At 71.1% G+C, this 112,707-nt stretch carries 108 protein-coding genes, 1 pseudogene and 1 riboswitch (2 of these 110 cut by a window edge); of the genes and pseudogenes, 33 read left to right on the plus strand and 76 right to left on the minus strand.

All coding sequences use genetic code 11. The features are described 5' to 3' along the window. The 8 genes from OHA25_RS49365 to OHA25_RS49400 all read right to left on the minus strand — a co-directional run. Positions 1–877, minus strand: the 5' portion of a protein-coding gene (locus OHA25_RS49365; RefSeq protein WP_327583773.1) for an ABC transporter permease. Its footprint begins 179 nt before the window's first position; only the first 877 of its 1,056 coding nucleotides appear in the window; its start codon is at positions 875–877; its stop codon lies beyond the left edge, outside the window. Positions 878–883: 6 nt separating this feature from the next. Beyond that, positions 884–1,843, minus strand: coding sequence for a substrate-binding domain-containing protein (locus OHA25_RS49370; protein WP_327591158.1), 960 nt, complete (start codon positions 1,841–1,843; stop codon positions 884–886). A 164-nt stretch (positions 1,844–2,007) separates the two neighbouring features. After that, the gene (gene iolD, locus OHA25_RS49375; protein WP_442941979.1) at positions 2,008–3,933 is read right to left on the minus strand and encodes a 3D-(3,5/4)-trihydroxycyclohexane-1,2-dione acylhydrolase (decyclizing); all 1,926 of its coding nucleotides are present in this window, start codon (positions 3,931–3,933) and stop codon (positions 2,008–2,010) included. Beyond that, positions 3,930–4,847, minus strand: coding sequence for a 5-deoxy-glucuronate isomerase (gene iolB / locus OHA25_RS49380; protein WP_327583774.1), 918 nt, complete (start codon positions 4,845–4,847; stop codon positions 3,930–3,932). The genes iolD and iolB overlap by 4 nt, the downstream gene beginning before the upstream one ends. Beyond that, the gene (locus tag OHA25_RS49385) at positions 4,844–5,746 is read right to left on the minus strand and encodes a class I fructose-bisphosphate aldolase (protein WP_305916076.1); all 903 of its coding nucleotides are present in this window, start codon (positions 5,744–5,746) and stop codon (positions 4,844–4,846) included. The genes iolB and OHA25_RS49385 overlap by 4 nt, the downstream gene beginning before the upstream one ends. Beyond that, a complete protein-coding gene (gene iolC, locus OHA25_RS49390; RefSeq protein ID WP_327583775.1) occupies positions 5,743–6,705 on the minus strand; it encodes a 5-dehydro-2-deoxygluconokinase in 963 nt (320 codons plus the stop codon). The genes OHA25_RS49385 and iolC overlap by 4 nt, the downstream gene beginning before the upstream one ends. Then, complete coding sequence (locus OHA25_RS49395) at positions 6,705–7,589, minus strand: TIM barrel protein (RefSeq protein ID WP_327583776.1); 885 nt, start codon at positions 7,587–7,589, stop codon at positions 6,705–6,707. Before OHA25_RS49395 ends, iolC begins: the two co-directional genes overlap by 1 nt. Continuing rightward, positions 7,586–8,614 carry a Gfo/Idh/MocA family protein gene (locus OHA25_RS49400; RefSeq protein WP_327583777.1) on the minus strand — a complete coding sequence of 343 codons (1,029 nt, stop codon included), beginning with the start codon at positions 8,612–8,614 and terminating at the stop codon, positions 7,586–7,588. The genes OHA25_RS49395 and OHA25_RS49400 overlap by 4 nt, the downstream gene beginning before the upstream one ends. 168 nt (positions 8,615–8,782) lie before the next feature. On the opposite strand from OHA25_RS49400, the gene OHA25_RS49405 reads away from it, so the two are divergent. Then, positions 8,783–9,520: a GntR family transcriptional regulator gene (locus tag OHA25_RS49405; protein ID WP_327583778.1), complete on the plus strand. Its 738-nt coding sequence runs from the start codon at positions 8,783–8,785 to the stop codon at positions 9,518–9,520. Between the two features lie 19 nt (positions 9,521–9,539). Here the strand turns inward: OHA25_RS49405 and OHA25_RS49410 are convergent, their stop codons facing one another. The 3 genes from OHA25_RS49410 to OHA25_RS49420 all read right to left on the minus strand — a co-directional run bounded on the left by OHA25_RS49410 (position 9,540) and on the right by OHA25_RS49420 (position 11,847). Then, positions 9,540–10,412 (minus strand): cytochrome c biogenesis CcdA family protein, encoded by an 873-nt coding sequence (locus OHA25_RS49410; protein WP_327583779.1) that lies wholly within the window; start codon positions 10,410–10,412, stop codon positions 9,540–9,542. A 30-nt stretch (positions 10,413–10,442) separates the two neighbouring features. Next, a complete protein-coding gene (locus tag OHA25_RS49415; RefSeq protein WP_327583780.1) occupies positions 10,443–11,027 on the minus strand; it encodes a redoxin domain-containing protein in 585 nt (194 codons plus the stop codon). 151 nt (positions 11,028–11,178) lie between these two features. Further along, complete coding sequence (locus OHA25_RS49420; RefSeq protein ID WP_327583781.1) at positions 11,179–11,847, minus strand: CHAP domain-containing protein; 669 nt, start codon at positions 11,845–11,847, stop codon at positions 11,179–11,181. 13 nt (positions 11,848–11,860) lie between these two features. Further along, positions 11,861–12,005: riboswitch (cyclic di-AMP (ydaO/yuaA leader) on the minus strand. Between the two features lie 419 nt (positions 12,006–12,424). Between OHA25_RS49420 and OHA25_RS49425 the strand changes: the two are divergent. The 3 genes and pseudogenes from OHA25_RS49425 to OHA25_RS49435 form a co-directional block, all read left to right on the plus strand. Further along, positions 12,425–12,469, plus strand: a pseudogene (locus tag OHA25_RS49425) (hypothetical protein); the annotation flags it as partial. Positions 12,470–12,476: 7 nt separating this feature from the next. Beyond that, complete coding sequence (locus OHA25_RS49430; RefSeq protein WP_327583782.1) at positions 12,477–12,836, plus strand: sensor histidine kinase; 360 nt, start codon at positions 12,477–12,479, stop codon at positions 12,834–12,836. Then, positions 12,833–13,369 carry a response regulator transcription factor gene (locus tag OHA25_RS49435; protein ID WP_327583783.1) on the plus strand — a complete coding sequence of 179 codons (537 nt, stop codon included), beginning with the start codon at positions 12,833–12,835 and terminating at the stop codon, positions 13,367–13,369. Before OHA25_RS49430 ends, OHA25_RS49435 begins: the two co-directional genes overlap by 4 nt. Positions 13,370–13,439: 70 nt before the next feature. On the opposite strand, the gene OHA25_RS49440 is transcribed toward OHA25_RS49435, so the two are convergent. Beyond that, a complete protein-coding gene (locus tag OHA25_RS49440) occupies positions 13,440–13,847 on the minus strand; it encodes a hypothetical protein (RefSeq protein ID WP_327583784.1) in 408 nt (135 codons plus the stop codon). An 18-nt stretch (positions 13,848–13,865) separates the two neighbouring features. Further along, complete coding sequence (locus OHA25_RS49445) at positions 13,866–14,480, minus strand: hypothetical protein (RefSeq protein ID WP_327583785.1); 615 nt, start codon at positions 14,478–14,480, stop codon at positions 13,866–13,868. A gap of 394 nt (positions 14,481–14,874) precedes the next feature. Here OHA25_RS49445 and OHA25_RS49450 point away from each other — a divergent pair, with 394 nt between their 5' ends. After that, a complete protein-coding gene (locus OHA25_RS49450; RefSeq protein WP_327583786.1) occupies positions 14,875–15,282 on the plus strand; it encodes a hypothetical protein in 408 nt (135 codons plus the stop codon). A 193-nt stretch (positions 15,283–15,475) separates the two neighbouring features. Beyond that, complete coding sequence (locus OHA25_RS49455; RefSeq protein ID WP_327583787.1) at positions 15,476–17,173, plus strand: glycosyl hydrolase family 28-related protein; 1,698 nt, start codon at positions 15,476–15,478, stop codon at positions 17,171–17,173. Positions 17,174–17,194: 21 nt separating this feature from the next. On the opposite strand, the gene OHA25_RS49460 is transcribed toward OHA25_RS49455, so the two are convergent. Beyond that, a complete protein-coding gene (locus OHA25_RS49460) occupies positions 17,195–19,006 on the minus strand; it encodes a pectinesterase family protein (protein ID WP_327583788.1) in 1,812 nt (603 codons plus the stop codon). A 294-nt stretch (positions 19,007–19,300) separates the two neighbouring features. Between OHA25_RS49460 and OHA25_RS49465 the strand changes: the two genes are divergently transcribed. After that, positions 19,301–20,713, plus strand: coding sequence for a pectinesterase family protein (locus OHA25_RS49465; RefSeq protein ID WP_327583789.1), 1,413 nt, complete (start codon positions 19,301–19,303; stop codon positions 20,711–20,713). Positions 20,714–20,731: 18 nt separating this feature from the next. Beyond that, positions 20,732–22,168, plus strand: coding sequence for an RICIN domain-containing protein (locus OHA25_RS49470; protein WP_327583790.1), 1,437 nt, complete (start codon positions 20,732–20,734; stop codon positions 22,166–22,168). A gap of 3 nt (positions 22,169–22,171) precedes the next feature. Here the strand turns inward: OHA25_RS49470 and OHA25_RS49475 are convergent, their stop codons facing one another. From OHA25_RS49475 to OHA25_RS49515, 9 genes are all read right to left on the minus strand, one after another. Continuing rightward, positions 22,172–23,356, minus strand: coding sequence for an MFS transporter (locus OHA25_RS49475; protein WP_327583791.1), 1,185 nt, complete (start codon positions 23,354–23,356; stop codon positions 22,172–22,174). Between the two features lie 104 nt (positions 23,357–23,460). Then, complete coding sequence (locus OHA25_RS49480) at positions 23,461–23,838, minus strand: hypothetical protein (protein ID WP_327583792.1); 378 nt, start codon at positions 23,836–23,838, stop codon at positions 23,461–23,463. Between the two features lies 1 nt (position 23,839). Then, positions 23,840–25,417 carry an AMP-binding protein gene (locus OHA25_RS49485; RefSeq protein ID WP_327583793.1) on the minus strand — a complete coding sequence of 526 codons (1,578 nt, stop codon included), beginning with the start codon at positions 25,415–25,417 and terminating at the stop codon, positions 23,840–23,842. A 10-nt stretch (positions 25,418–25,427) separates the two neighbouring features. Further along, on the minus strand, positions 25,428–26,252 hold the full coding sequence (locus OHA25_RS49490) for an SDR family NAD(P)-dependent oxidoreductase (RefSeq protein WP_327583794.1): 825 nt from the start codon (positions 26,250–26,252) through the stop codon (positions 25,428–25,430). Further along, positions 26,249–27,082 (minus strand): alpha/beta fold hydrolase, encoded by an 834-nt coding sequence (locus OHA25_RS49495; protein ID WP_327583795.1) that lies wholly within the window; start codon positions 27,080–27,082, stop codon positions 26,249–26,251. Before OHA25_RS49495 ends, OHA25_RS49490 begins: the two co-directional genes overlap by 4 nt. A gap of 11 nt (positions 27,083–27,093) precedes the next feature. Then, on the minus strand, positions 27,094–27,657 hold the full coding sequence (locus tag OHA25_RS49500; RefSeq protein WP_327583796.1) for a 3-phenylpropionate/cinnamic acid dioxygenase subunit beta: 564 nt from the start codon (positions 27,655–27,657) through the stop codon (positions 27,094–27,096). Positions 27,658–27,717: 60 nt separating this feature from the next. Beyond that, a complete protein-coding gene (locus tag OHA25_RS49505) occupies positions 27,718–28,983 on the minus strand; it encodes an NAD(P)/FAD-dependent oxidoreductase (RefSeq protein WP_327583797.1) in 1,266 nt (421 codons plus the stop codon). Beyond that, positions 28,980–29,315, minus strand: coding sequence for a non-heme iron oxygenase ferredoxin subunit (locus OHA25_RS49510; protein WP_327583798.1), 336 nt, complete (start codon positions 29,313–29,315; stop codon positions 28,980–28,982). Before OHA25_RS49510 ends, OHA25_RS49505 begins: the two co-directional genes overlap by 4 nt. Next, entirely contained in the window at positions 29,312–30,634 is a 1,323-nt protein-coding gene (locus OHA25_RS49515) for an aromatic ring-hydroxylating dioxygenase subunit alpha (protein ID WP_327583799.1), read from the minus strand. Before OHA25_RS49515 ends, OHA25_RS49510 begins: the two co-directional genes overlap by 4 nt. Before the next feature lie 101 nt (positions 30,635–30,735). On the opposite strand from OHA25_RS49515, the gene OHA25_RS49520 reads away from it, so the two are divergent. From OHA25_RS49520 to OHA25_RS49545, 6 genes are all read left to right on the plus strand, one after another. After that, positions 30,736–31,713, plus strand: coding sequence for a zinc-binding dehydrogenase (locus OHA25_RS49520; RefSeq protein WP_327583800.1), 978 nt, complete (start codon positions 30,736–30,738; stop codon positions 31,711–31,713). Further along, a complete protein-coding gene (locus OHA25_RS49525) occupies positions 31,710–32,651 on the plus strand; it encodes a 3-carboxyethylcatechol 2,3-dioxygenase (RefSeq protein ID WP_327583801.1) in 942 nt (313 codons plus the stop codon). The genes OHA25_RS49520 and OHA25_RS49525 overlap by 4 nt, the downstream gene beginning before the upstream one ends. Beyond that, entirely contained in the window at positions 32,648–33,409 is a 762-nt protein-coding gene (locus OHA25_RS49530) for a 2-keto-4-pentenoate hydratase (protein ID WP_327583802.1), read from the plus strand. Before OHA25_RS49525 ends, OHA25_RS49530 begins: the two co-directional genes overlap by 4 nt. Continuing rightward, positions 33,406–34,326: an acetaldehyde dehydrogenase (acetylating) gene (locus OHA25_RS49535; protein WP_327583803.1), complete on the plus strand. Its 921-nt coding sequence runs from the start codon at positions 33,406–33,408 to the stop codon at positions 34,324–34,326. Before OHA25_RS49530 ends, OHA25_RS49535 begins: the two co-directional genes overlap by 4 nt. Beyond that, the gene (gene dmpG, locus OHA25_RS49540) at positions 34,323–35,324 is read left to right on the plus strand and encodes a 4-hydroxy-2-oxovalerate aldolase (RefSeq protein WP_327583804.1); all 1,002 of its coding nucleotides are present in this window, start codon (positions 34,323–34,325) and stop codon (positions 35,322–35,324) included. Before OHA25_RS49535 ends, dmpG begins: the two co-directional genes overlap by 4 nt. An 82-nt stretch (positions 35,325–35,406) precedes the next feature. Continuing rightward, a complete protein-coding gene (locus OHA25_RS49545; RefSeq protein ID WP_327583805.1) occupies positions 35,407–35,808 on the plus strand; it encodes a hypothetical protein in 402 nt (133 codons plus the stop codon). Here the strand turns inward: OHA25_RS49545 and OHA25_RS49550 are convergent. Next, complete coding sequence (locus tag OHA25_RS49550) at positions 35,789–36,493, minus strand: DUF4386 domain-containing protein (RefSeq protein WP_327583806.1); 705 nt, start codon at positions 36,491–36,493, stop codon at positions 35,789–35,791. The two genes, OHA25_RS49545 and OHA25_RS49550, sit on opposite strands and share 20 nt — an antisense overlap. Positions 36,494–36,771: 278 nt before the next feature. Here OHA25_RS49550 and OHA25_RS49555 point away from each other — a divergent pair, with 278 nt between their 5' ends. Continuing rightward, the gene (locus OHA25_RS49555) at positions 36,772–37,311 is read left to right on the plus strand and encodes a hypothetical protein (protein WP_327583807.1); all 540 of its coding nucleotides are present in this window, start codon (positions 36,772–36,774) and stop codon (positions 37,309–37,311) included. Between the two features lie 189 nt (positions 37,312–37,500). Then, complete coding sequence (locus OHA25_RS49560) at positions 37,501–40,281, plus strand: AfsR/SARP family transcriptional regulator (protein WP_327583808.1); 2,781 nt, start codon at positions 37,501–37,503, stop codon at positions 40,279–40,281. On the opposite strand, the gene OHA25_RS49565 is transcribed toward OHA25_RS49560, so the two are convergent. The 17 genes from OHA25_RS49565 to OHA25_RS49645 form a co-directional block, all read right to left on the minus strand. After that, positions 40,259–40,579, minus strand: coding sequence for a winged helix-turn-helix domain-containing protein (locus OHA25_RS49565; protein ID WP_327583809.1), 321 nt, complete (start codon positions 40,577–40,579; stop codon positions 40,259–40,261). The genes OHA25_RS49560 and OHA25_RS49565 overlap by 23 nt on opposite strands. Then, a complete protein-coding gene (locus tag OHA25_RS49570; protein WP_327583810.1) occupies positions 40,576–41,001 on the minus strand; it encodes a hypothetical protein in 426 nt (141 codons plus the stop codon). The genes OHA25_RS49565 and OHA25_RS49570 overlap by 4 nt, the downstream gene beginning before the upstream one ends. Before the next feature lie 6 nt (positions 41,002–41,007). After that, on the minus strand, positions 41,008–41,763 hold the full coding sequence (locus OHA25_RS49575; protein ID WP_327583811.1) for an ABC transporter permease: 756 nt from the start codon (positions 41,761–41,763) through the stop codon (positions 41,008–41,010). Between the two features lie 4 nt (positions 41,764–41,767). Then, positions 41,768–42,706 (minus strand): ABC transporter ATP-binding protein, encoded by a 939-nt coding sequence (locus OHA25_RS49580; protein ID WP_327583812.1) that lies wholly within the window; start codon positions 42,704–42,706, stop codon positions 41,768–41,770. Between the two features lie 80 nt (positions 42,707–42,786). After that, positions 42,787–43,641, minus strand: coding sequence for a lantibiotic dehydratase C-terminal domain-containing protein (locus tag OHA25_RS49585; RefSeq protein WP_327583813.1), 855 nt, complete (start codon positions 43,639–43,641; stop codon positions 42,787–42,789). Between the two features lie 5 nt (positions 43,642–43,646). Further along, on the minus strand, positions 43,647–46,091 hold the full coding sequence (locus OHA25_RS49590; RefSeq protein ID WP_327583814.1) for a hypothetical protein: 2,445 nt from the start codon (positions 46,089–46,091) through the stop codon (positions 43,647–43,649). Further along, on the minus strand, positions 46,088–47,170 hold the full coding sequence (locus tag OHA25_RS49595; protein ID WP_327583815.1) for a hypothetical protein: 1,083 nt from the start codon (positions 47,168–47,170) through the stop codon (positions 46,088–46,090). The genes OHA25_RS49590 and OHA25_RS49595 overlap by 4 nt, the downstream gene beginning before the upstream one ends. Positions 47,171–47,247: 77 nt before the next feature. Continuing rightward, positions 47,248–47,427, minus strand: a complete 180-nt coding sequence (locus OHA25_RS49600; RefSeq protein ID WP_327583816.1) for a thiocillin family RiPP — start codon at positions 47,425–47,427, stop codon at positions 47,248–47,250. Between the two features lie 13 nt (positions 47,428–47,440). Then, positions 47,441–47,611 (minus strand): thiocillin family RiPP, encoded by a 171-nt coding sequence (locus OHA25_RS49605; RefSeq protein WP_305916031.1) that lies wholly within the window; start codon positions 47,609–47,611, stop codon positions 47,441–47,443. Between the two features lie 14 nt (positions 47,612–47,625). Further along, the gene (locus OHA25_RS49610; protein ID WP_305916030.1) at positions 47,626–47,793 is read right to left on the minus strand and encodes a thiocillin family RiPP; all 168 of its coding nucleotides are present in this window, start codon (positions 47,791–47,793) and stop codon (positions 47,626–47,628) included. Between the two features lie 23 nt (positions 47,794–47,816). Next, positions 47,817–47,999, minus strand: coding sequence for a thiocillin family RiPP (locus OHA25_RS49615; protein WP_327583817.1), 183 nt, complete (start codon positions 47,997–47,999; stop codon positions 47,817–47,819). A 6-nt stretch (positions 48,000–48,005) separates the two neighbouring features. Continuing rightward, positions 48,006–48,704, minus strand: a complete 699-nt coding sequence (locus OHA25_RS49620) for a nitroreductase family protein (protein ID WP_327583818.1) — start codon at positions 48,702–48,704, stop codon at positions 48,006–48,008. Further along, the gene (locus OHA25_RS49625; RefSeq protein ID WP_327583819.1) at positions 48,701–50,353 is read right to left on the minus strand and encodes a SagB family peptide dehydrogenase; all 1,653 of its coding nucleotides are present in this window, start codon (positions 50,351–50,353) and stop codon (positions 48,701–48,703) included. The genes OHA25_RS49620 and OHA25_RS49625 overlap by 4 nt, the downstream gene beginning before the upstream one ends. Continuing rightward, complete coding sequence (locus OHA25_RS49630; protein ID WP_327583820.1) at positions 50,350–50,958, minus strand: TOMM precursor leader peptide-binding protein; 609 nt, start codon at positions 50,956–50,958, stop codon at positions 50,350–50,352. The genes OHA25_RS49625 and OHA25_RS49630 overlap by 4 nt, the downstream gene beginning before the upstream one ends. Before the next feature lie 7 nt (positions 50,959–50,965). Further along, positions 50,966–52,297: a YcaO-like family protein gene (locus tag OHA25_RS49635; protein ID WP_327583821.1), complete on the minus strand. Its 1,332-nt coding sequence runs from the start codon at positions 52,295–52,297 to the stop codon at positions 50,966–50,968. A gap of 172 nt (positions 52,298–52,469) precedes the next feature. Next, positions 52,470–53,231: a hypothetical protein gene (locus OHA25_RS49640; RefSeq protein WP_327583822.1), complete on the minus strand. Its 762-nt coding sequence runs from the start codon at positions 53,229–53,231 to the stop codon at positions 52,470–52,472. A gap of 3 nt (positions 53,232–53,234) precedes the next feature. Continuing rightward, positions 53,235–54,443, minus strand: a complete 1,209-nt coding sequence (locus OHA25_RS49645) for an ABC transporter ATP-binding protein (RefSeq protein WP_327583823.1) — start codon at positions 54,441–54,443, stop codon at positions 53,235–53,237. 284 nt (positions 54,444–54,727) lie between these two features. Here OHA25_RS49645 and OHA25_RS49650 point away from each other — a divergent pair, with 284 nt between their 5' ends. Genes OHA25_RS49650 through OHA25_RS49680 form a run of 7 tightly spaced genes read left to right on the plus strand, consistent with a single transcriptional unit; the run spans position 54,728 to position 61,279 of the window. Next, the gene (locus OHA25_RS49650) at positions 54,728–56,107 is read left to right on the plus strand and encodes a MinD/ParA family ATP-binding protein (RefSeq protein WP_327583824.1); all 1,380 of its coding nucleotides are present in this window, start codon (positions 54,728–54,730) and stop codon (positions 56,105–56,107) included. Then, positions 56,104–57,012: an ABC transporter ATP-binding protein gene (locus OHA25_RS49655; RefSeq protein WP_327583825.1), complete on the plus strand. Its 909-nt coding sequence runs from the start codon at positions 56,104–56,106 to the stop codon at positions 57,010–57,012. The genes OHA25_RS49650 and OHA25_RS49655 overlap by 4 nt, the downstream gene beginning before the upstream one ends. Continuing rightward, a complete protein-coding gene (locus tag OHA25_RS49660) occupies positions 57,009–57,797 on the plus strand; it encodes an ABC transporter permease (protein WP_327583826.1) in 789 nt (262 codons plus the stop codon). Before OHA25_RS49655 ends, OHA25_RS49660 begins: the two co-directional genes overlap by 4 nt. Before the next feature lie 20 nt (positions 57,798–57,817). Continuing rightward, entirely contained in the window at positions 57,818–58,342 is a 525-nt protein-coding gene (locus OHA25_RS49665) for a hypothetical protein (RefSeq protein WP_305916019.1), read from the plus strand. Next, positions 58,303–59,433 (plus strand): efflux RND transporter periplasmic adaptor subunit, encoded by a 1,131-nt coding sequence (locus OHA25_RS49670; protein WP_327583827.1) that lies wholly within the window; start codon positions 58,303–58,305, stop codon positions 59,431–59,433. The genes OHA25_RS49665 and OHA25_RS49670 overlap by 40 nt, the downstream gene beginning before the upstream one ends. Next, complete coding sequence (locus OHA25_RS49675; protein ID WP_305916017.1) at positions 59,430–60,089, plus strand: ABC transporter ATP-binding protein; 660 nt, start codon at positions 59,430–59,432, stop codon at positions 60,087–60,089. Before OHA25_RS49670 ends, OHA25_RS49675 begins: the two co-directional genes overlap by 4 nt. Further along, positions 60,086–61,279 carry an ABC transporter permease gene (locus OHA25_RS49680; RefSeq protein ID WP_327583828.1) on the plus strand — a complete coding sequence of 398 codons (1,194 nt, stop codon included), beginning with the start codon at positions 60,086–60,088 and terminating at the stop codon, positions 61,277–61,279. Before OHA25_RS49675 ends, OHA25_RS49680 begins: the two co-directional genes overlap by 4 nt. A 1-nt stretch (position 61,280) precedes the next feature. Here OHA25_RS49680 and OHA25_RS49685 read toward each other — a convergent pair whose 3' ends face one another. The 3 genes from OHA25_RS49685 to OHA25_RS49695 form a co-directional block, all read right to left on the minus strand. Next, entirely contained in the window at positions 61,281–62,243 is a 963-nt protein-coding gene (locus OHA25_RS49685; RefSeq protein ID WP_327583829.1) for a DivIVA domain-containing protein, read from the minus strand. Between the two features lie 3 nt (positions 62,244–62,246). Continuing rightward, entirely contained in the window at positions 62,247–63,374 is a 1,128-nt protein-coding gene (locus OHA25_RS49690) for a globin domain-containing protein (protein WP_327583830.1), read from the minus strand. 157 nt (positions 63,375–63,531) lie between these two features. Further along, entirely contained in the window at positions 63,532–64,932 is a 1,401-nt protein-coding gene (locus tag OHA25_RS49695; protein ID WP_327583831.1) for a PhoX family protein, read from the minus strand. A 168-nt stretch (positions 64,933–65,100) separates the two neighbouring features. Between OHA25_RS49695 and OHA25_RS49700 the strand changes: the two genes are divergently transcribed. After that, a complete protein-coding gene (locus OHA25_RS49700) occupies positions 65,101–65,730 on the plus strand; it encodes a class I SAM-dependent methyltransferase (RefSeq protein WP_327583832.1) in 630 nt (209 codons plus the stop codon). Between the two features lie 6 nt (positions 65,731–65,736). Here OHA25_RS49700 and OHA25_RS49705 read toward each other — a convergent pair whose 3' ends face one another. Genes OHA25_RS49705 through OHA25_RS49715 form a run of 3 tightly spaced genes read right to left on the minus strand, consistent with a single transcriptional unit; the run spans position 65,737 to position 68,258 of the window. Then, on the minus strand, positions 65,737–66,372 hold the full coding sequence (locus OHA25_RS49705) for a LysE family translocator (protein ID WP_327583833.1): 636 nt from the start codon (positions 66,370–66,372) through the stop codon (positions 65,737–65,739). A 45-nt stretch (positions 66,373–66,417) separates the two neighbouring features. Then, on the minus strand, positions 66,418–67,668 hold the full coding sequence (locus OHA25_RS49710) for a ferritin-like domain-containing protein (RefSeq protein WP_327583834.1): 1,251 nt from the start codon (positions 67,666–67,668) through the stop codon (positions 66,418–66,420). Positions 67,669–67,706: 38 nt separating this feature from the next. Then, the gene (locus tag OHA25_RS49715) at positions 67,707–68,258 is read right to left on the minus strand and encodes an AraC family transcriptional regulator (RefSeq protein ID WP_327583835.1); all 552 of its coding nucleotides are present in this window, start codon (positions 68,256–68,258) and stop codon (positions 67,707–67,709) included. A 1-nt stretch (position 68,259) separates the two neighbouring features. Here OHA25_RS49715 and OHA25_RS49720 point away from each other — a divergent pair, with 1 nt between their 5' ends. Beyond that, the gene (locus OHA25_RS49720) at positions 68,260–68,916 is read left to right on the plus strand and encodes an NAD(P)H-binding protein (protein ID WP_327583836.1); all 657 of its coding nucleotides are present in this window, start codon (positions 68,260–68,262) and stop codon (positions 68,914–68,916) included. Here the strand turns inward: OHA25_RS49720 and kduD are convergent. Genes kduD through OHA25_RS49760 form a run of 8 tightly spaced genes read right to left on the minus strand, consistent with a single transcriptional unit; the run spans position 68,865 to position 77,898 of the window. Beyond that, positions 68,865–69,620, minus strand: coding sequence for a 2-dehydro-3-deoxy-D-gluconate 5-dehydrogenase KduD (gene kduD / locus OHA25_RS49725; protein ID WP_327583837.1), 756 nt, complete (start codon positions 69,618–69,620; stop codon positions 68,865–68,867). The genes OHA25_RS49720 and kduD overlap by 52 nt on opposite strands. Beyond that, a complete protein-coding gene (gene kduI, locus OHA25_RS49730) occupies positions 69,617–70,447 on the minus strand; it encodes a 5-dehydro-4-deoxy-D-glucuronate isomerase (RefSeq protein ID WP_327583838.1) in 831 nt (276 codons plus the stop codon). Before kduI ends, kduD begins: the two co-directional genes overlap by 4 nt. After that, positions 70,444–71,505 (minus strand): glycoside hydrolase family 88 protein, encoded by a 1,062-nt coding sequence (locus tag OHA25_RS49735; protein WP_327583839.1) that lies wholly within the window; start codon positions 71,503–71,505, stop codon positions 70,444–70,446. The genes kduI and OHA25_RS49735 overlap by 4 nt, the downstream gene beginning before the upstream one ends. Beyond that, positions 71,502–74,078, minus strand: coding sequence for a hypothetical protein (locus OHA25_RS49740; protein ID WP_327583840.1), 2,577 nt, complete (start codon positions 74,076–74,078; stop codon positions 71,502–71,504). The genes OHA25_RS49735 and OHA25_RS49740 overlap by 4 nt, the downstream gene beginning before the upstream one ends. An 8-nt stretch (positions 74,079–74,086) precedes the next feature. Continuing rightward, the gene (locus tag OHA25_RS49745; RefSeq protein WP_305916003.1) at positions 74,087–74,941 is read right to left on the minus strand and encodes a carbohydrate ABC transporter permease; all 855 of its coding nucleotides are present in this window, start codon (positions 74,939–74,941) and stop codon (positions 74,087–74,089) included. Then, the gene (locus OHA25_RS49750) at positions 74,938–75,834 is read right to left on the minus strand and encodes a carbohydrate ABC transporter permease (protein WP_305916002.1); all 897 of its coding nucleotides are present in this window, start codon (positions 75,832–75,834) and stop codon (positions 74,938–74,940) included. Before OHA25_RS49750 ends, OHA25_RS49745 begins: the two co-directional genes overlap by 4 nt. Further along, positions 75,831–77,099, minus strand: a complete 1,269-nt coding sequence (locus OHA25_RS49755) for an ABC transporter substrate-binding protein (protein WP_327583841.1) — start codon at positions 77,097–77,099, stop codon at positions 75,831–75,833. The genes OHA25_RS49750 and OHA25_RS49755 overlap by 4 nt, the downstream gene beginning before the upstream one ends. Before the next feature lie 7 nt (positions 77,100–77,106). Further along, a complete protein-coding gene (locus OHA25_RS49760; RefSeq protein ID WP_327583842.1) occupies positions 77,107–77,898 on the minus strand; it encodes an IclR family transcriptional regulator in 792 nt (263 codons plus the stop codon). A gap of 199 nt (positions 77,899–78,097) precedes the next feature. Between OHA25_RS49760 and OHA25_RS49765 the strand changes: the two genes are divergently transcribed. Further along, positions 78,098–79,939: a glycoside hydrolase family 15 protein gene (locus OHA25_RS49765; protein WP_327583843.1), complete on the plus strand. Its 1,842-nt coding sequence runs from the start codon at positions 78,098–78,100 to the stop codon at positions 79,937–79,939. Between the two features lie 132 nt (positions 79,940–80,071). Here OHA25_RS49765 and infA read toward each other — a convergent pair whose 3' ends face one another. The 3 genes from infA to OHA25_RS49780 form a co-directional block, all read right to left on the minus strand. Then, on the minus strand, positions 80,072–80,296 hold the full coding sequence (infA, locus tag OHA25_RS49770) for a translation initiation factor IF-1 (RefSeq protein WP_305915996.1): 225 nt from the start codon (positions 80,294–80,296) through the stop codon (positions 80,072–80,074). Positions 80,297–80,357: 61 nt separating this feature from the next. Next, on the minus strand, positions 80,358–81,110 hold the full coding sequence (locus OHA25_RS49775) for a GNAT family N-acetyltransferase (RefSeq protein WP_327583844.1): 753 nt from the start codon (positions 81,108–81,110) through the stop codon (positions 80,358–80,360). 217 nt (positions 81,111–81,327) lie between these two features. After that, positions 81,328–82,695, minus strand: coding sequence for a hypothetical protein (locus OHA25_RS49780; RefSeq protein ID WP_327583845.1), 1,368 nt, complete (start codon positions 82,693–82,695; stop codon positions 81,328–81,330). Between the two features lie 292 nt (positions 82,696–82,987). On the opposite strand from OHA25_RS49780, the gene OHA25_RS49785 reads away from it, so the two are divergent. Further along, positions 82,988–84,739 carry an ABC transporter ATP-binding protein gene (locus OHA25_RS49785; protein ID WP_327583846.1) on the plus strand — a complete coding sequence of 584 codons (1,752 nt, stop codon included), beginning with the start codon at positions 82,988–82,990 and terminating at the stop codon, positions 84,737–84,739. Further along, positions 84,736–86,493: an ABC transporter ATP-binding protein gene (locus OHA25_RS49790; protein ID WP_327583847.1), complete on the plus strand. Its 1,758-nt coding sequence runs from the start codon at positions 84,736–84,738 to the stop codon at positions 86,491–86,493. Before OHA25_RS49785 ends, OHA25_RS49790 begins: the two co-directional genes overlap by 4 nt. A gap of 19 nt (positions 86,494–86,512) precedes the next feature. Here OHA25_RS49790 and OHA25_RS49795 read toward each other — a convergent pair whose 3' ends face one another. The 8 genes from OHA25_RS49795 to glnT all read right to left on the minus strand — a co-directional run bounded on the left by OHA25_RS49795 (position 86,513) and on the right by glnT (position 95,311). Then, on the minus strand, positions 86,513–87,850 hold the full coding sequence (locus OHA25_RS49795) for a lanthionine synthetase LanC family protein (RefSeq protein WP_327583848.1): 1,338 nt from the start codon (positions 87,848–87,850) through the stop codon (positions 86,513–86,515). A 72-nt stretch (positions 87,851–87,922) separates the two neighbouring features. After that, positions 87,923–88,567: a helix-turn-helix domain-containing protein gene (locus OHA25_RS49800; RefSeq protein WP_305915990.1), complete on the minus strand. Its 645-nt coding sequence runs from the start codon at positions 88,565–88,567 to the stop codon at positions 87,923–87,925. A gap of 35 nt (positions 88,568–88,602) precedes the next feature. Then, on the minus strand, positions 88,603–89,913 hold the full coding sequence (locus tag OHA25_RS49805) for an ammonium transporter (RefSeq protein ID WP_327583849.1): 1,311 nt from the start codon (positions 89,911–89,913) through the stop codon (positions 88,603–88,605). Positions 89,914–90,001: 88 nt separating this feature from the next. After that, entirely contained in the window at positions 90,002–91,105 is a 1,104-nt protein-coding gene (locus OHA25_RS49810) for an FAD-dependent oxidoreductase (protein WP_327583850.1), read from the minus strand. Next, positions 91,102–92,412, minus strand: coding sequence for an FMN-binding glutamate synthase family protein (locus tag OHA25_RS49815; protein WP_327583851.1), 1,311 nt, complete (start codon positions 92,410–92,412; stop codon positions 91,102–91,104). Before OHA25_RS49815 ends, OHA25_RS49810 begins: the two co-directional genes overlap by 4 nt. Positions 92,413–92,422: 10 nt before the next feature. Further along, a complete protein-coding gene (locus OHA25_RS49820) occupies positions 92,423–93,097 on the minus strand; it encodes a hypothetical protein (protein WP_327583852.1) in 675 nt (224 codons plus the stop codon). After that, positions 93,085–93,960, minus strand: coding sequence for a hypothetical protein (locus OHA25_RS49825; RefSeq protein ID WP_327583853.1), 876 nt, complete (start codon positions 93,958–93,960; stop codon positions 93,085–93,087). The genes OHA25_RS49820 and OHA25_RS49825 overlap by 13 nt, the downstream gene beginning before the upstream one ends. Positions 93,961–93,973: 13 nt before the next feature. Further along, complete coding sequence (glnT, locus tag OHA25_RS49830; RefSeq protein WP_327583854.1) at positions 93,974–95,311, minus strand: type III glutamate--ammonia ligase; 1,338 nt, start codon at positions 95,309–95,311, stop codon at positions 93,974–93,976. A gap of 404 nt (positions 95,312–95,715) precedes the next feature. Here glnT and OHA25_RS49835 point away from each other — a divergent pair, with 404 nt between their 5' ends. Beyond that, entirely contained in the window at positions 95,716–96,621 is a 906-nt protein-coding gene (locus tag OHA25_RS49835; protein WP_327583855.1) for an alpha/beta fold hydrolase, read from the plus strand. A 2-nt stretch (positions 96,622–96,623) separates the two neighbouring features. Here the strand turns inward: OHA25_RS49835 and OHA25_RS49840 are convergent, their stop codons facing one another. From OHA25_RS49840 to OHA25_RS49885, 10 genes are all read right to left on the minus strand, one after another. Further along, a complete protein-coding gene (locus OHA25_RS49840; RefSeq protein WP_327583856.1) occupies positions 96,624–97,244 on the minus strand; it encodes a GntR family transcriptional regulator in 621 nt (206 codons plus the stop codon). A gap of 74 nt (positions 97,245–97,318) precedes the next feature. Beyond that, positions 97,319–98,041 carry an ABC transporter ATP-binding protein gene (locus OHA25_RS49845; RefSeq protein ID WP_327583857.1) on the minus strand — a complete coding sequence of 241 codons (723 nt, stop codon included), beginning with the start codon at positions 98,039–98,041 and terminating at the stop codon, positions 97,319–97,321. Continuing rightward, positions 98,034–98,780 (minus strand): ABC transporter ATP-binding protein, encoded by a 747-nt coding sequence (locus OHA25_RS49850; RefSeq protein ID WP_327583858.1) that lies wholly within the window; start codon positions 98,778–98,780, stop codon positions 98,034–98,036. Before OHA25_RS49850 ends, OHA25_RS49845 begins: the two co-directional genes overlap by 8 nt. Beyond that, positions 98,777–99,754, minus strand: coding sequence for a branched-chain amino acid ABC transporter permease (locus tag OHA25_RS49855; protein ID WP_327583859.1), 978 nt, complete (start codon positions 99,752–99,754; stop codon positions 98,777–98,779). The genes OHA25_RS49850 and OHA25_RS49855 overlap by 4 nt, the downstream gene beginning before the upstream one ends. Further along, complete coding sequence (locus OHA25_RS49860) at positions 99,751–100,611, minus strand: branched-chain amino acid ABC transporter permease (RefSeq protein ID WP_327583860.1); 861 nt, start codon at positions 100,609–100,611, stop codon at positions 99,751–99,753. Before OHA25_RS49860 ends, OHA25_RS49855 begins: the two co-directional genes overlap by 4 nt. Beyond that, positions 100,611–101,885 carry an ABC transporter substrate-binding protein gene (locus OHA25_RS49865; RefSeq protein ID WP_327583861.1) on the minus strand — a complete coding sequence of 425 codons (1,275 nt, stop codon included), beginning with the start codon at positions 101,883–101,885 and terminating at the stop codon, positions 100,611–100,613. Before OHA25_RS49865 ends, OHA25_RS49860 begins: the two co-directional genes overlap by 1 nt. A 101-nt stretch (positions 101,886–101,986) precedes the next feature. Continuing rightward, on the minus strand, positions 101,987–104,338 hold the full coding sequence (locus OHA25_RS49870) for a xanthine dehydrogenase family protein molybdopterin-binding subunit (RefSeq protein ID WP_327583862.1): 2,352 nt from the start codon (positions 104,336–104,338) through the stop codon (positions 101,987–101,989). Further along, complete coding sequence (locus OHA25_RS49875) at positions 104,335–104,817, minus strand: (2Fe-2S)-binding protein (protein ID WP_305915974.1); 483 nt, start codon at positions 104,815–104,817, stop codon at positions 104,335–104,337. Before OHA25_RS49875 ends, OHA25_RS49870 begins: the two co-directional genes overlap by 4 nt. Continuing rightward, a complete protein-coding gene (locus OHA25_RS49880; RefSeq protein ID WP_327583863.1) occupies positions 104,814–107,204 on the minus strand; it encodes a xanthine dehydrogenase family protein molybdopterin-binding subunit in 2,391 nt (796 codons plus the stop codon). The genes OHA25_RS49875 and OHA25_RS49880 overlap by 4 nt, the downstream gene beginning before the upstream one ends. Further along, positions 107,194–108,081 carry an FAD binding domain-containing protein gene (locus tag OHA25_RS49885; protein ID WP_327583864.1) on the minus strand — a complete coding sequence of 296 codons (888 nt, stop codon included), beginning with the start codon at positions 108,079–108,081 and terminating at the stop codon, positions 107,194–107,196. The genes OHA25_RS49880 and OHA25_RS49885 overlap by 11 nt, the downstream gene beginning before the upstream one ends. 79 nt (positions 108,082–108,160) lie before the next feature. On the opposite strand from OHA25_RS49885, the gene OHA25_RS49890 reads away from it, so the two are divergent. The 4 genes in view from OHA25_RS49890 to OHA25_RS49905 are tightly spaced (at most 59 nt apart) and all read left to right on the plus strand, a layout consistent with a single transcriptional unit that may run on beyond the window. Beyond that, positions 108,161–108,880, plus strand: a complete 720-nt coding sequence (locus OHA25_RS49890) for an enoyl-CoA hydratase/isomerase family protein (RefSeq protein ID WP_327583865.1) — start codon at positions 108,161–108,163, stop codon at positions 108,878–108,880. Next, on the plus strand, positions 108,873–110,549 hold the full coding sequence (locus OHA25_RS49895; protein WP_327583866.1) for a class I adenylate-forming enzyme family protein: 1,677 nt from the start codon (positions 108,873–108,875) through the stop codon (positions 110,547–110,549). Before OHA25_RS49890 ends, OHA25_RS49895 begins: the two co-directional genes overlap by 8 nt. Continuing rightward, on the plus strand, positions 110,539–112,134 hold the full coding sequence (locus tag OHA25_RS49900) for an amidase (protein WP_327583867.1): 1,596 nt from the start codon (positions 110,539–110,541) through the stop codon (positions 112,132–112,134). The genes OHA25_RS49895 and OHA25_RS49900 overlap by 11 nt, the downstream gene beginning before the upstream one ends. Before the next feature lie 59 nt (positions 112,135–112,193). Continuing rightward, positions 112,194–112,707, plus strand: the 5' portion of a protein-coding gene (locus OHA25_RS49905; RefSeq protein WP_327583868.1) for an SDR family oxidoreductase. It continues 284 nt past the right edge of the window; the window shows 514 of its 798 coding nt (coding positions 1–514); the start codon lies at positions 112,194–112,196; the stop codon falls past the right edge of the window.

Consider the following 112,707-nt stretch of genomic DNA (forward strand, 5'->3'; position numbering starts at 1 on the left):
TGAGCAGGCAGCCGCCGATCACCGCGGCGATGATGAAGATGAACTCCTTGCCGACGCCCTCGCCCGACTGGACCGTGTTGAACTGGAACAGCAGGTGCATGCCGGACAGCCAGGCGCAGAACCCGACGGCCATGAACAGGCCGATCTTCGTCGCGCGTACGGGGACGCCGATCGCCCGCGCGGCCGCGGAGTCCCCGCCCACCGCGAAGATCCAGTTGCCTGCCTGCCTGCGCAGCAGGATGTGCGCCGCGACGACGGTCAGCACGACCCAGTACAGCACGGTGACCTTCAGCGTGACCGGGCCGAGCGCGATCTCGGACCCGAACACCGCCTGCGCGCCGGCGAAGCCGTCCATGTCGCTGATGTCGGCCGTGGCGACGTTGCCGGTCAGCAGCCGCGTGACGCCGAGGTTGACGCCCTGCAGGACGAAGAACGTGCCCAGCGTGACGAGGAAGCTCGGCAGGCCGGTTTTGAACAACAGCCAGCCGTTGAACGCGCCGACGCCCAGGGACAGGGCCAGCGCCAGGATGACGCCCACCCACACGTTGAGGCCGAAGTTCCAGGCGAGCAGCGACGCCGACAGCCCGGCGGTGGTCACCGCGACGCCCGCGGACAGGTCGAACTCGCCGCCGATCATGAGGAGCGCCACGGGGACGGCCATGATGCCGATGGTGGAGGCGCCGTAGAGGATCGTGCCGATGTTGGCGACGTTCCGGAACGGTACCGCCACGATCATGAAGAGCGCGAAGATCACGATCGCGCCGACGAGGGAGCCGACCTCGGGCCGTCTCAGCATCCGTACCGCGAGCGAACGGGTGGCGACCCGGTCGTCCAGGGTCGCCTCCGCTCTGCCCGGCTCTGTTGCCGCAGCAGTCATGTCACCTCACCTCGTGCCGCCCGCGGCGAACTGCTCCACCGCGGTGACATTGGTCTTGTCGATGAACGCCGGTCCGGTCAGGGTCGCCTGGCCGCCGCCGATGACGTTGCCGTTGGTCTTGTAGAGCCACAGGCTGTCCACCGCGAGGTAGCCCTGCAGGAAGGGCTGCTGGTCGACCGCCCACTCCACCTGGCCGTTCTTGATGGCGGTCACGAGCTCCTTGTTGGTGTCGAAGGTGACGACCTTGGCCGAGCTGCTGGCGTCCTTGATGGACTTCGCCGCCGTCAGCGCGAACGGCGCGCCGAGGGTCAGCACCCGGTCGATGCTGGAGTCCTGCTGCAGCTTGGAGGTGATGGCCGCCTGCACGCTCGGCATGTCGGTGCCGGTGACGTAGATCTTCTCGGTGTCGGGGAAGGCCGACTTGGTGCCGTCGCAGCGGGCTTCGAGGCCGACGTGGCCCTGCTCCTGGATGACGCACAGCGCCTTCTTGGCGCCGTCGGTCTTCAGCCGCGCGCCGGCCGCCTCACCGGCGATCTTCTCGTCCTGGCCGAAGTATTCGAGCACGCCCATGCTCTTCCACTGGTCGATGCCGCCGTTGAGGGCGACGACCGGGATGCCGCCCGCCAGGGCCTTCTCCACGTTGGCCTTCATGGCGTCGGGCTTGGCCAGGGTGACCGCGATGCCGTCGACCTTCTTGTCGATGGCCGTCTGGACGAGGTTGGCCTGGTTCGCGCCGTCCGGATCCGACTGGTACTCCAGTTTGATGTTGCCCTTGGCCGCCGCGGCCTCGGCGCCCTTGCGCACCAGGTCCCAGAAGGTGTCACCGGGAGCCGCGTGCGTGATGAAGGCGACCGTCATCGTCGGCGCGCCCGAGGCGGAGGCGGGCGCGGACGCCGCTTCGGTGCTCTGCTTGCCTCCGCTGGAACTGCACGCCGCCAACGCGAGCGCCATCATGCCGCTGGTCATCAGCACGGCGATTCTTGAAGTACGGGCCACTTCTGTCTGCCTTTCAGTCTCCGCACCCTGGAGGGGGGCGGATCGGGGGTGGTTCGGTGCTCTTCGGGTGTCATCCCGCCGCCGACGCGGTGCGCGCAGGCGGTCTCGTCCCCGCACCCCCCAGTGCGGGATCGTCAGTGGGGCAGGCCGCCTACGTGCGGGCGCTGCGCGGCCTTGTTCGCCGTGTACTCCTCATAGGCACGGCGCGTGGTGTCGAGCTCGCTGACCTGGCTGACCGGCACGTCCCACCAGGACTCGCTGTCCGGGGCATGCACCGTCGGGTCGGTCTCCACGTGGATGACGACCGGGCCGCCGTCGGCCGGCGCGGATTTGGCGTCCTTGATCGCCTGGACGAGGCCCTCGCGGTCGCGTACCTCGATCACGGTGGCGCCGAGGCTGCGGGCGTTGGCGGCCAGGTCGATCGGCAGCCGGTCCCCGTCGAGCCGGCCGGAGGCCTGGTCGCGGAAGCGGTAGCTCGTGCCGAACCGCTGGGATCCGAGCGCTTCGGACAGCGAGCCGATGGAGTGGAAGCCGTGGTTCTGGACCAGCACCAGGATGACCTTGACGTGCTCCTGGACGGCGGTGACCAGCTCGGTCGGCATCATCAGGTACGAGCCGTCGCCCACCATGACGAAGACGTCCCGGTCCGGGTCGGCCAGCCGGACGCCGATGCCGCCGGGGATCTCGTAGCCCATGCACGAGTAGCCGTACTCGACGTGGTAGGCCTTGCGCTCGCGCACCCGCCACAGTTTGTGCAGGTCGCCCGGCATGGATCCGGCCGCGCACACGACGACGTCCCGCGGGTCGGACAGCTCGTTGACGCAGCCGAGCACGGTGCCCTGAGTGAGCACGCCATCGGCCAGCGCGTCGGTGACCTCCGCCGGCGGGTTGTAGGCGGTTTCCACCCGCGCGTCCCACTCGCTCCACAACGTGGCCTGACGCTCGCGGTAATCCAGGTCCACCCGGTATCCGGCCAGCGCTTGACCGAGCGCGGTCAGCGCCTCCCGGGCGTCGGCCACCACCGACAGGCCCGCGAGCTTGCCGGCGTCGAAGCGGGCGACGTTGATGTTGACGAAGCGCACGTCCGGGTTCTGGAAGGCGGTGCGCGAGGCGGTGGTGAAGTCGCTGTAGCGGGTGCCGATCCCGATCACCAGGTCGGCCTCCCCGGCCAGGGCGTTGGCGGCGGTGGTCCCGGTCGAGCCGACGGCGCCCATCGCCTGCGGGTGCCCGTGCGGCAGCGAGCCCTTGCCGGCCTGGCTCTCGCCGACCGGAATGCCGGTCGCCTCACAGAACGCGCGCAGTGCGTCCTCGGCGCCGGAGTAGTGCACCCCGCCGCCGGCCACGATGAACGGCCTGCGGGCCGCGGAGATGAGCGCCGCGGCGTCGGCGAGGTCGGCGGCCTCCGGCAGGGGCCTGCCCACGCGCCAGACGCGCCGCTCGAACAGCTCCACCGGCCAGTCGAAGGCCTCGGCCTGCACGTCCTGCGGCAGCGCGATCGTCACCGCGCCGGTCTCGACCGGGTCGGTCAGCACGCGCATGGCGGCCAGCAGCGCCGAGGGCAGCTGCTCCGGCCGGTTGATCCGGTCGAAGAAGCGCGACAGCGGGCGGAAGGCGTCGTTGACGGTGACGTCCGCGGCGTACGGCACCTCCAGCTCCTGCAGCACCGGCCCCGCCACCCGGGTGGCGAAGGTGCCCGAGGGCAGCAGCAGCACGGGGATCCGGTTGACGGTGGCCAGCGCGGCCCCGGTGAGCATGTTGGTCGAGCCGGGCCCGACGGAGGCCGTGCAGGCCCAGGTCTGCAGGCGGTCCTTGTGGCGCGCGTAGGCGACGGCCGTGTGCACCATGGCCTGCTCGTTACGGGCCAGCACGTACGGCAACCGGTCCGGCCCGCCGGCCAGCTCGTCCTGCAGCAGCGCCTGGCCGAGCCCGGCAACGTTGCCGTGGCCGAAGATCCCGAAACAGCCGGCGAATAGCCGCTGACGGTGGCCGTCGCGCTCGCTCCACTGGGCGGCCAGGAAACGCACGACGGCCTGGCTCACCGTCAAGCGCATGGTGGTCATCGAGGTCCTCCCATCGGCAGGCGGGGATCGACGGCTTGGTCGGCCCAGGTCGCGCGCACCCAGCCGTGGGCGGGGTCGTCGCAGATCAGCCAGGCGCGGGTGGCGCCGGGGCCGGCCATCACGTTGAGGTAGTAGAGGTCGTAGCCGGGCGGCGCCATGGCGGGACCGTGCCAGCCGTGGGGCACGAGGACGACGTCGCCGGTGCGGACCTCGGCGAGCACGTCGATCGGGCGTTCGGCGGTGCCGTAGACGCGCTGGTAGCCGACGGGGTCCGCGCCTTCGGGGGCGCCCGGCTCGGCCTGCACCTCGAAGTAGTAGATCTCCTCGAGCTCGGTCTCCACGCCGTCGCGCTCCTCGTCGTGCTTGTGCGGCGGGTACGAGCTCCAGTTACCGGCGGGCGTGATCACCTCGCAGGCGATGATCGAGTCGGCGTCGAGCACCTGCGGCACCCCGAAGTTGCGCACCTCGCGCGAGGCCGTCCCGGCGCCGCGCAGCTCGACAGGCACTTCGGCCGCGACCACGTGCCGGAACGGCGGCGGCTCGGCGCGCTTACCCGCCTTCGCGCCACACAGGGCGATCTTGCTCTCGCGGTCACCGGCGCTGATCGTGAGCCTGGCGCCCCTCGGGACGTAGGCGACGTCGGTGGGACCGGCGAACACGCTGTCGCGCCCGGCGAGCCGGGCCTTGTGGTGCTGCCCGTCGCGGTCGACGGCCGTGACGTCCGCACCGCCGCGCAAGGGGACCACGATGATCTCGCTGTCGCCGGTGTCCAGCTCCACCCGCGCGAACGGCGCCAGGGTGACCACGCGCAGGCTCGTGTGCGCCCACCCGGGCGCGGCGTCGGTGACCGACACCTCGAAGCCGCCCTCGCCGGCCGTGCCGAACGGCAGCACCCACCGCGCGTTGTCGTTCATGAGGCACCTCCATGGACGAGCCCGGAGGCGATGTCCACCGCGGCGGCCACATCCCCGTCGGGCGGGAACAGCAGCGCCCGCCCGACCACCAGGCCCCGCACGGCGGGCAGGTCAAGCGCCTGCCGCCAGGAGGCGTAGGTCTCGTCGGGATGACCGGTCGGGTCGCCGCCCAGCAGCAGGGTCGGCAGCGTGGTGGCGTCCATGACGCGTTCCAGGTCCTCGACGACGGGCAGCTTCAGCCAGGTGTGCCGGCTGGTGGCGCCGAGCGCGGCGGCGATGTGGATGGAGGTGATGGTGGAGTCGGGATCGAGCAGGTTGCGCACCCGGCCGTCCGCTCCCCGCACCGACAGGAACGGCTCCACCATCGCCATGACGCCGTGCCCCGCCAGCTCGGTGACCGCTCGGCCGCTCGCCTCCAGCATGGTCACCGTGCCCGGATCCTCCAGACAGATCCGGTTGAGCATCTTGCCGCCCTCCAGACCGCGGGCGACGATCTCGTCAGCGGTGTAGGCGGTGAAGCGGTCGTCCAGCTCGAAGACGGCGCCCTGCAGGCCGCCCCGGTTCATGGACCCGATCGCGACCTTGTCCTCCAGCGCCCCCATCAGCAGCAGATCGTCCAGGATGTCGGGGGTGCCGAGCACACCGTCCACGCCGGGGCGCGACAGCGCGATCGCCAGGCGTTCCAGCAGGTTGCTGCGCGAGGCCATCGCCATGCGGTCCGCACGCACGCCGAGCGCGCCGCGGGCCGGATGGTCGGCGGCCACGATCAGCAGCCTGCCGTCCGCGCCCACCAGGTCACGCCGCTTGCGGGCGGCCCATCCTTCGGTGATCCGCCACGGCTGGCGTACCCGGATCTCGGTCAGCTCGGCGATGCCGGGCCGGCTGGAGATGTGGGTCATCGTCCGCTCTCCTCTCCCTGCGGGGCCTCTCCCAGCAGGGCCTCCACCTCGGCTTCGTACGGCATGGCGCTGGAGCACTCGAGACGGCCGGCGACGATGGCGCCGGCCACGTTCGCAAAGCGCAGGACGCGGGTCAGGTCCCAGCCGCTGAGCAGGCCGTGGACGAGAGCACCGCCGAAGGCGTCGCCGGCGCCGAGGCCGTTGACGACGCTCACGGGGAAGGGCGGCACCTCGACGCGCTCGTCCGCGGTCGCGGCGAGCACGCCCTTGGGGCCCTGTTTCACGATCGCGAGCTCCACACCCCGCTCCAGCAGGGCGGACGCCGCCCGCTGCGGGTCGGTCTCGCCGACCGCGACCTCGCACTCCTCCCGGTTGCCGACCGCGACCGTGACGTGCTGGAGCGCCTTGCCCACCAACGCGGCGGCCTCGCCGGGGTCGGGCCAGAACATGGGCCGGTAGTCGAGGTCGAGCACGGTGTGCGGGCGGCGGCCGCGAGCCTGCCAGGCGGCGAAGTGCGCCGCGCGCGACGGCTCCTGCGACAGGCCGGTGACGGTGGCCCAGAAGACGCCCGCCTCGCGCACGGCCTCCACCGGGATCTCGTCCGGCTCGATGAGCAGGTCGGGGGCGGTCGGATACCGGTAGAAGTACAGCGGGAAGTGGTCGGGAGGGAAGATCTCGCAGAACGTGACCGGCGTCGGCGGGCCGTCGACCTCGCCGGCGTAGGAGTCGTCGACGCCGAAGTCACGCAGCGCCCGGCGGACGTAGCGGCCGAACGGGTCGCGGCCGGTCCGCGTGATGATCGTGGCGCGGCGGCCGTAGCGGGCCGCGGCCACCGCGACGTTGGTCGCGCTGCCGCCGAGGAACTTGGCGAACCGCTCCACGTCCTCCAGGCCGACGCCGTGGTCGAGCGGGTAGATGTCCACTCCGCACCGGCCCATGGCCACCAGGTCGTACGCCATCACGCCCCCGCCACGGCGAGGAGGTGCTGGATGCTCGCCCGGACGTCCGCGGCCGGGTCCGCGCCCGCGTCGCCCTCGGCCAGGATGGTGTCCTGCTCCAAGACGTACCAGCCGGTGTAGCCGTGGCCCTCCAGGGCGGAGACGATGGCCGCGATGTCGACGTCGCCCTTGCCGAGCGGGACGTACATGCCGCCGGCCACGGCGGCGGTGTAGGACTCCTCGCCGGCCTGCACGCGCCGCGCCCAGTCGAGCCGGACGTCCTTGAGATGCACGTGAGCGATCCGCCCTGGGTGCTCGCGAGCGATCGCGACCGGGTCGCCGCCACCGATCAGCAGGTGCCCGGTGTCCAGGCACAGGCCGACGCGGCTGCCGTCGAGCACCCGTGCCGTCTCCGCCCCGCTTTCGACCATCGTGCCGACGTGCGGGTGGAGGGTGGCCACCAGGCCGCGGGCGGCGGCGGCCTCGGTGATGCGGTCGAGGTTGCCCAGCAGGGTCGCCCAGCCGGGCTCGTCGAGGACCGGCCGGTCGTCGTAGCCGTCCTGCCCGGTGGCGGCGGCCAGGACGACGGTCGACGCCCCTGCGGCGACCAGGCCCTCCATCGCGCGCTCGACCTCGGGGAGAGGATCGTGCTCCGGATCGTGCAGGACGACCGGGACGAACTGCCCGACCGCCTTCAGGTCGTACCCGGCCAGGGTCGCGGCCTTGGCCTGCGGGTCGTCGGGCAGGAAGCCGTCGGGGCCGAACTCGGTGGCGGCCAGGCCGAGCGCGCGCATCTGGCTCAGCACGGTCTCAGGTTCCAGCTGGTGGCCCCAGCCAGGGACCTCGCAGACTCCCCAGGAGATCGGTGCGCCGGCGACGCGGCCGGCGACGGGTGTGGTCGTCATGGCGTGTCAATACCCTCGATCTCGGAGCCCTCGATTTCGGACAGGGCGACGGGTCTGCGCTCGGCCCTGGACAGCTCGCACGCCTCGGCGATGCGGAAGGCCTCGAGCGCGTCCCGTACGGTGCAGGGCGAGGGCCGCTCGCCGCGGGCGACGTCGGCGAAGGCGGTGAGCTCGGCCTGGTAGGCGGGCAGGAAACGCTCCATGAACGACCACTTCTGCGGGCCGCGCGGGAAGTCGACGCCCTCCTCCGCCGAGCGCATCGCCAGCGAGTGGTCCAGGCCGACGGCGATCGTGCCCTTCTCGCCGTGGACCTCCATGCGCACGTCGTGGCCGCCGCCGTTGTAGCGGGTCGAGGAGATCAGCACGATCGTGCCGTCGTCCAGGGTCAGCAGCGCGCCTCCGGTGTCGACGTCGCCGGCCTCGGCGAAGAAGTCCGCGCCCTTGTTGCCGCCGGTGGCGTAGACCGTGGCCACCTCGCGGCCGCTGACGAACCGCAGGATGTCGAAGTCGTGCACGTTGCAGTCGCGGAAGATGCCGCCGGAGGTCGGGATGTAGGACGCGTGCGGCGGAGCCTGGTCGTGGGTGCCGGCCCGGATGGTGTGGACGAATCCGAGCTCGCCGGAGGCCACCGCGGCCTGCGCGCGCCGATATCCGGCGTCGAAGCGGCGCTGGAAGCCGACGTGCACCGGCACTCCGGTCGCGGCGACGAGCTCGGCCAGCTCGATGGTCTCCTTCAAGGTGGCGGCCACGGGCTTCTCGCAGAAGGCCGGCACCCCGGCGGCGATGGCCTGGCGCAGCAGCGGCGCGTGCCCCGGCGTGGCGGTGGCGATCACGAATCCGTCGACGCCCGAGGCCAGCAGCGCCTCGGCGTCCGGGGCCACGTCGAGGCCGAGCTCGGCTGCGACGCGCTCGGCGGCCCCGGTGTCGGCGTCCGTCACGACCAGCTCGTCGACGTAGTCGAGAGCGGCCAGAGTCTTGGCGTGGAAGGCGCCTATCCTTCCGACGCCCGCGAGCCCGATGCGCATGCGCGTCCTGTCCATTCACGTCGTTGGGTCGTCACTCGCCCTACCCCAGGCCTGGTCAGGCCATGGGCGATGTGGTTGAAGCCTGCCCTGTTAACACGGATCGAGTCAAGACTTTGTCCTGACATCATTGCGTAACGTCATATACATGAACAGAGGTACACTCGCCTCGTGGCCGTTCAAGTGGGTGTGACGCTCGATCGCTCTTCCCCCGTGCCCCTCTACCACCAGCTCGCCGAGCAGCTCCGCACGGCGATCGCCAGCGGCCGGCTCCAGCCGGGCGACCAGCTGGAGAACGAGCTCGCCCTGGCCGAGCGGCTCAGCCTGGCGCGCCCGACAGTGCGCCAGGCCATCCAAGAGCTCGTCGACCGCGGGCTCGTGCTGCGCCGGCGCGGGATCGGCACCACGGTGGCCAACCCCAAGGTGCACCGGCGTGCCGACCTCACCAGCCTTTTCGACGACCTCACCCGTGCCGGCGGGCAGCCCTCGACGAGCGTCCTGCGGCACGAGCTGGTGCGTGACGAACGCGTGGCCACCGCGCTCGACCTCCCGGCCGAGACCGAGCTGCTCTCATTCGTCCGGCTGCGGTTCTCCGGCAACCGGCCGCTGGCCATCATGCGCAACTGGCTGCCTCCCGCGCACTACGACATCAGCCGGGAGGATCTGCAGGAATCAGGCCTGTACGCGCTGTTGCGCGAACGCGGGGTGCGCCCCGTCGTCGCCGCTCAGTCGATCGGAGCCCGCCCTCCGACCTCGTCGGAGCGGCACCACCTCCGGCTCGAGCCCGCCGAGCCCGTCCTGACGATGACACGCACCGCCTTCGACTCCGGGGGCAAAGCCGTGGAGCACGGCGACCACTGCTATCGCGCCCAGGACTACAGCATCGAGGTCCTGGTCGACCAGCGCTGACGAGCGCCGGCGAACGCTTTTAGTCTTCGGAGCGGTGCGCGTTGCGCCGTGCCAGGCGAGCGGCCAGAGCGACTGCGCCGAGCACCGCGAGGATGACAGCGACCCAGGCCACGCCGAGGGATTCCAGCCACCGCGCGAGGGCGCCCTGCACGGCGGTCGCGGCGTCGACGATCGCGTCGCGGGGGGAGGCGCCCGCGAAGACGCGCAGCTCGTACCAGCCGTAGTAGGCGACGTACAGGCCGGCCGGGATCAGCAGTCCGCCGCTGATGCGCGACACGTACGGCAGCACGGCCCGGGTACGGGCGACCACGGCCGAGCGGGCCAGCGCCACCGCCAGCGACAGCGCGGAGACCACCAGGCCCATGCCGATCCCGTAGGCGACGAAGACCATCAGGCCGCCCAGTATCCCGCCGGCGGCCAGCGAGGCGGAGGTCACCGCGAGGAACGGGCCGATGGTGCACGACAGCGAGGCCACGGCGTAGCTCAGGCCGTATCCGTACAGCGAGGGAAGCGAGGCGATGGGACGGCCGGTGGCCAGCCGGGGCGTGCGGATCAGCAGCTCCCGCCCGCTCAGCAGCCATACGCCGAGCCCGGTCAGGGCCAGGCCGATGAGGATCGTCACCCACGGCAGGTATTGGCCCACCGACACCGCCAGCGGGGTCACCACCAGGCCGAACACCCCGAAAACCGTGACGAATCCCGCGGTCATGGCCGCCCCGAGCAGCAGAGCGCGCGCCACCGGCCCGCGCGACGACACGCCGCCCGCCGGGCGGGTGTCGTCGTCGGCCACGAGCATGGTCAGGTACGCGGGCAGCAGCGCGAACCCGCAGGGATTGAACGCCGCCACCAGGCCCGCGGCCAGGGCCAGCGCCAACGGCACGTCACCGATCATGTCCGGCTCCGGCTCGGCCGCGGCGCGGCGTCAGGCGGCGAGCAGCTTGGCGACAAGGCTATCGAGCTCATCGGAGTCGAGCGGGCCGGAGGCTTTCGCGGTTGTTCCGTCCGGTTTCATGAACACGAACGTGGACTGCTGGGTGATCCCGAGCCGGGTCCACACCACGCCCTTCTCATCCGACAGGTGGGCGAGGTCGCCGGTCCCGGTACGCCGGACGAAGTCCTTCATCGCCGCCTCACTGTCCAGGCCGGCGACCCCCACGAACGCGACGTCGGCGTACTTCTTGGCAGCCGCCTTGACGGCCGGCGCCTCCGACTGGCACTTGGGACACCACGGCGCCCAGAACCAGAACACGACCGGCTTGCCCGCCAGGCTCGCACCGTCGAAGGTCTGCCCGCCCAGTGTGGTGGCGGTGAACTTCAAGGCGTCGGGAACCCGCGCGTCACCGGACGCACCGGGCGTGCCAGATGCCGTGGTCGCGGGAGCCGGGGTGGCCGTCGCCACGGTCGCCGACACGGGCGCATCACCCCGGACCGTCTCAACGGCCCCGCCGCACCCGGCGATCAACAACCCCGCCGCCACGAGGACGGCCATCACACGAATTCTGCCCACGTCGTGAGGATAGGCCCAGGCCGCGGGCGCGAATCTTACGAGCCGATGACAACACCGATCTTGCGCGCATTGATAGGCAGGCACACATGCGACGGGTGGTGCAGGACCCTGTCCTGCACCACCCGTTATTTTCTGGCGACCTGCCTTGGGGTCAGGCCTTGTACTCGGGGTAGCCGTAGCCCACGACGTGGGCCTTGGGCCGGATGCGCTGCTCGACCTTGCCGTTTCCGGTGTTGCCCTCGATCGCGGTGATGGTGCCGTCGCCGTTGTCCTTCTTGACCATGCCGACGTGGTCGATGCCGTCGGTGCCCTGGCCGTTCCAGTCGTAGAAGACGACGGCGCCGGGCTTGGCCTCGGTGCCCCAGTGCTTGTTGGCCTGGAACCACTTGGCGTAGCTGACGGTGTAGGCGTCCCAGCCCATCGTGGGGCGGGCGCCGGCCTGCTCGCCGACCCAGGAGATGAACATGGCGCACCACGGGGCGTTGGCGTAGGCCTGCAGGCTGCCGCCGTCGCGGGCGACGGTCTCGGCTGCCCGCGGGGAGGACATGTACCAGCTGTGGAACGGGGTGCCGCCGCCGGCGGCGTTCTCGCTCACGCCGATCTGCGACTCGGCGATCTTCAGTACGGTGTCGGCGCTCACCTGGCCGGCGCCCTTCTGCGGGATGGCCTGGGAGGCGGGGAGGTTGGACCGCGCGGGTTGCGTGGACTGCTGGTCGGCGGCGAAGGCCGGGGATCCGGCGACGACCGTCGCGGCCATCCCGGCGGCGACCAGGGAGAGGCTTGCGGACGTCAGGGCACGAGCGAAGACGTTCTTGGCCATGGGTGAAAAATGCTCCTAGCTTCCATGCCGCCTACCGGGTTAGCTGACGGGTTCGGGCGTGGAAGTGCCCTACGGGGCGCTCGTGTCGAGCGCGCCGATTCACCCCAGATGAAGTGGGTCCCCGGTTCCGCAGATTGCGAATTCGGCGGCCGCGTCATGGTCACGGACTCGAATGTCCATGCCGATGAGACGCGGTCTCGGCAATACGGAGGACGTTACGCGGCACTGCCAGGCGTACGCCCTGAGTCCTCTAACGTAAGCGAACGGCATAGAAAGATGCAAACCCCGATGGGGAGCAGGCAACAGAATGCCCTATGAGATAGGCGATCGGGGCGAAATCCTTTACCTACTCCCACCCATCGCCGGGGTTTGTCAGAGCGCTTTCACTCGGGCGCGTCGAAAGAGGGCACCCCTGGGCCGGGTGGCGGCCTTGACCCGGCAGCAGTCGCTCGCGCTGCGGGAGCGGGCGATGCGGCTGGAAAAGGAGCAAGAACTGGCAGCCGAGCGGGCGGCCCAGCACGAGCGGGCGAGGATCGCCCGGGACATGCACGACATCCTCGCCCACGCGGTCAGTCTCATGGTGGTCCAGGCGGAGTCCGGCCCGCTCGCCGTACGCACCCGGCCGGAGCGTGCGGAGGCGGCTTTCGAGGCGATCGCCGCCAGCGGCAGAGACGCCGCTCGAGCTGTCGCACGACGTCGAGGTCGCCGCGTACCGGATCATCCAGGAGTCGCTCACCAACGTCGTCAAGCACGCCGGCGCCGGCTCGGCGGAGGTTCACCTCGCGTGGGAGCGCGACGCGCTGCGGGTCACCGTCACCGATGACGGCCACGGCCCGGGGCCGGCCGACGCGGGCGGCCAAGGGCTGATCGGCATCAGGGAGCGGGCGGCGGCGGGCGGCGGGGACGCCATGTTCGGGCCCGCGCCTTCGGGCCGGGGTTTCCAGGTCTCGGTACGGCTCCCGCGCGGGCACGCGGAGGTGGCCCGATGACGATCAACGTGGTACGCGCCCACCAGCCCCAGGTGCTCCTCCTCGACATCCGGATGCCGCACATGGACGGCATCGACGCCGCCCGGGTCGTGTGCGCGGAGACGGACACCCGCGTCCTGATGCTGACCACTTTCGACCAGGACGACTACGTCTACGACGCCCTCCACGCCGGGGCGAGCGGCTTTCTGCTGAAGGACGTGCGCAGGGACGACCTGGTGCATGCCGTCCGGGTGGTGGCCGCCGGGGAGTCGCTGCTCGCACCGGCCGTGACCCGGCGGCTGATCGACGACATGGTGTCCAAGCGGCCCAGGAGACGACCCGTCGGGCTCGACCTCCTCACCACCCGGGAGCGGGAGACGCTGATGTTGCTCGGTCGCGGCCTGTCCAATGCGGAGATCGCCGCGGCGTTCGTCGTCAGCGAGCACACGGTGAAGACCCACGTCAGCAACGTGTTCGCCAAGCTGGCGGTCAGGGATCGGGTGCAGGCGGTCATAGCGGCGTACGAGTCGGGCCTGATCCAGCCGGGCGGCTGAGCCCGAACACGCCCCGGCTCCCGGCTGGTACGAATCGACCGGCCGGGAGCCGAGGCGGCAGCGGAGAATCTCAGGAGACTCTTAGGTAGAACGCGGCGTCGGCCGGGTATCCGTAGGAGGCTTGGCTGCGGACGGCGATGGTGTTGTGCCAGTCACCGCCGCACGCACGGGACCCGCGCTGCACGGACAGCGAGCGGGGGGACCAGTGTCGGCCCACTGCCCGGGCGTAGAGCTCCTCCGCACCGTCCAGGTCGACGCCGGGCTCCACGACGACACAGTAGGTGCCTCGGTACGCTCGCCAGACGTCGACGATGTTCCTGCTCCTGATGATCGACCCGTCCGCCGACACCACGGCCGAGGCCTGGGTGTAGCCGTAGCCGTGGCCGTGGCCGTGCGGAATGTCCGCGAGGGCGGGGGCCGGCGCCAGGATGGCGGTCGCGGCGAGCGTGAGTGTGCAGACGCGCTTGATGCTTTTCATCTCAGTGTTCCTTTCTGGTCAGGCGATGACGAGGTCGAAGCCGCCGTCGGCGAGATGGCCGGTGCTGGGGTTGTAGACGTTGACGGTGACGGTGTTGTGCTGGCCGCAGGTCGCCCACGGGCTGCCGTAGACCGGCGACGGGTGACGGTGGCCCGGCCATCCGTGCTTGTGCCACCCGTTGCGGTGGCCCGGGTTCCGGTAGACCGGCGACCCGTTCCGGTGACCTGGCGACGGGTTCCGGTAGACCGACGAATCGTTCCTGTAGTCGGCCGAATCGTTCCTGTGGTCCGCCGACGTGTTCCTGTAGACCGGCGAATCGTTCCTGTAGACCGGCGACGTGCTCCCGTAGACCGGCGACGTGCTCCCGTAGACGACGTGGGCGAGCCGCAGCGCCTGGCGGGAGGAGACCTGCATCAGCGCGTCGTTCACGTCCACATGGTGGGAGACCTGGACGCAGTACCGCCCGAGGCCGGCCCGCCATGACCTGATGACGTTCTTGCCGCTGATGAGCGTGCCGCCGGCGTCGACGGTCGCCAGGGCTCGCGCGTACGGGGCCCTGCGGTCGGCCTGAGCGGCTGGGCCGACGGCCATGACGAGACTGGTAGCGGCCAGCGTGAGGCCGGCCGCGAGCATGCCACGAAGCATGGAAGTTCCTCTCGATCACATAGGGATAAGAGCCACGACAGAAAGTAAGGTCGTGGAGGCCTCCGAGTCGCGAGCCACCCCGCATCGGACGATCCAAAGATTCTTGGCCGATCGCTTCCGAACCAGTGGCCCGTATCGGGCGTCGCAACCGCCTCTTTCCCCGCCGCTTGTCCCGCCGTTCCGGGACCTTGGCTGTTGGAGCGCGCTTTACCCCGGGCGACGGAGCGGGCACATTCGAGCGCGGTTCCCCGGCATCCTCAACGGCCAGGACTCGCGGGATATACGCCAATAAATGTTGACCTGTGCACTTTCCTGATGGTTAATCAGGAAGGGTGTGCCGCTTTCAACGGGGGAAGCGGCGGTTCATGGCCATGGGGGAAACATGACCAAGCGTCTTGTCGGCGTGCTCTTAGCGGCTACCGTCGCGACCGGGGTCCTCGCGACGCCGGCGTCGGCGTCCGAGACGGGGACGACGGCTCGTCCGCATCTGCTCGACTACAAGATCTACTTCGGTAAGTGCGAGGACACCTGCCGCATCAAGGTGCGGATCAAGAACGTCTCCCGCACGAGGCTCTATGACGTCAGCCTGAACGCCCGGCTCTGGGTCAACGGCACCAAGGTCGGAGCCTGCTACGACTACGTCGGCAGCATCCGTCCCAAGGCGGTCCGCTGGGCCGGGTGCACCGTACGATCGGCGAAACTCGCCCGGCTGTGGACCCGCTACCTCGACGGCGGGATCGACTTCAACACCAAGACCAAGACCAACGTCCACTACGAGTACTACTCGTGACCAGCGAGCCAGGGGCCGATCTCCTCGGCCCCTGGCCGCCAGGAACGAAGACACATCCGATGTATCGCGGACCTCGCCACGTTTCATGCAAGGGTCGTTCCGGGCCTTAGGCGGTTGACAGTCCTGACATTCTGTGGGATCACCATCAAAAGATCCCACCTTTGAGTGGAGTGCTCGACCCCCGAGGAGCACCATGCGTCAGGACCTTGCCAAGCTGAGCCGCCGGACACTCGTCGGCGGCGCGGCGGCGGCCATCGCCGCGCCCGCGCTCGCGAGCGGAACCGTGGCGGCCGCCCGACCCGCCCGAGCGTCGGGCCGGCCCGCGGATGCGGCGTCGGCCGCCCTGCTGGACCAGTGGGCGCAGGCGCCCGGATCCCACCCGCTGATTCCCGACATCTCCCGCGCCGGTTACCGCCTCGGAGCCCGTCCGCCGCGGCCGGACGTCGTGACCAGGGTGACCGACCACGGCGCTCGCGCGGACGGGACGACGGACTGCGCCCCGGCCTTCAACGCGGCGCTGCGCGCGGCCGGGGAACGGGGCGGTGGCGTGGTGCTGGTGCCCCGCGGCACCTACCTGCTGTCATCGCCGGTTTTCGTGCACTGGTCCAACGTCGTCCTGCGCGGCGCCGGGCGTGCGGCCACCGTGCTGCACTTCACGCGGACGCTGGACGACGGCTACCGGCCGGCCCGGCAGTCCAATGGCAACAGCCGCTGGTCGTGGACCGGCGGGCAGGTGTGGTTCATGGCGGCCGAGCGGCGGGCCCGTTCGGAGGCCGAGGACTTCGCCGGCACCGAGGGCTGGCTGCTCGGCGACACCCTCGCGGAGGTCGGCGCCGCCTCTCGCGGCCAGCGCACGCTCCTGGTCTCCGGCACCGGAGGGATGCGCGCGGGCGACATGGTGATGCTCGAGTGTGCCAACCCGCCGGACGCGAGCCTGCTGACGCATCTGGCCGGGGAGGTGCCCGGCGCCCGATCGTACGACTGGCCGCGCAGGGCGCCGCAGCTCGTCACCGACTCCGGCGGGCAATACATCCAGTACGCCTCCCTCCAGTGGCCCGTCCGCATAGAGGCGATCCTCGGCGACCGCCTCGTCCTCCTGGCCCAGCCGCTCAAGTACGACCTGCGCCCCGGCTGGCCGGCCCGGCTGCGCGCGCTCGGCCCGACCGTGCACGACAGCGGCGTCGAGCAGCTCACCATCCGCAACGAACGGGTCGCGATGACCGCGCACAACAAACACCTCGGCTCGAACGGGGTGTGCTTCCAGGCCGTGCACGACTGCTGGGCGAGCGATGTCCGCGTGGAGAACTGCGACCTCGGCTTCGGCTTCACCTACGCCAAGTCGACCACGCTCTCCCGAGTCGCCGTGGGCGGCCGGGCCGCCCACCACAGCTTCGCCTGCCGGATGCAGTCGCACGACAACCTCGTCGACGACTTCGAGATCGAGGCGTTCACCGTCCCGGTGCCGTCCGGCGCCGTCCACCACGGACTCAACGTGGAGGGTCTGTCGTCGGGCAACGTGTGGCGGCGGGGCCGGATGGCCGAGGGCACCTTCGACACCCACCGGGCGCTCCCGTTCGAGAACGCCCGGACCGACATCACCCTGGTGAACAACGGCCGCGTCGGCGGCTCGGCGGCGTCCGGGCCGCTGTTCGGGGCGCGGATCGCGCATTGGAACGTCCGGGTCACGAGCGGCAGCGCGTACGCCGTGACGATCGCCGACGTCGCGCCCCGCAGCGTGACGGTGGGTGTCCAGGGCACCAACGGCACCGCAAGCGAGCTGCCTCCGGACTTCGCCGGCGACCTGGAGAACCTCCTCGTCGAGCAGGGCTCACGTCCCGGCGTCACCGACCTGTACGCCGCCCAGCGTGACCGCACGCCGGAAAACGACTAGAAGGACGACAACACGGTCCGGTCAGGTCCCGGACGGAAGTGTCCAGTTCCGCAGGAAGGACCGGACCGTGTACGCGCGGGCCTCTTCGTCGGTGAGCTGCGGCCGGTCCGCCGTGACGGCCGCGCCGGGGCCGGTGTTGCGGTATTCGGCGAAGCGCCCCTCGCCCTCCCAGGGATCGTCCTTGACGTGCGCGCCCAGCCAGGAGTCGCGGACGACGACTTGAGCGCCGTCACCGGCCCGTCCCAGGGAGACGGCCTTGGCCGCGTCGCCCTCCAACCGGCTGCCGGCGATGAGGACGGAGCCGCCCGCGGCCACGGTGCCGGCGCCGAGCGACTTGATCGCGCAGTGGTCCAGGACGGCCGTGCCCGGGCCGCGGACGATGTCCACGTCGCCCTCCACGTAACAGTCCCGCAGGTAGGCCCGGCCGTCCGCCTGGTAGGTGCCCTCGTTGCCGAGGAAGCGGGTGCCCTTGAAGGTGATCCGGTCACCGGCCGTCTGCACGGCGGGCGCCGGGCCGGCGGCGAGGGACTCGTCGTAGGCGTTGCGCAGCGTGACGCCCTCGACGGTGATGTCGTTGCCGAGCACGCCGAAGGTGGCGCTGCCGGCCGGTCCCCACGTGCCGCCGTAGAACTTCTGCCCGTTCGCGGGCAGCTCGTAGGTGATGACCACGTCGTCGGGGTCGCCGGTCGCACCCTTGATCGTGAGGTCCCTGCGGCCCGCCCACACCCGGACCATCTCGCGGTAGACGCCCGGCTTGACCGTGATCACCGCGCCGCGCGGGGCCGCGCCGACGGCCGCCTGCACGCTGCCGAAGTCGCCGGTGCCGTCGAGTGCGACGGTGATCCGCTGCGGCGCGGGCTGCTCCCCGCCGAGCGGCCCGGCGCCGCGGCCGACGATGGCGGGCACCCGGTCGGCGGGGTCGAGCGTGTAGGCGTAGTAGGCGGATGGATCGAAGGCCGCGCCCACGTTGTCGGTGCGGCCCTCGCTACCGTCGAACACGTTGCCGCGCTGGACCACCTGGGAGGCGGGGTCCTTGGCCACGATCGGGTCGGGCACCGACCGGTAGTAGCTGTTCTCGACGACCAGCTTGCCGCTGCCGCGGATCATGGTGCCGTACATCGCGGTGTCCTGGACGTAGTTGTTGTACCAGTGCGCGGCCAGGGTGTTGTCGATGCTGGCGTTGCGCTGATGGGTGCCGCGGATCCAGTTGTGGTGCATGGTCACCTTGGTCACCACGTTCGGGGTCCAGCCGACGCCGACGGCCTTGTTGTGGTCGCTGAACACGTTCCAGGAGACGGTGACGTAGTCGCTGTCCTTGCGGATGTCGAGCAGGCCGTCGCCGGTCCTGGTGAAGTGGTTGTGGTCGATCCACACGTGGTGGGCGCCGTCCATCTGGACGCCGTCGTAGTCCTTGCTCTTGCCGTCCCAGTCGCCGGCGACGTAGGAGTCGCGGATGGTCAGGTTGCGGATGATGACGTTGTGCACCTGGTTGAGGAAGAATCCGCCCTGGACGATCTCGGCGCCCGCGCCCTCGCCGACGATGCTCTTGTCGGAGGCGACCGCGATCTCCTTGCCGTAGGGCTCCATCTTGATCGGACCCCTCACCTTGATCACGTACGGCTCCGCCGCCGTGGCGTACCGTTCCAGGTCGGCCTGGTTGTCCACGGTCACGGTGGGCCCGGCGGCGCCACCTGTGGTGCCGTCCACGCCGAGGGCGCTCAGCCCGGCGAACCCGTCGGCGCGTCCTGACCATGGCGTGTCCGCCGTCGCGGGGGACGGGACGGCCGCCGTCAGCGCCACCGCGAGCACGACGAGCAGGGTGGGGCGTTTCATCAGGTGCCTCCGGCTGGGGGGTGCGGTCGGAGGAAACGTTGCGGTAGCCCGAACGCAACGTCAACGGCATGAAAACGCCTCCGAGCCCTGCTAGCAGGCAGAATTCCCGCAATTTCGAAATTTTCGCGGCTGAGCAGCGAAAAAGCCCGGCAGCGCCCGCCGGGCGCCCACCACGGGCGTTCGCATGAAAGTTTCATCCGCGACCATGGTTTTCCGGCCCGATCGCGGTGGTTCAGTTGACAGATCTCTTATGTGTGCTTCTTCCTCAGTGGCTACGAGGAAGGAGCACATGAGATGTTCGTGCGCAAGCACGCGGCAGGCGTCGCCCTGCTGACGGTGATCGCCTGGGGACTGGCCCCACCTGCGGCGCAGGCGGATGTGCCCGTGCCGGGCGGGGTCTACCAGCTCAAGGTGACCAAGAGCGGCATGTGCCTGGACGTGGTGAGCGGCTCGCTGGACAACGGCGCGTTGTTGCAGCAGTGGGGGTGCTCGGGTGCCACCTGGCAGCAGTTCACGGTCGTCTCCGCGGGGTCGGGGGTCTACACGATCCGCAATGTGAACAGCGGCCGATGCGTCGATGTGCCGTACGGGTCGGCCACCTCCGGGCTGCGGCTGCAGCAGTGGGGGTGCGGTGACGGCACCAAGAGCAACCAGTTGTGGCGCTTCGTCGCCTCAGGCACCGGTACCTACCAGGTCGTCAGCGCCGCCACCGGGCTGTGCATGAGCGACCAGGGCGCCTCCACCGCCTCAGGAGCCGCGATCATCCAGGAGACCTGCACCGCCAACACCAACAAACAATGGTTGTTCGCCCCCGTGTCCAAGCCCACGGTCGCGGCCGACGGCTCCGGCACGTACCGGACGGTCCAGGCCGCGGTCGACGCCGTGCCGTCGGGGAACGCGAGCCGGGTCACGATCACTATCGCACCCGGGACGTACCGGGAGATCGTCCGGGTTCCGTCGACCAAGCCGTACGTCACGCTGCAGGGCCTCGGCTCTTCGGCGGCCCAGACTGTTATCGTTAACAACCACCATGCGGGCGAATACGGGACATCCGGCAGCGCGACCGCGTTCGTCGACGGCCACGACTTCGTCGCCACGAACCTGACGATCTCCAACGACTTCAACGAGGACCCGGCCGTCTCCGGTCATCAGGCGGTGGCGCTCAACCTGAACGCCGACCGCGCCCGCCTGTCCAACGTGCGCCTGCTCGGCGACCAGGACACGTTCCTGGTCAACAACTCCGCCCGTGCCTACGTGTCGAACTCGTACGTGGAGGGCACCGTCGACTTCATCTTCGGCGGCGGCACCATCGTCTTCGACTCCTGCGACATCTATGAAAAGCGCAGCACCGGCGGTCCGCTGACCGCGGCGAGCACGGACGCCGCGAAGACCTACGGCTTCCTGTTCTACAAGTCCAGGATCAGCGGGGCGGCCTCGGCCGGCACCACCAGCCTGGGCCGCCCGTGGCGCCCCGACGCCCAGGTGCTCTACCGGGAGTCCACGCTCGGATCCCTCATCAACACCGCTCAACCGTGGACCGACATGTCCGCCAACTCCTGGAGGAACGCCCGCTTCTTCGAATACAGGAACACCGGGGCGGGAGCCGGGACGAACGCCAACCGGCCCCAGCTCAGCGACACCCAGGCCGCGAACTACACCCCGCAGAAGTACCTCGCCGGGTCCGACGGCTGGAACCCCATCGGCTGACCATCTCCGGAGGAGATCATGAGCATCCGCGCTCGCGCGGCATTCACCGTCCTCGCCGCCCTGACCTCGCTCGGGGTCGTGTCCGCACCCGCCCAGGCGGACACACCCGTGGCAGGCGGCGTCTACCAGCTCAAGGTGACCAAGAGCGGCATGTGCCTGGACGTGGTGAGCGGCTCGCTGGACAACGGCGCGTTGTTGCAGCAGTGGGGGTGCTCGGGTGCCGCCTGGCAGCAGTTCACTCTCCGCTCGGCGGGAGCGGGCGTCTACAACCTGGTCAACGTCCACAGCGGACGCTGCGTGGACGTCCCCAGCGGTTCCACCACCTCAGGGGTACGCCTGCAGCAGTGGGGATGCGGCGACGGCACCAAGCCCAACCAGCAGTGGCGCCTGACCCCGTCCGGCACCGGCACGTACCAGATCATCAGCGTCGCCAACGGCCTGTGCATGAGCGACCAGGGCGCCTCCACCGCCTCAGGAGCCGCGATCATCCAGGAGACCTGCACCGCCAACACCAACAAACAATGGTTGTTCAGCTCGACCGGCGGACGCACCTGGTCCAACAACGCCGACGGCTTCGCCGCCACCGGCGGCAACGGCCTGACGACCACCACGGGCGGCGCGGGCGGCGCCACGGTCACCGTCACCACCTACGCCGACCTGGTCAGGTACGCCACCGCCGGCGCCCCCTACGTCATCAGGGTCGGCGGCCCGATCACCGTCACGCCGTACGGCACCGAGATCAGGGTCGCCTCGAACAAGACCATCGTCGGCGTCGGCACCAGCGGCCACATCGTCAACGGCGGCTTCTTCCTCGGCGCCGGCGTCAGCAACGTCATCATCAGGAACCTGACCATCCGCGACACCCGGATGGCCGACGACGACCCCGGCGACGACACCTACGACTACGACGGCATCCAGATGGACACCGCCCACCACATCTGGATCGACCACAACCACATCACCCGCATGAACGACGGCCTGATCGACAGCCGCAAGGACAACAGCTACCTGACCGTGTCCTGGAACGTCCTGGCCGACAACAACAAGACCTTCGGCATCGGCTGGACGGAGAACGTGACGGCGCGGATGACGATCCACCACAACTGGTTCCGCGGCACCAACTCGCGCAACCCCAGCACCGACAACGTCGCCTACGCGCACCTCTACAACAACTACCTGCAGAACGTGACCGGCTACGGCAACTACGCGCGCGGCGCCACCAAGATGGTGATCGAGAACAGCTACTACGACACGGTCAAGGACCCGTACTACAAGGACGACGCCGCCCAGTTGCGTCAGTCCGGCAGCATCGTGGTCAACTCCTCTGGGCAGCAGGAGACCGGCGGCTCGGCCTTCACCCCGAGCTCGTTCTACTCCTACACCCTCGACCCCGCTGCCAACGTGCCGTCCCTGCTCAGGACGTACGCGGGACCCCAGGCCAACATCGGCGCCTGACCCTCATCGGCGGGGCAGGCGGGCGATCAGCCCGGTGACGACGAGCCCGGCGGCGCACATGCCGGACAGGGCCCACAGGCCGGCGTCGAAGGAGCCGGTCGCGTCCTTGAAGGCGCCCAGCCCGTAGGCGAAGGCCACTCCCCCGAGGTTGGCGCAGAAGTTGCTGAACCCGGTGACCAGACCCGCGTTCGCCGTGCCGACATGCTGCAACGGCACGGCGAACAACGGCCCGAAGTAGAGCTGGAGGAACACCGAGTTCATCGCGATCACCGCGATCAGCGCCGGCAGGGCGTCCACGAACGGAATGAGGAAGATCGTGACGGCCAGCATGGCCAGGGACACGCCGACCACGGCCAGCGGCCGCCCGAGCCGGTCGGACAGCCAGCCGCCGAGGAAGTTCGCCGGAGCCGTGACCGCCGCGCCGATGGCCACGACCGCGCCGGCCACGCCGAGCGAGAAACCCTTGTCCTCCACGATGAGGCTCGGCAGCCAGAACCCGATCCCGGTGACCACCGCGAGCCGGACGAACTGGATGAAGCCGGCCAGCCACACCGCCCGGTGCGACAGGATCTCGCGGGCCTCCGCCCAGGTCGGTGGCTTCGCATCAGTCTTGTGCGGGGCGGAGTCGCCGAGCCTGGCGAAGGCCAGCAGCACCAGCAGGCCGCTGGCGGCGAACAGGATCATCAGCCAGCGCCAGCCCAGCGGGCCGACCAGCACCGGGCCGAGCGCGTTGAGCAGGATGTTGGAGGAGAAGCCGCCGGCGACGTAGAGCCCCATGGCCGTCGCCCTGCGGTCCGCCGGGAACTGCCGGCTGATCAGCAGCAGCCCCGGCGCGAACACCAGCGCCCGGAAGACGCCCGAGACCGCCTGATTGGCCACCAGCCAGCCGAAGGAGTCCAATGACGCGAACGTGATCGACAGTAGGTTGGTGCCGACCAGCCCCACCACGAACAGCCGTTTGGTGTCGAACCGGTCGGACAGGTATCCGGACGGGATCTGCATGAGCGCGTACGTGAACGTGCCCGCCGCGGCCAGCAGCCCCGCCTGTGACGGGCTGATCCCCACGTCCTGCCTGATGAGCGGGAGGAACAACGCGACGCCGCCGAAGCAGAGGGCCTGCATGCTCTGACACACGACGATCAACGTGCGATTGAGCACCGGGCCCCAGCTGCGTACCGGAGATTTCACGGCCTCCGTCGCCGCGCCCCCCATCAGAGGGCGCCGTCATCCATGCATGCGTATGTCATCGACCTCACTCTAGGATCCGCCGGCAGGCCCGCCCACGCCCGGGGTCAGCTGTCCGGCACGTGGCCGAGGTCCATGTCGGTCCTGGTCACCCACGCGGGCTCGGCCACCAGGAGGCTGAGCTGAGCGTCGGGCAGGTCCACGTCGACGACGTACCGGAAGCCTGCGTCCTCCGCGGCGGCGATCCGGGCCAGATCGCCTTCCTGGACGGCGTACACCACGCGGCGGCAGCGCGGGTCGGCCACGCTCACGACGTCCACCAGCGCCCGGAGCAGCTCGGTCCCGGCCTCGTCCACCTGGAGTTCGACGTCGTGGGCGGCCACGGGGTAGGCCTCGCGGAGCCGCCCGGCGGCACAGCGCTCCAGCCGGACGCGAGCACCCTGGAAGGCCGGGGCGAGGTCGGGCAGGGGCGGCACCGTGATCATGTCAGCCGTCCTCCTCGACCATGCGCCGGATGGCGATCTTCTCCAGTTTGCCGGAGGCGTTGCGCGGCACGTTCCGCACGACCTTGAGCAGCCTGGGCAGCTTGTATCTGGCCAGGTGCGCGGAGGCGTACTCCCGGACGTCGTCCAGCGTGAGGGTCACGCCCTCGGCCGGGGACACCACCGCGACGACGGTCTCGCCCCACTGCTCGTCGGGCGCGCCGACGACGGCCACGTCCACGACCCCCGGCATCGTGGCCAGCACCCGCTCCACCTCGGCCGGGTAGACGTTCTCACCACCGCTGATGATCATGTCCTTGAGCCGGTCGACGATGTACACGCAGCCGTCCTCGTCGACGTAGCCGATGTCGCCGGAGTGGAACCAGCCCTCCTCGTCGAACGCGGCGGCGGTGGCCTCGGGGTTCTCCCAGTAGCCGGGGGTGACGTTGGGGCCGCGGACCACGAGTTCGCCCGCCTCGCCCGGCTTCAGCGGCTGGTTGGTGTGCGCGTCGACCACGCGTACCTCGGTGTACGGCATCGGGATGCCGGCGGAGCCGGCCTTCGTCAGGGTGTGTTCGGCGGGCAGGTGGGTGGCGAACGGCGCGGTCTCGGTCAGCCCCCACGCCTGCTGCAGCAGCACGCCGTGCGCGGCGTACAGCTCGATGAGCGCGGGCGGCACCGGCGCGCCGGCGACCACGATGGAGCGCAGTGGGGTGAAGTCCATGTCGAAGACGCCCGGGACCCGGCTGAGCGCGGCGAACATCGCGGCCACGCCGAACATCGAGTTGATCCGGTACGTGACCAGGTCGTCGAGGAACCCGACCGGGTCGAAGGCGCGGCGGACGAGCACGGTGCCGCCGCGTGCGAGGGCGCGCAGCGCGAAGCTGTTGAGCGCCCCGATGTGGAACAGCGGCGCGCCCGCGTACGTGACGTCGCCGCGCCGGGTGTCGAGCACGGAGTCCACGTTGACGGCGTTCCACCAGGCGTTGCCGTAGGTGAGGATGACTCCCTTGGGCAACCCGGTGGTGCCGGAGGTGAACATCAGGATCGCCCGCTCGTCGAAGGTCTTCGGGACCACCGCCGGCGTCGGTGCCGCCGCGGCCATCGGACCTGACCAGGGCTCCCACCCGGGGACGCCGCAGGTGGCGGGCACCGCCGGGTCGTCGTCCACCAGGAGGAACCGGGTCAGCGCGGTGCCGCCGCGGACGTGGTCCACGTGCGGGCGGTGCCCCTCCTCGCAGACGATGGTCCGGGCGCCGCTCTTCTCCAGCACCCGCTCCAGTTCCGGTTCGGCGAGCCGGAAGTTGACCGGGACGAAGATGGCGCCGATCCGGAAGACGGCCAGCATGGTGACGAGGAATGAGGCGCTGTTGAGTCCGAGGTAGGCGACGCGGTCGCCGGCCGCGACACCGCCGTCGGACAGGACGGTCGCCAGCCGCGCCGCCTTGTCGTCGAGCTGGGCGTAGGTGAGGTCGCCGCCCGGGTAACGGACGGCGACGACGTCCGCGCGGTAGCGGGCGTTCCGCGCGACCGCCGAGGCGGGGTTGACGTCGACTGCGCCAGGGATTGGGGGGTGGGTCACGATCGGCTCCTCAGAGGTGGTCGCCGCCGGCGGCGCGGGCGAAACCCCGGACGCCGATGCCGCCGTCGGCCGAGATCGCGTGTCCGGTGATGGGACCGCTCTGCTCCCGGGCCGCGAGCAGGACGTACGGGGCGGTGAAGTCGCGCGGGTCGGTGCTGGAGTCGTGCAGCGGGATGGGCGGGCTGTCCCCTCTCTTGGCGAACGACGCCGCGATCGAACGGTCCCCGAGCGCCAGCGTCTCGGGGCCGCGCAGGTCGGTGTTCATGCCGCCGCAGGCGACGCCGTTCACCCGGACCTTGGGGGCGAGCTCGTAGGCGAGCTCACGCATGAGGCCGAGGCAGGCGTGCTTGCTGGCGGTGTAGAGGGGGCCGCCGCCGTTGACGTGGAACGACGCGTTGGACAGCGTCATGACGATGCTGCCGCGGGTCTTGACCAGCTCCGGCCAGGCGGCCTCGGCGGCCAGCAGGTAGCCCTTGACGTTGATGGAGAAGAGCTCGTCGAAGGCGGCGCCGATCTCCTTGCCGGACAGGCGGGTGAGCTGGCGCTGGTAGTCCCACACGCCGGCGTTCGCGACGAGGGTGTCGAGCCTGCCGAAACGCTCGACCGTCTCGGCGACGGCGGTGTGCAGGGCCTCGGAGTCGCGCACGTCGGCGGTGACGGCGTGCATCCTCGCCGGGTCGGGCGCGGCGCTGATGACCTCGTCGAGCTGGTGCGGGTCGCGGCCGAGGATGGTCACGGACGCGCCCTCGGCGAGGAAACGCTCGGCGACGGCGCGGCCGATGCCGGAGCCGCCGCCGGTGATCAGGGTGGCGTACCCGTCGAGCCAGCCGCTCATGTCAGGAACCCGGTGACGAGGTCCTCGAACTCTTGCTGCCGCTCCAGCTGCACCCAGTGGCCGCACCGCCCGAACACGTGCAACTGCACGTCGCGGATCTGCTTGAGCATGAGCTGGGCGCCGTCGAGGGTGATCGTGCGGTCGTCGCGGCCCCACAGCAGCAGCGTCGGTGCCTTGATCTTGTGCAGGTCCTTCCACAGCGGGTCCATGCCGCCGCGCTTGGCGAAGGCGGCGTTGTAGCGGTGGTAAAAGGCGATGTGGCTCTCGTCGAGTGAGGCCTCGTAGCGGCTCTTGACGACGTCCTCGCCGAACTGGCGGTGGTCGAAGACCATGGCGCGGATGAACGCGGCCATCTTCTTCTCGCTCGGCCCGCCGCCGTTGTAGTAGCGGAACATCTCCTTCTGCCCCTCGGTGGGCGTGGGCCCGGACGGCAGCCACCCGCCGCCGGGTGCCATGAGCACCAGCCGGGTGACCCGGTCGGGGCGCTCCTGCGCCATCGCGATCGCGGCGGCGCCGCCCAGGCTGTTGCCCAGCAGGTGGAAGGTGCCGATGCCGAGGGCGTCGAGCGCCTGGAACAGCGCGTCCACGGTGATCTCGGTGATGGACCGCTTGTCCAGGTCTTCCTCGGTGGGGCGGTAGCTGCCGCCGAAACCGGGCTGGTCGGGTAGCACGACGCGGAAGTGGCGGGCCAGCGCCGGGAGGTTCTGGTGATAGTTGCTGACGCCGGAGGCACCCGGGCCGCCGCCGTGCAGCATCACCAGCACGGGGCCCTCGCCGGTCTCGGCGACGGCGATCTCGCCGAGCGTGGTGGTCACGCTGTGGTGCTTCACAGGGGCTCCCATCAGAAGAAGGTCGAGATGTTCTTCGCGAGAAGGATGTTCTGGTCGAGCAGGATGGCCCGGCGGGCGACCTGAAAGCCGGCTCCGACGCGGCGCAGCACGTCGGTGCGGCTGCCGGCGAAGACGCTCTCCTCGCGCTCCAAACGGTTGCGGTAGACCAGGAATGCCGAGCGTACGTGCAGGTCATCCGTGGTGAAACCGGGGTGCTCGGCGGGGTCGGCGTGCCGGACCATCACGTTCGTCACCAGGTGGCGGGTGCGCGAGGGCGGGTCCTCAGCCCAGGCCATGCCGGAGTCGAAGCGGCGGATGCGCCAGGCCAGGCTCTCCTTGCTCTCGTCGTAGTAGGCGGCCTCACCGCGCGCGGCCACCGACAGCGCCTGCTGGCGGCGCAGCCGGTTGGTGCGGGTGGGCATCCAGTAGTCGAGGTCGTCGGCGAGCAGGTCCAGCCAGTCGGCGTAGCGGCCGGCGTCGAGGAGGTCGGCCTCCTCGTAGTAGAACTGCTCGACCTCGAAGTGGGTGTCGCGGTCGGCACGCATCCCGGCCCGCGCGTCGGTGGCGGTGCTCACGGTGTCATTCGATCCCTTCTGGAGGGTGGTGGGGAACGGGGTGTGCCGCAGGGTGGCACGTCAGCCGCGCAGCAGCGTGCGCAGGCTCGCGGACGGGTCGGACAGCCGCGCCGGGTCGGCCGGGACCCGGCGGTCGATCATGCGGCGGGCGGCCCGCACGGCGGTGGAGTCGTCGACCGCGGCGGCCGCGACGACCAGCCCGTCCCGCAGGCCGAAGACGGAGAAGGACGGGTCGTCGAACGAGCCGCGGACGATGACCTCGTCGGCCGTCTCCATGTGGCCGGCGACCTCGACGTGGCGGCCGTGCCGGTCCGTCCAGAACCACGGCGCGGTGGGCGCGGGGGCGCGGGTGCCGAGGATGGTGGCCGCGGCGCGGGCGCCGTCGTGCCGGGCCGCCTCCCAGTGCTCGACCCGCGGCCCTTGACGGGTCCGCGCGCCGTCGCCCACCGCGAGCACGGCCGGGTTCGAGGTGATCTGTCCGGCATCCACGAGGACACCGCGATCCACGTCGAGTCCGGCCGACTCGGCGAGAGCGGTCTGCGGTGTCATGCCGACGCCGAGCACGACCGCGTCGAACACCCGCGACGGCTCCGCAGCCACCCCGGGCCCGGCCACGTCGAACGTCCGCGGCTCGACGCCGCCCGCGAAGCTCGCCTCGGCGCCGCCCACAAAGCTCGCCTCGATGCCGTCCGTGGTCTCGGCGAAGGAGGCGACGCCGGCCCGCACGGTGGTGATGCCGCGCCGCGCGTGCAGTCGGTGCAGCCAGGCGGCGAGGTCCTCGCCGAGAGCGGCGGCGAGCGGCGTGGCCACGGGGTCGGCCAGGACGACGTCGCAGCCGAGGTCGACGGCGGTCGAGGCGACTTCGGCGCCGATCAGGCCGGCGCCGACCACGAGGACGCGGGCGCCGGGCGTGAGCGCCGCCCGCAGCCGGTCGGCGTCCTCCGCCGTGCGCAGCACGTGCACGCGGTCGCCGCCCACGCCGGGGATCGGAGGGCGGGCCGCGCCGCCGCCGGTGGCCAGCACCACCCGGTCGGCGCGCAGCAGCAGGCCGCCCGCCAGTTCCACCGTGCCGTCGGCCGGGTGCAGGGCGGCGACCGTGCACTCGTTGATCAGCCGTACCCCCTGCTCGTCGTACCAGTGCGGGGGCTGCAGGGCGATCTGCTTGAGCTCCCTCGATCCGGCCAGGTACTCCTTCGACAGCGGCGGGCGGTCGTACGGGAACTCGCCCGCGTCGACCAGCGTGAGATCGCCGTCGAAGCCGCCCGCGCGCAGGGCCGCTACCGTGCTGACGCCGGCGACGCCGCCGCCGGCCACCACGATCCTCATGGCGCTTGGTTCGGGAAGAGGTAGACCTCGCCGTCGCGGACCTCGACCCGGTGCGGGCAGGTGCTCCGGGTGGCGGGCAGGCCCTGAACCTCGCCGTTCTTCAGGCAGAACTTGCTGGAGTGCAGCGGGCACTCGACATAGCCGTCCTCGACCCAGCCGTCGGCCAGCGAGGCGTCCTCGTGCGTGCAGGTGTCGTCGAGCGCCCACACGCTGCCGTCGGTGTCGCGCAGCAACGCGATGTCGTCGGCGGTGCCGGTGATCGCCTTGTCGATGGCGACGCCCTCGCCCTCGGGGATGTCGTCCAGCGCCGCGACCCGAATTCCTTGAGTCATTTGTCCTCCTCGTGCCAGGCCGGGGTGTTCATGAGCTCGCGCCAGCGCGCGTAGAAGGCCCGGCCGGCGGCGTCGCTGTAGAGCTCGCTGGTCGTGCCGGGGTGACGGCCGTCCTCGCGTTCGGAGCCGAGGCCCATCTGGTAGTTGAGCGGCACGTTGTTGGTGATGAACCCGTGCGAGACGGCCTGCACCTCGCTCCAGTTCTCGCCGTCGTCCTGCTCGAAGATGCCGCTGGGGCCGAACGTGCGCAGGTTGTACAGGCGTTGCGCCTCGCGGACCTCGTGCGGCATGGACTTGTCGACGATCGTCCACGCCCACACCTCCATCCGGTCGGGGCCCTTGGGGTGCCAGATCCGGATGGAGCCGTTGACCGGCAGGTAGGAGAAGTTGGGGAAGACGGTGGCGTGCCCGTTGGTCAGCGGGCCCTCGACGCGGGCGTCGCCGAGCCGCTCGCGCAGCGCTTGATAGTCGGTCCACTGGTGGACGGTTCTCGCGTCGAAGCGGTTCTTCGGGTGCACCGGGAAGCCGGCGCCGTGACCGTTCCGGCCGGCGTACTGGCGGCCGGTGCGGTGCACGATCTCGTCCTTGGGGCCCTTGCCGGTGGGCGAGAGCAGCATGAGCGCCGAGGCGTGGCTCATGTTGACGTGGTACCAGTCGGTGGCGAACTGCTCGGCCGCCAGCTTCCAGTTGCCCTCCAGCACCCACTTGTGCACGCCGCCCACGACCACGGTGCCCTCGTCGTCGTGGTCGAGCATCGCGTCCATGTACCAGGCCATGTCGCCGAGCGACTCGCGCAGCGGCACCGGGTCCGGGTTCCAGGTGCCGAAGATCAGGCCGCGGTGGTTCTCGACGTGGGGCACCTCGACCAGGCCCCACTCGCCCGTCTCGAACGACTCCGGGTAGCCCGCCTTGTTCGGCACGCTGACCAGCTTGCCTTCGAGGTCGTACGACCAGCCGTGGTAGGTGCAGGTGAAGTTGCGCGTGGCGCCGTAGTCGGCGCGGCAGACGCGGGCGCCGCGGTGGCGGCAGGAGTTGAGGAAGGCGCGGACGCGCCGGTTGCGGTCCAGGGTGACGATGACCGGGTCCTCGCCCATGTAGGTGGTGAAGAAGTCGCCGGGCTTGTGGAACTGGTCGGCGTGCGCGAGGAACAGCCAGCTCGGCGCGAACACGCGGCGCAGCTCCTGACGGTAGATCTGCTGGTCGGTGAAGATGGCACGATCCACCAGCCCGCCCTCGGCATCGACGAGCCCGGAGACGTCGATGGTCCGCGCCAGCTCGGCCGGGCGTCGCAGGGCCCCGCGCGGGGGTTCGATGGTCATGGGCCCAGGTAACAGCCACGGACCCGCCGCTTTCCAACCCTTGTTCCGTACGGCGGCACACGCGCTGTTCCCCGACGATGACCGTCGGACAGCGTGGGGGCATGCTTGCCGCCACCGCCGTCTCCCAGAGCGCGACCGACCCGCTGGCCGGGCTCGTCCTGGGCGACGTACCCAGGCCCGAACGCCGGCCCGGCTGGTCGATCGTCCGGGTCGTCTCGTCCTCGCTCAACATGCATGACCTGTGGACCCTGCGCGGCGTCGGCCATCCGCCCGACCGGCTGCCGATCGTCCTCGGCTGCGACGCCGCCGGGTACGACGAGGACGGCAACGAGGTCATCGTGCACCCGGTCATCGCCGACCCGGACGCCGGCCGGGGCGACGAGACCCTCGACCCGAACCGGGCCCTGCTGTCCGAGCGGCACGACGGCGCCTTCGCCGAGTACCTGACGGTGCCCGCCCGCAACCTGATCCCCAAGCCGTCGTGGTTGTCGTTCGACGAGGCCGCGTGCCTGCCGGTCGCCTGGACGACCGCGTACCGGATGTTGTTCACCCAGGCGCGGATCACCGCCGGCGACCGGGTGCTGGTGCAGGGCGCGGGCGGCGGCGTCGCCTCGGCCGCGATCAAACTGGCCGTCGCCGCCGGCGCCGTCGTGTACGCCACCAGCCGCAGCGAGGACAAGCGGATCCAGGCTCTCGCCTGGGGAGCCCGCGCCGCGGTGCCGACCGGCGAGCGGCTGCCCGAGCGCGTGGACGTCGTCATCGAGACGGTCGGCGAGGCGACCTGGTCGCACTCGCTGAAGTCGCTGCGTCCCGGCGGCACGATCGTCATCGCGGGCGCGACCAGCGGCACGAACCCGCCCGCCGACCTCGGCCGGATCTTCTACCTGCAGCAGCGCATCCTCGGCTCCACCGGCTGCACCCGCGGCGAGCTCGTCGCCCTGCTCAAGATGATGGACGCCACGGGCCTGCGCCCGGTGATCGACCGCACGCTGCCGCTCGACGAGATCCACAAGGGCTTCCAGCTCATGATCGACGGGCGGCTCACCGGCAAGCTCGTCATTAAGGAGATCGCCTCATGAAAGCCGCAGCCGTCGGCTTGTCCCACTCCCCGCTCATCGGCAAGAACGACCCGGCGCCCGAGGTCATCGCGGCGGTGGACGCCGCCGTGGACGAGGCCCGGGCCTTCGTCCGCGCGTTCGACCCCGAGCTGGTCGTGCTGTACGCCCCCGACCACTACAACGGCTTCTTCTACAAGGAGATGCCGCCCTTCTGCCTGGCCACCGAGGCCGGCGCGGTCGGTGACTTCGGCTCGGCCGCGGGAGCGCTGTCGGTGGACGCCGGCGCCGCCCGCGCCTTCGCGCGCGGTGTGCTCGATCGCGGCGTCGACCTCACGATCTCGGCGCGGATGACCGTGGACCACGGGTTCGTGCAGCCGCTGGAGGTGCTGTTCGGCGGCATCGCGAACGTGCCTGTCGTGCCCGTCTTCGTCAACGGAGTGGCCACCCCGCTCGGCCCGGTCAGCCGCATCCGCGCCCTCGGCACCGCGATCGGCGAGGCCGCCGCCGAGTTGGACCGGCGGGTGCTGTTCCTCGGCTCCGGCGGGCTCTCCCACGATCCGCCCGTCCCGGTGCTCGACGGCGCCCCGCCGCGGGTGGCCGACGCGCTCATCGAGGGCCACCCGCCCACGCCCGAGCAGCGTGCGCGCGGTGAGCAGCGCGTGATCCAGGCCGGCCGCGACTACGCGGCGGGCTCGACCACGATGCTCCCCATCAACCCGAACTGGGACAACCTGGTCCTCGACACGCTCGCGAGTGGCCGCCTTTCCGACGTGGACGGCTGGAGCGTGGAGTGGATGGGAGAGCAGGGCGGCGGATCGGCCCACGAGGTGCGGACGTGGATCGCCGCGTTCGCCTCGCTCGCCGCCACCGGCAGGTACCGGATGAGCTCCCGCTTCTACCGCGCGATCCCCGAATGGATCGCCGGCTTCGCGGTCGCGACGGCGGAGGCCGCGCGATGACCGCCATAGACGAGGCCGTGGACCGGCTGGCGGACGCGGCTCTCACCGGCAAGCCGTGCCGGCCGGTCCGCGACCTCATCACCGACGTCGCCGCCGCCTACGAGGTGCAACGCCGACTCAACGCCCGCCGGGCCGGCGCTGTCACCGGCCGGAAGATCGGCCTCACCTCCCCGGCCGTGCAGCGGCAGCTCGGCGTGGATCAGCCCGACTTCGGCGTGCTGTTCGCCGACATGGAAGTGTCCGGCACCGCTGCTGTGGAACGCCTCGTGCAGCCGAAGGTGGAGGCCGAGATCGCCTTCGTCCTGGCCCGCGACCTCTCCGAGGACCTCGACCTGGCGGCCGTCCGGGCAGCGGTGGACTACGCGACCCCCGCGCTGGAGATCGTGGACAGCCGTATCGCGAACTGGGACATCACGATCATCGACACCGTCGCCGACAACGCCTCCAGCGGCCTGTACGTGCTGGGCTCGGAGCGGCTGCCGCTGAGCGCGTTCGAACCGGTCGAGGCGACGATGCGCATGGACGCGGGCGGCCGGATCGTTTCCGAAGGCAACGGGGCCGCCTGCCTCGGCGACCCGCTGAACGCGCTGCTGTGGCTGGCGCACACCGCCCGGGACTTCGGCGACCCGCTGCGCGCAGGCCAGGTGATCCTTTCCGGCGCCCTGGGACCGATGGTTCCCGTCTCCCCCGGTGTCACCGTACGAGCCGAAATTTCCGGACTCGGGGCGGTGGCCGTGACCTTCGAGGACGCCTCATGAACAAGACCAAGGTGGCCGTGATCGGCTCCGGCAACATCGGCACCGACCTGATGATCAAAGTGCTCCGCCTCTCCGGCACCCTGGAGATGGGCGCCATGGTCGGCATCGACCCCGACTCCGACGGCCTCGCCCGGGCCCGCCGTCTGAAGATCCCCACCACCCACGAGGGCGTGGACGGCCTCATCGCGATGGACGGCTTCGCCGGCATCGACATCGTCTTCGACGCGACCTCCGCCAAAGCCCACCTCGCCAACGCCGCCAAGCTGGAGCCCTACGGCAAGACGCTCATCGACCTCACCCCGGCCGCCATCGGCCCGTTCGTCGTCCCGCCGGTCAACCTCGACGCCCACCTCGGGGCGCGCAACGTGAACATGGTGACGTGCGGTGGCCAGGCCACCATCCCGATCGTGCACGCCGTCTCACGCATCACCCCCGTCGCCTACGCCGAGATCGTCGCCTCCATCGCCGCCAAGTCGGCCGGCCCCGGCACCCGCGCCAACATCGACGAGTTCACCGAGACCACGGCCGCCGCCATCGCATCGGTCGGCGGCGCCGCCCGCGGCAAGGCGATCATCGTCCTCAACCCCGCCGACCCGCCGCTCATCATGCGCGACACCGTCTTCTGCCTGATCGGCGACGCCGGCCAGAACGCCATCCGAGCCTCCATCGAGGAGATGGTCGCCGAGGTCGCCAAGTACGTCCCCGGCTACCGGCTCAAACAGGACGTGCAGTTCACGCCCATCGACGAGCCGGTGACCACGCTCACCCCCGCGCCGGTGACCACCCGGGTGTCGGTGTTCCTGGAGGTGGAGGGCGCCGCCCACTACCTGCCCGCCTACGCCGGCAACCTCGACATCATGACCTCGGCCGCCCTGCGCGTCGCCGAACGCATCGCCATCGCAGGAGCGACCGCATGAGCCTCTACATCCAGGACGTGACCCTCAGGGACGGCATGCATGCCGTACGGCACCGCATCACCCCGCACGATGTGGGCCGCATCGTCGCCGCCCTGGACGCGGCCGGCGTGGACGCCATCGAGGTCGCCCACGGCGACGGCCTGGCCGGCGCCTCCGTCAACTACGGCCCCGGCAGCAACACCGACTGGGAATGGATCGAGGCGGCCGCCGAGGCGGCGAACCGGGCCACGCTCACCACCCTGCTGCTGCCCGGCATCGGCACCATCGCCGAGCTCAAGCACGCCTACTCCCTCGGCGTGCGCTCCATCCGCATCGCCACCCACTGCACCGAAGCCGACGTCGCCGCCCAGCACATCACCACCGCCCGCGAGATCGGCATGGACGTCGCCGGCTTCCTCATGCTCAGCCACATGGCAGCCCCCGCCGAACTCGCGCGCCAGGCCAAACTCATGGAGTCGTACGGCGCCCACTGCGTGTACGTCACCGACTCCGGCGGCCGCCTCACCATGGACGGCGTCCGGGAACGCATCCGCGCCTACCGCGACGTCCTCGACCCCGGCACGCAGCTCGGCATCCACGCCCACCAGAACCTCTCGCTCGCCGTGGCCAACTCCGTCGTCGCCGTCGAGGAAGGCGTCACCCGCGTGGACGCCTCCCTGGCCGGGCACGGCGCGGGCGCCGGCAACTGCCCCATCGAACCGTTCATCGCCGTCGCCAACCTCAACGAATGGACCCACGGCTGCGACCTGTTCGCCCTGCAGGACGCCGCCGACGACCTCGTCCGCCCGCTGCAGGACCGCCCCGTTCAGGTGGACCGCGACACCCTCACCCTCGGCTACGCCGGCGCCTACTCCAGCTTCCTGCGCCACGCCGAGGCCGCCTCCCGCCAGTACGGCATCGACGTACGGACCATCCTGCTCGAAGTGGGCCGGCGCCGCCTGGTCGGCGGCCAGGAGGACATGATCGTCGACATCGCCCTCGACCTGCTCAAGACCTGAACACGTGGCTTCCAAGTCGCTCACAAGTATGGGGGCCTATCTCTAGGAGTGTCCGATTCACGCGTCATTCCGGAGTCCCCTCATGCGTCTGCTCACCCTCCTCACCGCCGCCATCCTCCCGCTGGGCGTGGCCGTCCCCGCCGCGGCCACGCCGGCCATCTGGAAGTGGCGCCCCGTCCATTCCGCCGACGGCATGGCCAGTGCCTGGGGCAAGGTGGCCATCAGCCAGTTCGGCTATGTCGTGTACGGCAACCTGGAGGACACCCGCGGCAAGGGTTGCGCCTGGGCCGTGCTGCGCGCCCAGGACGCCCGCAACGGTCGCTGGAAGGTCCACGGCTTCTACAACTGCACGCCCGGCACCGGGACCTTCCGCAAGAACTACGGCAGCGTCCTGCAGATCAAGGTCCAGGTCTGCCGCGGCACCTCCAAGCGCCCCACCGGCGAGTGCTCCAAGCAGAAGACCATCATGACCCAGGGCGGCTAGGCCCCCGCCCGCGCTCGTGCACGGCGACGTTCCACCCTTTGACCAGCAGCCAGATCATGAGCACGGGCTCCCCGACGAAGGTGACCATGGCCACGTCGAGCGAATAGCCCGGCACGAGGAGCACGCCAAGGCTGTCCACGAGATAACCGAGCCCCGCGATCACGAGGAGGACGCCTATCCACCTGGGCACATAGCGCGACTTGTACGCCAGGTATCCCAGGAGAGCCAGGTGAAGCGCGAAGAGGCTGAGGCCGGCCTTCCAGATGTCATCGAATGCGTTGATCTTCGACAGCACCTCGGCGGGTAAGACGCCGGTGCCGCCGAGGAGGGACGGCACCGCGGCGAGCTGGGCTATCGCAACGATGAACACTCCCCCGTACACCGCCCTGCACCAGGCCGCGAGTGTGGCGACGCCTTCGTTCACCGGCTTGAAGTAGACCAGCAGTGGCCAGGCCACGACCACGTCGAGCAGGGCGGCCAGGAGGAAGCCGGTCACGCCGTAGCGGAACAGGCCCTCCGCCTCGCGCAGGTCCCGCACGGTCCGCTCCGCGTCGCCTTCGGTGACGAGGGTCTCCAGGACGCCGAAGTTGGCGAGGCCTGACACGACGGCCATCGCCAGCAGCGCGATTCCCGCGGTCAGGCCGGCCCGGCGTATCGGCTGACGGGTTGTTTCCGACGCGGTCATGCTCTCTCCCACTTCGACGATGTAAAGCATTTTTGACATCCCCAACGTAACGAATCTTTGACGTCATGTCCAGAATCTTTTACATCATCTACATCATCGGCTTCGCTGGCTGCGCAGGCCTCCCTGGGCGGGATCCCTCCGGTTGCCCTTTTGCCGACACCGGACCGTCACTGTCCGTGTGAACGCGGCGTCAGGGGGTTATCTCTTCACGAAGAAGACCGTTTGCCGAAACCGTCCGATGGGGCACATCGTCACGCCGCCCTGACCGGAGGAGCCTTATGCCGATCCTCGCCCGGCTCACCACCGCCGCCCTGCTGATCACGCTCACTGCCTGCGCCAACCAACCCGCCGCACCGCCGGCGCCGCCCTCCGCGGCAACGGCAACGGCGGCCCCTGCGGCGACACCGACGGCGGCGACACCAACAGCGCCCCCACCGCCGACGACATCCCCCACCCCGGCTGCCAGCCCGCAATCGGCGGCCGATGGGAGCGATCTGGCTGCCTGCAAGGACGCCGACTGCGAGGTCGAAATCCGGGCAGGCGACCGCCTCACCATCGACGAGCGGTTCGGCGTGCAGCGGCTCACGATCAGCTCCCTCAACGCGGACGAGGCCGTTCTCACGCTTCTGGGTTCCACCGGCGGGCTGCGGGCCGAGGGAATGAGCGTGAGCGTCAGCGGCACCTGCGTCAACGGCCGCTGCCGCGACGAGGGCAAGCTCACCCTGACTCCGCACTCACCCGGCCGCATCAACAGCATCCGGCTGGAACTGCCCTACCTCACCGACGACCACGCCATTCTGCGGCTCACACGGAAGTAACGACGCGGCATTTCAGGCGCATGTAAGTGGATCTCAAGTGGACGGCAGCAGAATGAGCAAAAGCCAGAAGATCGGCCACGGAGAGCTACCATTGCCCACAAGCGGGTACGGTCCAGAACACTCCCACAGTATTGGGCGATCTTGCCGCAACAACTCAACGCAGTCACGGACGACACAAGAGGGGGCAGTGTGTCGTTGCGCTTCGGCATTCTCGGTCCACCCGTCATCTGGCAGCATGACCAAGAGATCCGCCTGACCACCCGCCGTTCGCGTGCCGTTCTCGCGCACCTGATCCTGAGCCCGTCCTTCTCCGCGTCCGTCGACCGGCTCATCGACGTCATCTACGGCGACGCGCCCGGCAAGAGCGCACGCAACCAGGTCCATCGCGGTGTGGGCGAGCTACGCCGGCATGGCGTCACCATCGAGGTGCACGACAACGTCTACACGCTCGACGCCGACGAGGAGACGATCGACGCGTTCGTCTTCGCGCGGCTGTGCGACCGAGGTCGGGCCGCCGCGCGGGCGGGCGACCACGCCGAGGGAGCCAGGACGCTTCGGGCGGCGCTGGCTCTGTGGCGGGCGCCCGCGCTGGCCGGGCTCGACAGCACGGCCTCGCTGACGGCCGCGTCGGCCTGGAACGAGCGGCGGCTGAGCGCGATGGAAGAGCGCATCGACGCCGACCTCGCGCTCGGCAGACACCGCGAGCTCATCGCCGAGCTACGCGACCTGACCGACGCGCACCCCATGCGCGAGCGCTTCTACGCCCAGCTCATGCTCGCGCTGTACCGGGCGCAGCGGGGCAGCGAAGCGCTGGCTGTGTTCGCCGGCCTGGAGCGGCTGCTGCGCGACGAACTGGGCACCGACCCCGACCCCGAGCTGCGCAAACTACAGCTACGCGTCCTGCGCCAGGATCCCGGGCTCGGCCGGCAGCGGCTTTCCGGGGTCAACGGGCCACGCCACGACGAGCCCGCCGCGCGGCCTCCCGCCGTGCCTCGTCAGCTCCCACCGCGCCCGGGTGCGCTGGTCGGCCGCGACGGCGAGCTGGCGGAGGCCGTATCCGCCCTGCGCGGCGGCGTGGGGCTGCTGGTGATGGCCGGACCCGGCGGGATCGGCAAGACGGCGCTCGCGCTGGAGGCCGCGCACCGGGTCGCCGGAGACTTCCCCGACGGGCAGCTCTACGCCGACGGCTCGGGCGACCCCGGCGAGACGCTGAAAGGGTTCCTGTCCGCGCTCGGTGTGCGCGAGATCCCCGACGGCGTCACCGCCAGGTCGGTGGCGCTGCGCAGCGCGCTTGCCGTCCGCCGGGTGCTGATCGTGCTGGACGGCGCGGCGGACCCGGGGATGGTCCTGCCGTTCCGGCCGGGCAGCGCGGGCAGCGCGGTCGTGGTGACCAGCCGCTCGGCGCTGGCCCTGCTGCGGGACGCGCATCGGGTGACCGTGCCCGCGCTCACCGGCGCGGACGCGAGGAGACTGCTGGCCGCGACCGTCGGCGAGGAGCGGCTGGCGGCCGAGCGGGAGGCGGCCGACAGGATCGTCGAGCTGTGCGCGGGCCTGCCCGTGGCGCTGACCATCGCCGCCGCCAAGCTCGCCGCGCGCCCCCACTGGCCGCTCAAGCACCTGGCCGACCGGCTCGCCGACCCCTCGGCCATCCTGGACACGCTGCGCCACGACGGTCAATCCGTACGGCCCACGCTGCGGCACGGCTACGCCGCCCTCTCGCCCCGGTTGCGTGCGCTGGCGCGGGCCATCGGCTGCTACGGCGTGCCGGAGATCTCCTCGTCCGTGGCCGCCGCGCTCGCCGGCCTACCTGTGGACACGGCGGACAATCTGCTGGCGGAGCTGGCGGAGGCGCATTTCCTGGTCCCCGAGGGCCCGGCGGAAGACGGTGGCTTCCGCTACCGCTGCCCCGAACTGCTGCTCGCCTTCACCGCCGAGCGGGCCGCCGCGGAGGACGCCGAGCCTGTGCGCCGCGCCGCGGTCGAGCGGGCGCTCGGCACGTGGCTGACCCTCGCCGACGCCGCCCATGCTCTGCTTCGCGGCAGAGACCACGCCATTCCCCGCGGCACGGCTCCGCGTCACCCCGCGGGCGGCGCCGAGCCCGGTCTCACCTGGCTGGCCGACCATCTCGACGAACTCATGACCGGCGTACGGCGAGCCGCGGCCACCGGCCTGGCGGAGACCTGCTGGGAGCTGGCGATCGCCCCGCTGGCGCTGCTCGAGACCGGCCCGCACTTCGCCCGGTGGCTGGAGTCCCACCAGCTCGCCCTCGATTGCGTACGGCAGGCCGGCAACATCAGGGGCGAGGCGGCGCTGCTGTACTCGCTCGGCCAGCGAGCGCTGCTGGTCGGTGACTACGTCAGCGCGGGCGACCACGCCGACCGCGCGCTGGAGCTCTTCGGGAAACTGGACGACCGCCACGGCAAGGGGCTCGCCCTGCGGTTGCGGGGCGACCTCCACCAGCTCCACGAGGACCTCGCCATGGCCCGCGACGCCTACGAGGAGGCGGCGAGCCTGCTGCGGGAGAGCGGCGACCCGGTGGCGGAGGCCGATGCGCTCGGCGGGCTGGCCATGGTGTTCCACAGGACCGGTGAGCAGGAGGAGGCGCAGGTCTGCCTCGGCCGTGCGCTCGAGCTGTGCAGTGAGGGCGGCAGCCTGCGAAGCGAGGCGCAGATCCGGCGGGGCCTGGCCAAGCACGCGGTCAGGACGGGCACGCTGGAGAAGGCGAACCTGGAGTTCGAGCACGCCCTGGACATCGCCAGGCACCTCGACGACCGGGTGATGCAGTCACAGATCCTCCTCGACCTCGGCACCACCCGGATCCTGCTGGGCGATCCCGAGGCCGCCCAGCAGACCCTGGCGTGCGCGGAGGAAATGGCGCTGAGCTCGGGGCTCGGGCGGGTGGTGGCCCGTACCAGGACGGCCAGGGCCTTCCTGGCGGCCGCGCCGGCTAGTCCTCCTCCGTCTTCGTGACGACCGCACTGCCGGCGATCTCCTGCAGCGCGCGCAGGTGCCGTTCGAAGGCGGCCCTGCCACCCGGGGTGAGTGACAGGTAGCTGCGGGGGCGCTTGCCCACGAACGTCTTGCGTACCTTGACGTAGCCGGCCGCCTCCAGCGTGGAGATCTGTTTCGACAGCGCGGAGTCGCTGATCTCGATGGCGTCGCGCAGGGACCTGAAGTCGGCCTGGTCCACTGCCGCGAGCGCGGCCACGATCGAGAACCGGACCGGCGCGTGAATGGTCTCGTCGAGTTCCTTGCGCGGGTGCTTCACTGCCTGCCTCTTGCCGCCTTGAGATCGAGATATCCGACCGCGAAGAAGGGCACGGCGGTGAGCAGCGCGCCGGGCAACCACCACGCCAGGGTTCCGGGGAAGACCGCGGCGCCGACGACCACGACCACCGAGTAGACGCCCGCCCCCGCCGCGCCGCAGATCTGGTAGAGGGCGGCGTAGTGGCGGGGCACCACGGGCCGCGAGCCGGTGTAGATGCCGAGCGCGATCAGCGGCAGCAGTCCCACCCCCATGATCGCGTAGCTGGCCGGAGGCGGCACGAGCACGCCGAAGACCAGCAGGATCGCCACCGCGGCCAGCCCGAGCACGAAGGAGACGGCGGCGTGCAGCCGAGCTTTGGCGCGGAGCCGGGAGCCCGCGGCTCCGGCATCGGACAGCGCGTGCGCCGCCTGTTCTCTATCCATGGTCCTTTACTCCTCTCCCTGATCCCATTTGAACGTCTTGACCGCCAGCCACGCCACCACCCCGGTGGTGCAGGCCACGACCAGCACCGAGAGCCAGACCGGGTGGAATGGCCGGCCGCCCGGCAGCTGGGTGGCCATCAGGTCGGCGTAGAAGGAGCTGGGCAGCAGGCTCAGCGCGGTGCCGACGGCCTTGGGGAAGAGCCAGAGCGGCAGTGTCAGCCCGCTCATGAACAGTGCCGCGAGCTGGACGAGCGTGGCTACGTTGGTGGCGGCGTCGGGCGAGGACATGCGCCCGCCGATGAGGTAGCCGATGCCCCCGAACATGGCAAGCCCGAGCAGCGTGATGCCGAGCAGCGCGGGCACCGCCGAGAGGTCCAGCAATCCGAGTGCGAGGGCCAGCGCCAGCACCAGAACGGTCTGGACCACGACGATCGCCAGGCGGGCGGGCACGTGGGTGAGCACCAGCCTGGCCCGGGTTATCGGCGTGGTGCCGAGCAGCCGCAGCGTGCCCTTGGCGCGCATCGCCGCCAGCGGGCCTGCCGTCATGGTGAGCGCCGCGCCGGTGACGGAGAGGTAGAGCGCCATCGGGACGACGATCTGCTCGAAGTCGGGGGCGCCCTCGCCGCTGGGCATGAGCTTGGCGATGGCGAGGAAGATCCCTGCCATGCCGAAGGGGAAGACCAGGACGAAAAAGAAGTATCTGCGGTCTCTGAGGAGTTCGCGGGTGTGCAAGCCCAAGAGCTCGCGGGTCGCTGAGGCCATGGTGTCATCCCTCTCCATGGATGTCGGCGAAGCTCGCGCCGGTGACGCGGCGGAAGACCGCCTCCAGCCCGGCGTCCCTGGTCTGGATCTGCCGCGCGCCCAGCCTCGTGGTGAGCACGGTGAACAGCGAGTCGGGGTCGGAGGTGCGCAGGCTGACCCTGGTGTGGCCGTTCTGCTCGTGCGCGGCCAACTCCGAGACGTCGGGGCGCGACTCGAGCTCGCCCAGCGCGGTGCCGGACACCACGGTGAACCGCAGCTCCTGATCAGGCGCATGCTGCCGGATCAGCTCGTCGGGGGCGCCGAGGGCGACGACCTTGCCGCTGTGCAGGATGGCGACCCGGCCGCAGAGCGTCTCCGCCTCCTCCATGGAGTGGGTGGACAGCAGCACAGTGCCGCCGGAGTCCCGATGGCCGCGGACCGCCTCCCACAGGTCCTGGCGCGCGTTGGGGTCCATGCCGGTCGAGGGCTCGTCGAGCACCAGCAGCCGGGGGCGGGAGATCAGCGCCGTGCCCACGAGCAGCCGCTGCTGCTGGCCGCCGGACAGTTTGGAGACCCTGACGTCACGCGAGTCGCCGAGGCCCAGCCTGCCGATGACGTCGTCGGGGTCGGCCGGGTCGGGGTAGAAGGAGGCCCACACGCGCAGCAGCTCGGCGACGGTCTGCTGCTCGAAGAGCGCGGCGTGCTGCGGCTGGACCGCGACGAGCCTGCGGATCTCGTCGCGCTGCGCGATCGGGTCGTAGCCGTAGACCAGGACCCGGCCCGAGGTGGGCCTGCGCAGCCCGACGAGTGTTTCGATGCTGGTGGTCTTGCCCGCGCCGTTGGGGCCGAGCAAGCCGAAGATCTCACCGCTCTCGATGCTCAGCGTGATCCCGTCCATCGCGGCGAGCCGGTCGTAGCGCTTCACCACGTTGTCGAAGACGACTGCCAGGTCATTCATGGGCATGGCGAGGAACCTCTCTCGTGGCGCCTGGCTCATCGCTTTCCACGATAGAAGTTACTTTCCAAACTGGCAAGTACTTTCCTTCACTGACAAGCGATGAGCCCCAGCAGGCACTCCTCCGCGGGCACGAAGCCGAGCCGGTTGAGGTCCATGTGCATGTACTGGAGCAGGAGCTCGGCCCGCGGGACGGGCACGCTCGCCGCCGCGGCGCCGTCGAGCACCGCGCGTACCGCCTCGACCTGCGCGGCCACGTCCGAAGGGCAGGCCGGGAGCGCCGAGGCGGTCTTGACGAGCAGGGCGCGGAGCCGGTCCTGGCCGGGGACCGCCAAGCGCAGCTGCCAGCCCCAGTGCGCGCGGTGCGCGGCCCAGAAGCCCTTGCGCTCCGGCTCCGGCAGCGTGTTCGCCAGCCCGCGCATGTAGGCCACGGCCAGCGCCGCCCGCTCGCCCGTGCGATCCAGATCCGTCAGCCGCGCGTCGGCGTACCAGGCGCAGGACGTGGTGAACAGCTCCTCGGCCAGCGCCACTCCGGCCGCGCCGCCGTACTTGCCGAGCTCGGGTGCGTACAGGCAGGCGGCGGCCGCGCGCCGGGCGGGAAGCGGGCCGGGGAAGTCGCCAGGGACCAGCCGCTCGACCGGCTCCGGCCGCAGGGCCGCGAGGAGGTCCTCCAGTTCGGGGAGGCGTTCGTGCATCCGGTCCACGCCGTCGGCCGGGCAGCTGAGTCGCAGGCGCAGGTGGTGGCCTGTCATGTCCCAATAGCGGACGAAGAACCAGCGCGCCGCGCCCTCGCGGTCCGCCTGCTCGCGCAGCCAGGGCACGAGGAGGCGGGCTGCCGGGTCCATGAGCTCGGCGCCGCCGGGATAGGCGCGGACGTACCACCAGTCCATACCGGACAACTCCCCCAGTCGCTCAGTGCCGGACAGCTCCCCCAGTCGCTCCATGCCGGTCAGCTTCCCTGTCGCGGCCAGTGCAGGAGCACGGCGTGCTCTGTCGCCCTGCGCCGTCCCGCGGCGTCGCGTTGCGGGTGCAGGTGGCGCTCGGGCAGTGCCTCCACGATGCGTACGTGGCCGGTCTCCGGCCGCAGCCACTGCGCCAGCGTGTCGAGCGAGAGCGGCGACGACAGCGACACCCACAACGGCTTGCGTTCACCGCCCATCCGCATCGTGGTGGCGCCGAGCTGGTGGACGAACACCTCCTCCGGCATGCCGTGGACCCGGCGGAACCGGTGTGCCAGGGACGCCAGCGCTGCCTCGTCCCGCCCCGGCTCCGGCAGCGGGAGCGCCCGCACGGGTGCGATCCAGGAGGCCCGGCGGGTGACGACCCGGCCGTGTGTCTCGCGGGGCAGCGCCACCACGTCCTCACCGCAGTGGGACAGCAGGTCGTACCTGGTCAGCGTGTAGTCGGAGTACGGCGCGGCGTTGACCCATGGATCGGCCAGGACCGCGAGCAGGCGGACGTAGGACTGGAGCAGGTGCTGCGGGATCAGCCCCAGGTAGGCCAGGCCGATCGGCGCGCCCCCCGGCTCCAGCAGCGACAGTGTGTCAGTGTCCCGGTCGTGCGCGAGCACCGTCGCTTCCAGTCGCAGCCCGCCGGGTGCGTCCGGCTCGCCGGGCACGAGCAGGGGCGGCAGCAGGCCCGCGCACTCGGCCTGGACGGTGTTGCACTCGGTCCACACCACCAGCTCACGGTGGCTCGCCCCGGGCCAGCAGGCGGCGACGTGACCGGCCAGCCGGGTACGCAGGTCCTCGCCCAGCAGCTCGCGGAAACGGGTGAACAGGCCACCGCTGCCGTAGCTGAAGTTGTTGACGACCATGCGATGGCGTCCGTCGGCCACGTCGGCCCAGTCGTCGGCCTCGAACTGGACCAGCAGTGCCGCGCCCGGTGGAGCGCTGGTGGGCCCGACCGGCAACCAGGCCCGCTCCCCCGGCGCGGCCCGGCTCCTCAGGTCCATGCCCACGGCCTGCTCGAGCGGCGTGTGGGAGTCGCCGTCCGTCGCGATGCGCATGAGGAACCCCAGCGGGTCGCGGCAGTGGCCGCCGCGGCCGTACTCGGCCACGAACCGATTCAGCAGCAGGTCGTAAACGTGTGAGCGGAAAACCCACGGTCGCATCCTGGCGCTGAGCGCCGTCAGGTCCTCGCGTACCGGGGTGAAAGCGCAGGGATCCGGAAGATCCGCATCGGTCTCCCGATCCTCGTAGATCAGCCCACCGGGCCGCTCCGACCAGGCCCTGGCCAGCTCACCGACGGCCTGGGCGGCATTCAGCCTGCCTTTCACGCCTTCCCTGCAGGCCCTGGAGCCGAGGTCGCGGGCGGAGCTCAGCGCGCCCGCGCCGATCCGTGCGGCCGGGGCGCCCGGGGCCTCTGCCGCCTGCCCGCCGGGTGCCCGCGCGGCCAGTGCCATCAGCGCGCCGAACGGCTCCTCGCCGCGCCGCCACGGTGGCACGGGGTGCAGCAGGCCGCTGTCCAGCAGCCGGACGAACCTCGTGAAGGGCCGAGCCCCGCCGATCGAGGCGAGGATCTCGTCGAGGGCACGGTCCTGCGCGCCCAGCGGGTCCAGCCAGCGGCGGGCGTGATCGGCCTCGACCACCCGGTCCTGCCGCCAGATGATGCCCTCGGCCGTCGACACCTCGCTGTGCAGGAGCAGCCCGGCGGGGGCGGCCGGTCCACCCGGCACGATCGGCGCGGCCCGGTAACGCAGCAGCCCCGCGGTCTGCTCGTCGTGTGCGAGCAGCCACAGCGCCCGGTGGGCGAGCGTCGCGGTCGTACGGCTGCGCGCCCGCCCCAGCCCGGCGGTCCCGGCCAGGCCCACCGTGGTCAGGCCGGACAGCGGGCTGGTCTTGACCGCGGCGCGGGAGACGTAGGAGTAGAGGGTCTGCCTGTCGCGTGCCGAGTCGCGGCGGCCGTATCTGAGCCAGTCGGGGGCCGTGAGGGCCAGGGAGCGGGCGAAGGAGGGATCGTCCAGGCTGCCACGCAGCCGCTCCAAGGCCGCGGCGCGGTCGACGGCGAGCTGGCTGCCGAGCTTGGCCAGCAGGCCCGCGCGGCCGCCGGTCAGCCGGATCCAGGCGTCGAGCAGCGTCCCGTCCTCCGGGGCCAGACGCGCGTGCGCACGGGCGGCGGTGCCGTCGTCCCACGGCAGCGCCCCGAGCTTGTTGACCGCCCGTTTGCCGGCGAGGACCCTGCGCCGCAGCGGCACGTCGTCATCGAGCCGCGGCACCAGGTCGAACAGGACGTCGATCAGCCGGGGGGCGAGCCGTTCCAGCTCATCGCCCGCCCGGGCGAGTTCGTCGAGCAGGTCGCGGGTCGGCGGCCCCACGATGTCCAGCGCGTCCGCGGGCAGCCCCGCGACCCTGGCGAGCACAGGACCCGACAGCCGGCCAGGCACGCCGCTCACCGGCCCGCCGCGGCCATGACGGCCTGGACCAGCATGGGCAGCGTGGAGATCATGGACAGCGCGAGCACCCCGACGTAAGCGGCGCACACGAGTCCGTAGGCCAGGTAGGCGAGCCGGGCCTTGAGCGCCAGGTTCGCCAGGTAGTTCGGCAGCGGCTTGGGCACGATCAGGGCGCCGAGCAGGGTGAAGGCGCGGCCCCGCGGGTCCACCAGGCCGGTGGCCGTCTCGATGGCGCTGTAGCCGTCGCTGGGGAGCAGCGGGTTGAGGTTGATCACCATGCCGATGAGCTGGAAGACCAGCAGGAAGGCGGCCGTGTGCTGGACGAAGCCGTCGGCCGTGAGCGCGACGACCGCGCTCACGCCGGTCAGCCAGCCGTCGCTCATCAGCCCGGCCAGCGCGAGCACGATCCGCCCGCCGCGGCCGCGCAGCCGGTAGGCGTCGGTGCGGTCGACGTAGGCGAGCGGCAGGAAGTAGAACAGCAGCGCCACCCCGAGCCCGCGGACGGGCACTTTGAGCACCTGCGCGACCAGCGCGTGCGCGCTCTCGTGCACGAGGACCGCGACGAGCTGCAGCAGCGCGGCCACGACGAACGCGGCGCCGCCGATCCGCTCGAACGAGGGCGGCGAGGTGAACACCGTGAAGGCGCCGAGCGAGAAGCCCGCGAGCGCGCCGAGCCCCGCCACCGCCACCAGCGCCCTGGCGTTCCAGCGGCGCAGCACCCTGGCTAGCGGTTCGAGCAGGACGGGCAGCGAGCGGGTGAGGACGATCCGCGGCATGAACATGGACGTGCGGATCCGCTTGCCGCTCGCGTCCTTGTCCTGCCGCTCCGCGCCGACCAGCAGGCCGCTCTCCTCCAGCCTGGTCAGGAAGTCCTCCACCTCGTCGCGCCGGCCGCCGCCGTCGCTCAGCAGGGCGATCAGCTCTTCGCGCGATCTGGTGCCGTCCAGCTGGGTGAGGACCAGCTGAGCGGCCCGGGTGACGCGGTGGTAGGCGCCGGTGACGGGGTCGTACACCAGCGGGCGGTCGTCCATCCCGGTGAGGAGCTCGAGGTCCTCGCGGAGTTTCGGTGCGCTGATCATTTCCTGCCCCTGGGTCGTTCGGTCAAGAGGCTGAGGCCGGCGCCGACCTCAGCCTGGTTTCCTGATCTGTCACCGCGTCAGGGCCCGTAGCACATCGCGGTCATGACGGATCCCGCGGTGCTCGGGCAGCTCGCGGTGCCCAGCGTGGATGTGGTGCTCAGGGTGGCCAGCGCCACGCCCTCGCGGAACTGTTCGAGCTCGAGCCCGTCGTCAGGGAGCTGGACGGCGCTCAGGTCGAGGTCCTCGTGGTGCGTCATCGGTGTCCTCCCCTCACCATGAGTAGGTGGAGGCCGTGGTGAAGCTCGACGCCGAGCTCGCCGGGCAGGACGCGGACGAGGCCGTGCCCGCGCAGGCGAAGCAGCCCAGGGCGTTGCCCTCGGGCAGCTCCTCGATGGCGAGCGCATCGTCGAACGCGTACAGTTCGACCTGGTGTTCGTTCATGGTCATCCTCCTCATCAGCCGAAGGTGGAGGCGGTGCTGACGCTCGCGGCCGAGCTTCCCGGGCAGGAAGCGGTCGACGCCGATGACGCGCAGAACCAGCTGCCGAGCGCGTTGCCCTCGGGCAACTCCTCGATGGCGAAGCCGTCGTCGAACGCGTAGAGCTCGATCGGCTCGGAACTCATGGGGATCACTTCCAATCTGTTGATCATGTGTAGCTCGAGAACGAGCCGAAGGACGAGGCCGACGAGGCCGGGCAGGACGCGCTGGACACCGTCGAAGCGGTGGAGGCGGAGTTGATGCAGGGACCCGCGGCGGCGGCGCCGTCCGTCAGGGACTCCAGTTCCAGCGATTCCGTAATCGCGTATAGCTCGAGGTGGTCGTTGTCCATCTTCTTTCACTCCCTTCTCTGGTCGCGGAGTTCTCGCCCGACTGCCAGGGCGAAGACGTGGTGACGGCTGGTGCCGTCGGCGCGCAGCGGCCGCCGGACCGCGGCGGGGATGAAGCCGGCGAACACTGTGCCGGCCAGGCCGAGGGCGATCGCCTCGAGCCACATCGTGTAGGCGGCGGCACCGGCGCGCCCGAGCACGAGGCGGTAGCCGTGGGCGCCGTGCGCCCGGTCGGCCTCGGTCAGGTCCACGGCGATCGAGACGATGGCCGGGGCGTGGCAGAACTCCGTCTGCAGCGTCAGGTTCTCCAGCTCGTCCGGCGGCGGCAGCGGCGCGACCGGTGAGAAGACACGCCGCCCGGCGTCGAAGCGGAACATGGCCGGCTCGACACCCGCTACGTCGAAGGCGACCACGTCGGTCTGCAGCGGTTGTTCGCCGGGCCAGGCGTCGGCGTCGTCCCTGATCCCGCTGACGATCACGTCCGCAAGCAGCTCGGCGGGGATCGGTTCCTGGGCGAAGAAGCGCTGGGAGCGCCGCCGTACCAGGGTGTCGAGCAGGTCGGCGCGGCTGCCCGCGTGTCCCCCGGCCCGTACGTCCGGCCCGATCGGCGCCGGTCCCACCGGAGCCGGGGCGACGGCCGCCATGCCGTCCGGCGGGACGCGGAATGCCTGGATGAGCTCGGTGGCGAGCGCGTGCGCGTTGGTCATCGGCTCTCCCCCAGATCCGCTACGGCGGTGATCGGCTGCACGTCCGGGTCGATCCCGAGCAGCGCCGCGACGGCGGTGTCGTCCCACCGCCCGCGTAGGCGGAAGCCGACGCCCAGGGCCCGCGCGGTGAGCCGGCCGGCGGCCTGCGCGCAGCCGCTGTCCAGCAGCACGATGCGCAGCGCGAAGGCCGCGTACTTGCGCGCGACCTTGCTGAAGTCACCGGTCAGCACCAGGCTCGCGGGGCTGTCACCGGCCGGAACCTGGTCGGCCGGCACCTGGTCGGCGGGCATGTTCTCGGCAGGCAGGGTTGTGGCCGACAGCCAGGCGAGGCGATGCTCGGGCGCGACGTAGCCGTACAGGCCGGGCTCGATTCCCGGGACGTCGCGGACCGCGACATAGGCGACGACCGATCCGATGTTGCCCCCGCTGGCCGTCCACCGGAACAGCCGCTCCTTGCTGTCGGCCTTGACGCCGGCCGTCACGGCCAGCAGGAGCGAGAGCCGCTCGGCGTCCAGCTTGGCCGACGCGGGCCGGGCCAGCAGCTCGAAGTCGGGCGGCGGCAGGTCGACGGGCCGGGCCGAGGGCCAGGTGCGCGCGATGCGCTGCAGGGCCATGTTGGAGGGCTTGTAGTGCATCTGGTGGGCTTTGAGGTCCGCGTGCTCCTTCGGCGGGAACGCGATCGCGGCCTCGTAGCGGGCGGCCAGCGGAGCGCGGGCGAGCGGCGTGCCGTGCTCCCGCGGCTGGGCCGAGCAGTCCGGGCATCCTGGCCTGGTCGCGGCCGACAGGTCACGCTGGGCCAGCGTCTCCAGGTCCACCGAGCGCCAGCGCATCGGCAGCGGCCCGGTGACGGCGCGCGAGACGTACGCGAACAGGTCCCTGGCCAGCAGGCCGGCCGCCAGCTCGGCGTCGCCGTTCGCAGTCTGCCTGCCGTCCGGTTCCTCTTCGGCCACGCGGCAGGTCATGCAGGCGGTCACGCGCGGGTCGACCAGCGGGCCGAGCACGGCCGTACGGCCGTGCACGCGCAGCCGCAGCAACGGCAGCCCCCGCTCCCAGCAGTCCCGCGCGGGCCCTTCGCCGCCGTCGTCCACCCACACCGCGAGGGTGGTCGCGGCGTCCGGCACGGCACCCGCGGCCAGGCTGACGCGGAGCGCGGGCGTGAGCTCCTCGGCCAGCGCGGCGGCGGCGCGTCCGGTGCCGAAGACCTCGACGCGGGCCGCGGCGAGCCTGGCCGCCGCCTGCTCCCAGGCGGGGTTCGCGCCCGTGGAGTCGCCCAGCCGGGACAGGAAGTCCGCGAGGTCGGGGCTGACCTGCGGCGCCGGCCCCTCGGGCGGCCCTTCCTCGATGACCCCACACGTCCACAGCAGCGACAGCGCCTGGAAGACCGATTCCTCCGGTATCCCCAGCTCACCGGCCAGCTCGGCGTGGCCGCGCACGCCGTCGAGCAGCGCGAGCAGGCCCGGCAGCAGCTCGGTGGCGGACCTGCCGCGCAGCAGCTGCCGCTTCGGCCCTCCGGTCACCACCACCTGATCGGCCTCATAGTCGATGGCCAGCCCGCGGCGCATCCTCGGCCTGAGCGGGACGCGGATCTGCGGGTCGAACCGGGCCGCCGCGCCCATGGCCGCTGCGGTGATCATGGATTCGCCGGTCATGCCCGCACCCCTTCGAACATGCGGCGCAGCTCCGCCGCCGCGTCCCTGTCGGCCTTGCGGCAGCGCGGGCAACGGTCCACCGCGACGACGCCGGCGCTCGCGGTCGCCCCGTCGACCTGGCCGAACGTGCGTACCGTCGCGCCGATGGAGCCGGGCGCAGGGCCGCCGCCGCGGGCCTCGTCGATCGCCTGGCGGGCGAACCCGGCGGCGATGGCTACGTGGTGCTCCGGGTAGCCGGTGACGGGGCGCTCCCCGGGACCCGGCGGCCGCCCGTGCTGGGCGCGGCGCTTGACGTAGCAGGAGTGGCAGGCGGTGCGGCCCGGCACGACGACCGGCCCGCAGCGCACCTCGGTCGCGGTCATCGTGACCGGGAACCAGGGCACCCGCCAGGCGTGGGCCGCCCGGTCCACCGCCTCGGCCAGGCGCGGCCGGTCGTGCGCGGTGGCCAGCACGATGAGATCGGCGTACGGCCACAGGCTGGGATGCGTGCCTTCGTCGGCGGGTTGCACGGCTGTCCGGACGCCGACGGGGCAGGTACGGCGGAGCCGCCCGGCCACGGCGTGGCCGAACGATCCCGCGGCGAGGATCAGCAGGGAGTAGCTCACAGGCACCTCATGCGAACGGCTGGGGCAGCGGGTTGACGTCGGCCTCGCGGAGCACCGGATGCCCCATCGCCGCCGGAGCGGCGTAGAGCCGGGGATGGGCGAGGTAGCGTGCCCGATGGGCGAAGGACAGCGGCATCAGCTCGGGCACCAGAACACGTACGACGCTCGCGCCGACCTGCCTGGCCTCGTCCGTGGTGAGGTCCACGGCGACGACCTCGCATCCGGCCCGGTGCAAGCGGTCGAGCAGCCACGCCAGCGACTGCTCCCCCGGGCCCGGGCGGGGCAGGTCGGATGGCGTGCGCACCGGCCGCGGGCCCTCCAGCAGGAAGTCGAAACGGTGCCGCCGATCGAGGGGGCCGGACTCCAGCGCGCCGGCGACCACGCCGAGGACCTCGCCTGGCTGGGTCGCGCGCCTTCTCGGGCTCATCGCCCGCAGCGCGATGCGCAGCGACGCGGCCTCGCGGAACAGCTTGGCGACGGCCCGGCCCGGGTCCACGTCGCAGGTGGCGATCACGACCTGGGCGAGGTCCCGGTCGTGGTCGGCGAGTTGCAGCCCGTAGACGACCGGCACGCCGAGGTCGGTGGTGGCGTCGAACAGCAGCGTGCGGATGTTCTCCGAAGCGCCGCGGTCGACGTAGGCCCGGTGCTCGGGCGCGAGTTCGTCAGGGTCGAGCTCCAGCCGGGGCAGCCGCAGCCGCTGCAGCCAGGTCAGGCTGATGGAGTCGCGCTCGACGACCTCCAGCAGGCCGTTGGTGACGGCCGACAGCGGGTCGGCGTGCGCGGCGCAGCCGGTCGAGACGTTGTGCGTGTACCGCTCGGCCGCGGACTCCGGCGGGAACTTCAGGTAAACCTGGACGGCGGGCACGTAGACCGGGCGGCCGCGGGTGAAGGACCACCCGAGGACCCACCGGAGTGGGACGCGGGGGTCGCTGGGCACGAGGCCGCAGCGCGGGTCGGCGAGTTCGGCCGCCGAGCAGGCCGGCCACCGCGCCGGCGGGATGGCGTCCTCACCCAGTTCGTCCGCCGTCGCCCAGACGAGCCTGTCGGGGTTCCACGCGCAGGAGGAATACCGCTCCAGGGACTCCGCGATCGCCAGGTGTGCGGCGGTCTCCCGGTCGAGGGCTCCACCCGCCCCGTCGAAGTTGCCCGACGATGGGTCGTGCTCCCACCCGGCCTGCACGCTGAGCGCGGCGCCCGGGTTGCCGAGCGCGCCTGTGTAGATCGGGAAATCGGGCTCGCCCTCAGCGCCGGGTAACCAGGTCAACCGCGACACCAGGCCGTAGGGCGAGACGAGCTTGCTCATCTCGCGTAGCGACGCCGGGACGACGTCGGCCTTCATGATTGAACCTCCCCGTAGTGTGCGAGGGGCCGTTTCCCCCGAGGGGCGCCCGCGCTTGTCCCAAGTCTCACCTTTGTGCACTTCCTCCTCGCTTCCTCGCGTTTCCGCAGGTGAAGCCGGGACGCGAAGAGCCGCCCCGGCCCGGCGGACCAGAGCGGCTCGTACGCGGATGTCAGGCCAGGTCTCTGCGGGAGTGCACCACACAGGCGGCGGCCACCACGACCGCCACCATCGCCGCGAAGACGGCGAGCCCCGGGAGCGGCCCGAGCACGCCGATGATGGAGGCGTTGGCGCCCACGGTCTTGAACGGCAGGTACGCCGACACCGAGCTGGGCAGCACGAACAGCAGGACCTGCTCGAAGCCGAGCGCCCAGATCAGCAGGGTCGCCACCGCCGCGGCCGTGCTCTTGAACAGCAGCCCCACCGCCACACCGAGCACGGTGGCCAGCGGGATCGCGAGCAGAATCGCGAGCAGGACCACGAAGCCGCCGCCGGACACCGGCGCGAAAGGCCCCGCGGCGCCGATGAGACCGCCGAGGTAGCCCACGACCAGCCCGGCCAGTGCCACGACCAGACCGGCCGCCGCGGCGGCGGTGAACTTGGCCGCGAGCAGCCGCCCCCGCCACGGCACCATCACGGAGGCCACGCGCAGGGTCCCGTTGCGCAGATCGGCGGTGGCGATCAGGACGCCGATGACCATCGTCACGTACAGCAGCACGTCCGACGGGATCGCGATGGCGTTGACCGAACCACCCGCAGTGGACCCCATGTCGCCGCGAGCGATCAGCGGGATGTTCCCCTGGGCGTCGATGGAGCCGGCGATGACCAGCGCGCCCGCGCCGGTGAGGAGCATGGCCACGACCGCCGCGACGAGGTAGGCGGGAATGGTACGAATCTTGATCACTTCTGCGGACACGATGTCGGCGAAGCTCATGAGCTATCCCACCTCCCCTTGGATCTCGCTCCGTTCGACCGTGGCCTTGGCGAACGCGGTCTGCAGGCTGCGCTCCTCGGCGAGGCCGAAGACCGCGACGCCCGCGTCCCTGGCCAGCTCGCCGAGCTGCTCCGCGGCCAGGCCGGTGACCTGCAGCCGCTGGCCGTCGGTGTCGAGCACCTGACCGCCCGCCTGTATCACGGCCGCGCCGAGTGCCTGCGGCTTGTCGGTCATCACCCGGATCGTCTGGGCCTGGAAGCGCTCGATGAACGCGGCGGCCGAGCCACTACCGATGATCTTGCTCTGCGCGATCACGACGAGGTCGTCGACCAGGTCTTCCAGCTCGGCCAGCAGGTGGCTGGAGACGAAGACCGTCCTGCCCTGGTCTCTGAACGTACGCAGCAGCTCCTTCATCCAGGTGATGCCCTCGGGGTCGAGGCCGTTCATGGGCTCGTCGAGCATGACGATCTCGGGGTTGCCGATGAGGGCTATGGCCAGCGCCAAGCGCTGCCGCATGCCGAGGGAGAACCGCCCGGCACGCTGGCCGGCCACCTTCGTCAGGCCGACGCGGTCCAGGAGCGCCTCGGCCTGGCCGGCGGGAACCCCGGCCAGTTTGGCCGCCCACCTGACGCTGTCGATGGCGCGGCGGGCCGGGTGCGCGCACTCGGTGTCCAGCGCCGCACCGATCTTGCGGGCGGGGACCGGCCATTCGCCGATCGGCTTGCCATCGATGAGCGCGGCTCCGGAAGTGGGGTGATCGAGCCCCAGAAACAGCCGCATAGTGGTGGATTTACCCGCGCCGTTCGGCCCGAGGAATCCGGTTATCGCCCCCGATCTAATGGCGAAGCTCGCGTTACTTACCGCGAGGACAGGGCCATATCGCTTCGTTAAGTTCTTTGCCTGCAGCATCGGCTTCATGCTCAGCGCAACCACCACTTCCGAGTCGCACACCCCGTGAGAGATATGTCCGTTTTGTGTCGTAGATAGTGATTTATGAGGACATGTGAAGTTGGCGGCCCAAGAGAGAACTTTCCCCCGATCTCTCGCTTGAGAAAACATGCAAACATCGGTGAATTCGCCTGTCAATCGCCGATCCGACGGCCATTGGGGCTCCAGCTTGGCCGCAGAGATCCTCTTGCAGAGGCCTTGAGCTGCATGAACACCGATCGATCGGCCCGATTGCGGGCAACCCTGGAAGCTGGGGGGTTCCATCTGGTAGGGGAGGCGACCTATGATGCGGTCGTGGCCCGAGTCCTTTATGTCACCCTTATGGGCTTACTCCGGCACTAGTCTGTCTACATATTCGGCGAAATATTGGTCTTTAGTTCGCCATTGTGGCTTGCTACGCTGATGAGCATTCTGGGGGGAACTCAGGCCGCCAGCCGCTGCACGACTGAGAGCGCGAACGGGGAAGCATGCACGGCGAACCTGATGACGTGATGCGTGAATCCGCTGCCCATGAAAATGGCTTCGATCCCAGCGCGACGACGCAGTGGGTGAAGCGCAAAGCGTCGTCCGGGGCGCTCGATCCCGACCGTGAACGGGCACTCCGCTTCCCTCCGCCCAACCGCCCGCCCGACGACCTCTCGGCCGCTCCCACCTCCCCGCAGTCCAACCAGCGGCCCCACCCACCGTCGGGAAACGGCACACCCATCACAGCCCTGCCGCACGCCTGGCCACCCGCCCCATCGGACCCAGAGGCGCCCACCTGGCCACCCGCCCCATCGGCCCCGGAGCCGCACGCCTGGACACCTGCCGCATCGGAGCCGGGCCCGCACGCTTGGACACCTGCCCCATCGGAGCCGGGGCCGCACGCCTGGACACCTGCCGCATCTGAGCCGGAGCCGCCCGCCTGGCCGGCCGCGGAGCCGAGCCCGCGGACACCGGCCGGCCCGGCGCAGGACGCGTCCGTCTGGGGCGGCCCGCCGGAGCCCGACGAGACCACCTCGGAGAGCCTGCGGCCCGACCGTCTGCTGCGCAACCGCAGGCGCCCGCCGACCGCAGGCTGGCGGCGGCTGGTGTACACGATCAGCGGCGGCCTCATCCACCCACGGCCCTCCAAGCAGGAACGCCATCGCCAGGAGCTGATCGAGCGCATCAGGCGGCCGGTGGCCAAGGGCCACTACAGGGTGGCGGTGATGAGCCTGAAGGGCGGAGTCGGCAAGACGACCACGACCATCGCGCTCGGCTCCACGCTGGCCGCCCAGCGCGGCGACCGGGTCATCGCCGTGGACGCCAACCCCGACAGGGGCACGCTGTCGGACAAGCTCAGGCTGGAGTCCCCTTCGACGGTCAGGCACCTGCTCAACGACCGGGCGGGCATCAAGCGCTACGCCGACGTCCGCTCGTACACGTCCCAGGCGCCGTCGCGCCTGGAGGTGCTGGCCTCCGACCGGGACCCGGCGATCTCGGAGGCGTTCGACGCGGAGGACTACGCGGCCGTCGCCGAGCTGCTCGACCAGTTCTACTCCATAGCGATCACCGACTGCGGCACCGGCATGCTGCATTCGGCGATGAGCGCGATCCTCACCATGGCCGACCAGATCGTGCTGGTCAGCCCCGTCACGGTGGACGGCGCGCGGTCGGCCTCCGCGACGCTCGACTGGCTGCAGGCCCACGGTCACCGGCCGCTGGCCGCCGAGGCCGTGGTGGTGCTGTCGGCGGTCAAGAAGACGCGCAAGAGCTCGGTGGACGTCGAGGAGCTGAAGCAGCACTTCGCCAAGCGCTGCCGGGCAGTGGTCGGCGTGCCGTTCGACCCGCACCTGGAGGAGGGCTACGAGGTGGACCTGGATCTGCTGCGGCCGGCCACCAGGGACACCTACTTGGAGCTGGCCTCCGTCATCGCGGACGGGTTCTCCAAGCGGGATCGCACATGAGCGCTCTGCTGCGGGTCGAAGCGCTGGAGGCGACGCGCGCCGGCGTCAAGGCACTGGACGGGGTGTCGTTCACGGTACGGCCCGGAGAGGTGGTCTGCGTGGTCGGCCCCGCGGGCAGCGGGAAGACGACGCTCGTGGAATGCCTGGCAGGCGAGCGTGAGCCGGATGCCGGCCAGATCGAGTACACCGGCCGCCGTGACGGCCTGGCCGCGGTCCTGCAGGACGACTGCCCTCCGGGCAGGGCGAAGGTGGGCGAGGTGATCGCGCTGTTCGCCGGCCTGTACGGCACGCGCGGGCTGTCTTCCCACATGATCGAGCTGCTCGCCTTGGGCCCGCTGCTGACCAGGCGGTTCGCCTCGCTTACTGACAGCGAGCGGCGGCGCGCCCAGCTCGCCCTGGCCCTGGCGGGCAACCCCGAGCTGGTGGTGCTGGACGAGCCGACCGCCGGCCTGCGCGACGGCGGCGGCCGGCGGGTGGAGCGAGTGATCGACGAGATGCGGACCGGGTACGGCGCGGCCTGCCTCACCATGGACGACCTGGCCCAGGCCGAACGGCTGGCCGACCGGGTCGTGCTGCTGCGCCGCGGCACCGTGCTGGCGCAGGCGGAGCCTCAGCGGCTGGTGCGGCTGCTCGGCGCCGACTGGGCGCTGCGCGTGCCGCCGCACGTGCCGGTGGGCGAGCCGCCCGACGTGCGCGTGCTCCGCTGCGCCGCCTCGACCTACCTGTACGGCGGGCGCGAGGCGCTGGAGCGGGCGGGCAGGGACCTCCCTGGCGCGTCCGGGCCGATCAGGCGGACCTCCCTGCGCGACGCCTACCTGGTGTTGTCCGCCGAGCCGGTGTCCGCGGACCCGCCTGCGCTCACCGGCCGCCTGGTGGGTCCGCGCGAGCTTGGGGTGAGCTCATGAGGCGGTCGTTGTGGGCGCTGGTGCGCGGCGAGGCGGCGGTGCTGGCCAGGACGCCGTGGGCGTTGCTCACGGCGGTGGCCTTGCCGTTCGCCGTATGGCTGCTGGTGATGCTGTTCATCGGCTCGTCGTTCCCCGGGATGGAGTTCGGCGCCATGCCGGGGGTGCGGGTGGTGGACCGCATGGTGGCCGAGCTGGCGGTGACCGTGGCGGTCTTCGCGGGGATCGTGGTGGTCACGCTGCACGTGGCGCGGGCGCGGGCCTGTGGGATGGCGCGGTGGCTGCGCCGTACGCCGATGCGCGACGGCTCGTACTTCGCGGCGCAGGTGATCGTGGCGGGCGGCCTGGTGGTGGTGTCGGTCGCGGTGTTCGCGGCGGTGATGGCGGCGATCTACGGGGCGCCGGCGGGATGGCGCCCGCTGTCGTTCGCGGGGACGCTGGTCGTGGTGTGCTACTGCGCCTTCAGCGTCGGGCTGTTGCTGGGCGGGCTGCGGATGCCGCAGTCGGCCGCCCGGGTGGCGGCACCGATGATCTTCGTGGTGCTGTTCGTCACCAGCGGCATGGGGGTGCCGCGTGAGGGGTGGCGGCAGGTCGCGCCGTGGCTGTACGAGATCACCACGGTGAACCCGCTGGCGCAACTGGCCGACTTCGTCTTCGACGCCGCCTACCTGGGGAAACCGTCGGCCACGTGGCCGGCGGTCGCGGCGCTGACCGTCGCGGCGCTGGTGGTGAACGCGGGCACCCGGCGGGCCTTCGACTGGAGCGGGCGGCTGGAACCGAGCACGTGACGACTGGGGGTACGGGGGACATGCGCAAGCTGCTGTGCGTCGTGGCGGGGGCCGCGACGCTGACACTCGGCTGTGCCGAGCGCGACGCCAGGCATCCGATCGCGATCGCGATCGCGGGCAAGTCGCCGGGGGCCGCGGCCACACCGGCGGCGGCGTCCAGCGCGGTGGCCAAGCCGAAGCAGGGTGCCACGCTCAGCCCGGCCGACGCGCAGGCCCAGTTCACCCAGTGCGTGCGGAAGAACGGGATCGACATGCCGGACTTCGACTCCGCTGAGGCGAGGACCTGGCGGTACACCGGTGACCAGGCCACCCTGCAGAAGGCGATCAAGGCGTGCGAGGAGTACGCCAAGCAGATCCCCAACCCCTACGACGACCCGAAGGTACGCGACCAGCTCGTCAAGTTCGCCCGGTGCATGCGCGACCAGGGCATCGACATGCCGGACCCGCCGCAGCAGAACTGGAGCCTCGACCCCAACGCTCCGGCTTTCCAGAAGGCCATGGCCGCGTGCCGGCAGCACATGCCGAGCTTCGGCGGCTCCCAGTGAACGGGCCGCTCAAGGGCGTGTTCGTGGCCGTGGCGACGGTCGCCGCCGGCGCGGCGGTGACGGCGGGCGGGGTGTTCGCCGCGGCGGCGCTCTTCGACGACGGCCCGCGCGCCACGGCGGCCGCCCCGCCCAGCCGGCCACCCGTCACCGCCACAGGGGAGATCGTCAAGGGTGACCTGGTGGACAAGGAGACCGTGGACGGCAAGCTCACCTACGGCACGGGCCGGACCATCAAGGCGGGCACGGCGGGCACGGTGACGAGCCTCCCCGCGGAGGGCAAGGTGGTCGAGCGCGGCGAGCCGCTCTACCGCGTCGACCGCAAGCCGCTGATTCTCCTGTACGGCGACCTGCCCGCGTACCGGACGCTGGCCGAAGGGGTCAAGAAGGGCCCTGACGTCAGGCAGCTCGAGCGGAACCTGAAGGAGCTCGGCTTCGCCAAAGGCGTCACGGTGGACACCCGCTTCACCGAGGCGACGGCGCGTGCCGTACGGAGATGGCAGAAGCACAACGGGCTGGAGCGAACCGGCAGAACGGGCGCGCAGGAGATCGTCTTCCTGCGGGGACCCGCCCGGATCGGTGAGACGGACGTGGAGGTCGGCGACCGGGTGGCACCGCAGCGGCCGGTCCTGCGCGTGACCTCGACGGACCGGCTCGTCCGCGTCGAGCTCGACGCCGACGACCAGGATCTGGCCAAGGTCGGCGAGAAGGTCGCGGTCAAGCTGGCCGAGGGCAAGAGCGTCAAGGGATCGGTCTCGAAGGTGGCCAAAGTGGCCAAGCTCGTCAAACAATCGGGGAACGACGAGGGCCGGGCCGTGATCGAGGTGGAGATCGAGGTCCCGGCCAAGAACGCGGGCGTGCTGGACGAGGCCCCCGTGACGGTCGAGCTCCGGCGGCTGCGCGCGGAGAACGTCCTGAGCGTGCCGGTCGAGGCGCTGCTCGCGCTGCCCAGCGGCTACGGCGTGGAGGTGGTGGGCCAGGGCGGGAGCCTCACGCGGGTGCCGGTGACGACTGGGGTGTTCGGCGACGGCCGCGTGGAGGTACGCGGCTCCGGGCTCGCCGCGGGTATGAAGGTCGCGGTGTCGGGCCGATGAGGGTCCTGGAGATCCGCCGGGTGAGCAAGAGTTACGGCAACGTGCGCGCGCTGCGCGAGGTGGATCTGACCGTCCACGCGGGCGAGATGGTGGCCATCGTCGGCCCGTCGGGGTCGGGCAAGTCCACGCTGCTGCAGATCGCGGGCACGCTGGACCGGCCCACCTCGGGCACGGTGCGGGTGGCCGGGCACGACGTCAACGCGCTGTCGGACAACGAGCTGTCGGCGCTGCGCGCCCGCTACATCGGTTTCGTCTTCCAGCAGTTCCATCTGGCCCCGGAACTCTCGGCGCTGGACAACGTCGCCGACGGGCTGCTCTACTCCGGCCTGCCGCGGCGGCGCAGACGTGAGCGGGCAAGAACGGCGCTGCAGCGCGTGAGGCTGGCCGACCGGCTGGAGCACCGGCCGCATCAGCTGTCCGGCGGGCAGATGCAGCGGGTGGCCGTGGCCAGGGCCGTCGCGGGTCAGCCACCGCTGCTGCTGGCCGACGAGCCGACCGGCAACCTGGACACCGAGGCGAGCGCCGAGGTGCTGTCGGTCTTCCGCGCGCTGAACGCGGCCGGCGTCACCATCGTGCTGATCACGCACGACGTGGACGTGGCGGCGGCCTGCCCGCGCCGGGTCTGGGTCCGCGACGGCCGGGTCACCTCGTCATGACCAGGCTCCAGCCGGTCCGGCTGCGCCCCGCCGACATGGCCAGGCTGGGGGTGTCCGGGCTGCGCGCCAGGCCGTTGCGCGCCCTGCTCGCGGCGCTGGGCATCGCGGTCGGCATCGCCACCATGGTGACGGTCGTCGGGATCTCGGCCTCCAGCCAGGAGCGGCTGCTGCGCCAGCTCGACGCGCTCGGCACGAACCTGCTGCGGGTCGAGCGCGGGGACAACCTCTTCGACGACGAGCCGGTCGATCTGCCGACGACGGCCGCCTCCGCCGTACGCAGGATCGACGGGGTGCAGAAGTCGAGCCAGACCGGCGAGACCGAGGCGACCGTGCGCCGCAACGACCTCATTCCCCCGTCGGTCTCGCTCGGCATCACCGTGCGTGCCACCAGCCTCGATCTGCTCGACACGCTGGACGGACGGGTACGCGCGGGCGCCTGGCTCAATCCGGCCACCGAACGGCACCCGGTCGTGGTGCTGGGCGCGGTCGCGGCGGAACGGCTCGGCCTCACCGCGCCCGACGCCCGGGTCTGGATCGGCAGCCGGTGGTTCAGCGTCGCCGGGATCCTGGACAGGATGCCGCTGGCCGAGGAGATCGAACGCTCGGCGCTGGTGGGCTTCCCTGCGGCCAAGGAGTATCTGGACTTCGACGGCCATCCCACCACCGTCTACGAACGCTCGGCCGACGAGTCGGTGGAAAGCGTGCGGGAGGCGCTGGCCCGCACGGTCAACCCGGAGCGGCCGGACGCGGTCAAGGTGAGCAGGCCGTCGGACGCGCTCAAGGCGAAGGCGGCGGCGGCCGGGGCGTTCACCGGTCTCATGCTCGGGCTGGGCGCGGTGGCGCTGTTCGTGGGCGCGGTCGGGGTGGCCAACACGATGGTGGTGGCGGTGCTGGAGCGGCGCAAGGAGATCGGCCTGCGCAGGTCGCTCGGCGCGACCAGGGGCCAAGTGCGGGCGCAGTTCCTGGTCGAGGCGCTGATCCTTGCGGTGGTGGGCGGGGCGGCCGGAGTGCTCGCCGGAACACTGGCCACGCTGGTCTACGCAGCGGCCAACGCGCTGCCCGCGGTGGTGCCGATGTGGGCGCTGGGCGGGGCGGCGGGCACGACGGTGGCGACCGGCGCGCTGGCGGGGCTCTATCCGGCGATCAGAGCCTCCCGCGTACCCCCCACGGTCGCGCTCTCGACCCAATGACTCAGTCCGGCCGGCCCGGGGCCTCGTCCAGCGGAGTCTCCCGCGGGTCGGCGTCGTCGGCCTGCTCCCACTCGTCGAGGTTGGCGAGGAGTTGCTGGACGTGGTCGCGCAGAGCGCCGCGGTAGTGCCGGGCGGCAGCGCGCAGCTGGGTCGCCTCCTGCTCCCACGCCTCGCCTCCCGCGCCGCTCGCGACCGCCTTGGCCAGCAGCTCCGTCCTGCGCCTGCGCGCGTCCTCGATCAGCTCGCGGCTGTACTGCCGCGCTTCCTGCATGTACTGGTCGGCCGCCTGCTGGGCCTGGGACAGGATGCTCGCGGCGTAGACGTGCGCCTCGTGCACCCGGCTCACCACGGCCTGCGCGGGCGCGTCGGAGAGCCCGGCCGGCTCGGCCTGCGCGGGCGCATGACCGTTGTCGCTCCTGACCAGTTCGGGAGTGGGCTTCCTGCCGCGGATCGGCTCGGGGGCGGACCCGGTGCCGCTGATCGGCGTAGGAGCCTGGGTGCCCGTCGGCGTAGGAGCCTGGGTGCCCGCGATGTACTCGCGCAGCCGCCCGACCTCGGCGGCCAGCGCGTTCTTCTCCTGCAGCAGCAGCGTCAGCTCCTCCTCGATCCGGTCGAGGAGGCCGTTGACCTGCTGTTCGTCCAGCCCGCGCTTGCCGAACGGCGCCCTGCGGAAGGTGACCGACCGCAGCCGGGCGGGAGTGAGCCAATCGGCCGAGCGCGTGTCCTCCGCCGCCGGGCCGGCCGGGCGGGGCTCGTCCCACTGCGGCTCTTCCCACGACCCGCCGGTTTCGGGAGGTCCGCCCGGCTCCTGCCACCAGCCGCCGGGTTGCCTGCCCGGTGTCTCCCGCGGCTCGCCGTTGGGCTCTCCTGCCTCGCCGGGGTCCTGCCACGGCAGGAGGTCGTCATCCCCGCCCTGGCCGGAGAACTGGGCATGAAACTGCTCCACTGAGGGCTGATTCGTCATGATCTAAAACCTCTGTAGCGGGTCCACCGCGCTCGCGAAGTGCTCGAGATGGATTCGGTTATCGGTGAAGCCGTTCCCGCGCAGGATGCCCACCACGTCGTCGACCATGGCGGGCGGTCCGCACACGTACGCCTCGTACCCTTCCCACCGTCCGTAGCGGCCGACGACCTCGCCGACCGTGCCCGACGGCGCCATGTCGGCGTCGCACACGTCGGACAGCGCGGGGGTGACGGTGAGCCAGGAGTGCCTGGACGCCCAGGACCGCAGCACGGCCAGGTCGTAGAGTCCCTCCGGCTCGCGCGCGCCGCAGAAGAGGCTCACCCACGGCGGCACGGGCAGTCGCGTCACGTGCTCCAGAATGGCCTTTATCGGCGCAAGGCCGGTGCCGCCCGCGATGAGCAGCAGATTGCGGCCGGTGACCGGATTCAGGGTGAGCGTGCCGACGGGTGCGCCGACTTTTATCGTGTCGCCTTCCTGAATCTCGGTGACGAGCGCCCGGCTGACCGCGCCGCCGGCTTTCACATGGAGGTCGATGGTGTTGTCCTGGCGCGGCAGATTAGCCATCGAGTAATAGCGCCAGGTATTCGGCCAGCGGGCCATTTCGACCGGCGCGGACTGACCGGGAACGTAGGGATAGGGCCGGTCGAGCATGAGACGCAGCACCGCGATGTCGACGGCGCGCCGTTCGTGGCTGACGACCTCCGCGGTCCAGAAAGGTGGACGGGTCGCCGCGTCCTGCCCGGCGCCCTCGATCATGCCCTGGGTGATCTCGCCGAGGAACGCCTGCCATTCCCTTTCCAGCTCCGCGTCCCACATGGGTCCCGAGAAGCGCCGCATGGCGGCCACGAAGCTGACGCTCCACTGCGCGTAGTGCTCGGGCTCGGCGCCGTACTTCCGGTGGCTGCGGCCCAGCCGGTGCAGATAGGGGGTGATCTCGGGGAGGTCTCCCGCGTGCTCCACCGCATGACCGAGCGCCGTCATGAGCCTCGCCCGCTGGTTCGACATCGTGAGCGGGAACAGCTGCCGAAGCTCGGGAGCACGAAGAAACAGATCGGAGAATAAATACAGCGGTACTGCGTCCCCGTATTTCGCTACCAGCTCGAAGTTATCTTTGATTCGCCGAAAGCCCAAAACGAGCCCCCCGGTCGAGCGAACAACAGCGCTATTGGATTACCCTAACCAGGCCCGTCTGAAATGTCCACAGTCAGGGCTCCAGGTCGCACAGAAATAGCGATGCCGGTCGTGCCCGGCGAGCGGGGCTCGCCGGGCACGACCGGCACAGGGGGTCCTACAGGGAGCCGTTCTCCCACGGGCCGGTGATGGCGAAGGTGATGCCGGGCGACTGGATGTTGGCGAACAACCACCCGCCGTCCCTGCTGTCGAACACCGACCCGCACCACTCCGAACCGGTGTAGGTGCCGGGCGCCACGGACTTGCCGGGCACGCCACCGGCCGGGATGACGACCGCGTTCTCCGCGAAGGGGAAGATCTCCCCCTCGGTGGTGAGCCCGTGCAGGTACTCCACGCCGGACCCGTCCTCGCACAACACGATGCCGCCGCGCGGGCTGACGCAGATGTTGTCGGGGTTGTTCAGCACGGCCGCGTTCGGCGAGGCGAACAGCACCCGCATGGTGTTGCCGGCGAGGTCGTACTCGAACACCTGGCCCTGCCCGGCGGGGCCGCCGCTGGTGCTGACGATGTAGATCTTGCCGTCGTGGTACCAGGCGCCCTCGAGCCGGCGGAACGAGGCGCCGCCCTTGGCGATGCCCTGCTGCACGACGCTGGTCTCGTTCGCGCCGGGGTCGGGGTTGTCGATGGCGACCCAGCCGATCTCGGGGTAGCTGACGCCGGTCCCGTCCTGGTAGGTGGTGTACGCCGAGGCGCCGATCGTCATCATCTCCAGCACGCCGCCCTGCGCCAGGTCGCCCTTGACCTTCGGGCGGAAGCGGTAGAAGCCGCTGGGGGTGGCGTCCTCGGTCTCGTACACCCAGCCGGTCTTCGGGTCCACGGCCACGGCCTCGTGTGAGAAGCGGCCCATCTCCTTGTACGGCTTGGCGTCGCTGACCTTGTCATGCGGCACCTCGAAGATGTAGCCGTGCCGGTAGTCGCCGTTGATCTCCGTGGTCTCCTCGCACGACAGCCAGCTGCCCCACGGGGTCGGCCCACCGGCGCAGTTGCGGATGGTTCCGCCCAGGCTCGCCCAGCTCTCCACGAACTCGCCCTTGCGCGTGTCGAAGATCAGCGACGTGGTACCGCCGCGGGCGGCCGGGTTGTACGCGGGCTCGACGAAGGCGCCGGTGTAGCCGCTCAGCTCGTGGTTGCGTACGAGAACCGTCCAGTGACCCTTGCCCGCGCCGCCGGCGCCGCCCGCCGCTGTCCTGTCCTTGAGCGCGTCGCTGGGCGTGAACGCGGCCATGCCGTCGTGCGCGCCGGGCGTGGGACGGCCGTCGGTCATCCGGTCGCCGGTCCAGCCGTAGGTCACGTACTCGAACCCGCGGGGCAGCTTGAGCAGCTCCAGGCCGGTGGTGTGGTCCTTGACCGGGGACAGGGGCCCGTAGTCGGGGCTGAAGGCCCGCTTCACCATGGTGGAGGCGTCCGCGGTGCGCGCGGACAGCGCCGCCAGCGGCCCGCCCGCCATCACACCGAGCAATCCGGTCCGCAGGAATCCCCGCCGGTCGAAGTCGGTCATCGTCGTGCTCCTTGCTCATCACGAGGGTGGCCCTGGTGTGGACACCTCGCGAGTCACCCTCCTGCCTCCCGATGTCGGCACGGCGAAACGGGAATGTCCCGCGCCTTAACGCGACCTGGGAACCTCGGACGGGACCGGCACGTGGTAGGAACGCATGGGGAGGAGTCGATGATGAGGTCCAAGGCTCGCGAGGAGCGCCTGCGCCGATACTGGAACAAGCATGCCCCCTCCTACGACCGGCAGATGGCGTTCTTCGACCGCAGGTTCTTCGGCGACACCCGCTCGTGGATCTGCGGGCAGGCCAGGGGCGACACGCTCGAGGTCGCCATCGGCACGGGTCTGAACCTCCCGTTCTATCCCGAAGGCGTCCGGCTGACCGGCATCGAGTGGAGCCCGGCCATGCTGGACATCGCCCGGCGCCGGGCGGCCGGCCTCGGCCTGCACCCCGACCTGCGCGAAGGGGACGCCCAGGCGCTCGATTTCCCTGATGACACCTTCGACACCGTGGTGTGCACGTTCTCCCTCTGCGGGATCCCCGACGACCGGCAGGCGATCAGTGAGATGGCACGCGTGCTCCGGCCCGGCGGGCTGCTCCTGCTCGCCGATCACGTCGCCGCGTCACCCTGGCCCGTTCGTCTGGTGCAACGCCTGCTCGAAGTGGTGACCGTGCCCATGGGCGGCGAACACTTCCTGCGCCGCCCCATTGACCTGCTTCCCGGCCACGGATTCACCATTGAGCGTCACGACCGTTTCAAGGTGGGCATCGTCGAACGCCTGGCCGCCCGCAAACCGGCGTGACCGGGGTCAGCGCTCGACGGCCAGCCGTACCCCCAGCCCGATGAAGATGCCTCCGGTGGCGATGTCGACCTTGCGGCGGGCGGCCTGCCGGCGGCGGAGCCAGCCGCCGATCCGCCCCGCCAGCACGCCCACCGTGCCGTCCACCACGAACTCCAGCGCGATGAGGATGGTGCCGAGGATCGCGAACTGCAGCCAGACCTGGCCGAGCTCCGGGTTGATGAACTGCGGGAGGAAGGCGATCGTGAAGGTGACCATCTTCGGGTTGAGCAGGTTCGTCAGCACGCCGCTGGTGAACGCCCGGCGGCCCGACAGCGCCCCCTTGCCCTCCACGGTGATCTCGCTGTCGACCCCCTTACGGTTCCGCAACATCTGCACGCCGAGGTAGATCAAGTACGCGGCTCCGACCATGCGTACCACGGTGAAGGCCACCGGGACCGCCTCGAAGAGCGCCGCGAGCCCGACCGCCGCCACGGCGACGTGAACCGCCTCGCTCGTGGCCACCCCGGCGGTGGCGAGCAGGCCGGCCCGCGCGCCGCCGCGCATCCCGCAGCCCAGCACGAACAGCATGTCCGGCCCCGGAGTGATCATGGCGACGATTGTGGTCATGGTGAACAACACAAGAAGGTGCGCGTCGATAGGCATGAGGGCATCGTCGCAGATTCCCCCAGGCTGACGGGTGGGAGCCGATCAGGTTGCGCGGCGAGCGGCCTCGATCGAGTCGGCCACCGCCGCGGCCCGTTGTGCGCACGCGGCGATCACCGGTTCGCCGGAGGCGTGCGCGGCGCATCTGCCGGCGATCTCCTGCAGCCGCTCGGCCAGCACCGTCCAGGCGGCCTCGCGCCAGGGGACCACGTTGTCCATCAGGTAGTACATCTCGAAGGCCGGCCCCGCGGTGCGTCCCGGATGGGCGGGGCCGACGGGCCGCCGGGTGAGCTCGGTGCCGAGCGGCCGCAGCACGCCCGCCATCATCGTGATCGCCGCGTTCACCAGCGCGTCGAGCTCTTCCTCGCTCTCGTCCGTGTGGGTGAAGAAGCGCGTGAGCAACCACAGGATGGCCTCGTACGCGAGGTTGCACAGCTCGGCCAGCGCCAGCGTGCCGGGATCGCCGATCAACGGCTGCGGCGCCTGCACGTCGAAGGGCTGGCGGGTGAACGCGCCGAGCGCGGGATGGGCAGGCTCGAAGTCCGGATCGGCGGCCCGCAGCGTGGTGTATTCCTCCCAGATCTTCAGGAAGCGGCCGTAGTGCGCCTCCTGCCAGTCCCCCTGGGCGCCCTCACCCTGCTCGATGATCTCGTCGAGGGCGGCGCACGCCGACTTCAGGTCGGTCACCGCCACCATCTCGGGCCAGTGGAACAGCTCCGGCGTGGCTTGCGCCTTGGGCGAGCCGCAGAACACCTGTGCCTCGCCGACCCGGGCGGCCAGTGCGGTCAAGCCGTCTCTGATGCCGCGGTAGAGATGGCCGACCGTGGCGAACTCCTGCGCCCGAGGGAAGATCTCGCCGGACACGACGGGCTCGGGCGGCGGGTCGCAGGAGATGAAACCGGCGGCGTCCTCCCGCTGCATGCCCTCGGGCCTTTCGAGGAAGAGGAAGTGCGTCAGGGCCGCCTCGCCGAAAGGCAGCAGCCGCATCTGAATCGACGGCGGAAAGGGGCCGCAGGACTGCGGGAAATTGGGCCGGCCGAACGTCGGCGCGGCGCCGATGGCCGACATCAGATTGGCGACCAGGGCGAGGTGGAGCATCTCCTGTACGGCGATGCCGTGCAGTTCCTGGCGCCAGCGATCGACCGCGGCCTGCTGCTCGCCGGTGAGCCCCTCGGCCTTGAGGCTGAACTCGGCGAACAGGTACTGGCACATGATCATGTGTTCGAGCTGGGAGGCCTGGGCGAGCAGGTACCACACGTGCTCGCGGTGCTCGATGACGATCGGAGGCTCAGACATGAATTACACAGTTACACATGAACCCGCACCCGTCACCGTTACGCCACAGCTGACGGAGTGAGGCGGCGATAGGCGCCCGGCTCGCGGAGCAACCGGCCCGCGCTGGTCATGCGCCACCAGGTCAGGTACGCCATCGGCGGCTCTCCGATCAGCGTGGTGAAGCGCTGCGCGAACACCGATCGGGACAGGCCGCTGCGTGCCGCCAGCTCCGGCACGATCCCGTCGCCGCCGGGACGGGCCCGGGCGAGCTCGGCGGCGAGGAGGTCGACGAGGCGGCCGAGCTCGTCGTGCGCGGGCAGGCGCACCAGCCGGGGCAGCTCGCGCATCAGGGGGTGCGGCCGGGTGCGGTCGAGCTGGTACGCGCCGCAGAGCATGATCGTCTGTGCTCCGGGGCCGTCGACGTGGACGCGACCGATCGGCGAGGAGGGGTCGGGCCGTTCGGGGGCGAAGTCCGTCAGCGGGGCGTCCGGGGCATCGGCCAGGGCGTGCGCGCTGCCCTCGCGGAGGAAGACCACGTCGCCGGGGCCGAGCGTGAGCGGTCCGCATCGCGCCGAGCGCGTCGGAAAGCAACAGACGAAGGGAGAAGGCACGATGAAGGCTCTGGTGATCGGCGCGAGCGGAAAGACCGGCAGGCCGGTAGTGGAGGCGCTGGCGGCACGCGGTGTGGAGGTGCGTGCGGCCCGCCGCGCCCCCGTCCCGGCCGGGGTGCTGTTCGACTGGGCCGACCCCGGCACGTGGCAGGAGGCGTTGCGGGACGCCGACGCGTTGTACGTGGTCGGCCCGTACATGTATCCGGACCGGCCTGCTCTGGTCGGCGACCTGCTGGCGGCGGCACCGCACGCGCGGCGGGTGGTGCTGCTGTCGGTGCTGGGGGTGCTGACGTTGCCGGTGGCCGACGCGGCGGTGGGCTTCGTCGACACCCGCGACGTCGCGGAGGTGACGGCCGCCGCGCACACCGAGGACGGCCACGGCGGGCCGGATCCACGTCCTCACCGGCCCAGAGGCGCTCACGTACGCGCAGGTCACGCGAGTCCTGGGCGAGGCCGCCGGCCGGGAACTGCGGTACGCCGCCCTCGACGCGGACGAGCACGTGGCCGGGATGCGGGCGGCGGGCCTCGACGAACGTTCCGGCCGTTCCGACGCAGCGCTGACCCGGCGGCGGCAGGTGTCAGCGGGCGAGCCAGCCGCCGCAGGCGTCAGCGGGAGAGCCAGCCGCCGTCGACGGCGAGCACGTGGCCGCACACGTAGTCGGACGCGGGTGCGGCCAGGAAGACGGCGGCGCCGGCCAGATCGGCGGGCGTGCCCCACCGGCCGGCCGGGATCCGGCCGCGGATCTGCGGCTCCCGCACCGGGTCGGCGCGCAGCGCGGTCGTGTTGCCGGTGGCGATGTAGCCGGGGGCGATGGCGTTGACCTGGACGCCGTCGCCCGCCCATTCGTTGGCCAGGGCGCGGGTCATGCCCACGACCGCGTGCTTGCTGGCCGTGTACGCGGCGACGTTGACGCCGCCTTGGAAGGACAGCAGCGACGCAATCGAGATGATCTTGCCGCTGCGGCGGGCCAGCATCTGCCTGCCCGCGGCCCGCGTGATCGTGAACACGGCGTCGAGGTTGACGGTCATCACCGCGTCCCAGTCCTCGTCGCCCATGCTCACGGCAGGAGAGCGGCGGATGATCCCCGCATTGTTGACCAGGATGTCCACGCGCGTCTCGGCGAGCAGCCCCTCGACGTCGTCGGCGAGCCCCGGACCATGGGAGAGGTCGCGAATCCACCGCCGGGCCGGGCGGCCATGAGCCTCGACCGCCTGCTGGGTCTCGTCGAGGTCGTCGCGGTGACCGTGGAGCACCAGGTCGGCTCCCGCCTCGGCGAGGCCGATCGCGATCGCTTGTCCGATGCCGGTGCGCGCGCCGGTGACGAGCGCCGTCCGGCCGGTCAGGTCGAACAGCGGGTTCATCGCAGCTCCGCGATCGGGTACGGCTCGACGTCGGCGTAGTCGATGTTCTCCCCGCCCATGGCCCAGACGAACGCGTAGTTGCCGGTGCCGAAGCCGCAGTGGATGGACCACGGCGGCGAGATGACGGCCTGCCGGTCGGCGACGATGAGGTTGCGGGTCTGGTCGGGGCGGCCCATCAGGTGCACGACCCGATCGCTCGGCTCGAGACCGAAGTAGAGGTAGACCTCGGTGCGCCGGTCATGGACGTGCGCGGGCATGGTGTTCCACATGCTGCCGGCGGCGAGTTCGGTGATGCCGAGGACGAGCTGGCAGCTCTGGATGCCGTCGGCGTGGATGAACTTGTAGATGGTGCGCTCGTTGGAGCTGCGCTGCTCGCCCAGTCGGATCGGGGTGGCGTCGGCCAGGGTGCCCTTGCGGGTGGGGTGCGTGGCGTGCGCCGGGGTGGAGACGAGATAGAAGGCGGCCCCGCCCTCGCCGGCGAAGGAGACGTCGCGGCTGCCTCTGCCGACGTAGAGGACCTCTTTGGCCTCCAGCTTGTGGTCGGTCCCGTCGACGGTGACGGTGCCCGGATCGGTGCCGACGTTGACGACGCCGAGCTCGCGACGGGCGAGGAAGTGGTCGGCACGCAGCGGGTCGGCGGTCTCCAGCGTCACGGGCGCACCCGACGGGCGTACGCCGCCGACGACGATGCGGTCCTCGTGGCTGTAGACCATGCTGATGGCGCTGCCGAAAAGATCCTCGACGAGGAAGCGCGAGCGTAGCGCGTCGGTGTCGAATCCCGGAATCTGGTCCGGGTCGGTGGCGTGCCTGACGTTCATGACGTTCATGTCGTCTCCCGGAGTGCTGCCGCGTACGCCTGCAGGGCCAGGCCCTGGCCCCAGGGTTGGATCAGGTCGTCGCGGATGACGGAGTAGCCGAACGGGATCAGCTGCAGGACCGTGCCGGCGCTGGTGCGGGTGAGCGTGCCGTCGTCGGCGACGTAGGCGTGCACGCCGGCGAGCGCGCGCCATGCGCACGCGCGAAGGCGTTCCGGCTCGATGCCGAGGGCGGCCGCGCGGAACATGGCTGCGGCGAGGCCGGCGGCGGCGGAGGTTTCGAGGATGCCGCGGTTCTCCGGCTGCCCGTCGACGAGCACGTCCCAGATCCCGTACGCGGGCTGGAGGTCGGCCAGCGTGAGCAGCTGGCGGCGCAGCACCTCGCGTACCGGCTGGGACAGGGCTCCCCCGGCCTCCAGGTATTCGACCGATGCCAGAGCGGTCCACGCGTTGGCGCGGCCCCAGAAGTTCCAGATCGTGCGGCCCTCGTGGGAGCCGTGCGCGTACAGCCCGGTTTCGGGGTGCTGGAGGATCTCGGCGTGGGCGAGGATCTGGTCGCCCGCTTCCTCGATCAGCTCAGGCCGGCCCGTGTGCAGTCCATAGTGGATGAGGAATGTGCCGCCCATGTAGACGGTGTCGGCCCAGACACCGCCGGGCCAGTGCTCGATGGCGCCGCCGGGCGCGCGGGTCACGGCGTCGTCGTGGCGCAGCCAGTCCAGCATGCGTTCGCAGGCGTCGGCGTAGCGGCGTTCGCCGGTCGCACCGTACAGGTCGGCACAGACCGCGCCGGGCGCGAGGTTGTTGACGTGGCCGAGCTCGATGCCGTCGCGGAGATGCCCGTCGACGAACTCGGTGACGAACGGGTGCACGGGCGTCAGGCGCATCATGCCCTGCAGCACGACTCCCTCACCCCAGAACCAGTGGGTGAGGCCCATGGCCACGGCCCGGTCGGCGATGCGCCCGGCGGTCTTGGCCAGCACCTCTGGGGTGAGGTCCGCCAGGTCGGCGGGGCGCCGAGGCGGCTGCGACCGGCTCGCCTGGCTGGTGTCCAGTCCACGCCCCTTACTCATGTGCTCCGGCCTTTCCGCAGGTCGATCAGGTGCGATCCGATGGACAGGGTTTCGTCGCCGAACTCGATGCGAGCGTAGGGGTTGTCGAGCTGGGGAACCGGGGCGATCGTGCCGTCGGCGGCCAGGTCGGCCGGGCGGCCGTTGACAGTGAAGGGGCCGCGCCACGTCAGGTTCAGCTCGTCGCCCTCGGGGGTGGTGAAGGCGACGCCGTCGCGGAGGAAGCGGGGCTCGGTCAGGGACGCGATGAAGCCGGCGTGCCGTCCGACGGTGCAGATCCAGGCCGTGCCCGGTCCGCGGGGCCGAAGCTCCTGCCAGGCGTCGGGTCCGGTGGTCACGGGCTCCGCCCCGCCTTCCGTGGCGAGGGCGACGTAGCCGCCGCCCTTGCGTCCGACGGTCCACACGCCGTGCTGGGTCCACTCGTCGAACTCGGCGATGGGGAACCACGCGTGCGTGTAGCCCATGACGTCGTCGCCTGGGATCCGGTACAGCGCCAGCACCGTGCCTTCGTGCTGGCGGGCCCTGGGCAGGATCCGGTTGCCGGCCCAGGCGTTGGGCCGGGCCGACGGTGAGGTGGAGGAGTTCGGCGCGTGCGTCACGAACACCTGGGTCTCCGGCCCCAGGGTGGCGCCCCAGATGTGTTCCTGGAGACCGGGCAGGCCGGGCCGGTAGTCGTTCGCGCACGAGAGCATCACGTCCGGGGTCTTGAACACCGTCACATCCGACCCGTACGACCTGCTGAGCAGGTCGTGGGCGAAGCGGTACTCCCCACGGTAGCTCTGCCTGCCCTGCCACCGGTCAGGCAGGTCGTTCGCGGCCTGGCGGATGACCTCCGGCATGCGGTAACGGCGCGCGGTGGCGATGGCCGCGGCCGGCAGGACGGCGTCGTTGAGCGCGCCGGTGCCGAAACAGAGCCACATGATCGGCGCCGTCTCCTCCAGCCGCGACGACCGCAGCGTGGAGACATAGGAGCGGCCGTGGGCGCACCCGTGGATGCCGCGCCAGGAGTTCGCCGCCAGGCTGAACAGCACCCGGTCCGCCACCCCCGCCGCCAGCGATCTGATCTCGTCGTCCTCGGCGAACTCCACCAGGGAGACCAGCGCGAGCAGGTCGATCGCGAGATAGGCGTTGGAGTCGAACTCGCTGAACCCGCCGGCGAGCTTGCGGCGCATCCACTCGGCCGCCATCTCCCGCCCGTGCGCGGCGTGCTGCGCGCCGGTCCAGCCGGTGCCCGAGAACGTCTCGTCACCCAGCGCCGTACCCCATAGCAGCTCCGCGGTGTGCCAGACGAGCTGGTGGTTCTCGGTGAAGTAGCACATGGCGTCCAGGCCGGGCTGGTCGATCCAGTACTTGAAGCCGAGCATCGCTTCCCGTACGCGCTCGCGCAGGCCGGGTTCCCACGCGGCGGCGCGGTGCCAGAGATGCGCCAGGCCGACCGCCTCGAAGTCGGCGCAGTCGGCCCGGTTGTCGATCATCCACAGGGCGCGTTCCAGGCCGGAGACGACATACGACGGGTCCTCGACGGCGCGCACCAGCTCGGCGGCCGACGTCCCTTCCATGGTCGCGGCGTGACGCAGGAACTCGGCCCGCCAGGTGGCGGGATCACCTTCCGGCGCCGAGCGGTACTCCCGGGGCAGGACGGCGACCGGGAACTCCCTGAATACCGGCGAACCATCGACGAAAACCCGCAGCACCGTCTCGCCGGTCGACAACATGGAGGCGTTCCCGACCTCCACGCCGCCTTCGGTCTTGTCGAGTCGCAGGGTCGCCCGTCCACCGGTCAACCGCACGAGACGCTCCTGATCCGCCCAGCGGACACGCAGCGCGGCGCCGTCGGGGCCGACGATCGGCACCGTGCCGTCGGCCGTCCCCCACCGGGTCACCCCCACGGCGTCGAGGACCCGTTCGGCGACGGCGCCGGTGTCCTCGCGACCGCCGCCGGGCAGCACGACGCGGACGGGCAGTCCCTCCACCCGCAGCCGCAGCACCTGCCTGCACTCGCGGAAGGCGACCTGCCAGGAGGCGACGACCACCGTCGAGATGCCGGAGGGCAGCCAGACCCGTCGCGCACGCTCGGCGGGCTCCATGTAGGTGAATCCGTCGGACTCCTCCAGCAGCTCGCCGTTGAGGAACAACAACGTCGGCCCGGTCGAGGCCAGCCGGAGCGTGCGCCACTCGGCCTGGTCGACCTCCAGGTGGGTGGCCGCGAGCGCGACCCGGTACTCCGGGGTGAAGCAGAACGCGCTCCAGTCCACGAGCCCGTCGGCGCCGGTGTGCGTCCGGCGCCACTCCCCCGTGTGCTCCCTGTCAGTGTTCGAGGGGTAGCCGATCGGGCCGCCCTCGACGATCGGCCCGGTCACCGGGTCGCGCGGCAACGGCCGGTGCCGGTACAGCTCCTGCTTGAACGGGGTCACGTCCGGGCCGTTGGTCAGCACCCACCGACCCCGCTCTCCCCACGGGTCCCCGTCAGCTCTCAGGTGTTTCCCGAGGTCATCAGCGGGTTCCCGCCAGGCGGGACTGACCAGCCAGTCCAGTACGGTGCCGCGGTCGTCGAGCGCGTGCACGGTGCGATCCATGTGAACCTCTACTTGAATCCGGTGTTGGCGATGCCGCGAACGATGTGGCGCTGCAGGATCAGGAAGATCACGACGACCGGGAGCATACTGACCACCGACATCGCCAGGATGTAGTTGAACGGCACCGACAGCTGGCTGTTGAACTGAGCCAGGGCCACCGGCAGGGTGTACTTCGCCTGGTCCTGGCTGATGATCAGCGGCCACAGGAAGTCGTTCCACCGCCACATCACCGAGAAGATCGTGACCACCGCGAGCGCCGCGCCGCACAAGGGCACCACGATCCTGGCGAAGATCCGGAACTCGCCCGCGCCGTCGATGCGGGCCGCCTCGATGAGGTCGTCGGGGATGCCCAGCATGTACTGGCGCAGCAGGAACACGCCTGTCGGGGTGGCCGCGGGCGGGATGATCAGCCCCCACAGCGAGTTCACCAGTCCCAGCTGGGCGGCCATCTGGTAGACGGGGATGAAGATGAGCTGGAGCGGGATCATGATGGTGCCGAGCACGATCAGGAACAACACGTCACGGCCGCGGAAGTTGTATTTCGCCAGCCCGTAGGCGCACATCGTGTTGACGACCACGGTCAGCAGCGTCGCGCCGACCGTCACGATCACGCTGTTCTGCAGATAGAGGCCGAAGTCGAACGAGCCGAGCGCCTCGGTGTAGTTGGCCGTCGCCAGCGATGACGGCAGCGGCGCCGGCGGTCGCTGCGCCAGCTCGCTCTGCGTCTTGAACGACGAGAGCACCGCCCACACCACCGGGGCGAGCACGACGATGCTCAATCCGATGAGGATCGCATACGTGACGACCTGTCCCACGGACGGGACGGCGCTCCCGCCGATCGAGGTCCACCGACGCCGGCTCACGTGGCCTCCTTGCGCCTGCCGTACAGGAAGTTGAGCAGAGTCAGCGCGAACACCGTGATGAACAGCACCACGGACGCGGCCGCGGCCAGGCCGTACCGGATCGGGGACTCGAAGGCGTTCTCGTAGATGTACTGGACCATCAGCGTGGTCGCGCCGATGGGGCCGCCGCCGGTGAGCGTCCAGATGTAGTCGAACGCCTGGAAACCGGCGATGAGGCTGAGGATGATCACCACCATCGTGGTCGGCCGCAGCAGCGGCAGCGTGATCTTCCGCAGCTGTTGCCAGTTCGTGGCGCCGTCCATCCTCGCGGCCTCGTAATACGTCGGATCGATGCCCTGCAGCCCGGCGAGGATGATGAGGATGTAGAAGCCGATGTGCATCCACAGCCCCACGAAGATCACAACGATCATCGCCAGGCCGCCGTCGACCAGCCACCCCGGTTGCCCCAGCCCGATCCGTCCCAGCACGGTGTTGAGCAACCCGTTGCCGCGGTCGAAGATCCAGCCCCAGATCAGGCCCACCACGACCGGCGACAACACGACCGGCAGGAAGAACACCGTGCGGAAGAACGCCCGGCCCTTGATGCGCCGGTTGAGCATCAAGGCCAGCGCCACCGACAGGACCGTCGTGAGCACCACGAAGCACGTGGCGAACACCGCGGTCGCGCGGGCGGCGCTCCAGAAGGCCTCCGAGCTGAGCAGCTCCTGGTAGTTCGCGCCGCCCACGAAGGTGAAGTCGCGGCCGTTGCGGCTGTCGTACAGGCTGATGTTGAAGTTATTGATCGCCGGGTACACGACGAACAACCCGAAGATCAGCATGTTGGGCAGGACGAACAGATACGGTGCGAGCCGCTGGTTCCACGGTTTGGCGCGGCGTGCGTGAGAAGGGCTCACTTGGTGTCCTTGATCGCCTTCTCCGCCGCGGCCTTGATCGTTTCGACGGCCTGCTCCGGCGTCTGGCTCTTGGCCAGCACCTTGCCCAGGGCGTCGACCGTGGCCTTCGCCGTGGCGGCGAACGCCGGGCTGTAGGAGGAGGCGAAGGCCTGCGGCGGGGTCCGGCTCACGTCGGCGAGGAACACCTTCATGTCGGCGTCACGCTGGGGGTAGTCGACGCCGGAGGAGATGAGGTCCTTCCTGGTCGGCAGGAAGTTGGCCTCCTTGGCCAGGCGTTCCTGCGACTCCTTGGAGTTCATGAAGGCGATGAAGTCGGCCGCGGCCTGCTGCCGCTTGCTCTGCTTGAACGACACCATGAACTTGCCGCCGGGGAATCCGCCGCACGTCTCCTGGCAGGGGTTCGGCGCGGCGGCCCAGGTGAACGTCGCGTCCTTGGCGAAGGCGCTGACCTGCCAGTTCCCGCTGATGTACACCGGGGTCTGCTGGGCCAGGAAGATCTCGTTGGCGGCCTTGTACTTGGAGCCGGCCTGCAGCCACAGGTCCGCGGGCATCACGCCGGAGGCGTTCAGGTCGGCGAAGAGCTTCACGGCCGCCGTCGTCTTCTGCGTGTCCAGCCCCACCGAGGTGCCGTCCGCGCTGAAGAACGCGGTGCCGAACTGGCTCAGCATGGTGGAGAAGCGGTGCCCTGAGACGTCCATCGCGATCGCGTACTGGGTCTTGTTGGCCTTCTGCACCTTCTGGGCGGCCGCCACCATCTCCTCCCACTTCCAGGGTTTGGTGACGTCCGGCAGCGACACCCCCGCCTTCTTGAACTGGTCCACGTTGACCATGGGGCCGTTCATCGTCAGGTCGCTCGGCACCGCGAGCAGCTCCCCGTTGGCTCCCTTGACGTAGGCGTTCGCGCCGTCGATGAACTGGCCGTCCAGCGCTGCCTTCTGGAACTGGTTCAGGTCCAGCAGATCGCTGCGGAAGGGCGAGATGTTCGTCAGCCGCGCGACGTCCGGCGCGTTCCCGCCGGACAGCCGCGCCTGGAGCCGCTGCTCCAGGTTGTCGAAGGGCACGATCTGGAGATCGACCTTCACGCCGCTCTTCTTCTCGTAGTCGGCGATCAGACTGCGGGTGGCCTGCTCATCAGGCCCGTCGGTGAAGTAGAGGTACGTCAGCGTCTTGTCATCGACCTGTTCGCTCCCGCCTCCGCTTGTCGTGCCCGGCGCACATGCGGCGAGCGTCACCATTGCGATGCAGGAGGCCAGGATCCGTCGCATCTTTGGGCTACCTTCCCAGATTTACAAAATTGACAGGCCCGACGAATCCGAGCCGGCGGGAGATCGCGAGTGCCACTTCGGACACTCTGCGCGGGACCACGTCCTGTTTTCCGAGCATCCGCTCACGCGGGCCCGCCACGCTGATCGCGCAGATGGGCATGCCGCGTTCGTCGCGGATCGCGGCGCCGAAGCAGAGCACGTCCGGTTCGTTCTCGCTGTTGTCGATCGAGTAGCCGCGAGCGCGGGTCTCGTCGAGCTCGGCGCGCAGCCTCGCACGGTCCGTGATCGTGGTCGGGGTGTACGGGGTCAGGTCGAGCCGGTCAATGAGGGCGTCGACCTCGTCGATCGGCAGAGCCGCGAGGTACGCCTTGCCGAGTGACGTGCTGTGCATCTGGCGGCGCACGCCGAGCAACCGGCGGACCGCGATGGAGTGGTCGGTGACGTCCTCGTGGGCGACGTACACCATCTGCTCGCCGTCGCGCACCGCCATCAGAGCCGCCTCGGACAACTCCCGGGACAGATCTCGCAGATGCGCCTGGGCGGCGAGGTAGGGGTCGAAGTTGCTCAGCGCCGCCATGCCGAGGGTGACGGCACGCGGACCGAGACTCACCTGTTCGGTGCCGTCCCAGTCGACGTAACCCCGCTGGCGGAGCGTGCCCAGGATCCGGTACGTGGCGCTTCGCGACAGACCCAGCCGGTCCGCGATCTGCACCGCTGTGATCGACCGCTCCGCGGCGAGCAACTCCAGAATCGCGAAACCGCGCTCCAGAGTCCCGGCCAGACGGTCAAGCTCCGCCATAGTTCCCTCTAACGGCCCGATGAATGGGATGTGAAACCGATAACTGGGAGGGAAGCTACTGATATCGCAGCCAAGAGTCAATAGTCGGTAATGTGGTGGTTGGCCTTACCTCATGGCGGCTGCCGGTCGCCGGGAAGATCTGTGCCCCTTTGACGAACGGCAGCGCCGCGTGAGCCAGTGCGCTGCCTATGTTGAAAACATGCAGGCAGACAACGCCGACGCGACGGCCAGCGCCTGGGACAACCCCCGCTACCTGCCGATCGGGGAGCACGGGCTGATCGGTGACCTGCGGACCGTCGCGCTCGTGGGCACCAACGGCACGATCGACTGGTACTGCTGTCCGAGATTCGACTCGCCCAGCGTGTTCGGCTCGATCCTGGACGCCGGCAAGGGCGGCTCGTTCGAGCTGGCGGCCGACGTGCCGGCGACCACCAAACAGTTCTACTTCCCCGACACCAACGTCCTGATCACCCGTTTCTTCGCCGAGGACGGGGTCGGCGAGATCCAGGACTTCATGCCGATCGCCGGCGACCGCCTCGAGGCCGACCGGCACCGGCTGATCCGCCGGATCTTCTGCGTACGCGGCACGATGCCGTTCCGCGCCCGGGTGGCGCCCCGGTTCGACTACGCCAGGCAGCCTCACACCCTCCACCTGGACGGGTCACGGACGACGTTCGAGTCGGAGTCGTTGTCCCTCGCCCTGTCCGCCAGCGTGCCCGTGGAGGCCGACGGTCAGGACGTCTGGAGCCGGTTCAAGCTGGCCGAGGGCGAGCACGCGGTGTTCGCCCTCGACCGCGTCGGCGCGGGGATAGCGCCTCGGGGCTGCCCGATCGAGGAGGCGGAAGCGGAGTTCTCCTCCACGGTGCGGTTCTGGCGGAAGTGGCTGTCGGCCTCCCGCTACCGGGGCCGGTGGCGGGAGGTCGTCCACCGCTCCGCCCTGACGCTGAAGCTGCTCACCTACGCGCCGACCGGCGGGATCGTCGCCGCCCCCACCACCAGCCTGCCCGAGCGGATCGGCGGGGCACGCAACTGGGACTACCGCTACGTGTGGGTACGCGACGCCGCGTTCTGCGTCTACGCCCTGCTCAGACTCGGCTTCACCGGGGAGGCCGAGGCGTTCATGGGGTTCCTGTCCAAGCACGTCGGGAGCGACCGCGACCTCGGCACCGGCCCCTTGCAGATCATGTACGGCATCGACGGCCGCAGCGACCTTCCCGAACAGGAGCTGACCCACCTCGAGGGCTACCGGGGATCATGCCCCGCCCGCGTGGGCAACGACGCGGTCCACCAGCTCCAGCTGGACATCTACGGAGCGCTCATCGACTCCATCTACCTGTACAACAAATGGGGCACCCCGATCTCCAGCGACCGCTGGGAGGAGGTGTGCACGCTGGTGAACTGGGTCTGCGACAACTGGGACCAGCCCGACGAGGGCATCTGGGAGACCCGCGGCGGACGCAAGAACTTCGTCTATTCGCGCCTGATGTGCTGGGTGGCCATCGAACGCGCCATGCGCATGGCCGCGCAGCGCGGTCTGCCCGCCGACATACCGCGCTGGCGGGAGGCCCGTGACACGATTTACCACGACATCATGCGGCACGGCTGGTCGGACAGTCTGCAGTCGTTCGTCCAGCACTTCGACGACGATGTCCTCGACGCGTCGATCCTGATGATGCCGCTGGCCAAGTTCGTCTCGCCCACCGATCCCAAATGGCTGTCCACGCTGGAGGCGCTCGGCCGTGACCTGGTCTCCGACTCGCTGGTCTACCGCTACGATCCCGAGGCCAGTCCCGACGGGCTGGTGGGCCCGGAAGGCACCTTCTCCATCTGCTCGTTCTGGTACGTCGAGGCCCTGGCCCGCGCCGGCCGCCTGGACGAGGCCCGCCTGGCCTTCGAGAAGATGCTGACCTACGCCAACCACCTCGGCCTGTACGCCGAGCAGATCGGCCACACCGGAGAGCAGCTCGGCAACTTCCCGCAGGCGTTCACCCACCTGGCGCTCATCAGCGCCGCCTTCAACCTCGACCACGCCCTCGGCTAGGCGCTTGCGCGCGGCTACTTCGGCGCCCAGTGACAGCGGTATCGGCGGCCGGCTCGAAGCCGGACGGTCGATACCGCTGTCGCGTCAGCGGAGAGCTTCTTTCCTCTTCTTCCGGGCGGGTCCCGCCCGCCGCTACGTCCTGTACCGGTAGAGGATCCGGCCGCGGGTGAGGTCGTACGGGCTGAGCTCCACGAGCACCCGGTCATACGGCAAGATCTTGATGTAGTTCTTCCGGATCTTCCCGCTGATGTGCGCTAACACCTTGTGCCCGTTCTCGAGCTCCACCTTGAAGGTGGCGTTGCGCAGGCACTCGATGACGGTGCCTTCGACTTCGATGCCGTCTGCTTTTCTTGCCATATTCTCGTGCTTCTCCGGTCGGTGACTGTGAGGCCGGTGCGGAAACGAATGTGGTGGGGTGTCAGCGGAGCACCAACTCCAGGTTGCTGCTCGCACGCCGGGCGCCGACGCCCTCGAACAGCGCCATGGCCGCGCCGTTGGATTCGTTCGCCTCGGCCGATGCCGTTTCGATCCCGCTGTGGTGCAGCGAACCCAGCACGTGGGCGAGCAGGGCCCGAGCGATGCCGCGGCGGTGGTGGCCGGACCGGACTGCGATCAGCCCGATGCGTGGCTGCCGGGGCACCGGTGCCACCCGGAGCAGTCCCACGTATTCATCGGACTGTGCTGCCACCGCGTACTTCGACGGGTCCCGCAGGGTAGCCCCGTCCAGGCGGGGCAACACCTCGGCCGGCATCTCCTGCCATCCGACCGCGGCCTCGACTTCGTCGCGAATCACGCGGTCCAACCGGCGCAGAGGGCCCTCCTCCGCCTCGCCGACGGCCACTATCGTCACGCCCGACGGCGGGAGCACTGAGCCGAGTCCCGTGACCCGCGGGTCGGTGGGCACGACGTACTCCCACTCGCGGCGCCGGGTCGAGAAGCCAGCTCGCTCCCAGTTGCACGTCACGTCGAGGTCAGCCTCGTCGACCACCGTGTACAGCGGCCTGGGCAGGTCCGCCAGCAGGGCGTCGGCCAGTTGGTCGAAGACCGCGTCGTGCCACGCGTCGATGCTGAGGAAGATCCGCCCGTCGGGCCTGCGCCAAGCGTCGCCGTGGCCGACCACGCGGTCGTCCTCCACAGCGTGCCATTGCCTCTCTGCGACCCGCTTGATCACTACGGCATGCTCGCCCATGCCCGGAGCGACATGTGCAGAATGATGATGATTCATAGGTTGTTGCCTTTCGGGATGGCCTTGTCGAGGCGCTCCCGGCGACACCTATGTCAATCGCCCAACCGTGATGACGAGGGGGAGCACCCACATCGATACAGCGTTCATGGGTCTCACCTCCTTGCGGCCTGTCACGGTCCCCCGCACGCTATCAGCCCGAACATCATCCTGCCCAACCGTTTTCCTGCCGACCGTCTCGGCGGGCCGCTGCCAGGCCGAGGGCCAGGCAGGTCAGCGGGATGGCCGGTGCCACATACCGGATGTCGTAGCCGGCCAGGAACGAGGGTGCCAGCATCAAAGCCGCGGCGGCCAGGCCGGGCAGGAGCGCGTCCACGCGTCGCCGCGCCGCCGCGAGGACCAGGGCGGCGGCGAGCACCACCATGAGCAAGGGGAACGGCAGGTAGCCGAAGCGCTGATAGGCGCGCAACCAGCCCGCGTACGGCTCGATGATCCTGGTGGCGGCCGGGCCGCCCTCGTACGCCTCCGCGACGGCCCGGACCGACTTCTGCAGGGGCCGCTCCTCGAGGGGGAACCAGTAGGGATTTCGCTTGGTGGCCGCGTCCGGGTCCGTGGTGCGTTCCCAGCGCAGCAGCCACCGCAGGTCATACCCGGCGGCGGTCAGGTAGTCGACCGGCTGCGCCCGGATGGCCGCCCAGGCGAACCGGCCGGCGAGCGCGTTGCGTTCTTCGCCGCGCACCGCATGGATCGGTGACCACGGGGCCCACAGCCAGAACGGCGGTGCCGGCCTGGAGGCCACGGGCGTACGGGGGCACAGTGGGGCGAGCTCGGGCTCCGGGCGGATCACGGCGCAGTCGGCGAACGTCGCGGTCCGCCCCCACAGGAACAGGCCGTCGGCCCTGGTGAGTCCGAAGGTGCCGCTCGTGGCGGCCATCCAGGTCGCGTACGCCAGCAGCGGCACCGCGCCCGCCAGGGCGAAATTGCGCCACACCCTCCAACCGCAGCGGCGAAGGAGCAGGTGGCCGGCCGCGAGGAGGAGCGCCACCAGGCCGATCGTCCTGGTGAGGGTCGCCAGCGCCAGCAGGGTCCCGCCGGTCGCCGCGGCCGCCGGCGTGATCCGCCGCCGCAGCAGCGCCAGGATCCCGCAGGTGATCAACACGACGAAGAGCGCGTCCGCCATGATCATGTGTTCCAGCAGGATCAGGAACTCGTCGTACAGCAGAGGTGCCGCCACAAGAGTCGCGCCCCATCCGGGCAGGCCCCGTCGCCGCAGGAGCGCGTACACCGCGACGGCCAGCGCCAACCCCAGCAGGTGCTGCACCGCGGTCACCAACTCCAGGCCAGGGCCGGGCGCGAGTACGGCGAGGAACAGCGAATATCCCAGCGGCCGGAACTCCCCCGGCACGGGCTGGGCGGCCGACGTCAGGTAGGCGAAGGAGTCGGCCCAGAACCACAGTGCCGGCCGGTAGCCGAGCATCGCCAGCCCGCGCAGGGCCAGTGCGAGCGTCAGCGCGACGATGAACACCCGGTGCCGCTTTACGGGCAGCACGACATCAACGGCTGATGCCGTCATGAGGCGGCTCCTCCGGCCGGAGCGTGGCCGGAATCCCGTCGGCGTCGCGGTGCTGATGACGTCGATGCGCGGGCCATAGGCGTTTGGCGCCGGCAGCGTCACCATTGCGTTACGTAATCGTGCATGAGCAGAGCGTGATCGTCTTGGAGCGTTCAAAGTTCACCTCGATCGGCGTGAAGAAAAAGGCGAGATGATCTTTGCATTGGGCTCATCTCGAACTCAAGATCGAAGCTGGTAATGCCCAATTCCCGATCTCGCAGGTCCGGGCGGAAGTACGTAGATCATCGATAAGGTGCGGCTTGTGCCTTCCTCCCCCAAGCGCCGGCTCCTGAGTTTCCTCGTGCTGGCCGGCTGGCCGTGGCTGGCGGCCGTTTCCCTCCTCGAACTGTTCCTCTTGGTGGAGCCCACCGCGGTGGCCCTGGTGACCGGTGAGTTGGTGGGCCGCCTGGCGGAGGGCACACGTCGGCAGGATGCCGCCTGGAGCGGCATGGGGACGATGCTGGCGCTGCTCGGCGCACTGCTGGTCACCGGTAACGTGCTCCGCTCGATGAGCATGCCGCTGGCCGACCGGGTGGGGCGGCGGATCGACGCCGCGGTCCGCGAAGAGCTGACCTCCCGGGTGCTGGCGCTGCCGACCCTGGATCGGGTGGAGGACGTCGCCGTCCAGGATGAGCTGACGACCATGCGTTCGCCGCTGCTGACCTGGACCGACGAGGGCATCGGTGCGGCGGCGGTGGGCCGCTTCCGAGCCGGGCTGACCATGGCCGGGCTGGTGACGGCGATGCTGGTGCTCTCCCAGGTCGTGTGGTGGTGGGGTCCGGCGACGGCCGCGGTGGCACTGCTTCTGGGCCGTTACCGGTCCGTCATGTGGCGGGAGTTCTTCCGAGTGGTGTCGGGCACCATGCCGGCCGCGCTGCGCGGACGCGCGTGGGAGGCGATGATGACCGACAACAGGGACGCCAAAGAGGTCCGGATCTTCGGGCTGACCGACTGGCTGGAGAGACACGCGCAGGAGAACATCGCCGACGCCGCGCAACGGGTCATCGATGCGCGGGTGGCCCTGCTCCGGCGCGAGATGTCGGTCTTCCTCGGGTGGGCGGCGACCGCGTCGGTGGTGTACGTGGCGGTGGCCACCTCCGGTGAGGTGTCGGTCGGCCAGATCGCCGCGACGATCGGCGCCGTGTCGGCGATGTTCGTCATCTCCATGTCGAGCCAGGGCGACGACATGGACGAGGTCGCGGCGCCCGCCGTGGACGCGGTCACCCGGATCCGCACGCTGGCCCCCGACCTGGAGCCGCCGCCCAGGCCGGACGGCGCCGGAGAGATCACTCTTCGGGACGTGGACTTCGGGTACGGGGAGGTCCGCGTACTGGAGGGCGTGACGCTGGCCCTCCGGCCCGGCGAGGTGATCGCGGTCGTGGGCGTGAACGGGGCGGGGAAGACGACCCTCGCCAAGCTCCTCACCGGCCAGTACCGCCCGCGGAACGCGAGCTCCGGCACCGTGGTCACCGAGCCCGCGGCGTATGCGGTCTATCAGGACTTCAACCGGTACGAGCTGAGCGCGTACGAGAACATCAGGATCGCCGCGCCGGATGCCACGCCGGAGCAGGTCGAGGCGGCGGCCCGCGCAGTGGACGCGACCGAAATGATCGAGAAGCTGGCCAAGGGCTGGGAGACGGTGCTCTCGCCCAAATACGCCGACGGTGGCGATCTGTCCGGCGGCCAGTGGCAGAAGATAGCGCTGGCCCGGGCGGCGCTGGCGGCCGCCTGCGGGGCGCGGCTGCTCGTGCTGGACGAGCCGACCGCCAACCTGGACATCGAAGCCGAGCTGGAGGCCTTCGACCGTATCCGCCAGGTGCGCGGCCAGGCGACCGTCGTGCTGATCTCACACCGGTTCTCCACCGTGCGGAAGGCGGACCGGATCGTCGTCCTGTCCGGCGGGCGCATCACCGAGGACGGAACCCACGACGAACTGCTCGCCGCCGGCGGGGAGTACGCGCGCATGTTCCACCTCCAGGCCCGGCAGTTCAAGGAGAGCGCATGAGGTTCGCCGAGATCCGCACCCTGCTGGGCGAATGCCTGCGTCATGCGCCGGGACGCACCTGGCTGCTGCTCGTCCTGACCCCGCTGGGCGCGGTCACCCCCGCGCTGACCGCCCTCGGCTTGCAAGGGATCGTGGACGGCGTGCTCACCGGCTCCCGGCCGCTGCTCATCGGCGGGGCGATCTGCGCGGCGACGGCGGGGGCCTTCGCCCTGGCCGGCACTCGCGTCATGCAGGTGCAGGCCGGCCTGGTGGGCAGCGAGGTCGGCGCCGTACTGGGCCGGCGGATCACCCGATGGTGCGCGACCCTGCCCACCACCGCGCACCTGGAGGACCCCGAGTCGCTGCGCCGGATCGAGCAGATCCGCGGACTCGGCCCACGAACCGTCACCACCGGGCTGGCCGGCCTGAGCGTGGTGCAGAGCGGGCTCTGGCTGGTCATCACCACGATCCTGCTGGCCAGGGTCCATCCCGTGCTGCTCGTGCTGCCGCTGTTCGCGGTGCCGTCGATCCTGCTCACCCGGACCACCTCGCGCAGGACCGAGGCGGCCAGGGCGAAGACCGCCGAGCGCAACCGCGCCGAACAGCACCTCTTCACGGTGATCACCGAGGCGAACTCGGCCAAGGAGCTCCGGCTCGGCACCTCCGGCGCGCACGCCGCCGCGATCGCGCGCCGCCTGCGCGAGGAGCGGACCGCGATCCTCTGGCGGGCCACGCTCGCCGTCGGCGGCCTCACCCTGATCGGCTCGCTCCTGTTCGTGGCGGCCTTCCTCGGGGCGCTGTTCCTCACCGTCCAGCTGGCGCTCTCCGGCGCGGTCAGTCCGGGCGCGCTGCTGCTGGTGGCCACGCTCGGCGGCCAGATCAGGGGCCAGCTCGACCTGCTCACCCATGCGCTCGCCCTCTCCGGCCGCGGCCTCACCATGGTCGGCCACTACCTGTGGTTCCGCGACCTGTACGGGGCGAGCTCCAGCGGCACGCTCTCCCCGCCCGACCGGCTCCGCGACGGCATCACCCTGTCCGGCGTGGATTTCTCCTACGGCGGACCGCCCGTGCTGCACGGCATCGACCTGCGTCTCCCGGCCGGGGCCACGGTGGCGCTGGTCGGCGACCACGGCAGCGGGAAGACGACGCTGGTCAAGCTGCTGTGCGGGTTCCACCAGCCGACCGGCGGAACCATCACCGTGGACGGGACACCCCTCACCGCGATGGATCCCGTGGCCTGGCGGGAACGCGTGACCTCGGCGTTCCAGGACTTCAGCCGCTTCCCGTTCCTGGCCCGCGAGGCCGTCGGCGTGGGCGACCTGCCCAGGATGCACGAGATCGCCGAGGCCGCCGAGAAGGGCGGCGCCGCCCAGGTCTTCGACCGGCTACCGGAGGGCGCGGAGACCCGGCTCGGCAAGGCCCTCGGCGACGGCGTCGAGCTCTCCGGCGGCCAATGGCAGAAGATCGCCCTGTCGCGGGCGTTCATGCGATCCATGCCGCTCCTCGCCGTGCTGGACGAGCCGACGGCCGCGCTGGACGCGGCCAGCGAGTACGAGGTCTACCAGCGGTACGCGGAGGCGGCCCAGGAGTGGCAGCGTGCCACCGGCGGGATCACCCTGCTGGTCTCGCACCGATTCGCCACCATCCGGATGGCCGACCTGATCGTCGTGCTCGACGGCGGGCGCATCATCGAGTGCGGCACGCACGCCGAGCTCATCGACCTGGCCGGCCGGTACGCCCACTTGTACAACCTCCAGGCAGCCGCCTACGAGTGACTCTCCGCCGGCAGTCTGGTCAGACGTCGCGTAGCCGGGCGGACGGCACCGGGATGGCGGGGAACGGGTTGTCGGGCAGGAGGATGATCCGGCGTGCCTGCCGTGGCTGAAGGGCGGCGTCGAGGTGCAGCAGGGCCGCGCCGATGCCGGCCGCGCCGACCATGTAGCCGGTGTCCGCGCTCACCTCGCCGGGACGCAGCCGCCGGTAGGCCTGGTACCAGCGCAGTCCCCGGCCGTCGTGGTCGGTGGCGGCGGCGATGAGATGCCCGGCGAGCCCCTGGGCGAAGGTCAGGTAGGCGTCGTTCCCCGTCTCCGCCCACAATCCGACGAACAACTCCAGCAGCCCCGCGGTGCCGCAGCACTGGCAGGCCACGTTCCAGAACCCGGCGGTGCGCCGGGCCGGGACGCCGCTCTGCATGATGCCGCCGGCCAGGCGCTCCACCCAGTCCAGGTGGCCGGGCTCGCCGGTCACCCGGTAGAGCTCCCAGAACATGCGCGCCACGCCTGCCGAGCCCGAGCAGAACCCCAGGTAGTGCAGGCCACGGCCGTGCGGCACGTGGTGCGGGACGACCGCGCACTTGCCGGTCACGACGCTGACCTCGCGGACGAATCCGGCGCCCCGGCCGGCCGCCTCCAGGAAACGCGGGTCGCCGGTGAGGCCGTACAGGCGGGCCAGGAGGAAGGCGGTGCCGGCCGTGCCGGCGAGAAAGCCCGGGGTGACCGCGTCCATGGGCAGGCCGGGACAGTCCCCGAAGCGGTGGCCGGGGACGGCCAGGGCGGCGATGCGCTCCCCCGCCGCCACCGCCGTCTCCTCCAGGCCGGGCACGCCCAGGGCGGTCGCGGCGCGTAGCAGCCCGAGCACGATCCCGCCGTCGCCGCGCTGGGCGGGGTCCCCCGTCCAGCCGGGGCCGCCGTCCAGCGGGCGGGCCGCGCCGACGATCCGCTCGGCGGCGGCCCTGGCCTGCTGCTCCAGGCCGTCATCGCCGAGTGCCCAGCCGGCCTCGATGAGCGCCACGACGGTGCCGGTGAGGCCGTGGTAGAGGGAGAAGTCGCTCTGCGCACGCCAGGTGGCCGCGAGGCGCCGCGCCCCTTGCCTGGCGTCGTCCAGGTAGGCCTCGTGCCCGGTCGCCGCGGCAAGTTCCAGGAAGAACAGCACGATCCCGGCCGAGCCGGCGTAGAGGGAGGCGGGCTCGGCCACGGTGAGCGCCGAGCGTCCGCGGGCGTCGGGGTTGGCGAGCCAGGTGCGCCCGTGCGCGTCGTCCACGGCGGCGGCGCGTATCCACCGTCCGGCCAGGATGGCAGCGGTCAGCGGTGTCTCGGCGCGCTCGCTGGGCGAGCGGGTGGTGTCCAAGCCCATACTCCATTCTCCCACACAGCCGGTAGGGAAATGGGCTAATTGTCAGGCGCCGGTACCAGTATCACCCAAGACCTACTCCTCCGGGTGGTCGCCGAACGCGGTGACCGACAGGAAGCGGATGGGTAGCTCCACCAGTTCTTGCGGGCCGTGCGTGCCCTCCCCGTCGAGCTGGAGTGCGTCGCCTGGGCGCATGGTGTAGTGGGCCTCTCCGTGTCCGTAGACCATGACGCCTTCGAGCATGTAGATGAGCTCGGTGCCGGGGTGCTGGAAGAGCGGGAAGACCTCGCTGGACTCGGTGAGGGTGACGAGCACGGCTTCCATCCGCTTGTGCGGGCCGCGCAAGGCTCCCAGCAGCTCGTAGTGGTGCCCGACCCGGCTGCCCCTGCGGACGATCCGCGCCCCGTGCCCGGCCGGCACGTAGACGGCCTCACGCTCGGCGTCGACACCGCGGAACAAGGCGGTGACCGGGATGTCGAGGCCGAGGGCGAGCCGGCCGAGCGTGGTGAGGCTGCAGGAGGTCTGGGCGTTTTCGATCTTGGAGAGCATGGCCTTGGAGATCCCGACCCGCGCGGCCATGTCCCCCACGGACAGGCCCGCCGCGATCCGGTATTTGCGCACCTGCCGGGCGATGACGGCCTCCAGGTTCACGGGTTCGCGTGCCTGGCCGGGATCGATCTCGCGGTCCGGCAGGTCGTCGTTGTCGTGCGCGGTGGCCATGGTGCCCATTCTGCCGAATTCGACGACGTTTCCTGTCAGGAGACGTCCACAGGTCGGGCGGCCGGGGTCGCGGGCACGGAGGAGCCGTCGCCTGCGTGCGTGCCGGCCAACTCGTACGCGCTCTCCGCGTGCAGGTGGATGTCGAGCCCTTCCTGCTCGGCCTCCTGCGCGGCCCGCAGGCCCATCACCTTGTCGAGGACCTTGGCGATGATCCAGGTGAGGACGAAGGAGTAGATCAGCACGGCGAAGGCCCCGACGGTCTGGGCGCCGAGGAGGCCCAGGCCGCCGCCGTACAGCAGGCCGTCCCGCCCGCTCGGTGCTTCGGCCGTGCCCAGGACGCCGACCAGGAGGGTGCCGACGACGCCGCCCACCAGGTGGATGCCGACCACGTCCAGGGCGTCGTCGAAGCCGAAGCGGAACTTCATGCCGACCGCCAAGGCGCAGATCGCGCCGGCCACCGCGCCCAGCGCCAGGGCGCCGAGCGGGCTGACGGCGCCGCAGGAGGGGGTGATGGCGACGAGTCCGGCGACGGCGCCGGAGGCGGCGCCGAGGCTGGTGGCGTGGCCGTCGCGGAGCTTCTCCACCAGCAGCCAGGCCAGCAGCGCCGTGCACGTGGCGGCGAAGGTGTTGAGCACGACGACGGAGGCGGCGTTGCCGGCCGCGAGCGCCGAGCCGCCGTTGAAGCCGAACCACCCGAACCACAGGATGCCCGCGCCGAGCATGACGAAGGGCAGGTTGTGCGGACGGGACTGCTTGGCCGGCCAGCCGGCGCGCCTGCCGAGCACCAGGACCAGGGCGAGTGCCGCGGCTCCGGCGTTGATGTGCACGGCGGTGCCGCCGGCGAAGTCGACGGCCTTGAGCTGGTTGACGATCCAGCCGCCGACCACGCCCTCGCCGTCGAAGGCGAACACCCAGTGCGCGACGGGCAGGTAGACGATCGTCACCCACACGCCGGTGAAGACCATCCAGCCGCCGAACTTCATCCGGTCGGAGACCGCCCCGCAGATCAGCGCGGTGGTGATGGCCGCGAACAACGCTTGGAAGGCGGCGAAGAGCGCCGGCGGAATGGTCGCGTCCGGAGCCTCCTTGATCAGGCTGCTCATGCCGAAGTGCTCGCCGAGGTCGCCCAGCAGCCCGGCCCCGCCGATCGAGTTGCCGAACGCGGCCGAATAGCCGTAGAGCACCCAGATGCCGCCGACGAGGGCCACCGCGCCGAACGTCATCATGATCATGTTGAGCACGCTCTTGGCGGCCACCATGCCGCCGTAGAAGAGGGCCAGTCCCGGCACCATCAGGCTGACGGCGGCGGTGCTTGCGAGGATCCAGGCAGTGCTTCCAGTGTCCATCTGCGCTCCGAAGTCCACGTATAACGAGGGGAATCGTTATTTCACGACAGTTAACAAACGGCGTGTTACACAGGGGCGTCGCGGAGCGTTAACTCGCGGTTTCCGCGCGGCGCAGGGCGAAGCGCGGGTACGGTCCGGCCTGCCCGAGTGCCAGGTCGGCGGCCATCCGGCCGATCAGCGGAGCGAACTTGGCGCCGTGCCCGGAACAGGGCGAGACCACCACGACGGGACCGGTCCTGTCCACGATGAAGTCCTCGTCAGGGGTGGTGGTGTAGAGGCAGCTGTCCTCGGCGACCGGCACGGGGTCGAGCCCTGGCAGCCGCTCCCGCACCCAGGCGGAGACGGCGGCCCGGGAGGCCGGGTTGACGACGCGGTCGCGGGTGCTCGCGGTGGTGGGCGTGCCGTCGTCGTGCTGGGCGACCTTGACCGCGGGCGCCGCTCCCCCGTCACCCCCCGAGGGCAGGCCGAAGATCTGCAGGTCGTCCTTGGCGACGAGGATCGGCCAGGAGTCGCCGGGGTCGCGCTGGCGGAAGTGGAACACCTGCTGCTGGGTGACCCGCAGCGGCGGCAGGCCGAGCGGCATCCCGATGGTGTCCGCCAGCTCAGGCAGCCACGGCCCGGCCGCCACCACGACCGCGTCCGCCTCGAGCTCCGCGCCGTCGTCCGTGCGCAGCCGCGCGCCGTTGCGTACGTCGATGGTGCTCACGCGGGTGTTCGTGCGGACGTCGGCGCCGAGTTCGGCGGCCCGCCGCACGCAGGCCGCCACCGCGGCGTCCGCGTCCACCACCCCGGCCTCGGGGTGGAACAGGACCGGGCCGTCGAAGCGCAGGTACGGCCAGCGCTCCGTGGCCGCCTCCGGAGCCAGGAGCTCGTGCGGCACGCCGGCGGCGGCGAGCAGCCGCGCCAGGCCCTCGGGGTCACGGCCCGCGCCGAGGTCGAGGCCGCCGGTCGTGCGGAGCAACGCCGATCCGGAGTCCGCCTCCAGCTCACGCCAGCACTCCCCGGCTCGCCCGGTCAGCTCGACGTAGAGGGGGTCGGCGTAGGCGCGGCGGAAGATCCGAGACGTGCCGTGCGAGCTGCCGTTGCGGTGGCCGATCCCGTACGCCTCGATCAGGGTGACCTCGATGCCGCGGCGGGCCAGCTCCCAGGCGGTGGCCGCGCCCATCAGCCCCGCGCCCACGACGGCGATCATGGACGGGCCCCGGGGATCCAGTCGGTGCCGGCGAGTGGGACGCGGGCCATGGCCGCGGACTCGATGGTCAGCGCGACCAGGTCCTCGGGCTCGAGGTGGTGCAGGTGGGACTTGCCGCAGGCGCGGGCGATGGTCTGGGCCTCCATGGTGAGCACCCGGAGGTAGTTGGCCAGGCGGCGGCCCCCTTCGACCGGGTCGAGGCGGGCGGCCAGGTCGTCGTCCTGGGTGGAGATGCCGGCCGGGTCGCGGCCGTCCTGGTAGTCGTCGTAGAACCCGGCGGCGGAGCCGAGCGCGCGGTACTCGGCGTCGTGACGCGGGTGGTTGTCGCCGAGCGCGATCAGCGCCGCGGTGCCGATCGCGACCGCGTCGGCGCCGAGCGCGATGGCCTTGGCCACGTCCGCCCCGGACCTGATGCCGCCGGAGACGATCAGCTGGACCTCGCGGTGGACGCCGAGCTCCTGCAGGGCCTGGACCGCCTGGGGGATGGCCGCGAGGGTGGGGATGCCGACGTGTTCGATGAAGACGTCCTGGGTGGCGGCGGTGCCGCCCTGCATGCCGTCCACCACGACGACGTCGGCCCCGGCGTGCACGGCAAGCTTGACGTCGTAATACGTGCGGGTGGCCCCGATCTTGACGTAGATCGGCTTCTCCCAGTCGGTGATCTCGCGGAGCTCGCCGATCTTGATGGCCAGGTCGTCGGGGCCCGTCCAGTCGGGGTGCCGGCAGGCGCTGCGCTGGTCGACGCCGACCGGCAGGGTCCGCATGCCCGCCACCCGATCGGTGATCTTCTGGCCGAGCAGCATGCCGCCGCCGCCCGGCTTGGCGCCCTGCCCGAGCACCACCTCGATGGCGTCGGCCTTGCGCAGATCATCCGGGTTCATCCCGTACCGGGATGGCAGGTACTGGTAAACGAGGTGCTTGGACTGGCCGCGTTCCTCCGGCGTCATGCCGCCGTCGCCGGTGGTGGTGGAGGTGCCCACGGCGCCGGCGCCGCGGCCGAGCGCCTCCTTGGCGTTGGCCGACAGCGCGCCGAAGCTCATCCCGGCGATGGTGACCGGGATGGCGAGGTGCAGCGGGTATTTCGCGTGCCGGGCGCCGAGGATCACGTCGGTGTCGCAGCGCTCGCGGTAGCCCTCCAGGGGATAGCGGGACATGCTCGCGCCGAGGAACAGCAGGTCGTCGAAGTGCGGCAGGCGGCGCTTGGCGCCACCGCCGCGGATGTCGTACACGCCGGTGGCGGCGGCCCGCTGGATGGCGTGGATGGTGGCGCGGTCGAACGTGGCCGACTCGCGCAGGCCCTCAGTCATGGAGTCTCCCTCAGTACGCGTTGTCGACCGTGAAGTGGTAGAGCCGCCGCGCCGAGCCGTAGCGGCGGAAGGCCGCCGGATCCTCGTCCCTCTCGGCCAGCTTCAGCAGCTCGGCCAGCTCGGTCAGGTGCTCGTCGCGGACCGGCTTCTCCACGCAGTCGGCCCCGAGCGACTTGACCGTGCCCTTGACGTAGATGCGTGCCTCGTAGACCGAGTCGCCCAGCGCGTCGCCGGCGTCGCCGCACACGACCAGGCGGCCCGCCTGGGCCATGAAGGCGCTCATGTGGCCGATGCTCCCGCCGACCACGATGTCGGCGCCCTTCATGGAGATGCCGCAGCGTGCCGCGGCATCGCCCTCGATCACCAGCAGCCCGCCGTGCGCGGTGGCGCCGGCCGACTGGGAGGCGTTGCCGCGTACCCGGACCATGCCGGACATCATGTTCTCCGCCACCCCCACCCCGGCGTTGCCGTGCACCGTGACGGTCGCGAGCTGGTTCATCCCGGCGCAGTAGTAACCGACATGCCCCTCGATGTCCACGGTGAGGTGCCGGGTCAGGCCGCAGGCGACGCTGTGCGCGCCACGCGGGTTGAGCACCCGCCACCTCGGCGCCGGGTCCGGCGCGTGCAGGGCCTGGTTGAGCTGCCTGACCGGCGATGCGGCCAGGTCCACGGTCAGCGCTTCCACACGTACACCTCTTCCGGCTCGGGTTCGAAGATGCGGGCGGACTCCACGCCCGGCAGCACCGCCAGCGCCCGGTACTCCGAGGCCATCGCCACCCAGCCGGGGGTCTCCGCGACCAGGGCGGGTTTGCATGCGATGGCGTCCCGTACCACCGCGAACGCATCGGCGGTCGTGACCAGCAGCGTGTAGAAGCCGTCGAAGCGCTCGCACAGCAGTCGCAGCGCCTTGTCCAGGTCCGCGCCACGGGCCAGGTGATAGGCGACGAAACGGGCGCCCACCTCCGAGTCGTTGTCGCTGTCGAAGGACACGCCCTCGGCCCGCAGCTCCCGGCGGATGGTGGCGTGGTTGGCGAACGACCCGTTGTGCACCAGGCACTGGCCGGGGCCGACGGAGAACGGGTGCGCCCCCTGGGGCGTGACCGCGGACTCGGTCGCCATCCGGGTGTGCCCGACGCCCTGCCAGCCCTGAACCCCCGCCAGGCCGAAGGCTCGAGCGAGGTCGTGGGGGTGGCCGGTGCCCTTCAGCACGGCGACCTCTTCTCCCGTCCCGATGACGGTGGCCCGCGGCAGCGCCTCGATCAGCGCGTCCACACCGACCGGCGCGTGCACGACGGTGGTGGGGCCGGCGTCGACGGCCACCGCATCGGGGATCCGGCCTCGGAGCGCGGACTCGACGGTGGCGGCGTCGGTGTCCAGCAACGAGACCGCCGCCCGGCCGGGCGGGGTCAGCCGCGGGTCACCGTAGACGGCGACGCCTGCGGAGTCCGGTCCACGCTCCACCAGCTGGCCGAGCATCGCGGCCAGCAGCTCCCCCAACCGCGGATGGAGCTCGGGCTCCCGCAGGTGCAGCCCGACAATTCCACACATGCAAAGACTCCTTCTAGAAGGCGGTGAGATAGCGGTCGACTTCCCACGGGCCGACCGTGCCGTGCCAGTCGAAGAACTCCTCGCGTTTGGCCGCGCCGAAGTACCCGCTGACGCCTGGTCCGGCCGCGTCCAGGGCGCCGCTGATCACCGGGTCGGCGGCCAGGGCCTCGACGGCGTGCAGCAACGTCGGCGGCAGCTCCGGGCGGGCGGCGACGGCCGACGCCTCCCCCGGCTCCCCCGGGTCGAGGGCCCGCTCGACGCCGTCCAGGCCGGCCGCCAGCGCGGCGGCCGCGGCCAGGTAGGGGTTGGCCGAGCCGTCGCCGCCGCGCAGCTCGACGCGGTTGCCGTCGGGCACGCGGACGAAGTGGGTACGGTCGTTGCCGCCGTACCCGGCACGGCGCGGTGACCAGGTGGCGCCGGAGCGGGTGGAGGTGGCGCCGGTGCGCTTGTAGGAGTTGACGGTCGGCGCGATCACCGCCTGCAGCGCCCCGGCATGCTCGAGGATGCCGGCGATGAACCCGTACGCCAGCGGCGACAGGCCCAGCCCGCGCCGGTCGGAGGTGTCGGGGAAGGCGGGATCCGCGCCGCGCCACAGCGACAGGTGCAGGTGCATGCCACTGCCGGTGCGGTCGGTGAACGGCTTGGGCATGAAGGTCGCGGTCATGCCGCGCTGCTCGGCCAGCACCGAGACCAGATACCGCATGGTGATCACCCGGTCGGCGGTGGTGAGGGCGTCGGCGTAGGCGAAGTTCTGCTCGAACTGGCCGTTGCCGTCCTCGTGGTCGTTGGCGTAGTTGCCCCAGCCGAGGGCGTTCATGGCCTTGGACACGGCCGTGAGGTGGTCGTACATGCGGGTCAGGCCACGTGCGTCGTAGCAGGGCTGGGCGGCGGTGTCGCGGGAGTCGGCGAGCACCAGCGCGCCGCGCTCGTCCCGGTTGACCAGGAAGTATTCGATCTCCGCGCCCACCGCCAGGGACAGGCCCAGCGTGCGGGCTCGCTCCAGGACGCTGCGCAGGATGAGGCGCGGCGCGTACGGCCACGGCTTTCCGTTGACGTGCGGGTCGCAGTGCACCAGGGCCAGACCGGGCCGGACGAACGGCAGCGGGGTGTAGGAGGCGCCGTCCGGGACGGCGATGATGTCCGGATCGCTCGGCCGCTGGCCAAGCAGCCCGGCGGCGTATCCGGCGAACCCCACGCCCTCGTCGCGGAGCTCCTCCACGGCCTCGATCGGGACGAGCTTGGCGCAGGGTTTGCCGGCCAGGTCGACGAAGACGGCGAGGATGAACTCGATGTCGTCGGCGTTGGCCAGGGCGGCTAGGTCGAGGGGTGCTGCGGCGGCTTCTGTCGACATGAGGGACTCCAGGCGTTGTCTACTGATAAGAATCAGCGTTGCCTGTTAGTGGACAATGCCAGTGTTACCGCCATGTTTCCCGCACGCAAGCACGCGGTTGCGCCTCGCCCTTACGCGGGCCTTTGACTTCCTTTACTGCCGGCTCTGGACAACGTGGCTCGTTCCGTGATCTGACGGAGTAAGAGCGTCGTCGATCACGAACAGCAGCAGCACCTGCACAGCGGCGGCGCGATCTACCGGCTGGGCGTGCTCGACCAGGCGCTGATCTGCCACTCCGGCTGGGCCATCGGTGTCGGCCGGCGACTGCTCGACGGAGCCGCCACGCCGTGGCGCGGGCCGGGCGGGCCGGCACTGGAGTGAGCAGCCCCTTCCGGGGAGAAGTGAGTGATGATATACAATATTTCATGCACCAGAATTCGGCCTCTCGCGTGAGCTACGCCGTCGCCGATGACGGCACCAGCCTTCACTGTGAGGAGACCGGGACCGGCTTCCCCCTCCTCTTCATCCACGAGTTCGCCGGTGACCACCGCAGTTGGGAACCTCAGATCCGGCACTTCTCCCGTTCGTACCGTTGCGTCGCCTACGCCGCCCGCGGATACCCGCCGTCCGACGTGCCGCACCGGCCCGAGCAGTACTCGCAGGCCCGTGCCGTGGCGGACGCGATCGCGATACTCGACCATCTGGGCATTGACCGGGCACACGTGGTGGGTCTGTCGATGGGCGGGTTCTGTGCCCTGCACCTGGGCTTGCGCCACCCGGAGCGGGCGGCGTCCCTCGTGGTCGCCGGGTGCGGGTACGGCGCCCAGCCGGAGCGTCAGGCAGGCTTCCGCGAGGAGTGCGAGGCGATCGCCACGGCCCTGGAGGCGGAGGGTGCCGAGGCCTTCGCCGCGCGCTACGCGCAGGGCCCCGCGCGGGTGCAGTTCCAGAACAAGGATCCCCGTGGCTGGGCCGAGTTCGCGCGCATGCTGGGCGAGCACTCCACCCCGGGCTCCGCGCTCACCATGCGCGGGGTGCAGAAGTCCCGCCCTTCGCTGTACGACCTGCGCGAGGAGCTCGCCCGGCTGACGGTGCCCACGCTGATCATGACCGGTGACGAGGACGAGGGCTGTCTGGAGCCGGACCTGATGCTCAAGCGCACGATCCCCACGGCGGGCCTCGCCGTCCTGCCCAGGTCCGGTCACACCCTCAACCTGGAGGAGCCTGAGCTGTTCAACCGGACGGTGGGCGATTTCCTCGCGACGGTCGAACGCGGCGCCTGGGGGCGGCGTGATCCGCGCTCGTTGTCGGCGAGCACGACCGGCATCAAGTGAGCTCAGGGAGCGTGATTGTCCAGGTGCGCCGCGCCCAGGATGTGCTCGCGGGTGACCTGCGCCGCCCGCGCGCCGTCCCGGGCGCGGAGCGCGTCGATGATCTGGGCGTGCTGCCGTGTGGACTCCAGGTGCGTGCGCAGCACCCGGGGGCCCTGCGGCATGGACTGCCAGAGCAGTCTCATGATCGCGAGTAGCAGCGGGCTGCTGGCGGCCTCGTAGATCATGTGGTGGAAACGGCGATTGAGGTCGGCGTAGCGGGCGTCCCCGTCGGGGATGCCGGCCAGCTCGGCGTTGAGCTCTTCCAGCCGTTCGAGATCGGCCTCGCCGATGCGGGGGGCGGCCAGCTCGGCGCCGAGGGACTCCAGCGCCGCGCGGATCTGGAAGTTCTCCTCGGTCGCGCCCTTGTCGGCCTCGCTGACCGTCGCCCCCTTGTGCAGGTCGCCACGCACCAGCCCTTCGGACTCCAGCCGCTGCAGCGCCTCCCGCACGGGCGTCTGGCTGACTCCGAACCGCTCGGCCAGATCGCGCTGCCGCAGCGGGGAGCCGGGCCGCAACTCGCCCGCGATGATCAGCTCGCGGAGAGTGGCGGCCACCATGTCGGTCTTGCTCGTGTACGTCGCCACGCTGGTGTTTCCTTCGTTGATGCGCCCGGTGGGCGAGGCGGCCGCGATAGATTGTATATGAAATGTAAAGTCCTTCACATCCGTCCCACGGCGAGCAGCCGCCGTAGAGCCGCCGCATCTTTACGGAGCGCCTGCGGGTCGGCGGTCTCGTGGACGACCCGCCCGCGCTCGAGCACGAGGGCCCGGTCGACGCGGCGCAGCACGAAGTCGACCTTCTGCTCCACCAGGATCGCGGACGTGCCCCGGCGGCGCAGCTCGTCCACGACCTCGCCGATCCTGGCCACGGTCTGCGGGTCGAGGCCTTCGGTGGGCTCGTCCATCAGCACGAGCCGGCCGTTGCCCACCAAGGCCCGTCCCATGGTGAGCATCTGCTGCTGCCCGCCCGAGAGCTTCCCGGCCGGCAGGTTCCACCGTTCCCGCAGCACCGGGAACCGGTCGGCGACGTCGTCGATCGTCCACGGGCCACGGCGCGCGGCGACCTTGAGGTTCTCTCGCACGGTGAGGGATGGGAAGACCCGGTGGCCCTGGGGGACGAGGCAGAGCCCGGCGCGGGCGATGCGCTCGGCCGGCATGCCGGCGATGGACCGGCCGCCCAGCGTGATCTCGCCTTCCCTGGGCCGCAGCAGCCCGCTGATGGTGTGGATGAGCGTGGTCTTGCCCATGCCGTTGCGCCCGAGTACGCCCAGCACCTCGCCCTCGCGGACGGTCAGCGACACGCCCTGGAGCACGTGGCTCGATCCGTAGTAGGTGTGGACGCCGCGTACGCCGAGCAGCGCCCCAGTAAGTGACTCAGTCATGCGCCACCTCCCCGAGGTAGGCCTCGATCACCCGCTGGTCGGCCGAGATCTCGTCGGGCGTGCCCTCGGCCAGGAGCCGTCCCTGCTGGAGCACGCTGACCCGGTCGGCGAGCCCGAACGCCACCGCCATGTCGTGCTCGATCATCACGATCGTGATGGACCGGGGAAGCGCGGCGACGAGCGAGGTCAGCCGCTCGGCGTCGGCCGGCGCCAGGCCCGCGGTGGGCTCGTCGAGCAGTAGCACGCGCGGCTCGCGGCACATGGCGAGCACGATCTCGAGCACCCGCTGCTGCCCGTACGCGAGCTGCCGGACCGGCCAGTCCGCCGTGTGCTCCAGGTCCCACCCGGCCAGCACGTCCACCGCATGCGCACGCAGCATGTCCAGCCCGCGCCAGAACACCCGGTGCGCCCGCGCCTCGGCGGCGAGCGTGAGCTGGACGTTCTGTGCCACGGTGAGCTCGCCGAACAGATTGGTGATCTGGAACGTGCGGGCCAGCCCCATGCGGGCCCGCCGGTGTGCCGGCCGCCGGGTCACCTCGCGGCCCAGCAGTTCCACGCGGCCGCCGACCGGCCGGATCTGGCCCGCGAGGACCCCGAACAACGTCGTCTTGCCCGCGCCGTTCGGGCCGATGAGGGCGCGCCGCTCCCCCGCGGGGACGGCCAGGGTCACCTCGTCGTTGGCGTGGAAGGCGCCGTAGCGCACGGTGACGCCGTGCCCGGCGATCGCGATCTCGTTCATTTGCCCGCCTCCACGATCACCGATTCGTCCGCCGCCTCTTCGGCGGGAGGCGCCGCTCCGCGCCTGAGCCGGCGCAGCAACGATCGGGACCGGCCGAGCACGCCGTCGGCGAGGAACAACGCCGTCAGGATGTAGACCACGCCGAGCACCGTCGTCCAGCGGTCGGTGTACGTGCTCACCCAGACCTCCAGGCCGGTCACGATCGCCGCGCCGAGGAAGGGACCGAGGAACCTGCGTGCCCCGCCGAGGATGGCGAACACGAGCACCTCGGCGCTGATCTGCCAGCTCAGGCTGGCGGTGGAGACGGACCCCTGCAGGTAGACCTCGAGCGCGCCGGCCACCGCGGAGAAGGCGCCGGACACGGCGAAGGCCATGACCCGGATCGTGGCCACCTGGTAGCCGGTCGCGCTCATCCGCGACTCGCTCTCCCGCATGCCCAGGATGGTCATGCCCGCGGGAGAGCGCTGGAAGGCCCACAAGGCCGCCACGCAGCCGGCGGTGACGGCCAGGGCGAGCAGGTAGAACCCGCTGCCCGTGGGCACCCCGTCGCGCGGGATGCCGGGGATGCCGTTGTCGCCGCCGGTGAGCTCGGTCTGATAGAAGGCCAGGCCGAACACCGCCTGCGCGAGCGCCAGCGTGATCAGCAGCAGGTAGACGCCGCGAACCCGCAGGCAGAACAGCCCGAAGACGGCGCCTGCCACCGCGCCGAGCACCAGCGCGACGGGCATGGTGAGCGGCATCGGCCAGGCCCAGCGGGTGACGGCGATGCCGACCGTGTAACCGCCGATCCCGAAGAAGGCCGCGTGGCCGAGCGACGGCATGCCGCCGTACCCGAAGACCACGTTGTACGCCGTCGCGAACAGCCCGAGGATGAGGATCCGGCTCGCGACGAAGACGGAGAACGAATCGAGGGCGACGGGCACGGCCAGCAGCAGCACGGCCGCGGCCGCCACCGCGAGAATGCGCCGGCTCACCGGACCGCGCCCTTGCCGAGCAGTCCCTGCGGCCGCAGCGCGAGCACGAGGGCCACCGCCGCGTACAGAGTGAACATCGCCCACCCGGGGAACAGCACCCTTCCGAACTCCTCGACGAGGCCGACGGCGAGTGCGGCGACCAGGGCCCCCGGGATGGAGCCGAGGCCGCCTGCGATCACGACCACGAGCGCGAGCAGCAGCACGTCGAACCCGCTGTCCGGCGACAGGCTGGTGAAGGCGCCGCCCCAGACTCCCGCGAACGCCGCCAGCCCGGTGCCGAGCCCGAAGACGAGCAGGAAGATGAGCGGCACCCGGATGCCGACGGTACGCGCCATCTCCTGATCGTCGACCGCCGCGCGCACCTTCGCGCCGATCGGCGTGTACCGCAGCAGGGCGCTGACGAGCAGGGCCAGGCCGACGGCGATGCCGATGAGGACCAGCCGGAACTTGGGGAACACCAGGGCGCCGAGCTCGACCGGTCCGGTCAGTCCCGGAGGCGTCGGCGGGGAGATCGGGTCGCCGCCGTAGTGGGCGAGGATCTGGTCGCCGATCACCAGCGCGAGGCCGAGCGTGAGCACGATCTGCGGCAGCTCCTGACCGGCGATCCGGTGCAGGAGCAGCCGCTGCGCGATCATCCCGGCGACGGCGGCGCCCACGACGCCGATCGCCATCGCCAGCCAGTAGTCGGTGCCGCGCGTGGCCAGGTCGTACGCCAGGTAGCCGCCGAGCAAGTAGAAGGCGCCGTGCGCGAGGTTCACCGTACGCATCAACCCGAAGGTGATCGTCAGCCCGCTGGCCACCAGGAAGAGCAGCGACCCGTAGGCGAGCCCGTTGAGCGTGTGGGTGAGCCAGCTCATCACTTGGCCCAGGTGCCCTTGAGCTTGTCGTAGCCGGGGAAGGTGAGGTACTTCTCCTCGCCGTAGGTGAAGAACTGGCCCACCTCTGGGACCGTCGTGACGATGGTGTTGGCCCAGCCGCCGTCGCGCTGCTCCACCTTGCGGATGTAGACGTTGTAGACGGCCTGGCCGTAGGCGTCGAAGGACACCGGGCCGCGCGGGGACTCCACCTTGACCTTCGTCAGGGCGGCCCGGAGGCTCTCGGGTGTCGGGGCGCCGTCGATCTGGGCCAGAGCCTGTTCCAGGACCATCCCGGCGGTCCAGCCGTCGTCGGCGTACTGGTTGGCGCTCTTCTTGCGCTCCTGGGTGAACGCCGCGACGAGGGCGTCGTTCGCGGGGGACTTGATCTGCGGCGTGTAGTGCAGGCTGCTGATGACGCCCTCGGCCGTGCCGGCCTCCGTGGGGAGTGTCGTCTCGTCGACGGTCGATCCGTGGGCGACCATGGGGAGCTGCACGCCGAAGTCGCGGTAGGCCTTGAGCAGCCGGATGCCGTCCGAGCCCGGCGCCACCACGTAGACGACGTCCGCCTCGTCCTTCTTGATCTGGTTGACGTACGGTCCCCAGTCCTGGGTCGCGAGCGGGGCGTAGATCTCCTGGACCACCGCGCACCCGGCGTCCTCGTACGCGCGGGCGAAGCCGCCGGCGGCCTCCCAGCCGAAGGAGTAGTCGAGCCCGAGGATCGCGGCCTTCTTGTGGCCGAGGGTCTTGCAGGTGTGCTCGCCGAGCGGCATGACGTCCTGGGAGCTGGTGTACGACACCCGGAAGGTGTTGCCGCCCTTCTTCCTGGTGAGCCCGTCGGCGCCGGCCACCGTGATCAGCAGCGGGACATCGGCCTGCTCCAGGTAGGGCGCCACCGCGTAGGCGATCGCCGAGTTGACCAGACCCACGACCATCTGCGCCTTGCTCTGCTCGACGAGCTGCCGTGCCTTGGTCGTGCCCTGGGCCGGGTCGGTGCCCTCGTCCTCCTTGACGACCTTGATGCCGTACCCGGAGAGCACCCCGCCCTTGGACTTGAGGTAGAGCTCGAACCCCGCGTTGACATCCGTGCCCAGGGCCGCGAACGGCCCGGTGAGCGGGTTGAGCAGGCCGACGGTCAGCGTGCCTTTGCCACCCGTCGCGGCGGTCGCGCTGGTCGGGGCGCCTTCGATCGAGGGAGACCTGCTGCCGCAGGCCGCGACGGCAAGGAGCGCCGCCACAACGGCGAGGACACGAAGCCGGTAAGGAGGTGATCCCATGTCGTTCTCCTCTGGGCGGGGGGCGAAGGCTCCCGGAGTAACGCCTGATGTTTGGTATATCAAGTTTGATCGGTCGCGTCTATCCGTGGGTTAGCGCGATGTTACGAATCGTCGGCCGACAGCAGCTCGATCACCCGGGAGGCGGACAGCGGCAGCGCCCCCACGCCGCCCCGCAACCCGAGTGCGTCGCGTACCGCGTTGGCGATCGCCGCTCCGGCGGCGGACAGTCCCCCCTCGCCGGCGCCTTTGGCGCCCAGGGGATTGCCGGGCGACGGAGCGTCCTCGGTGACGATCGTCTCGACCCGGGGCGTCTCCGCCGCGGTGGGCACGAGGTAGTCCATGAACGTCGCGGCGAGCGGCTGCCCGTTGTCGTCGTAGCGGAACTCCTCCATCAGCGCCCCGCCGATGCCCTGCGCCACACCGCCGACGAGCTGGCCTTCCACCAGGGTGGGGTTGATGGCCCGGCCCACCTCGTAGGCGACCAGGTACCGCCGTACCCGGACGCCGCCGGTCCCCTGGTCGACCTCGGCCAGGGCCACGTGCACGCCGTACGGGTAGGTCATGTGCTCGACCTCGAAGGTGCGCCGCGCCGACAGGCCCGCCGGCTCGTCCGCGGCCAGATGCGGGCTGCCCGGTGCGCACGCCGCGGCCACCTCGCCGAGCGTCAGCCGCACGTCCGGGCCGGTCACCGCCCCGCCGGTCAGGCGCAACCCGGACTCCGGCACGCCGAGGACGCGGGCGGCGACGCGCAGGGCCCGGCCGGCCACGGCCTCGGCCGCCAGCCGCACCGCCGAGCCGGACACCACGGTCGACCGGCTCGCCCACGAGCCCCCGCCGAACGGCTGCAGCTCGGTGTCGCCGTTGACCACCTCGACCTCGCGGGGATCGACCCCCAGGGGCTCGGCGGCGATCTGGGCCAGCACGGTCTCGATGCCCTGCCCCAGCGAGGTGCCCCCGGAGTGCACCCGTACGGTCCCGTCGGGGCCGACCAGGACGTCGGCGGTGTCGTGCGGGCCCAGACCGCTCTTCTCCAGGAACATCGCGAGCCCCAGCCCCGCGAGGCGGCCCTCGGCCCGCAGCGTGGCGACCTCCTCCGGCCAGCCTGCGGTGTGCGCGAGCGCCCGGTCCAGCAGCTTCGGGTAGTCGCCTGCGTCCAGCACGACGTCGGTGCCGATCGTGTTGAGCGGGCGGGTGTGGGGGATCTCCTCCGGCCGCAGCAGATTGCGGCGGCGCAGCTCCACCCGGTCGATGCCGAGCCGGTCGGCGGCCACGTCGAACAGGTGCTCCCTGGCGAACGTCCCCTCGAAGCGGCCCGGCGCGCGGTAGGTGCCGCAGGGGGTCTTGTTCGTGAGCACGACCTGGGCGCGCCCCGCGTACGCGGGCAACCGGTACGGGCCCGGCAACATCGCGAGCGTCAGCTCGGGCACGAGCACGCCGTGCGTGCGCATGTAGGCCCCGTTGTCATGGATGACGTCGTCGCGCAGGCCGAGCAGCGTTCCGTCCGCCGCGAACGCCGCCTCGATGCGGTGGCGCTGCTGGCGCGAGTGGTTCACCGCGACGAGATGCTCGGCCCGGTCCTCGGTCCACTTCACCGGGCGGCCCAGCCGCCGGGCCAGCCACGGGACGAGGAAGTCCTCGGGATAGAACTCGCCGCGGGGGCCGAACCCGCCGCCCGCGTCCATCGCGTGCAGGCGGATCCGGTGCTCGGGCAGGCCGAGCATGGAGGCGAGGACCCGCCGGTTGAAGACGGGCACCTTCGTGGCACCCCAGATCTCCAGCCGGCCGGTCCCGGCGTCGTAGTCGGCGAGCAGGCCGCGCGGCTCCATCGGGACCGCGCTGTGCCGGCCGACGTCCAGTGTGAGCGCCACCACCGTGTCGGCGGCGGCGAAGGCGGCCGCGCAGTCGCCGTACCCGAGGTCGAGCACGGCCGCGACGTTGCCCGCCTCGTGCAGCGGCACCGCCGTCTCCCCCAGCGCCGTCTCCCCCAGCGCCGTCTCCCCCAGCGCCGTCTCCCCCAGCGTCTCCCTTAGGGCCGTCTCCCCGTCGAGCACCGCACCGAGGTCGTCGTAGGAGACCTCGACGAGCTCGGCGGCGTCCTCCGCGACGTACGGGTCCTCAGCGACGACCGCGGCCACCGGCTCGCCGACGTACCGGACCTTCTCCCTGGCGAGAACCGGCTGCAGGAACGCGCTGAGATCGTGCCCGCCGACGTTGAGCCGGACCGGGATCGGCGCGACGTCCTTCACGTCCTCGCTTGTGATCACCGCGGTGACGCCCGGCAGCGCCAGCGCCTGGCCCGTGTCGATCGACAGGATGCGCGCGTGCGCGACCTGTGCCCGGACGACCCGCAGGTGCAGCGCGCCGACCCGGTTCACGTCGTCGGCGAACCGGCCGAGCCCGCGCAGCAGCCGCTCGTCCTCCAGCCGCCGCACCCGCCGCCCGTCGCTGGTCACGATCCCGCCTTGCGTCGCTCAGCGGTGGCCAGCAGGGCCTCCACGATGCCCTGGTAGCCGGTGCACCGGCACAGGTTCGCCGCCACGACGTCGCGGACCTCCGCCTCGGTCGGCGAGGGGTTCTCGGCCAGGAACGCCTCCCCCAGCATGAGGAAGCCGGGGGTGCAGAAGCCGCACTGCAGGGCATGGCAGCGAGAGAACTCCTCCTGCAGGTCGGACAGCCGCTCCCCGTCCGCCAGCCCTTCGACGGTGCGGACCTCGCAGCCGTCGGCCTGCACGCCGAAGACCAGGCAGGACCGCACCGGCTCGCCGTCGACCAGGACCGTGCACGCGCCGCAGATGCCGTGCTCGCAGCCCAGGTGGGTGCCGGTGTAGCCGAGGTCGTGGCGCAGCACGTCGGCGAGAGTGCGGCGGGACTCGACGACGGCCTCGTGGTCGGCGCCGTTGACGGTCAGGCTGATCAGATGCAGGTCTTTCACGTGAGGACTCCCAGGATCTGCTCGGGACGGACCGGGATGGTGTCGAGCACCTGGGTGCCGGCGGCGTCGTTGACGGCGTTGACGACCGCGGCAGGGGCGCCGATCGTGCCGCCCTCCCCCATGCCCTTGGAGCCGGTCTCGCTGTGGGACGAGGGCGTCTCGAGATGGAGCACCTCGATCGGCGGGATCTCGGTCGCGGTGGGGACGAGGTAGTCCATGAGCGTCGCGGTGACCGGCTGGCCGGACTCGTCGTAGCGCACCTGCTCGTACAGGGCCGCGGCGATGCCCTGCGCGACCCCGCCACGCACCTGCCCGTCGACGACGAGCGGGTTGATGATCACGCCGCAGTCCTCGACGACGATGTACCGCAGGATCCGTGCCTGGCCGGTGCCCGGATCGAGCTCCACGACGACGGCGTGCGTGGCGTTGGAGAAGGTGCCCGGCGGGTCGTACGCCGCCGAGGCCTCCAGCAGATGATCGCCGTCGAGCCGGTACGACTGGAAGTGGGCGATGCGGGCGACCTCGGCGATGGGCATCGACGCCGCCGGCACGCCCCGGACGGCGACGGCGCCGCCGGCGAGCACGAGGTCGGCGGGATCGGCCTCCAGCAGCTGCCCGGCCGCCCGGCGGATGCGCTCGGCCAGCTTCACGGCGGCCCGCCGGGCGGCGCCGCCGCCGACGACGATGGACCGGCTCGCGAACGTGCCCCAGCCGTACCCGCCCACGTCGGTGTCGCCCTGCCTGATGCGCACGTCGTCCGGGTGCAGCCCGAGCTGATCGGCGACGATCTGCGCGAACGTCGTCTCGTGGCCCTGGCCGTGGGAGGCGGTCCCGGTCGTCACGAACACGGTGCCGGAGGGGTCCATCCGGATGTGCGACACGTCGTACCCGGGAGTCATGGCCATGCGCCGCTGCATGAACGCCGGCGTTCCGTACGCCGTGCGCTCGGAGAAACAGGACAGGCCGATGCCGACGAGCCGGCCTTCGTCCCTGGCCGCGGTGCGGAGGTCGTACCAGCCCTCGGCGCGCAGGCGCTCGGTGGCCAGGTCGAGCGATTCGCGGTAACTGCCGGGGTCGTAGGTGATCCCGGTGACGCCCGTGTAGGGGAACTCGTCCTTGGAGATGAGGTTGCGCCGCCGCACCTCCGCCGGGTCGAGGCCCAGCCGGGCCGCGGCCTTGTCCATGAGCCGTTCCATGACGAAGGTGATCTGCGGGCGGCTCACCCCGCGGTACGGCGCGGTGGGCGCCTTGTTCGTGGCCACGGCCCGGCTGCGCGCGCGATAGTGCCGGAGCTTGTAGGGGCCGGGCAGCTCGGTGGCGGCCATCAGCGGCTCGACCCCCGACGTGAACGGGAACGCAGAGTACGCCCCGACATCGCAGCGGATGTCGGCGTCCACGGCCAGGATGCGCCCGTCGGCGTCGAACGCCGCGCGGATGTCGTATTCCTGCTCCCGGGCGTGGAAGGCGGCGGTCAGGTTCTCCTGCCGGTCCTCCACCCACTTCACCGGGCGGCGCAGCCGGTGCGCCAGCGCGGCGACGGCGATCTCCTCGCGTCCGGCGACGCACTTGAGCCCGAAGCCGCCGCCGACGTCCGGCGCCACGACCCGCACCCGGCTCTCCGGCAGGCCGAGTGACGTGGCGATGGCGGTGCGCACCTGGTGGGGGACCTGGGTCGAGACGTGCACGACGAGCTGGTCGTCGCGGTCCGACCATTCGGCCAGGCAGGCCCGGCCCTCCATCGGCAGCGCCGCCAGCCGCCCGCTGGTGAAGGTCTCCTCGAGGACGAGTGGAGCCGCCCCGACGATGGTGTCGAGCTCGGGGTCGTCGAACATCGTCAGGTCGACGAAGACGTTGCCGGCGACCCCTTCATGCAGCGGCGCGGCGTCGAGCGCCCGCCGCAGGGACGACACGGCTTCACCGGGCTCGATGTCGGCGATCACGGCCTCGGCGCCGTCCTCCGCGGCGTACGCGTCCTCGGCCACGACCACGGCGACGGGCTCGGCGACGTGGCGGACGGCGTCCTCGGCGAGGATGGGCATGGTGGACGGGTGGAACTCGGGCCGTTCGAGCACGGCACGCAGCCCGGTGAGCCCGAGATCGGCCGCCGCGAAGGCGGCAACGACGCCGGGCACCGCAAGGGCCGAGGTCAGATCGACGGAGCGGAGCGTGCCGGCCGCAACCGGGCTGCGGGCGAACGCGGCGTGCAGCGTGCTGGGCGGCTCGAGGTCGCCGACGAACCGGCCGCGCCCCTTGAGCAGCCGGGGATCCTCCTTGCGCGGGAGGGCCGCCCCGATCCAGCGCCCATCCGCGCTGAGCGCAGCCTCACGCACATCCGAACCAGCCGCGGCCTCACGCGCCTCCGAACCGGCCATGGCCTCAGGCGCCATGGGCCGCAGCCTCCTCAAGCGCTCGCGTCAGCAGGGTGCGGACCAGCCGCCGGCGGTAGTCGGCGCTGCCGTGCACGTCGCTGGGAGGCGACACCTCGCGGGCGGCGACGTCGGCGGCCGCCGCGAAGGCGTCCCCGGTGAGCGCCGCCCCGGCCAGCGCTTGCTCCGCCGCGGGAACCCGGACCGGCCGCGCGTCGACGCCGCCGAGCACGATCCGCGCGCCGGTGCAGGTCATGCCGCCGGTGTTCCCGCCGCCGTCCCCGTCGATGTCCAGGGCGGCGGCCGCCGCGACGATCGCGAAGTCCCCGCGGCGCTGGGCGAACTCGGTGAGCGCGGCATGGGGGGCGGGACGCGGGAACACCACCTCGACCAGCATTTCGTCCGGGCTCAGCGCGGTGGTCAGGAAACCTTGGAAGAAGCCGGCGGCGGGAATCGTCCTGCGGCCGTGCGGGCCCTCGGCGACGAACTCCGCGTCGAGGAGCAGGGCGAGCATGCACCATTCCGAGGTCGGGTCGGCGTGCGCGATGCTCCCGCCGAACGTGCCCCGGGTGCGGATCGGATAGTGGCCGACCCAGTGCGCGGCGCGCGGGAGCACCGCGTAACCGCCGAGGACGGCGGGGTCCCGCGTGGTCTCCACCGCGCGGTGGCGGGTGAGCGCTCCGATGCGCAGCCGGTCGCCGTCCCGCCGCAGGTACGACAGCCCGGAGATGCGGTTGACGTCCACCAGCGCGCTCGGGCGAGCCAGCCGGAAGTTCATCATCGCGACGAGGCTCTGCCCACCGGCCAGGATCTTGGCGTCCTCGCCGAGCTCGCCGAGCAGCTCCACGGCCTCACGGACGTCGTACGCGCGGTGGTAGACGTACGCGGCCGGTTTCACGAGGGATTCCCCATATGCCGATCCCTTGACTGGAAGGGGCGATTGAAGTTTGGTATATCATGCATCAATTGGAGGGTGGATGGTCAAGGGTGAGGGCCTGATCCTCGATTCGTCCCGGCCGGGTGTCCTGCGCCTGCGGCTCGACCGGGGGCGGCGGCGCAACGCGCTGGTCCCCGGCCTCGTGGCCAGGCTACGTGACGCCTTCCGTACTGCCGGTGAGCGCGTGGTGATCCTGGACAGCGCCGATCCGGCGGTGTTCTGCGCGGGCGCCGACCTCGACCTGCCGGACCAGGTGCGCGCCGAGCTCAGCGACGAGCTGTACGCGCTCTACGAGCAGATGGCCGCACACCCCCGCCCGGTGATCGCCGTGGTCGAGGGGCCGGCCGTCGGGGGTGGCGCCCAACTCGCCCTCGTCGCCGACCTGCGCGTCGGCGGACCCGGCGCCCGTTTCCGCTTCCCCGGCGTGGGGCACGGCCTGGCCGTGGGCGCGTGGGGTCTGCCGGCGCTCGTCGGCGCGGGCCGCGCCATGGACCTGTGCCTGACCATGCGCTGGGTGGCGGCGGACGAGGCGGCGCGCATCGGGCTGCTGACCAGGCTGAGCGACACCCCAGGTGACGAGGCCCTGGCTCTGGCGGACGAGCTGCTGCGATGCGACCGCGACGCGATCCGCCGCGTCAAGGCGGCGATCCGGGACCCGGCGCTCTTCGACCGACTGGCGGCCGAACGCGCGGGCAACCGCCGCGCCTGGGACGGCTCGGTGGCCTTCCTCCAGCAGGAGAGGGGAGCCGCCCGTGGCTGACCTCGGACGTCGGGCTCGAGAGCGCGACACGGAAGCCGGCCTCGGACACCCGGCCTGGGAGCGCGACACGGAAGCCAGCCTCGGACACCGGGCCTGGGAGCGCGACACGGAAGCCGGCCTCGGACGTCCGGCCTGGGAGCGGCATGTGGAGGATGTCTCCGGCCTGCTGGCCGGGCTCGCGGAGGGCACGCTGGGCGAGGCGTTCCAGCGGACGGCGCACCTGCGTCCCGATGCCGTCGCCGTACAGGTCGATGATGACGCGCTGACCCACGCCGAACTGGACGAACGCGCGGCGGCGGTGGCCGGCTGGCTGCGCGGGCGCCTCCCGGCAGGCGCCCGCGTCGTCATCGCGGCGCCCAACGGGATCGCCCTCGTCACCGCCTACGCCGGCGTGGTGCGGGCCGGATGTGTGGCGGTCCTCGCGAGCCCCGCGCTCACCGAGCGGGAGCTGCGCCACCTCGTCTCGGACGCGGGGGCAGAGGCGGCCTTCGCCGCCGGGGCGTCCCGCGAGGCGCTCGCCCGCATCGGCCATCCGCTGCGCACGCTGGCGGCACTCGACGGTACGGACTTCGGGGACGTCCTGGCCTGCGGGCTCACCCGGGATCCCGAGCCGGTCCCGTCGGACTCGCCCGCGCTCCTCGCCTACACCTCGGGAACCACCGGGACGCCCAAGGGCGTGCCGCTGAGCCATGCCAACCTGTTGTCGTCGATCCGCGCGGCCCTCGCCGCCTGGCGGTGGACCGCGGACGACGTCCTCGTCCACGCGCTGCCGCTGACCCATCAGCACGGGCTCGGCGGGGTCCATGCCGCCCTGCTCACCGGATCCCGCACCCGGGTCCTCTCGCGCTTCGACGAGCGGCGGCTCATCGAGACCGTCGCCGAGGAGCGGGCCAGCGTGTTGTTCGCCGTACCCGCGATGTACGAGCGGCTGGCCGAGCTCGCGGAGCTCACACAGCCTGCTTCCCTGCGGCGGCTGCGCCTGGCGGTCTGCGGGTCGGCGCCGCTCTCACCGGAGCTGGCCCTGCGGGTGGCCACCGCGATCGGGCAGGTCCCGCTCGAGCGGTACGGAACGACCGAGAGCGGCCTCAACGTGTCGAACCCACTCGGCGGGCCGCGGCTGCCGGGCACCGTCGGGCTGCCGCTGCCAGGCGTGGAGCTGCGGATCTGTGACGTCGCGGGCCGGGACGCGGCGGAGGGGGAGATCGTGTTGCGCGGCCCTCAGGTGTTCACGGGCTACTGGAACCGTCCGGAGGCGACCGCCGAGGCGTTCCATCCAGGGGGATGGTTCCGCACCGGCGACCTCGGCCACGTCGACCCCGCCACCGGCCATCTGACGATCAGCGGCAGGTCCAAGGAGCTCGTCATCACCGGAGGGCTGAATGTCTACCCCCGCGAAGTGGAGCAGGTGCTGGAGGAGCATCCGGGCGTCGCGGAGGCCGCGGTCGCCGGCCTGCCGTCGGCGCGATGGGGTGAGGAGGTGACCGCCTGGGTGGTGCGGACCGGCCACTCCCCCGCCGTCTCGGGGGACGCCCTCATCGCCTTCGCCCGCACCCGGCTGGCCCCCTACAAGTGTCCCAAGCGGGTGCTCTTCATCGATGCGCTGCCGCGCAACGCCATGGGCAAGATCGTCCGCCACGAGCTGCCGGCGCCCTCGGCCCATGACACCTGACCTGCCGCCGGGCCAGGAATCGGCATCGCCGTTGACCGCGGCGCTGGAGCGCGCCGTCAACCGGCTGCGGGCGGTGCCGCTGCCCGAGAACGGGCCGGACGGCATGACCGGCCCGCCCTCCGAACCGGATCCGAGCGCCATGGCCGGCGGCGATCTACCGACGGCCGGCGCGGGCCGATGGCCGGCCGTCGGTCACCTGCCGGACGACAGTGCGGGCCGGTGGGGGCCCGGTGGGCTCGACGCTCTCGGCGCGCGGTTGCGCCACGGTGCGGCGACGGCGGTGGAGCTCGCGGAGGCGGCCCTGGCCGCCGCGGAAGCGGACGCTTCCGGCGCGTTCGTCGCCCTGCTGCCGGACCGGGCGATCGCCGCCGCGCGCCGGGCGGATGCCGAGCGGCGGGACGGTCTGATCCGCGGGCCGCTGCACGGCGTGCCGGTCGCGGTCAAGGACAACATCGACATGGCCGGGGTCGCCACGAGGAACGGCACCCCCGGCCTGGGACATCGGGTGCCCGTACGGGACGCCACCGTCGTACGTCTCCTGGAGGAGGCCGGAGCCGTCGTCATCGGCAAGACCCGGATGCACGAACTCGCATGGGGCATGACGACGCCCGGCTGCCGCAATCCCCGGGACCTCTCGCGGTCGGCCGGCGGATCGAGCGGCGGGTCGGCGGCGGCGGTCGCCGCGGGCATCGTCGAGATCGCGCTGGGCACGGACACCGGCGGCTCGATCCGCAACCCCGCCGCGCTGTGCGGGGTCGCCGGGTTGCGGCCGACCTGGGGAACCATCCCGATGGCAGGCATCACCCCGCTCGCTCCCACCCAGGACACGGTGGGACCGATCGCCCGGTCCGCGGCCGACTGCGCCGCCGTGTTCGCGACACTCACCGGATCGCCCTGGCCCGCAGCGTTCTCCGCCGGATCGCCCGCGCCGCCAGGGGAGCGCACCGGAGCTCCCACCCATGGACGCCCCGCCCTGCACGGTCGCCGGGTCGCGATGCCCGACGGGCTGTGGCGCGGCAGGGTCGGGGAGGGGATCGCGGACCGCATGGCCGCCGCCCGCGACGCGCTCCTCGCCGCCGACGCCGACGTCGTCGAGCTGGATCTGCCCGCCGTCATCGCGGCAGCGCCGGCGGTGACGCTGGTGGTGATGCTCGCCGAATCCGCCGACCTGTGGGCCGACGCGCCGGGCGCGGCGTCGGCGGAGCTCCGCGCGACTCTGCGGACCGGAGCCGAGGTCAGGGCGGTGGACTATGTACGGGCCCGCCGCGTGGCCGCACACCTGCGCGACCTCATCACCGCGGGCCTGCGGACCACCGGCGCGGACCTGCTGCTCCTGCCCACCGTGCCGGTCACCGCGGCCCCTACCGGAGCGGACACGGTCGAGGTCGCCGGCCGCCCGGAGGCCACGGGCGCCGCCTACGCGCGGCTCACCGCGCTCGCCTCGGTGACCGGTCTGCCGGCGCTGTCCGTGCCGGCCGGAACGGACGCGACAGGACTACCCGTCGGCGCGCAGCTCATCGGCCCGCCACGGACCGAGACGCTCCTGTGCGCCGTAGGCACTGTCATCGCGTCATCACGGGTCTAGCGTCTCAGGTTGATGGATGGTATATCAAATATCGACAGTCCGACCTAAAGGAGACGTTCGTGGACCTCAAGCTCGAGGGGCAGGTCGCCTTCATCACCGGGGCGAGCAAGGGGATCGGCCGGGCGGTGGCCGAACAGCTCGCCGGCGAAGGATGTGACGTGGTCATCACGGCCCGCACGGCCGACGAACTGGAGAGGACGGCCAAGAAGATCTCCGAGGCCAGCGGGCGCACCGTCCTGCCGCTGGCCGGCGACATGAGCGTGACCGAGGACGTGCGACGCTGCGTCGAGGAGACCCTGGAGCGGTTCGGCCGGATCGACGTCCTGGTCACCTGCGCCGGCAGCTCGCCCGGCGGCCTCCTCGAGGACCTCACCGAGGAACAGTGGATGAGCAGCCTCAACCTCAAATTCATGGGGTACGTGCGGACGGTCCGAGCGGTCATCCCCCACATGCGCGAGCGGGGCAGCGGATCCATCGTGCTCGTGGTCGGCAACGACGGGCTCAAGCCCAGCTACTGGGAGATGACGGCAGGCGTCGCCAACGCCGCCGACATCAACTTCGCCTCGTCGGTGG

The organism is Nonomuraea sp. NBC_00507 (assembly GCF_036013525.1).
In the GTDB taxonomy this organism is placed as follows: domain Bacteria; phylum Actinomycetota; class Actinomycetes; order Streptosporangiales; family Streptosporangiaceae; genus Nonomuraea.

Bases quoted from the DNA above. Each gene is read 5' to 3' on its own strand.
- OHA25_RS49865 (WP_327583861.1), bottom strand. From the start codon at position 101,885: ATGGGATCACCTCCTTACCGGCTTCGTGTCCTCGCCGTTGTGGCGGCG.
- OHA25_RS49410 (WP_327583779.1), bottom strand. From the start codon at position 10,412: ATGATCGGTGACGTGCCGTTGGCGCTGGCCCTGGCCGCGGGCCTGGTG.
- OHA25_RS49555 (WP_327583807.1), top strand. From the start codon at position 36,772: ATGCCGATCCTCGCCCGGCTCACCACCGCCGCCCTGCTGATCACGCTC.
- OHA25_RS49800 (WP_305915990.1), bottom strand. From the start codon at position 88,567: ATGGCCACCGCGCACGACAACGACGACCTGCCGGACCGCGAGATCGAT.
- iolC (WP_327583775.1), bottom strand. From the start codon at position 6,705: ATGGCGTACGACCTGGTGGCCATGGGCCGGTGCGGAGTGGACATCTAC.
- OHA25_RS49890 (WP_327583865.1), top strand. From the start codon at position 108,161: ATGGTCAAGGGTGAGGGCCTGATCCTCGATTCGTCCCGGCCGGGTGTC.
- OHA25_RS49585 (WP_327583813.1), bottom strand. From the start codon at position 43,641: ATGGAGCGACTGGGGGAGCTGTCCGGCACTGAGCGACTGGGGGAGTTG.
- OHA25_RS49705 (WP_327583833.1), bottom strand. From the start codon at position 66,372: ATGCCTATCGACGCGCACCTTCTTGTGTTGTTCACCATGACCACAATC.
- OHA25_RS49780 (WP_327583845.1), bottom strand. From the start codon at position 82,695: ATGACGGCATCAGCCGTTGATGTCGTGCTGCCCGTAAAGCGGCACCGG.
- OHA25_RS49695 (WP_327583831.1), bottom strand. From the start codon at position 64,932: ATGACCGACTTCGACCGGCGGGGATTCCTGCGGACCGGATTGCTCGGT.
- OHA25_RS49755 (WP_327583841.1), bottom strand. From the start codon at position 77,099: ATGCGACGGATCCTGGCCTCCTGCATCGCAATGGTGACGCTCGCCGCA.
- OHA25_RS49760 (WP_327583842.1), bottom strand. From the start codon at position 77,898: ATGGCGGAGCTTGACCGTCTGGCCGGGACTCTGGAGCGCGGTTTCGCG.
- OHA25_RS49445 (WP_327583785.1), bottom strand. From the start codon at position 14,480: ATGCTCGCGGCCGGCCTCACGCTGGCCGCTACCAGTCTCGTCATGGCC.
- OHA25_RS49580 (WP_327583812.1), bottom strand. From the start codon at position 42,706: ATGCCCATGAATGACCTGGCAGTCGTCTTCGACAACGTGGTGAAGCGC.
- OHA25_RS49645 (WP_327583823.1), bottom strand. From the start codon at position 54,443: ATGGAACCCCCCAGCTTCCAGGGTTGCCCGCAATCGGGCCGATCGATC.
- OHA25_RS49460 (WP_327583788.1), bottom strand. From the start codon at position 19,006: ATGAAACGCCCCACCCTGCTCGTCGTGCTCGCGGTGGCGCTGACGGCG.
- OHA25_RS49795 (WP_327583848.1), bottom strand. From the start codon at position 87,850: ATGGGCTTGGACACCACCCGCTCGCCCAGCGAGCGCGCCGAGACACCG.
- OHA25_RS49545 (WP_327583805.1), top strand. From the start codon at position 35,407: ATGCGTCTGCTCACCCTCCTCACCGCCGCCATCCTCCCGCTGGGCGTG.
- OHA25_RS49685 (WP_327583829.1), bottom strand. From the start codon at position 62,243: ATGACGAATCAGCCCTCAGTGGAGCAGTTTCATGCCCAGTTCTCCGGC.
- kduI (WP_327583838.1), bottom strand. From the start codon at position 70,447: ATGAACGTCATGAACGTCAGGCACGCCACCGACCCGGACCAGATTCCG.
- OHA25_RS49700 (WP_327583832.1), top strand. From the start codon at position 65,101: ATGATGAGGTCCAAGGCTCGCGAGGAGCGCCTGCGCCGATACTGGAAC.
- OHA25_RS49635 (WP_327583821.1), bottom strand. From the start codon at position 52,297: ATGAAGGCCGACGTCGTCCCGGCGTCGCTACGCGAGATGAGCAAGCTC.
- OHA25_RS49530 (WP_327583802.1), top strand. From the start codon at position 32,648: ATGACCGCCATAGACGAGGCCGTGGACCGGCTGGCGGACGCGGCTCTC.
- OHA25_RS49465 (WP_327583789.1), top strand. From the start codon at position 19,301: ATGTTCGTGCGCAAGCACGCGGCAGGCGTCGCCCTGCTGACGGTGATC.
- OHA25_RS49515 (WP_327583799.1), bottom strand. From the start codon at position 30,634: ATGACCATCGAACCCCCGCGCGGGGCCCTGCGACGCCCGGCCGAGCTG.
- OHA25_RS49815 (WP_327583851.1), bottom strand. From the start codon at position 92,412: ATGACTGAGGGCCTGCGCGAGTCGGCCACGTTCGACCGCGCCACCATC.
- OHA25_RS49525 (WP_327583801.1), top strand. From the start codon at position 31,710: ATGAAAGCCGCAGCCGTCGGCTTGTCCCACTCCCCGCTCATCGGCAAG.
- iolD (WP_442941979.1), bottom strand. From the start codon at position 3,933: ATGACCACCATGCGCTTGACGGTGAGCCAGGCCGTCGTGCGTTTCCTG.
- OHA25_RS49680 (WP_327583828.1), top strand. From the start codon at position 60,086: ATGACCAGGCTCCAGCCGGTCCGGCTGCGCCCCGCCGACATGGCCAGG.
- OHA25_RS49805 (WP_327583849.1), bottom strand. From the start codon at position 89,913: ATGGACACTGGAAGCACTGCCTGGATCCTCGCAAGCACCGCCGCCGTC.
- OHA25_RS49420 (WP_327583781.1), bottom strand. From the start codon at position 11,847: ATGGCCAAGAACGTCTTCGCTCGTGCCCTGACGTCCGCAAGCCTCTCC.
- kduD (WP_327583837.1), bottom strand. From the start codon at position 69,620: ATGAACCCGCTGTTCGACCTGACCGGCCGGACGGCGCTCGTCACCGGC.
- OHA25_RS49490 (WP_327583794.1), bottom strand. From the start codon at position 26,252: ATGAGCGGCTGGCTCGACGGGTACGCCACCCTGATCACCGGCGGCGGC.
- iolB (WP_327583774.1), bottom strand. From the start codon at position 4,847: ATGAACGACAACGCGCGGTGGGTGCTGCCGTTCGGCACGGCCGGCGAG.
- OHA25_RS49595 (WP_327583815.1), bottom strand. From the start codon at position 47,170: ATGATCAGCGCACCGAAACTCCGCGAGGACCTCGAGCTCCTCACCGGG.
- OHA25_RS49640 (WP_327583822.1), bottom strand. From the start codon at position 53,231: ATGAGCTTCGCCGACATCGTGTCCGCAGAAGTGATCAAGATTCGTACC.
- OHA25_RS49825 (WP_327583853.1), bottom strand. From the start codon at position 93,960: ATGTGTGGAATTGTCGGGCTGCACCTGCGGGAGCCCGAGCTCCATCCG.
- infA (WP_305915996.1), bottom strand. From the start codon at position 80,296: ATGGCAAGAAAAGCAGACGGCATCGAAGTCGAAGGCACCGTCATCGAG.
- OHA25_RS49665 (WP_305916019.1), top strand. From the start codon at position 57,818: ATGCGCAAGCTGCTGTGCGTCGTGGCGGGGGCCGCGACGCTGACACTC.
- OHA25_RS49660 (WP_327583826.1), top strand. From the start codon at position 57,009: ATGAGGCGGTCGTTGTGGGCGCTGGTGCGCGGCGAGGCGGCGGTGCTG.
- dmpG (WP_327583804.1), top strand. From the start codon at position 34,323: ATGAGCCTCTACATCCAGGACGTGACCCTCAGGGACGGCATGCATGCC.
- OHA25_RS49740 (WP_327583840.1), bottom strand. From the start codon at position 74,078: ATGGATCGCACCGTGCACGCGCTCGACGACCGCGGCACCGTACTGGAC.
- OHA25_RS49860 (WP_327583860.1), bottom strand. From the start codon at position 100,611: ATGAGCTGGCTCACCCACACGCTCAACGGGCTCGCCTACGGGTCGCTG.
- OHA25_RS49615 (WP_327583817.1), bottom strand. From the start codon at position 47,999: ATGGACAACGACCACCTCGAGCTATACGCGATTACGGAATCGCTGGAA.
- OHA25_RS49535 (WP_327583803.1), top strand. From the start codon at position 33,406: ATGAACAAGACCAAGGTGGCCGTGATCGGCTCCGGCAACATCGGCACC.
- OHA25_RS49570 (WP_327583810.1), bottom strand. From the start codon at position 41,001: ATGGATAGAGAACAGGCGGCGCACGCGCTGTCCGATGCCGGAGCCGCG.
- OHA25_RS49675 (WP_305916017.1), top strand. From the start codon at position 59,430: ATGAGGGTCCTGGAGATCCGCCGGGTGAGCAAGAGTTACGGCAACGTG.
- OHA25_RS49845 (WP_327583857.1), bottom strand. From the start codon at position 98,041: ATGACTGAGTCACTTACTGGGGCGCTGCTCGGCGTACGCGGCGTCCAC.
- OHA25_RS49620 (WP_327583818.1), bottom strand. From the start codon at position 48,704: ATGACCAACGCGCACGCGCTCGCCACCGAGCTCATCCAGGCATTCCGC.
- OHA25_RS49455 (WP_327583787.1), top strand. From the start codon at position 15,476: ATGCGTCAGGACCTTGCCAAGCTGAGCCGCCGGACACTCGTCGGCGGC.
- OHA25_RS49735 (WP_327583839.1), bottom strand. From the start codon at position 71,505: ATGAGTAAGGGGCGTGGACTGGACACCAGCCAGGCGAGCCGGTCGCAG.
- OHA25_RS49505 (WP_327583797.1), bottom strand. From the start codon at position 28,983: ATGAGGATCGTGGTGGCCGGCGGCGGCGTCGCCGGCGTCAGCACGGTA.
- OHA25_RS49480 (WP_327583792.1), bottom strand. From the start codon at position 23,838: ATGATCACGGTGCCGCCCCTGCCCGACCTCGCCCCGGCCTTCCAGGGT.
- OHA25_RS49605 (WP_305916031.1), bottom strand. From the start codon at position 47,611: ATGAACGAACACCAGGTCGAACTGTACGCGTTCGACGATGCGCTCGCC.
- OHA25_RS49880 (WP_327583863.1), bottom strand. From the start codon at position 107,204: ATGGCGCCTGAGGCCATGGCCGGTTCGGAGGCGCGTGAGGCCGCGGCT.
- glnT (WP_327583854.1), bottom strand. From the start codon at position 95,311: ATGTCGACAGAAGCCGCCGCAGCACCCCTCGACCTAGCCGCCCTGGCC.
- OHA25_RS49810 (WP_327583850.1), bottom strand. From the start codon at position 91,105: ATGATCGCCGTCGTGGGCGCGGGGCTGATGGGCGCGGCCACCGCCTGG.
- OHA25_RS49395 (WP_327583776.1), bottom strand. From the start codon at position 7,589: ATGACGACCACACCCGTCGCCGGCCGCGTCGCCGGCGCACCGATCTCC.
- OHA25_RS49370 (WP_327591158.1), bottom strand. From the start codon at position 1,843: ATGACCAGCGGCATGATGGCGCTCGCGTTGGCGGCGTGCAGTTCCAGC.
- OHA25_RS49600 (WP_327583816.1), bottom strand. From the start codon at position 47,427: ATGACGCACCACGAGGACCTCGACCTGAGCGCCGTCCAGCTCCCTGAC.
- OHA25_RS49470 (WP_327583790.1), top strand. From the start codon at position 20,732: ATGAGCATCCGCGCTCGCGCGGCATTCACCGTCCTCGCCGCCCTGACC.
- OHA25_RS49575 (WP_327583811.1), bottom strand. From the start codon at position 41,763: ATGGCCTCAGCGACCCGCGAGCTCTTGGGCTTGCACACCCGCGAACTC.
- OHA25_RS49450 (WP_327583786.1), top strand. From the start codon at position 14,875: ATGACCAAGCGTCTTGTCGGCGTGCTCTTAGCGGCTACCGTCGCGACC.
- OHA25_RS49655 (WP_327583825.1), top strand. From the start codon at position 56,104: ATGAGCGCTCTGCTGCGGGTCGAAGCGCTGGAGGCGACGCGCGCCGGC.
- OHA25_RS49520 (WP_327583800.1), top strand. From the start codon at position 30,736: ATGCTTGCCGCCACCGCCGTCTCCCAGAGCGCGACCGACCCGCTGGCC.
- OHA25_RS49850 (WP_327583858.1), bottom strand. From the start codon at position 98,780: ATGAACGAGATCGCGATCGCCGGGCACGGCGTCACCGTGCGCTACGGC.
- OHA25_RS49385 (WP_305916076.1), bottom strand. From the start codon at position 5,746: ATGACCCACATCTCCAGCCGGCCCGGCATCGCCGAGCTGACCGAGATC.
- OHA25_RS49900 (WP_327583867.1), top strand. From the start codon at position 110,539: ATGACACCTGACCTGCCGCCGGGCCAGGAATCGGCATCGCCGTTGACC.
- OHA25_RS49835 (WP_327583855.1), top strand. From the start codon at position 95,716: ATGCACCAGAATTCGGCCTCTCGCGTGAGCTACGCCGTCGCCGATGAC.
- OHA25_RS49625 (WP_327583819.1), bottom strand. From the start codon at position 50,353: ATGACCGGCGAATCCATGATCACCGCAGCGGCCATGGGCGCGGCGGCC.
- OHA25_RS49550 (WP_327583806.1), bottom strand. From the start codon at position 36,493: ATGACCGCGTCGGAAACAACCCGTCAGCCGATACGCCGGGCCGGCCTG.
- OHA25_RS49765 (WP_327583843.1), top strand. From the start codon at position 78,098: ATGCAGGCAGACAACGCCGACGCGACGGCCAGCGCCTGGGACAACCCC.
- OHA25_RS49435 (WP_327583783.1), top strand. From the start codon at position 12,833: ATGACGATCAACGTGGTACGCGCCCACCAGCCCCAGGTGCTCCTCCTC.
- OHA25_RS49610 (WP_305916030.1), bottom strand. From the start codon at position 47,793: ATGAGTTCCGAGCCGATCGAGCTCTACGCGTTCGACGACGGCTTCGCC.
- OHA25_RS49790 (WP_327583847.1), top strand. From the start codon at position 84,736: ATGAGGTTCGCCGAGATCCGCACCCTGCTGGGCGAATGCCTGCGTCAT.
- OHA25_RS49510 (WP_327583798.1), bottom strand. From the start codon at position 29,315: ATGACTCAAGGAATTCGGGTCGCGGCGCTGGACGACATCCCCGAGGGC.
- OHA25_RS49720 (WP_327583836.1), top strand. From the start codon at position 68,260: ATGAAGGCTCTGGTGATCGGCGCGAGCGGAAAGACCGGCAGGCCGGTA.
- OHA25_RS49440 (WP_327583784.1), bottom strand. From the start codon at position 13,847: ATGAAAAGCATCAAGCGCGTCTGCACACTCACGCTCGCCGCGACCGCC.
- OHA25_RS49400 (WP_327583777.1), bottom strand. From the start codon at position 8,614: ATGCGCATCGGGCTCGCGGGCGTCGGAAGGATAGGCGCCTTCCACGCC.
- OHA25_RS49710 (WP_327583834.1), bottom strand. From the start codon at position 67,668: ATGTCTGAGCCTCCGATCGTCATCGAGCACCGCGAGCACGTGTGGTAC.